Annotated in this window: 104 protein-coding genes and 3 pseudogenes (1 of these 107 only partly in view); 77 read left to right on the top strand and 30 right to left on the bottom strand. The window is 42.7% G+C overall.

Translation table 11 applies throughout. The features are described from left to right. The 10 genes from glgX to AC5FX4_RS18980 all read left to right on the top strand — a co-directional run. Positions 1-1,469, top strand: partial view of a glycogen debranching protein GlgX gene (gene glgX, locus AC5FX4_RS19025; RefSeq protein ID WP_493607993.1) — the 3' portion only. Its footprint begins 589 nt before the window's first position; only the last 1,469 of its 2,058 coding nucleotides appear in the window; the start codon falls outside the window, past its left edge; its stop codon occupies positions 1,467-1,469. Beyond that, positions 1,450-3,933: a glycogen/starch/alpha-glucan phosphorylase gene (locus AC5FX4_RS19020; protein ID WP_493607992.1), complete on the top strand. Its 2,484-nt coding sequence runs from the start codon at positions 1,450-1,452 to the stop codon at positions 3,931-3,933. Before glgX ends, AC5FX4_RS19020 begins: the two co-directional genes overlap by 20 nt. Before the next feature lie 30 nt (positions 3,934-3,963). Next, positions 3,964-5,262: a glucose-1-phosphate adenylyltransferase gene (gene glgC / locus AC5FX4_RS19015; protein WP_493607991.1), complete on the top strand. Its 1,299-nt coding sequence runs from the start codon at positions 3,964-3,966 to the stop codon at positions 5,260-5,262. A gap of 12 nt (positions 5,263-5,274) precedes the next feature. Continuing rightward, positions 5,275-6,810 (top strand): glycogen synthase, encoded by a 1,536-nt coding sequence (locus tag AC5FX4_RS19010; protein ID WP_493607990.1) that lies wholly within the window; start codon positions 5,275-5,277, stop codon positions 6,808-6,810. Positions 6,811-7,015: 205 nt separating this feature from the next. Next, positions 7,016-8,233, top strand: coding sequence for an EAL and HDOD domain-containing protein (locus AC5FX4_RS19005; RefSeq protein WP_493607989.1), 1,218 nt, complete (start codon positions 7,016-7,018; stop codon positions 8,231-8,233). Continuing rightward, the gene (locus AC5FX4_RS19000) at positions 8,234-9,334 is read left to right on the top strand and encodes a DUF418 domain-containing protein (protein ID WP_493607988.1); all 1,101 of its coding nucleotides are present in this window, start codon (positions 8,234-8,236) and stop codon (positions 9,332-9,334) included. It begins immediately after the preceding gene. A gap of 94 nt (positions 9,335-9,428) precedes the next feature. After that, complete coding sequence (rluF, locus tag AC5FX4_RS18995; protein WP_493607987.1) at positions 9,429-10,331, top strand: 23S rRNA pseudouridine(2604) synthase RluF; 903 nt, start codon at positions 9,429-9,431, stop codon at positions 10,329-10,331. Positions 10,332-10,347: 16 nt separating this feature from the next. Beyond that, positions 10,348-10,782 carry a VOC family protein gene (locus tag AC5FX4_RS18990; protein WP_493607986.1) on the top strand — a complete coding sequence of 145 codons (435 nt, stop codon included), beginning with the start codon at positions 10,348-10,350 and terminating at the stop codon, positions 10,780-10,782. Positions 10,783-10,874: 92 nt separating this feature from the next. Continuing rightward, on the top strand, positions 10,875-11,348 hold the full coding sequence (locus AC5FX4_RS18985; RefSeq protein WP_493607985.1) for a peroxiredoxin: 474 nt from the start codon (positions 10,875-10,877) through the stop codon (positions 11,346-11,348). 67 nt (positions 11,349-11,415) lie between these two features. Continuing rightward, on the top strand, positions 11,416-12,408 hold the full coding sequence (locus AC5FX4_RS18980) for a fatty acid desaturase (RefSeq protein ID WP_493607984.1): 993 nt from the start codon (positions 11,416-11,418) through the stop codon (positions 12,406-12,408). A 78-nt stretch (positions 12,409-12,486) separates the two neighbouring features. On the opposite strand, the gene AC5FX4_RS18975 is transcribed toward AC5FX4_RS18980, so the two are convergent. Together AC5FX4_RS18975 and AC5FX4_RS18970 are read right to left on the bottom strand one after the other, a co-directional pair. Beyond that, positions 12,487-15,543: an efflux RND transporter permease subunit gene (locus tag AC5FX4_RS18975; protein ID WP_493607983.1), complete on the bottom strand. Its 3,057-nt coding sequence runs from the start codon at positions 15,541-15,543 to the stop codon at positions 12,487-12,489. Positions 15,544-15,545: 2 nt separating this feature from the next. Then, positions 15,546-16,625 (bottom strand): efflux RND transporter periplasmic adaptor subunit, encoded by a 1,080-nt coding sequence (locus AC5FX4_RS18970; protein WP_493607982.1) that lies wholly within the window; start codon positions 16,623-16,625, stop codon positions 15,546-15,548. A gap of 106 nt (positions 16,626-16,731) precedes the next feature. On the opposite strand from AC5FX4_RS18970, the gene AC5FX4_RS18965 reads away from it, so the two are divergent. The 14 genes from AC5FX4_RS18965 to AC5FX4_RS18900 all read left to right on the top strand — a co-directional run bounded on the left by AC5FX4_RS18965 (position 16,732) and on the right by AC5FX4_RS18900 (position 27,589). Beyond that, on the top strand, positions 16,732-17,628 hold the full coding sequence (locus tag AC5FX4_RS18965) for a LysR family transcriptional regulator (protein ID WP_493607981.1): 897 nt from the start codon (positions 16,732-16,734) through the stop codon (positions 17,626-17,628). Continuing rightward, positions 17,612-17,926, top strand: a complete 315-nt coding sequence (locus tag AC5FX4_RS18960) for an MGMT family protein (protein ID WP_493607980.1) — start codon at positions 17,612-17,614, stop codon at positions 17,924-17,926. The genes AC5FX4_RS18965 and AC5FX4_RS18960 overlap by 17 nt, the downstream gene beginning before the upstream one ends. A gap of 58 nt (positions 17,927-17,984) precedes the next feature. Next, positions 17,985-18,560 carry an LON peptidase substrate-binding domain-containing protein gene (locus tag AC5FX4_RS18955; protein WP_493607979.1) on the top strand — a complete coding sequence of 192 codons (576 nt, stop codon included), beginning with the start codon at positions 17,985-17,987 and terminating at the stop codon, positions 18,558-18,560. A gap of 118 nt (positions 18,561-18,678) precedes the next feature. After that, on the top strand, positions 18,679-19,245 hold the full coding sequence (locus AC5FX4_RS18950) for a sigma-70 family RNA polymerase sigma factor (protein ID WP_493608760.1): 567 nt from the start codon (positions 18,679-18,681) through the stop codon (positions 19,243-19,245). Beyond that, a complete protein-coding gene (locus AC5FX4_RS18945) occupies positions 19,238-19,891 on the top strand; it encodes a ChrR family anti-sigma-E factor (RefSeq protein ID WP_493607978.1) in 654 nt (217 codons plus the stop codon). The genes AC5FX4_RS18950 and AC5FX4_RS18945 overlap by 8 nt, the downstream gene beginning before the upstream one ends. A 12-nt stretch (positions 19,892-19,903) precedes the next feature. Then, positions 19,904-20,860, top strand: a complete 957-nt coding sequence (locus tag AC5FX4_RS18940; protein ID WP_493607977.1) for a YbgA family protein — start codon at positions 19,904-19,906, stop codon at positions 20,858-20,860. Further along, the gene (phrB, locus tag AC5FX4_RS18935; protein ID WP_493607976.1) at positions 20,860-22,242 is read left to right on the top strand and encodes a deoxyribodipyrimidine photo-lyase; all 1,383 of its coding nucleotides are present in this window, start codon (positions 20,860-20,862) and stop codon (positions 22,240-22,242) included. The genes AC5FX4_RS18940 and phrB overlap by 1 nt, the downstream gene beginning before the upstream one ends. A gap of 2 nt (positions 22,243-22,244) precedes the next feature. Beyond that, positions 22,245-22,673, top strand: coding sequence for a nuclear transport factor 2 family protein (locus AC5FX4_RS18930; protein WP_493607975.1), 429 nt, complete (start codon positions 22,245-22,247; stop codon positions 22,671-22,673). After that, the gene (locus AC5FX4_RS18925; protein ID WP_493607974.1) at positions 22,670-23,380 is read left to right on the top strand and encodes an SDR family NAD(P)-dependent oxidoreductase; all 711 of its coding nucleotides are present in this window, start codon (positions 22,670-22,672) and stop codon (positions 23,378-23,380) included. The genes AC5FX4_RS18930 and AC5FX4_RS18925 overlap by 4 nt, the downstream gene beginning before the upstream one ends. Further along, positions 23,377-24,630 (top strand): NAD(P)/FAD-dependent oxidoreductase, encoded by a 1,254-nt coding sequence (locus AC5FX4_RS18920; RefSeq protein ID WP_493607973.1) that lies wholly within the window; start codon positions 23,377-23,379, stop codon positions 24,628-24,630. The genes AC5FX4_RS18925 and AC5FX4_RS18920 overlap by 4 nt, the downstream gene beginning before the upstream one ends. Beyond that, positions 24,630-25,367 (top strand): DUF1365 domain-containing protein, encoded by a 738-nt coding sequence (locus AC5FX4_RS18915; protein ID WP_493607972.1) that lies wholly within the window; start codon positions 24,630-24,632, stop codon positions 25,365-25,367. The genes AC5FX4_RS18920 and AC5FX4_RS18915 overlap by 1 nt, the downstream gene beginning before the upstream one ends. 1 nt (position 25,368) lies before the next feature. After that, a complete protein-coding gene (locus AC5FX4_RS18910; protein ID WP_493607971.1) occupies positions 25,369-26,631 on the top strand; it encodes a class I SAM-dependent methyltransferase in 1,263 nt (420 codons plus the stop codon). Continuing rightward, a complete protein-coding gene (locus tag AC5FX4_RS18905) occupies positions 26,612-27,103 on the top strand; it encodes a DUF2878 domain-containing protein (protein WP_493607970.1) in 492 nt (163 codons plus the stop codon). The genes AC5FX4_RS18910 and AC5FX4_RS18905 overlap by 20 nt, the downstream gene beginning before the upstream one ends. Before the next feature lie 210 nt (positions 27,104-27,313). After that, positions 27,314-27,589: an HU family DNA-binding protein gene (locus AC5FX4_RS18900; RefSeq protein ID WP_493607969.1), complete on the top strand. Its 276-nt coding sequence runs from the start codon at positions 27,314-27,316 to the stop codon at positions 27,587-27,589. Positions 27,590-27,656: 67 nt separating this feature from the next. Here AC5FX4_RS18900 and ilvN read toward each other — a convergent pair whose 3' ends face one another. From ilvN to AC5FX4_RS18860, 8 genes are all read right to left on the bottom strand, one after another. Next, a complete protein-coding gene (gene ilvN / locus AC5FX4_RS18895; RefSeq protein WP_493607968.1) occupies positions 27,657-28,154 on the bottom strand; it encodes an acetolactate synthase small subunit in 498 nt (165 codons plus the stop codon). Beyond that, positions 28,154-29,878, bottom strand: coding sequence for an acetolactate synthase 3 large subunit (locus AC5FX4_RS18890; RefSeq protein ID WP_493607967.1), 1,725 nt, complete (start codon positions 29,876-29,878; stop codon positions 28,154-28,156). The genes ilvN and AC5FX4_RS18890 overlap by 1 nt, the downstream gene beginning before the upstream one ends. A 370-nt stretch (positions 29,879-30,248) precedes the next feature. After that, positions 30,249-31,256, bottom strand: a complete 1,008-nt coding sequence (locus AC5FX4_RS18885) for an isocitrate dehydrogenase (RefSeq protein WP_493607966.1) — start codon at positions 31,254-31,256, stop codon at positions 30,249-30,251. A gap of 231 nt (positions 31,257-31,487) precedes the next feature. Continuing rightward, the gene (locus AC5FX4_RS18880) at positions 31,488-33,179 is read right to left on the bottom strand and encodes a hypothetical protein (RefSeq protein WP_493607965.1); all 1,692 of its coding nucleotides are present in this window, start codon (positions 33,177-33,179) and stop codon (positions 31,488-31,490) included. Then, on the bottom strand, positions 33,179-33,565 hold the full coding sequence (locus AC5FX4_RS18875) for a DUF3192 domain-containing protein (RefSeq protein WP_493607964.1): 387 nt from the start codon (positions 33,563-33,565) through the stop codon (positions 33,179-33,181). The genes AC5FX4_RS18880 and AC5FX4_RS18875 overlap by 1 nt, the downstream gene beginning before the upstream one ends. 91 nt (positions 33,566-33,656) lie before the next feature. After that, complete coding sequence (xni, locus tag AC5FX4_RS18870; RefSeq protein WP_493607963.1) at positions 33,657-34,427, bottom strand: flap endonuclease Xni; 771 nt, start codon at positions 34,425-34,427, stop codon at positions 33,657-33,659. Further along, complete coding sequence (gene ppnN, locus AC5FX4_RS18865) at positions 34,424-35,767, bottom strand: nucleotide 5'-monophosphate nucleosidase PpnN (RefSeq protein WP_493607962.1); 1,344 nt, start codon at positions 35,765-35,767, stop codon at positions 34,424-34,426. The genes xni and ppnN overlap by 4 nt, the downstream gene beginning before the upstream one ends. Positions 35,768-35,781: 14 nt before the next feature. Further along, positions 35,782-37,332: a GGDEF domain-containing protein gene (locus tag AC5FX4_RS18860; protein WP_493607961.1), complete on the bottom strand. Its 1,551-nt coding sequence runs from the start codon at positions 37,330-37,332 to the stop codon at positions 35,782-35,784. Positions 37,333-37,515: 183 nt separating this feature from the next. On the opposite strand from AC5FX4_RS18860, the gene AC5FX4_RS18855 reads away from it, so the two are divergent. The 3 genes from AC5FX4_RS18855 to AC5FX4_RS18845 all read left to right on the top strand — a co-directional run bounded on the left by AC5FX4_RS18855 (position 37,516) and on the right by AC5FX4_RS18845 (position 56,262). Next, on the top strand, positions 37,516-39,297 hold the full coding sequence (locus AC5FX4_RS18855; RefSeq protein ID WP_493607960.1) for a M61 family metallopeptidase: 1,782 nt from the start codon (positions 37,516-37,518) through the stop codon (positions 39,295-39,297). Positions 39,298-39,647: 350 nt separating this feature from the next. Beyond that, positions 39,648-55,940 carry a polymorphic toxin type 46 domain-containing protein gene (locus AC5FX4_RS18850; RefSeq protein WP_493607959.1) on the top strand — a complete coding sequence of 5,431 codons (16,293 nt, stop codon included), beginning with the start codon at positions 39,648-39,650 and terminating at the stop codon, positions 55,938-55,940. Beyond that, on the top strand, positions 55,930-56,262 hold the full coding sequence (locus AC5FX4_RS18845) for an immunity protein Tsi6 family protein (protein WP_493607958.1): 333 nt from the start codon (positions 55,930-55,932) through the stop codon (positions 56,260-56,262). The genes AC5FX4_RS18850 and AC5FX4_RS18845 overlap by 11 nt, the downstream gene beginning before the upstream one ends. 19 nt (positions 56,263-56,281) lie before the next feature. On the opposite strand, the gene AC5FX4_RS18840 is transcribed toward AC5FX4_RS18845, so the two are convergent. Then, positions 56,282-56,419, bottom strand: a complete 138-nt coding sequence (locus tag AC5FX4_RS18840; RefSeq protein ID WP_493607957.1) for a hypothetical protein — start codon at positions 56,417-56,419, stop codon at positions 56,282-56,284. 264 nt (positions 56,420-56,683) lie between these two features. Between AC5FX4_RS18840 and AC5FX4_RS18835 the strand changes: the two genes are divergently transcribed. From AC5FX4_RS18835 to AC5FX4_RS18815, 5 genes and pseudogenes are all read left to right on the top strand, one after another. Continuing rightward, positions 56,684-57,658, top strand: coding sequence for a transposase (locus AC5FX4_RS18835; RefSeq protein ID WP_493607954.1), 975 nt, complete (start codon positions 56,684-56,686; stop codon positions 57,656-57,658). Positions 57,659-57,880: 222 nt separating this feature from the next. Continuing rightward, on the top strand, positions 57,881-61,330 hold the full coding sequence (locus tag AC5FX4_RS18830; protein ID WP_493607956.1) for a LysM peptidoglycan-binding domain-containing protein: 3,450 nt from the start codon (positions 57,881-57,883) through the stop codon (positions 61,328-61,330). A 475-nt stretch (positions 61,331-61,805) separates the two neighbouring features. Then, on the top strand, positions 61,806-62,036 hold the full coding sequence (locus tag AC5FX4_RS18825) for a hypothetical protein (RefSeq protein ID WP_493607955.1): 231 nt from the start codon (positions 61,806-61,808) through the stop codon (positions 62,034-62,036). A gap of 9 nt (positions 62,037-62,045) precedes the next feature. Continuing rightward, the gene (locus AC5FX4_RS18820) at positions 62,046-63,020 is read left to right on the top strand and encodes a transposase (RefSeq protein ID WP_493607954.1); all 975 of its coding nucleotides are present in this window, start codon (positions 62,046-62,048) and stop codon (positions 63,018-63,020) included. A gap of 205 nt (positions 63,021-63,225) precedes the next feature. Continuing rightward, positions 63,226-63,633 (top strand): annotated as a pseudogene (locus AC5FX4_RS18815) (transposase); the annotation flags it as partial. A gap of 403 nt (positions 63,634-64,036) precedes the next feature. On the opposite strand, the gene AC5FX4_RS18810 reads toward AC5FX4_RS18815, so the two are convergent. After that, on the bottom strand, positions 64,037-64,429 hold the full coding sequence (locus AC5FX4_RS18810) for a hypothetical protein (RefSeq protein ID WP_493607953.1): 393 nt from the start codon (positions 64,427-64,429) through the stop codon (positions 64,037-64,039). A gap of 367 nt (positions 64,430-64,796) precedes the next feature. Between AC5FX4_RS18810 and AC5FX4_RS18805 the strand changes: the two are divergent. Further along, positions 64,797-64,916 (top strand): annotated as a pseudogene (locus tag AC5FX4_RS18805) (transposase); the annotation flags it as partial. Between the two features lie 114 nt (positions 64,917-65,030). Here the strand turns inward: AC5FX4_RS18805 and AC5FX4_RS18800 are convergent. Then, entirely contained in the window at positions 65,031-65,609 is a 579-nt protein-coding gene (locus AC5FX4_RS18800; protein WP_493607952.1) for a hypothetical protein, read from the bottom strand. 380 nt (positions 65,610-65,989) lie between these two features. Here AC5FX4_RS18800 and AC5FX4_RS18795 point away from each other — a divergent pair, with 380 nt between their 5' ends. The 5 genes from AC5FX4_RS18795 to AC5FX4_RS18775 all read left to right on the top strand — a co-directional run bounded on the left by AC5FX4_RS18795 (position 65,990) and on the right by AC5FX4_RS18775 (position 70,827). Further along, positions 65,990-67,336, top strand: a complete 1,347-nt coding sequence (locus tag AC5FX4_RS18795; protein ID WP_493607951.1) for a hypothetical protein — start codon at positions 65,990-65,992, stop codon at positions 67,334-67,336. An 8-nt stretch (positions 67,337-67,344) separates the two neighbouring features. Then, the gene (locus AC5FX4_RS18790; protein ID WP_493607950.1) at positions 67,345-68,136 is read left to right on the top strand and encodes a 2OG-Fe(II) oxygenase; all 792 of its coding nucleotides are present in this window, start codon (positions 67,345-67,347) and stop codon (positions 68,134-68,136) included. A 97-nt stretch (positions 68,137-68,233) separates the two neighbouring features. Continuing rightward, entirely contained in the window at positions 68,234-68,728 is a 495-nt protein-coding gene (locus AC5FX4_RS18785) for a hypothetical protein (protein WP_493607949.1), read from the top strand. A gap of 65 nt (positions 68,729-68,793) precedes the next feature. Beyond that, positions 68,794-69,468 carry a hypothetical protein gene (locus tag AC5FX4_RS18780; protein WP_493607948.1) on the top strand — a complete coding sequence of 225 codons (675 nt, stop codon included), beginning with the start codon at positions 68,794-68,796 and terminating at the stop codon, positions 69,466-69,468. A 675-nt stretch (positions 69,469-70,143) separates the two neighbouring features. Next, complete coding sequence (locus AC5FX4_RS18775; RefSeq protein WP_493607947.1) at positions 70,144-70,827, top strand: sigma-70 family RNA polymerase sigma factor; 684 nt, start codon at positions 70,144-70,146, stop codon at positions 70,825-70,827. Between the two features lie 9 nt (positions 70,828-70,836). On the opposite strand, the gene AC5FX4_RS18770 is transcribed toward AC5FX4_RS18775, so the two are convergent. Then, on the bottom strand, positions 70,837-71,136 hold the full coding sequence (locus AC5FX4_RS18770; protein WP_493607946.1) for a hypothetical protein: 300 nt from the start codon (positions 71,134-71,136) through the stop codon (positions 70,837-70,839). Positions 71,137-71,275: 139 nt separating this feature from the next. On the opposite strand from AC5FX4_RS18770, the gene AC5FX4_RS18765 reads away from it, so the two are divergent. From AC5FX4_RS18765 to fliP, 26 genes are all read left to right on the top strand, one after another. After that, positions 71,276-71,722 carry a hypothetical protein gene (locus AC5FX4_RS18765; protein WP_493607945.1) on the top strand — a complete coding sequence of 149 codons (447 nt, stop codon included), beginning with the start codon at positions 71,276-71,278 and terminating at the stop codon, positions 71,720-71,722. A gap of 125 nt (positions 71,723-71,847) precedes the next feature. Beyond that, positions 71,848-72,996 carry a tetratricopeptide repeat protein gene (locus AC5FX4_RS18760; protein WP_493607944.1) on the top strand — a complete coding sequence of 383 codons (1,149 nt, stop codon included), beginning with the start codon at positions 71,848-71,850 and terminating at the stop codon, positions 72,994-72,996. Further along, on the top strand, positions 72,986-73,249 hold the full coding sequence (locus tag AC5FX4_RS18755; protein WP_493607943.1) for a flagellar biosynthetic protein FliQ: 264 nt from the start codon (positions 72,986-72,988) through the stop codon (positions 73,247-73,249). The genes AC5FX4_RS18760 and AC5FX4_RS18755 overlap by 11 nt, the downstream gene beginning before the upstream one ends. 27 nt (positions 73,250-73,276) lie before the next feature. Then, complete coding sequence (locus AC5FX4_RS18750) at positions 73,277-74,023, top strand: flagellar biosynthetic protein FliR (protein ID WP_493607942.1); 747 nt, start codon at positions 73,277-73,279, stop codon at positions 74,021-74,023. 1 nt (position 74,024) lies between these two features. Then, a complete protein-coding gene (locus AC5FX4_RS18745; RefSeq protein ID WP_493607941.1) occupies positions 74,025-75,077 on the top strand; it encodes an EscU/YscU/HrcU family type III secretion system export apparatus switch protein in 1,053 nt (350 codons plus the stop codon). Continuing rightward, on the top strand, positions 75,077-77,152 hold the full coding sequence (gene flhA, locus AC5FX4_RS18740) for a flagellar biosynthesis protein FlhA (RefSeq protein ID WP_493607940.1): 2,076 nt from the start codon (positions 75,077-75,079) through the stop codon (positions 77,150-77,152). The genes AC5FX4_RS18745 and flhA overlap by 1 nt, the downstream gene beginning before the upstream one ends. Continuing rightward, positions 77,153-77,824 (top strand): flagellar basal body rod C-terminal domain-containing protein, encoded by a 672-nt coding sequence (locus tag AC5FX4_RS18735; protein WP_493607939.1) that lies wholly within the window; start codon positions 77,153-77,155, stop codon positions 77,822-77,824. Between the two features lies 1 nt (position 77,825). After that, positions 77,826-78,602, top strand: coding sequence for a flagellar basal-body rod protein FlgG (flgG, locus tag AC5FX4_RS18730; protein WP_493607938.1), 777 nt, complete (start codon positions 77,826-77,828; stop codon positions 78,600-78,602). A gap of 4 nt (positions 78,603-78,606) precedes the next feature. Then, positions 78,607-79,548: a flagellar basal body P-ring formation chaperone FlgA gene (flgA, locus tag AC5FX4_RS18725; protein WP_493607937.1), complete on the top strand. Its 942-nt coding sequence runs from the start codon at positions 78,607-78,609 to the stop codon at positions 79,546-79,548. After that, entirely contained in the window at positions 79,535-80,101 is a 567-nt protein-coding gene (locus AC5FX4_RS18720; RefSeq protein ID WP_493607936.1) for a flagellar basal body L-ring protein FlgH, read from the top strand. The genes flgA and AC5FX4_RS18720 overlap by 14 nt, the downstream gene beginning before the upstream one ends. A gap of 2 nt (positions 80,102-80,103) precedes the next feature. Further along, complete coding sequence (locus tag AC5FX4_RS18715) at positions 80,104-81,225, top strand: flagellar basal body P-ring protein FlgI (protein WP_493607935.1); 1,122 nt, start codon at positions 80,104-80,106, stop codon at positions 81,223-81,225. A 10-nt stretch (positions 81,226-81,235) separates the two neighbouring features. Next, positions 81,236-81,607, top strand: a complete 372-nt coding sequence (locus AC5FX4_RS18710; protein ID WP_493607934.1) for a hypothetical protein — start codon at positions 81,236-81,238, stop codon at positions 81,605-81,607. After that, positions 81,607-82,008, top strand: coding sequence for a flagellar basal body rod protein FlgC (locus tag AC5FX4_RS18705; RefSeq protein ID WP_493607933.1), 402 nt, complete (start codon positions 81,607-81,609; stop codon positions 82,006-82,008). Before AC5FX4_RS18710 ends, AC5FX4_RS18705 begins: the two co-directional genes overlap by 1 nt. 3 nt (positions 82,009-82,011) lie before the next feature. Next, on the top strand, positions 82,012-82,308 hold the full coding sequence (gene fliE / locus AC5FX4_RS18700; protein ID WP_493607932.1) for a flagellar hook-basal body complex protein FliE: 297 nt from the start codon (positions 82,012-82,014) through the stop codon (positions 82,306-82,308). A gap of 15 nt (positions 82,309-82,323) precedes the next feature. Next, complete coding sequence (gene fliF / locus AC5FX4_RS18695; RefSeq protein ID WP_493607931.1) at positions 82,324-83,700, top strand: flagellar basal-body MS-ring/collar protein FliF; 1,377 nt, start codon at positions 82,324-82,326, stop codon at positions 83,698-83,700. Continuing rightward, complete coding sequence (locus AC5FX4_RS18690) at positions 83,690-84,043, top strand: hypothetical protein (protein ID WP_493607930.1); 354 nt, start codon at positions 83,690-83,692, stop codon at positions 84,041-84,043. Before fliF ends, AC5FX4_RS18690 begins: the two co-directional genes overlap by 11 nt. Positions 84,044-84,045: 2 nt before the next feature. Continuing rightward, entirely contained in the window at positions 84,046-84,780 is a 735-nt protein-coding gene (locus AC5FX4_RS18685) for a FliH/SctL family protein (protein ID WP_493607929.1), read from the top strand. Further along, positions 84,773-86,095 carry a FliI/YscN family ATPase gene (locus AC5FX4_RS18680; protein ID WP_493607928.1) on the top strand — a complete coding sequence of 441 codons (1,323 nt, stop codon included), beginning with the start codon at positions 84,773-84,775 and terminating at the stop codon, positions 86,093-86,095. The genes AC5FX4_RS18685 and AC5FX4_RS18680 overlap by 8 nt, the downstream gene beginning before the upstream one ends. Beyond that, positions 86,088-86,546, top strand: coding sequence for a hypothetical protein (locus tag AC5FX4_RS18675; protein WP_493607927.1), 459 nt, complete (start codon positions 86,088-86,090; stop codon positions 86,544-86,546). Before AC5FX4_RS18680 ends, AC5FX4_RS18675 begins: the two co-directional genes overlap by 8 nt. Further along, on the top strand, positions 86,539-87,426 hold the full coding sequence (locus AC5FX4_RS18670) for a hypothetical protein (RefSeq protein WP_493607926.1): 888 nt from the start codon (positions 86,539-86,541) through the stop codon (positions 87,424-87,426). Before AC5FX4_RS18675 ends, AC5FX4_RS18670 begins: the two co-directional genes overlap by 8 nt. Continuing rightward, the gene (locus AC5FX4_RS18665; protein ID WP_493607925.1) at positions 87,427-87,843 is read left to right on the top strand and encodes a flagellar hook assembly protein FlgD; all 417 of its coding nucleotides are present in this window, start codon (positions 87,427-87,429) and stop codon (positions 87,841-87,843) included. A gap of 12 nt (positions 87,844-87,855) precedes the next feature. Then, the gene (gene flgF / locus AC5FX4_RS18660; protein WP_493607924.1) at positions 87,856-89,034 is read left to right on the top strand and encodes a flagellar basal-body rod protein FlgF; all 1,179 of its coding nucleotides are present in this window, start codon (positions 87,856-87,858) and stop codon (positions 89,032-89,034) included. Further along, on the top strand, positions 89,034-89,774 hold the full coding sequence (locus tag AC5FX4_RS18655; RefSeq protein ID WP_493607923.1) for a FliM/FliN family flagellar motor C-terminal domain-containing protein: 741 nt from the start codon (positions 89,034-89,036) through the stop codon (positions 89,772-89,774). The genes flgF and AC5FX4_RS18655 overlap by 1 nt, the downstream gene beginning before the upstream one ends. Then, complete coding sequence (locus AC5FX4_RS18650; RefSeq protein WP_493607922.1) at positions 89,775-90,092, top strand: FliM/FliN family flagellar motor switch protein; 318 nt, start codon at positions 89,775-89,777, stop codon at positions 90,090-90,092. It abuts the gene before it with no gap. Then, the gene (locus AC5FX4_RS18645) at positions 90,085-90,378 is read left to right on the top strand and encodes a hypothetical protein (RefSeq protein ID WP_493607921.1); all 294 of its coding nucleotides are present in this window, start codon (positions 90,085-90,087) and stop codon (positions 90,376-90,378) included. The genes AC5FX4_RS18650 and AC5FX4_RS18645 overlap by 8 nt, the downstream gene beginning before the upstream one ends. A gap of 1 nt (position 90,379) precedes the next feature. Continuing rightward, a complete protein-coding gene (gene fliP, locus AC5FX4_RS18640) occupies positions 90,380-91,114 on the top strand; it encodes a flagellar type III secretion system pore protein FliP (RefSeq protein ID WP_493607920.1) in 735 nt (244 codons plus the stop codon). Here the strand turns inward: fliP and AC5FX4_RS18635 are convergent. Beyond that, positions 91,107-91,244 carry a hypothetical protein gene (locus AC5FX4_RS18635; RefSeq protein ID WP_493607919.1) on the bottom strand — a complete coding sequence of 46 codons (138 nt, stop codon included), beginning with the start codon at positions 91,242-91,244 and terminating at the stop codon, positions 91,107-91,109. The genes fliP and AC5FX4_RS18635 overlap by 8 nt on opposite strands. A gap of 37 nt (positions 91,245-91,281) precedes the next feature. Here AC5FX4_RS18635 and AC5FX4_RS18630 point away from each other — a divergent pair. Next, positions 91,282-92,421: pseudogene (locus tag AC5FX4_RS18630) on the top strand (IS3 family transposase). Positions 92,422-92,493: 72 nt separating this feature from the next. Next, positions 92,494-92,628 carry a hypothetical protein gene (locus tag AC5FX4_RS18625; protein ID WP_493607918.1) on the top strand — a complete coding sequence of 45 codons (135 nt, stop codon included), beginning with the start codon at positions 92,494-92,496 and terminating at the stop codon, positions 92,626-92,628. Positions 92,629-92,666: 38 nt separating this feature from the next. Here AC5FX4_RS18625 and AC5FX4_RS18620 read toward each other — a convergent pair whose 3' ends face one another. From AC5FX4_RS18620 to hisG, 11 genes are all read right to left on the bottom strand, one after another. Then, positions 92,667-92,885: a helix-turn-helix transcriptional regulator gene (locus AC5FX4_RS18620; protein WP_493607917.1), complete on the bottom strand. Its 219-nt coding sequence runs from the start codon at positions 92,883-92,885 to the stop codon at positions 92,667-92,669. Beyond that, on the bottom strand, positions 92,878-93,378 hold the full coding sequence (locus AC5FX4_RS18615; RefSeq protein WP_493607916.1) for a hypothetical protein: 501 nt from the start codon (positions 93,376-93,378) through the stop codon (positions 92,878-92,880). The genes AC5FX4_RS18620 and AC5FX4_RS18615 overlap by 8 nt, the downstream gene beginning before the upstream one ends. A gap of 119 nt (positions 93,379-93,497) precedes the next feature. After that, positions 93,498-94,274: a glycosyltransferase family 25 protein gene (locus tag AC5FX4_RS18610; RefSeq protein ID WP_493607915.1), complete on the bottom strand. Its 777-nt coding sequence runs from the start codon at positions 94,272-94,274 to the stop codon at positions 93,498-93,500. A 165-nt stretch (positions 94,275-94,439) separates the two neighbouring features. Next, positions 94,440-95,057: a bifunctional phosphoribosyl-AMP cyclohydrolase/phosphoribosyl-ATP diphosphatase HisIE gene (hisIE, locus tag AC5FX4_RS18605; RefSeq protein WP_493607914.1), complete on the bottom strand. Its 618-nt coding sequence runs from the start codon at positions 95,055-95,057 to the stop codon at positions 94,440-94,442. Next, positions 95,048-95,827, bottom strand: a complete 780-nt coding sequence (gene hisF, locus AC5FX4_RS18600) for an imidazole glycerol phosphate synthase subunit HisF (protein WP_493607913.1) — start codon at positions 95,825-95,827, stop codon at positions 95,048-95,050. The genes hisIE and hisF overlap by 10 nt, the downstream gene beginning before the upstream one ends. Further along, a complete protein-coding gene (locus AC5FX4_RS18595) occupies positions 95,809-96,543 on the bottom strand; it encodes a 1-(5-phosphoribosyl)-5-[(5-phosphoribosylamino)methylideneamino] imidazole-4-carboxamide isomerase (RefSeq protein WP_493607912.1) in 735 nt (244 codons plus the stop codon). The genes hisF and AC5FX4_RS18595 overlap by 19 nt, the downstream gene beginning before the upstream one ends. 9 nt (positions 96,544-96,552) lie before the next feature. Then, positions 96,553-97,146, bottom strand: coding sequence for an imidazole glycerol phosphate synthase subunit HisH (gene hisH / locus AC5FX4_RS18590; protein WP_493607911.1), 594 nt, complete (start codon positions 97,144-97,146; stop codon positions 96,553-96,555). After that, positions 97,143-98,204 (bottom strand): bifunctional histidinol-phosphatase/imidazoleglycerol-phosphate dehydratase HisB, encoded by a 1,062-nt coding sequence (gene hisB, locus AC5FX4_RS18585; RefSeq protein WP_493607910.1) that lies wholly within the window; start codon positions 98,202-98,204, stop codon positions 97,143-97,145. Before hisB ends, hisH begins: the two co-directional genes overlap by 4 nt. 16 nt (positions 98,205-98,220) lie before the next feature. Continuing rightward, positions 98,221-99,288: a histidinol-phosphate transaminase gene (gene hisC / locus AC5FX4_RS18580; protein WP_493607909.1), complete on the bottom strand. Its 1,068-nt coding sequence runs from the start codon at positions 99,286-99,288 to the stop codon at positions 98,221-98,223. Further along, on the bottom strand, positions 99,281-100,579 hold the full coding sequence (gene hisD / locus AC5FX4_RS18575) for a histidinol dehydrogenase (RefSeq protein ID WP_493607908.1): 1,299 nt from the start codon (positions 100,577-100,579) through the stop codon (positions 99,281-99,283). The genes hisC and hisD overlap by 8 nt, the downstream gene beginning before the upstream one ends. A gap of 4 nt (positions 100,580-100,583) precedes the next feature. Continuing rightward, positions 100,584-101,483 (bottom strand): ATP phosphoribosyltransferase, encoded by a 900-nt coding sequence (hisG, locus tag AC5FX4_RS18570; RefSeq protein ID WP_493608759.1) that lies wholly within the window; start codon positions 101,481-101,483, stop codon positions 100,584-100,586. Positions 101,484-101,812: 329 nt separating this feature from the next. Between hisG and AC5FX4_RS18565 the strand changes: the two genes are divergently transcribed. The 5 genes from AC5FX4_RS18565 (at position 101,813) to AC5FX4_RS18545 (ending at position 105,342) form a co-directional block, all read left to right on the top strand. After that, positions 101,813-102,049 carry a hypothetical protein gene (locus AC5FX4_RS18565; RefSeq protein WP_493607907.1) on the top strand — a complete coding sequence of 79 codons (237 nt, stop codon included), beginning with the start codon at positions 101,813-101,815 and terminating at the stop codon, positions 102,047-102,049. A 79-nt stretch (positions 102,050-102,128) separates the two neighbouring features. Continuing rightward, positions 102,129-104,039, top strand: coding sequence for a DNA repair helicase YoaA (gene yoaA, locus AC5FX4_RS18560; RefSeq protein ID WP_493607906.1), 1,911 nt, complete (start codon positions 102,129-102,131; stop codon positions 104,037-104,039). 1 nt (position 104,040) lies between these two features. Then, the gene (gene tsaB, locus AC5FX4_RS18555) at positions 104,041-104,727 is read left to right on the top strand and encodes a tRNA (adenosine(37)-N6)-threonylcarbamoyltransferase complex dimerization subunit type 1 TsaB (RefSeq protein WP_493607905.1); all 687 of its coding nucleotides are present in this window, start codon (positions 104,041-104,043) and stop codon (positions 104,725-104,727) included. A 40-nt stretch (positions 104,728-104,767) separates the two neighbouring features. Beyond that, on the top strand, positions 104,768-105,061 hold the full coding sequence (locus tag AC5FX4_RS18550) for a hypothetical protein (protein WP_493607904.1): 294 nt from the start codon (positions 104,768-104,770) through the stop codon (positions 105,059-105,061). Positions 105,062-105,189: 128 nt separating this feature from the next. After that, the gene (locus AC5FX4_RS18545; protein ID WP_493607903.1) at positions 105,190-105,342 is read left to right on the top strand and encodes a hypothetical protein; all 153 of its coding nucleotides are present in this window, start codon (positions 105,190-105,192) and stop codon (positions 105,340-105,342) included. Between the two features lie 7 nt (positions 105,343-105,349). Here the strand turns inward: AC5FX4_RS18545 and AC5FX4_RS18540 are convergent, their stop codons facing one another. Continuing rightward, positions 105,350-106,642, bottom strand: coding sequence for an alkaline phosphatase (locus AC5FX4_RS18540; RefSeq protein ID WP_493607902.1), 1,293 nt, complete (start codon positions 106,640-106,642; stop codon positions 105,350-105,352). A 185-nt stretch (positions 106,643-106,827) separates the two neighbouring features. Here AC5FX4_RS18540 and AC5FX4_RS18535 point away from each other — a divergent pair, with 185 nt between their 5' ends. From AC5FX4_RS18535 to rnd, 3 genes are all read left to right on the top strand, one after another. Continuing rightward, the gene (locus tag AC5FX4_RS18535; RefSeq protein WP_493607901.1) at positions 106,828-107,688 is read left to right on the top strand and encodes an alpha/beta fold hydrolase; all 861 of its coding nucleotides are present in this window, start codon (positions 106,828-106,830) and stop codon (positions 107,686-107,688) included. Between the two features lie 120 nt (positions 107,689-107,808). After that, the gene (fadD, locus tag AC5FX4_RS18530) at positions 107,809-109,461 is read left to right on the top strand and encodes a long-chain-fatty-acid--CoA ligase FadD (protein ID WP_493607900.1); all 1,653 of its coding nucleotides are present in this window, start codon (positions 107,809-107,811) and stop codon (positions 109,459-109,461) included. A gap of 56 nt (positions 109,462-109,517) precedes the next feature. Beyond that, positions 109,518-110,648, top strand: a complete 1,131-nt coding sequence (gene rnd, locus AC5FX4_RS18525) for a ribonuclease D (protein ID WP_493607899.1) — start codon at positions 109,518-109,520, stop codon at positions 110,646-110,648. Positions 110,649-110,722: 74 nt separating this feature from the next. On the opposite strand, the gene minE is transcribed toward rnd, so the two are convergent. The 3 genes from minE to minC are packed head-to-tail and all read right to left on the bottom strand — an operon-like array spanning position 110,723 to position 112,513. Continuing rightward, a complete protein-coding gene (gene minE, locus AC5FX4_RS18520) occupies positions 110,723-110,992 on the bottom strand; it encodes a cell division topological specificity factor MinE (RefSeq protein WP_493607898.1) in 270 nt (89 codons plus the stop codon). A 1-nt stretch (position 110,993) separates the two neighbouring features. Continuing rightward, positions 110,994-111,803, bottom strand: a complete 810-nt coding sequence (gene minD, locus AC5FX4_RS18515) for a septum site-determining protein MinD (protein ID WP_493607897.1) — start codon at positions 111,801-111,803, stop codon at positions 110,994-110,996. Between the two features lie 5 nt (positions 111,804-111,808). After that, positions 111,809-112,513, bottom strand: coding sequence for a septum site-determining protein MinC (minC, locus tag AC5FX4_RS18510; RefSeq protein ID WP_493607896.1), 705 nt, complete (start codon positions 112,511-112,513; stop codon positions 111,809-111,811). A gap of 199 nt (positions 112,514-112,712) precedes the next feature. Between minC and AC5FX4_RS18505 the strand changes: the two genes are divergently transcribed. From AC5FX4_RS18505 to AC5FX4_RS18495, 3 genes are all read left to right on the top strand, one after another. After that, positions 112,713-112,994, top strand: coding sequence for a YcgL domain-containing protein (locus AC5FX4_RS18505; protein WP_493607895.1), 282 nt, complete (start codon positions 112,713-112,715; stop codon positions 112,992-112,994). After that, entirely contained in the window at positions 112,987-114,003 is a 1,017-nt protein-coding gene (locus AC5FX4_RS18500; RefSeq protein ID WP_493607894.1) for a lytic murein transglycosylase, read from the top strand. The genes AC5FX4_RS18505 and AC5FX4_RS18500 overlap by 8 nt, the downstream gene beginning before the upstream one ends. A 201-nt stretch (positions 114,004-114,204) precedes the next feature. Further along, positions 114,205-115,230, top strand: coding sequence for a glycoside hydrolase family 18 protein (locus AC5FX4_RS18495; protein WP_493607893.1), 1,026 nt, complete (start codon positions 114,205-114,207; stop codon positions 115,228-115,230). Positions 115,231-115,343: the final 113 nt, after the last annotated feature.

Raw genomic sequence — 115,343 nt, 5'->3', positions numbered from 1 at the left:
CCATTGAATTGTTACCCGTTCAGGCTTTTGTCAGTGAGCAGTTTCTCACTACTAAAGGCTTGAGGAACTATTGGGGATACAACACGTTAAATTACTTTACGCCACATAAAGCCTATTTGAGCTCTAGCGACATTAGCGAATTTCAACAAACGGTTCAGCGCTTACACGAAGCAGGATTAGAAGTCATTTTAGACGTGGTTTATAACCACACCGCTGAAGCGGGTGTGGATGGCCCCATGTTGTCGCTAAAAGGGTTTAATAATCGAGGCTACTATCGAAGTGTTGAAGGTCAGCCTGACGTTTACATCAATGATACAGGTTGTGGTAATACACTTAATATCGACGATCCTTATGCACTACAACTTGTACTCGATAGCTTGCGTTATTGGGTTGAAGTGATGGGCGTTGATGGTTTTAGGTTTGACCTAGCACCCATTTTGGCCCGTAACGCGGACGGTTTTAACCGTTATCATGCGTTTTTACAAGCTGTACAACAAGATCCCATATTACAAGATATAAAGCTTATCGCAGAGCCTTGGGATATCGGCCCCGGAGGCTATCAACTTGGCGCATTCCCTGCGCCTTGGCGCGAATGGAACGATAAATATCGCGATACGGTTAGGCAGTTTTGGCGTGGTGATAAAGGGGTACTCCCCGAACTCGCGCGAAGAATACATGGCTCTCATGATCTGTTTGAACACAATCTGAGAGGGCCTCTGAGTTCGATTAATTTCATAACCAGTCATGACGGCTTTACATTAGCTGATTTGGTCAGCTACGAGCATAAGCATAATGAAGCCAACGGCGAAATGAACAGAGATGGTCATAGTGCCAACCACTCAATGAACTGTGGTCAAGAAGGGTTTTCAACCGACCCTAAAGTGACGTCGCTGCGCTTAAAAATGCAAAAGAATGCTTTGTTAACGCTGTTTTTATCTAAAGGTGTGCCCATGATCGCTTCTGGCAGTGAGTTTAGCCACTCACAAGGGGGAAATAATAACGCCTATTGCCAAGACAACCGCACGAACTGGCTGGCTTGGAAGTCATCACAATTTAATCACAGCCTCACGTTTTTTATTCAAGAATTGATTGCACTTCGTGACAAGTTCGCTGCTTTTTCGCATCCATTTTATATTCATGCCAACGACCCTCGTTTTAGCGTGCAGTGGCTCAATGAGCAAGGTGAAGCCATGTTGCCAGAGCAATGGCATGAAGCATCAAGGCAGTGGTTAGGATATATGTTGGTGGATAAACAACATTCGCAAAGCGTGTTGATCATGCTCAACGCGAGCGCCGAGGCAATGGAGTTCACAATGCCATACGCGCCTTTTAGCGAACATTGGCAACTTGCCGTCGCAAGTGATCCGCAAGCAAAGTCAGACAAAGTTTCAGTTTCTATTTCCCCCCAATCTAGTTGGGTTTTTACATCGGTAAAAGAAGGAATCTCTCATGGCCAAAAAGACTGCTAACGTGTGTGTAGTAAAACACTGGCAAGATGCGCCAAAGTTAGACGAAAGCACATTAAGTGATGATTTAAGTCGTCATTTTTACTATACACTCGGTCGCGATAAAGTCGGTGAATCGCAACTGTACTTGTATCATGCATTAGCGCTGACCATTCGCGATAGGCTAGTTTCTCGATGTCGTGCCACAAAACAGTACCTTAGCGAGAAGAAAACCCGCAAAGCAGCTTACCTATCGTTAGAGTTTTTGATGGGCAGAGCGCTAGGTAATGCGGTACTGAATTTAGATTTAGAACACAGCACGAAACAAGCGTTAGAGCAGTATTGTACCGAGCTTGAGAAAGTGGGTGAAGCTGAGCATGACGCGGGCTTAGGTAATGGTGGCTTAGGGCGTTTAGCTGCGTGCTTTTTGGATAGCTGCGCAAGCCTAGCATTGCCCGTGGTTGGCTATGGCATTCGTTATGAATACGGTATGTTCAACCAGTCAATTGAGAACGGACATCAAGTTGAGCAACCCGATAACTGGCTACGCGAAGGTCACCCTTGGGAATTGGCTGCGCCAGAGCAATCACAACGCGTTAAATTTTTTGGCCACGTCGAAACCTTCAAAGACAGAAGTGGCCGAGAACACCGCCAGTGGATGGATACGCAAGATGTACTTGCAGTGCCTTATGATGTGCCAATTCCAGGCTATAAAAACGGGGTAGTGAATACACTCCGACTCTGGAAATCTGAAGCGACGGACGAGTTTGACCTATCTGAGTTCAATGCGGGCAGTTACTCAGAGGCGGTGGCAAGAAAGAATCTGGCCGAGCAAATCACCATGGTGCTTTATCCAAATGACAGCAGTGAAAACGGTAAGGAGTTACGCTTACGTCAGCAGTACTTCCTATCTAGTGCCAGCCTGCAAGATATTTTGGTTCAGTGGGTTGAGCGCTATGGTGCTAATTTTAAAGATTTTGCTGATTACCATGTATTCCAACTTAACGATACACACCCGAGTATTGCGGTTGCAGAACTCATGCGCTTGTTTGTGGATGTTTATGAACTGAGCTGGGATGAAGCATGGCAGATCACCACAAAAACCATGGCTTACACTAACCATACATTACTACCTGAAGCGCTTGAGAAGTGGTCGGTGCCTTTATTCCAAAAGTTATTGCCACGCTTGCTCGAAATCATTTATGAGATCAACGCACGCTTTTTAGCACAAGTGGCCTTGCAGTGGCCAGGCGATGTGAATAAGCAGCGAGAGTTGTCACTCATTGAAGAAGGCGATGTACCACAAGTTCGTATGGCCTATTTGGCAATCGTCGGGAGTTATTCTGTAAACGGGGTCGCGGCTTTGCATACAGAGCTATTAAAGTCAGGATTGTTTAAAACGTTTTATGAATTGTGGCCACAAAAGTTTAATAACAAAACCAATGGCGTGACACCACGACGCTGGTTAGCGCACTGTAACCCTGCTTTGAGCGAACTCATCAGTGCAAAAATTGGTGCGCATTGGACGGCAGACTTTTCGCAAATTGATAAGTTACGTCGTTATTACGATGACGAAAAGTTCCATAAACAATGGCAGCGTGTAAAAAGTGAAAATAAACAACGACTTTGCGAGCTAGTTAAGTCCCGTTGTGGCGTTGAATTTGACCCTTCAATGATGTTTGACGTGCAGGTTAAACGTATCCATGAATACAAGCGTCAACTTCTTAATGTGCTGCATATTATTCACCTTTATGATCGAATTTTAAAAGACGACGTTGAGGGTATGGCACCACGTTGTGTATTGATCGGGGGTAAAGCCGCTCCAGGTTATTACATGGCCAAGAAAATTATTAAGCTTATCAACAATGTTGCCAGTGTGATCAACAGTGATGAAAAAGCAAAGCCGTATCTGAGAGTGGCGTTTTTCCCTAACTATAACGTCACTGCGATGGAAGCGATTTGCCCTGCTACAGATTTGTCTGAACAAATCTCTACAGCGGGTAAAGAAGCATCGGGTACCGGGAATATGAAGTTCATGATGAATGGCGCCATTACCATAGGTACTTTGGACGGCGCTAATATTGAGATCCGAGATAATGTGGGCGCAGACAATTTCTTCTTGTTTGGAGCGCACGCCGACCAAACGGACGCAATTAGAAGTAACTACAACCCTCAGCAGATTATTGAGCAGGACCCAAATTTAGAAGCCGTCATGTCACTGCTAGAAAGTGGTCATTTTAACTTATTTGAGGCGGGCATATTCGACGACATCATCAATGCGATTAAAAGCCCACAAGACCCTTGGCTTGTTGCGCATGATTTTCCAAGTTATGTACAAGCGCAACAAAAAGCAGCCGACACCTATCTTGATAAATCAACATGGACTCGGATCAGCATACTTAATACCGCGGCCAGTGGAAGCTTTTCCAGTGACCGAACAATTCAACAATATTGCGATGAGATTTGGCGCTTGGAGCCAATGCAATAGACCACCACACAAGGACAATTGGAGAAAGTTATGCCCAGTTATGCAAATCGCTACATAAGTAGTTTAACCAGAGAAACTTACGCCTTGATTTTAGCCGGTGGTCGAGGATCTCGTTTACATGAATTAACCAATTGGCGTGCTAAGCCTGCAGTCTATTTTGGTGGTAAACACAGGATCATCGATTTCCCCCTGTCAAACTGCATTAATTCAGGGATCAGACGTGTTGGTATTGCAACGCAATACAAATCACACTCATTGATCCGCCATGTTAATCGCGCGTGGGGGCATTTCAAGAAAGAGTTAGGTGAGTCGGTAGAAATTCTTCCAGCATCACAAAGATATGGTGATGAGTGGTACTGTGGTACGGCTGATGCGGTATTCCAGAATATGGATATTATCAGACATGAGTTACCAAAATACGTGATGATCCTATCGGGTGACCACGTGTATCGCATGGACTATGGTGCACTGCTTGCAAAGCACGTTGAAACGGGGGCCGATATGACCGTGTGCTGTATTGAAGTACCTTGTGAAGAGGCAGCGAACACCTTTGGTGTAATGACCGTAGATGGTGATAAGCGCGTTCGTCGTTTTGATGAAAAGCCAGCAGAGCCGACTTCAATACCGGGTAAAGAGGGTATTTGTTTGGCATCGATGGGTAACTATGTGTTCAATACGGAGTTCTTGTTTGAACAGCTAAAGCAAGATGCAGAAAGGGAAGGCTCAGGTCGTGACTTTGGTCATGACATCATCCCTGCCATAATCGAAGAACATAACGTGTTTGCATTCCCATTTAGAGATCCCAGTCATGAAGGTCAACCTTATTGGCGCGATGTGGGTACTCTAGATTCGTTCTGGGAAGCGAACATGGAGTTAGTGTCACCGGAACCTCAACTCGACCTTTATGATCCTACTTGGCCTATTTGGACTTATCAGGAGCAGCTTCCGCCAGCAAAATTTATTTTTGATGATGATGAACGCCGTGGTATGGCCGTTGATTCAACTGTATCTGGTGGTTGCATCATCTCAGGTTCTGTGGTTAGACGATCACTATTGTTCTCAAACGTGCATGTGCATTCGTACTGTGAAATAGAAGGCTCGGTTGTGCTACCTGGTGTGGTCATTGAACGTAATTGTCGTATTCGTAACGCGATTGTTGACCGAGGATGTCACTTGCCAACAGGCCTTGAAATTGGCTTTGATGCGCAAACGGATAAAGAAAATGGCTTCCGAGTCACCAATAAAGGTATAGTATTGATCACAAGAGAAATGTTGCTGGCGTATGCCAAAAAAAAGCAACAAAACTTAGTTGAACGACAAACTGCATAAATAAGGCGTAGCATGCGGGTATTAATGGTGGCGGCTGAGAATGATCGGTTGCCAAATTGTAAGGTTGGCGGCGTTGCGGATGTGATCCGTGACGTGCCTTATGCACTGGGCAAGCAGGGCATTCAAGTTTCGGTGGTTGTGCCAGATTATGGAAGTAATCAGCTAAATCGCACGTTTGTAGGTGATATTGCTGTGCCGTTTCGTCAGCACCTTGAAACGGCTTCTTTGTGGCAGGTCGAGCAAGGGGATGGCGTGGTGCAATATGTGCTGTCGCATTCACTATTTAGTGAGCATCACGGAGCAATCTATTGTAACGACGATAGTCACAGACCATTTGCGACAGATGCCAGCAAATTTGCTTTTTTTGCCGCAGCGGTGAGTGAAGCGATTGAACATATGATGTTTGGCAAGCTTGATGTACTGCATCTACACGATTGGCATGCCGCGTGTGTGAGTGTATTACAAAAGTTCAGCCCGCGTTTTGTTTATCTCAAACAAATCAAAACGGTATACACGGTACATAACTTGGCGCTGCAGGGGATCAGGCCCTTTAATGGCGATGAATCTAGCCTAGAAGCTTGGTTTCCTACGCTCAGTTATGACGGACAACAACTGTGCGACCATCAACATCCAAATTGCTTCAACCCAATGAGAAGTGCGATTACTTTGGCTGATAAGGTACATGTGGTGTCGCCGACTTACAGCGAAGAAGTACTGCACACCAGTGAACCAGACAGAGGTTTTTTTGGTGGCGAAGGTTTAGAGCATGATATGCAAATTGCCAAACGGCATGGCAAGCTGCACGGCATTCTCAATGGGTGTGAATATCCAAGTGACAGTCAGGAACAAACGACACTTGGCGAGTATTTGCATGATGTAGAGTCAACGCTATTAACTTGGATGGCAGGGCATAGGCAACTTAAGTCTTGTCACTATATTGCACATCAGCGATTAAAACAGTGGCAAACGGGTTCATTTGACGGGCCGCTTATCACAAGTGTAGGTCGTTTGACGGATCAAAAGGCATTGCTTTTGCGCCAGACCACTGAGCATGGCTTGGTATTAGACACGCTAGCAAACATTGCGTCAGAGTATCAGGGTAAGCTGATTGTCCTTGGCTCAGGTGATCAATATTTAGAAGACTTGTTTACGCAAGTGATGGCCCGACATGATAACGTATTGTATCTGAACGGCTATGGCAAGAATATTGGCGATCAACTTTATAGCTTAGGCGACCTATTTCTGATGCCAAGTTCGTTTGAGCCTTGTGGGATCAGCCAAATGCTCGCTATGCGTGCTGGACAACCCTGCTTGGTGCATGGTGTGGGTGGACTTGTTGACACGGTAACTCATTTAGAAACGGGGTTTTCTTTTGACGGTGAAGATTTGTACGAACAGGTGCAACAACTAATCGCAACCTTTGAAGGTGCGATGGCCATGTACCGCCAAAATAGTCAACAATATCAACAGTTATGCAATAATGCGGCAGCGCTACGCTTTACGTGGGATTCAATGGCCCAGCAGTATATTGAGCAACTTTATGATTAATAAGTAGTTTATTTTATGAACGATTTTCAAAAAAGCAGACTTCGGTCTGCTTTTTTGTTGGTTGGTGCTATAGTTAATAAACTATTTTTTACCAACTATTAATAGCTTAGTTCTATATTATTCTTCGTCATTTATGGTTAGAATCTAACTTTTAATCAGGAACAAAGTGCTACATTGGAAGTGGCAGGTAATGAGGAGTCAACATTTGAAGGTTTTTGTTGCTCGACAAGCTATTTTCAATCGCAAAAAGCAGGTTGTAGCTTACGAGCTGTTGTTTCGTGATGGTAAAAGCAATTGTTTTCCTGACATTGCTGAGGACGCCGCGACCGCAAAATTGATCATGGACAATCAGCTAAATCTCGGAACTCGTTACCTTACCTCTGGAAAAAAGGCTTTAATTAATATTGGGCCGGATTCATTGAAGCAAGATTTGGCTCATTTTTTACCTGCGCGAGATGTGATACTTGAGTTGCTAGAGACGATCACTCCCAGCCATGATAATTATGAGAAGGTCAGGGAACTTTTTCATTTAGATTATCGATTAGCGCTTGATGATTTTGAATACACCAAGCAGTGGGAACCCTTCTTAAAACTAATTCGGCTCGTAAAATTCGATATTCAACAAAACTCGTTAGATACGATATCTCAATTAGTTGAAGAGTTTAAAAAAAGAAAAAATGTTAAGTTGCTCGCAGAAAAAGTAGAAACAGAAGCCGAATTCGAGCAAGCCAGAGCAATGGGATTTCATTTTTTCCAAGGTTACTTTTTCGCTAAACCGCGAGTGATACAGCAAAACGATATTGAAATTAACTATGCTGTGGCCTTACTTATCTATGCGGAAGTGCTCAAACCCCATATTAATACCGATAAGATTGCTCGCCTGTTTGCTCAAGACACAGCGCTTGCTTATAAACTCCTTCGTTTGATTAACTCGGGCGTCTTCCCATTAAAAAACCGTATTGAATCCCTAAAGCAAGCGCTCGTTTACTTAGGCGATGAGCGAGTTAAAAAGTTTGTTGGATTGATCATGACGGCACACGTTGCGGAAGGCAAACCCACTGAGCTGACTCGGTTGAGTATTGTACGATCGCGCTTTTGTGAACTTATCGCCAAAAGTTTACAACCTAATATGCGTAGCATGAGTTTCTTAACAGGATTGTTTTCTTTGTTGGATGCCATACTGGATAGGCCAATGGAGCAAGTGGTTGCGAGACTACCGTTTCCTGATGAATTGCAAGATGCCTTAATGGGCAAACACAACTTTTTGTATTACATCTTAAATGTTGTAAGAGCGTATGAAAGTGGCAGCTGGTGGAATTTGCAAGAGGCGTGTGGCTTGTTAAATTTAGACGATAAAAAGCTGCCTGATTTTCACGCCGATGCCATCCGTTGGGCAGATATGTATAAGGACAGTATTTTCTAAATGACACGCATTAAACAGTTAGATAGCTTGCGTGGCTTTGCAGTGCTTGGTTTAGTTTTACTTAATATTTATTTCTTCTCGATTTTTGAAACCGGCTATGTTGCTTCAACTTCACCTCCAATCAGTGACACATTAATAGATTACCTTAATGTGTTGCTGCTTGATGGTCGCTTTCGTGCACTCTTTTGTATGCTGTTTGGCGCAGCGTTAGTGCTCCAGTTTGATAAACAAGGTTGCGCTGACGCGCTAAAGCCGAGGCTCAACGTACTTGTCGCTTTTGGGGCTTTACACGGCATTTTAGTGTGGCCGGGTGATATACTATTGAGCTACGGCCTAGCGGGATTCTTAGCGCTAGGCTATTTGCAGCGATCTGATGCGACTCTATTACGCCATGGCATGCTTATGTTATTAATAAGCGGTTTGTTATTGCTCTTGCTCAGCATGTCTGGTCACGAGCCAGAAATTTACCGAGAAACCCTCGAATTTGACGACCTTCTTAATTCAACGCCCAGTACGTTGTTCGGTTTACTTATCCACAATATTCAAATGTTTTTAATCATGCTTTTTATGCTGCCTATTTTAACCGTGTGGAATGCCTTGGGTGTGATGCTTATTGGTATGCTGTGCTTCAGGCATAACGTGTTCAGCAATGGCTTAGCTACGCCCATATTGTACCGTTTGCTATTTGCGGTTGTGGTTTTATCTATACTGAGCGTCGTTATTAAATATGTTGGGGGAGTGCGGTATGCGTATTTTGTTGATGCCATAATTTGGATTAATGCCGTCGTTGGGGGTCTTCTCATCGCGCATGTTAACGCCAATATATCAGTAGAAAGTTTAATATCTTCTTGGTTACAGGCCGTTGGGAAACTGGCGCTCACATGCTATTTGCTACAATCCATAATGATGGTTTTGTATTTTACTTGGCTAAATCCAAGTGCCCGTATCGAATTTAATCGTATCGATTACATTCAATTAGCGATTATTGTCATTATCTTACAACTACTTTTTGCACCCATTTATTTAAAGTATTTCAAGCAAGGTCCTTTTGAATGGCTGTTGCGTGTTTTGACTGATAAGCAACTTAAGCGTTTAGGCTAATAGTTCAGAACATTGAAGCGTCAGAAAATTAAGCATTTTGCACTGCGATGGTTTAAAATGCCTTCTTTTGATTGAGCATTAAGAAGGGTAACGCGTGACGCAATCAACACGGCTAAATAAATACATCAGCGAGACGGGTTTTTGTTCTCGTAGAGAGGCTGACAAGCTGATCGAAACGGGCCGAGTTAAGGTAAATGGCAATTCACCTGAAATGGGGTTGAAGGTTAGCGATGCTGATACCATTTTAATTGACGGCAAACCACTCAAAGCGAAACCAAAAAGAGTGTATATCGCTTACAACAAACCGGTTGGCGTCACCTGTACAACAGAAAGAAAAATAAAAAGTAACATTGTCAGTGCCATTAATTATCCTGAGCGCATTTTTCCGATTGGGCGCTTGGACAGACCATCTGAAGGTTTGATCTTTTTGACCAATGAAGGTGACATAGTCAATAAAATCCTACGCGCAGGTAATAACCACGAGAAAGAATACGTCGTAAAAGTCGATAAACCTATCAACAAACGTTTTGTAGAGCGCATGGCGGGTGGTCTGCCAATTTTAGACACGGTAACTAAAAAATGTTTTGTTAAGCAAACAAGTGAGAGAACATTCACAATTGTTTTGACACAAGGACTCAACCGACAGATCCGTCGTATGTGTGAGTACTTGGGATATGAAGTAACCAGCCTTAAACGTGTTCGTATCATGAATGTCAACATGAATGGTTTACGTCCAGGCGAATGGCGCCATCTTTCTGATGCTGAAATGAAAGAGATCAACGACTCGATTGCTGATTCAGCAAAAACTGAAGAAGGCTCTGTCGATGTGAATAAAAAGCCAAAAGCACAACAGGCTGAAGTAAAAGACAAAACGCACAATAGGGCACCGAGAAGCGCAACAACCAAAAAAGCAACGCACGATAACAAACGCAACCGTGTATCAAGCCATAGTCCAAAAAGAAAAGCGGGCACCTTGAGCTTAAAAAAGACTAAATAAGGTTACAAGGAACATTATGAAACAAGAGCTAATTCACATTGCTCTAGTCGTAAAGGACTACGATGATGCTATCGATTTTTACATCAACAAACTTAATTTTGATTTGTTAGAAGATACCTATCAGTCGGAGCAAAACAAGCGTTGGGTTGTGGTCGCACCGCCAGGCTCTAAAGGAGCGAGTATCTTGTTGGCACGAGCTTCCAACGAAGAGCAAGCTCAGTTTATTGGTCAACAGTCTGGTGGTCGTGTATTTTTGTTTCTAAACACGGATGACTTTTGGCGTGATTATCACTCAATGTGTGAAAAAGGCATTGAATTTGCGCGCCCACCTCAAGAGCAAGAATACGGTACGGTGGCGGTTTTTAAAGATTTATATGGTAATTTATGGGATTTATTACAGTTAGACAAAGGGCATTCAATGGCCTGTCGTTTAGCTGAGATACATACCTAACTAACTCTATGAAATAACCTTGTAGTTTACATGTGTTTCAACAAGGCGTTTACGATTACACTTATGTTTTATCAAAATAGTGAGAATGAACAATGATTGAACAAGGACAAGCTTTACCCGATGTTACTTTAAGCGAACTGACTGCTGATGGTATGGCAACGCATCAAGTAAGCGAGTTATTTGTAAACAAAAAAGTCGTGCTATTTGCGGTACCTGGCGCGTTTACCCCTACTTGCTCTGCGTCACACCTACCTGGCTATGTTACGCTAGCTGACAAAATCAAAGCCAAAGGTGTTGATTTAATTGCATGTGTGTCAGTTAATGACGCGTTTGTAATGAAAGCATGGGGTGAGGCTCAAAATGCATCCGAAATTGCGATGTTAGCTGATGGTGACGCAAGCTTTACCAAAGCACTGGGCTTAGATATGGACACAGAAGGTTTTGGTGGTATCCGTTCACAGCGTTATGCGATGATTGTTGAAAACGGTACCGTGACGCAGCTGAATGTTGAGCAACCAAAGCAATTTGAAGTCAGTAAGGCTGAAGTCATTTTAGAAGCTCTATAAGCTTAATTGATAAAAAAGCAGTCAACTCGACTGCTTTTTTATTATCTCAAACTTTGAAAGATAGGCTATGGGCAATCAATCAGACAAAAAATCTATCCAAAACATTGTATCCACCATTCAATCTCAAGAAGCCGCTCTAAGAAGTAAATACGCGTTTTTAAAACATCAAAATTCGCTTGGTTTGGGTTTTCTGAGTTTGTCACTTATTGGCATGTTAGCCGTCGCTTGGTGCTATGCAATGGGCCTTCTAACTATTTGGCAAAGCATAATTCTTTCGGCTGTGTTCGCCTCGATTTCACACGAGATTGAGCATGACTTGATCCACAAACTGTACTTTTCCAATCAGCCAATTATCCACAATACAATGATGCTGATAGTGTGGTTGATGCGACCTAACACCATTAATCCGTGGTATCGAAGAAAAATACACTTGCATCACCATAAAGTGTCAGGAACCGAGCAAGATTTGGAAGAGCGATTAGTCGGCAATGGCGTTCGAAATTTGCTACTTCGACTGGTGATTAATTTCGATGGATTAATAGGCTTATTAATTAGCCAACGTCGTCTTAATAGTGAGGTGAAATGTTTTAAGTTTTGGCGTGTTTTTAACGCAGGTTTTCCAGTCGCAACCTTATATTTTATAGCGCTTTATGGCTTTGTGATTTTCCAAAGTGTCGATTATTTCACCGGTGGAAGTGTACACTATCCACAATGGTTAGTAATGACGAAGGAAAGTGTGAGCTTTTTGATGGTCGTGCTGATTGGTCCTAATATACTACGCTCGTTTTGCTTGAACTTTGTCACTTCATATATGCATTACTACGGTGGTGTTAAAACCTTAATGCAACAAACGCAAATCCTTAATCACTGGCTGTTTTATCCGTTCCAATTATTTTGTTTTAACTTTGGTAAAACACATTCTATACATCACTTTGTGCCAAAGCAGCCTTTTTACATCCGCCAATGCATTAGCAAGAGAGTGAATGTAGTGATGCATGGAAATGGAGTACGGAAGAATGACTTAGCTAGCCTTAAAAGGGCTAATCATTACGAGCTGTAAAGGGGGTTTACTGTTTTGTAATAGCCAATTTATTAAGGTAAAAAGAGAGGGCCCTTAAGCCCTCTTAACTCAATTGACTTAATTTGGTTGTCTAATTTTAAATACCACGCAGTACATGACTGGTAGCACGACCAGCGTGAGAATTGTCGCAAAGCCAAGGCCAAACATGATCGTTACCGCCATCGATTTGAAAAACACGTCAAATAGCAATGGGATCATACCTAGTATGGTTGTAATGGCAGCCATTGAGACTGGTCTAACACGACTGACACCCGAATCAAACACGGCTAGGTAGGGGGATTTCCCTTGCGATAACTCTAGGTTGATCTGGTCCATCAAAACGATACCGTTTTTGATCAGCATACCCGATAAGCTAAGTAGCCCCAGCAATGCCATGAAGCTAAACGGCGCGTCTAGCGCGACCAAACCAGCAGTCACACCAATGATAGCAAGCGGGACGGTTGACCAAATTACCAATGGTTGTTTGACTGAGTTAAATAACAACACAGTAATAATAAACATGGCTAAGTAACCAAGTGGCAGTGAACCAAAAATCGCTTTTTTAGCTTTTGACGATGATTCGAACTCGCCGCCCCATTCCATTTGGTAACCGTGTGGTAGCTCGATGGCTTCAATGTCTGTGCGAACGCGTGCAAATAGTTTTGCTGGTGTTTCATCACCAATCACGTCATGATCCGCCATCACCGTAATGGTACGTTTTCTGTCGCGTCTCATGATCAATGGGTCTTCCCAAATCACATCAAAGCTATCGACTACTTGAGTGATTGGCACATAAACACCAAGTACAGGACTAAATATTTGTAAATCGCTTAGATTTTCTACATTCTTCCTTTCTTCTTCGGGAGAGCGGGCCACAATAGGTAGCAAACGTGTACCATCTCGGTATAGACCCACTTTATTACCAGAAACACTCGTTAACAGTAATTGATCGAGATCTGACTTACTGACACCTAGACGACGTGCTTTTTGCTCATTAAACACTGGGCGTAGTACCTTAGTGCGTTGACGCCAATCATCGCGAATGTTGAATGCGCGGTCATCTTGTCCTAACAAGTTCTTTGCTTTGTCAGCGAGTTGTCTTAGGACAACTGGATCGGGGCCGATGAAACGGGCTTCAATTTTGGCATTGGTTGATGGGCCTATTTCCATGCGTTTAATTTTAAGGGCGCCTCCAAGCACTGCTGTGCGTTCAAACTCCCTAAGTTTGTTGATCATGGTTTTAACCGCGTCTCTGTCTTTCACCCGCACGATTAACTGGCCATAGGCGGCATATTGCTTCTCTGGTGCATAGGTCAGCATAAATCTCGGAGCGCCTTGACCTATTGTTGACGTGACTTCCTCTACAAGCTCGTCATTTAAAAGAAAATCTTCAATCGTAGTCAGGTTTTCCGTTGTACTTCTAATATCTGCGCCTTGGTAATGCCAGTAATCCACGTAAAACATCGGCGTGTTAGATGCTGGGAAAAACGACTGTTTGACCGATTTAAAACCGACAATTGAACCAACCAATAGAGCAACCATCACAATGAGTGTCATTGCACGATGTTTTAAAGCAAATGATAAAGTGGCTTTGTATACGTTAAAAATCACACCTTTGTAAGGGTCAATGTCATCATCGGAGTTTTGAGAGTTTGATTCTTTGAAAAGTGCATCTGCAAAAAACGGTGTTAACGTGATTGCTGTCACCCAACTTAACAGCAATGAGATCAATAGCACCCAAAAAAGTGAGCCTGCAAACTCGCCACTGGCATCACTACTTAAACCTATCGGTGCAAATGCGGTGATACCAATCGCTGTAGCGCCTAATAACGGCCACTTGGTTTGCTCAACGATATTCACGGCTGCTTGTAATTTAGTTTGGCCTCGTTTTAAATTGATCAGTATGCCTTCAGTCACAACAATAGCATTATCGACTAGCATACCTAAGGCAATGATCAGGGCGCCAAGCGAAATACGTTGCAAGTCAATGGCAAACATTTTCATGAAGATAAATGTGCCCAGTACGGTTAGAAGTAACACTGCGCCTATCAACAAGCCGCTTTTCATTCCCATGAAGATAAGTAGTACGACAATGACAATGGCGACTGCTTCTAATAAGCTGACAATAAAGCCATCCACTGACTTTTCTACTTCATTGGGTTGATGATATACCGTGTTTATTTCGATGCCGTGAGGGCGATGGTACTCGAGATCTGAGATGTGTTTGCTGATGGCTTTACCGACATCGACGACATTCACACCCGAGCTAAATGACACGCCAAGTAATAGAGCTTGTTGTTTATTAAAGCGCGTAATATGACTTGGGATCTCAGCATAAGCACGTTTTACAGTCGCAACATCACCCAAGTAAATCAGCTCTTTAGCGCCAGCTTTTGAAATAAGCAAGTGTTCCAGTTCTTTGACGTCTTGGAACTCGCCCGTTGGATGTAAACGAATAGACTCTTCACCGACTCGGATCGTGCCAGCGTTGGAAACGCTGTTTTGTGATTGCAGGAGGCTGAAAATATAGGATGGCGCAATGCCGAGCTGCGATAGTTTTTGCGTTGAGATCTCGACAATCACTTGCTCTTGCTGTTCACCAGCCACGGTCACCTTACTTACACCGTTAACAAGTACCAATTCACGTTTAAGATAGTCAACGTAATCTTTTAACTCGTCATAGGCGTAACCATCTCCCGTTATGGCATACATCACACCGTATACATCGGCAAAATCATCAATGACTTTTGGTGGGTACACGCCGGGCGGTAGACTTGGCTTTAAATCATTTATTTTACGTCGCAGTTCATCCCAAATTTGTTTAAGGTCATCTTTACGATAGATACTTTTCATCTCAACCGTGATTTGTGATTTACCGGCCGAAGAAATGGAGGTGACATAGTCAACGTAAGGCAACTGTTGAATCGCGTTTTCAACAACAAAGGTGACCTCCTCTTCAACTTGTTGTGGTGATGCACCGGGGTAGAGGGTGACGACCATGGCTTTTTTCAAAGTGAACTCAGGATCTTCAAGTTGCCCTAAACCAAAATATGAATTAGCGCCCGCAAGTAATAAGAGGATGGCAAACATCCAACTGATCACTTTGTTTTCAATCGACCATTTAGCAAGACTCATCCTTACAGCCCTCTTTCTTTGGTCCATGGTCTGACTTTAAGTCCTTCCTTCAAATGATGGACACCAGCGGCGACGATTGTTTCACCGCCATTGAGGCCATTTGTAATTTCAATGGTTTGTGCTCGCATTTTACCGACACTGACTGCATGCTTGGCGATTTGCTTTGTATCAGGATTAAACACCCACACATAAGCATTGTTGTTCGTTGGCATGGTTTGTTCTGAAAAAACAGCTTCAACAGGCACGAATATTTGGCTATGACTTATGTTAGTGACTTTACTTCGGTCGATATAAACGTGGCCTGTCATACCCGCCAGTAGGTTAAAGTCTTTCGGCACAGGTAATGTGAATACAACTTTGTAGCTTAGTGTTGCTGGATCTGCTTGAGTATCCCATTCTTTAATGCTTAATTCGTAAGACTTGTCAGGGTAACCGTCGAAGATAACACTCGGGTGGTAATCTAATTGCTTCTTAACACGTGCGATGAGTTTTTCTGGTACTTGGATAACCACGTCCATCATGTCACGGGTTTCTAGGCGCAAAATGTTTTGTTTTGCGACAATATTTTCATAGTTTTTCACGAAAACTTTCGCAATTGTACCGTCAAACGGGGCACGTAGTTCGCTATTGACGAGATTTGTTTTCGCTATTTTTAATGCTGATTCGGCGACTTGTTCATTTGCTACCGCTTCGTCATATTCTGACTTACTGGCAATGGATTTTTGATAGAGCGATTTCACCCTAGCCAGTTGAGAGGAGGCAAGTTTAAATTGTGCTGTTCGCTGTTCATGTTGTAGTTCAAAGTCTTCAGGATCTAGCTTAGCTAAAAGTTGACCTTTTTTGACGTCTTGACCCGCACGTACTGGGAATTCCATTAACTCACCATTGACCCTAAATGCCAAATAGGAACCTTGATTGGCGACAACATTGGCAGGAAAGCTGCGAATATCACTTTGTTCAACGGCATCAACCGTAATTAACTTGACCGGCCTCACTACGTCGCCTTGAGGTTTTTGTGGCTCGTTGTCTTGGCAGCCAGATAGTAACAGCAGTGTTGTAACAAATAAGATGCTACGTAACATGAAAAACTCCATCTATATCATTGATGATAAAACATAACGTGCAGAGTATAGAAGTTTTATATAAAATAAAAATTATATTAAATTTGAATCTTTATAAATTAATCTTATGAAAATTTCGGATTTGGAAATTTTAAAGGTTGTTGCAAACACCACGAGTTTAAGTGATGCAGCACAACGACTATATAAAACGCAACCTGCAGTAACACAAGCACTAAAAAGACTTGAAGAACAGCTTGGTTTTGAGTTGATTAATCGAGATGGCTATCGAGTGACGTTAACTGAAAAAGGACGCCGCTTTTGTGATGAAGCAGACAAGCTGCTCACGCTACGGGATGACTTACAAGTGCTAGCCAATGAGTTTTCTGTTGGCAATGAAGCAAAATTTAATATCTGTTATGAGCCATTGTGTTACCAATCTGAGTATAACGATGCCATAGGTCGGATATTCAGTCAGTTTCAACATACTGAAATGGCGATAACCAGTGGTAAACGTTTTGTCGCCTTAGAGCAGGTTAACAGTGGTGTGGCAGATTTGGGCATTGGTCCATGGTTTGATCTTTTTCACTCAATCGGTGATTTAGAATCCATAGCCATTGGTGAGATCAGATTGGGATTGGTTGCAAAATCGGGGCTATTACCCAAATCTCTTAAATACGAACAGTTGGCTGACTATCCCTGTCTTGCCATGTTAGAAAGCGGTTTTAACTTTGACAGTGAGCGTTTGTCTTATGCGCGAGGCACTGGAATGATGAAGTTGGACGATATCGCGTCAATCAAGTCATTTTTGTTAAGTGGAACGGGCTTTGCGATGATAAGTTTGAGTCATTGCCAAGCTGAGTTGGATTCAGGGCTTTTAGAGCAGATCACGGTAACGGATAGGAAAAGCACATTTAATGCAAAAATTCATGCGTTTAGAAAACTTGCAAGACATCATGGTCCCGTGGCAAGGGCGATTTGGCAGGAGTTTAAACAAATAGGAAAGCGGTATGGAAGTGCAGTTTGAACAACAAATTTACACCTTAATTGGTGCTATCCCATACGGACAAGTTGCGGCTTATGGTCAGCTAGCTCGTTTGGCCGGTGCACCAAATCAGTCGCGCGCAGTTGGTCGTATTCTTAAACAGCTCCCTAAAGGCAGTAAACTGCCGTGGCACCGAGTGATTAATAGCCAAGGAAAAATATCCTTTCCAATTGATTCAGAAAAGTATGTTCAACAAAAAACGACGCTGGAACAAGAAGGTGTGGTGTTTATCAAAGGAAGAGTGAACCTAAGAATATATCAATGGCTTGAAGGAAGTTGATCGTAACTTTAGGGAAATGCGTAATTAACAGCATGATGGGTATCAACATTGGGTTTTTATGAATTGTGCTATTTTTCCACTTCCGGTTTTTATATTGCCAGAGGGGTACACAAAATTAAGAATATTTGAGCCTCGTTATCTCGAAATGGTGAGTGAAGCGTTAAAAAACGAGCATGGTTTTGTGTTGTGTCAGTTTGACAAAAATAGTGAACTAAATGTGCCTGAAGACGGTGTATACGTAGAGATCGTAGATTTCTCTCAAGATGAGTCTGGTCATTTGCTCATCGACGTTTACGCAAAGCATCGAGTGACAATTTCAAACCCTTATCAAGACCATAAAAACCTCCGATATGGGTTGGTCGTCGAAAATCATCATGCCCTTTGGGACAATGCACAATTACAGGATACCCAGATTATTCGTGACATGGGAGAAATGTTGGCAGACGTATTTAACCAGCATCCACATATCGGTGAACTCTATAGAGAAAAAAGGTTTGATGACGCCATTTGGGTGATGAGTCGATGGTTAGAGTTGATGCCAATAAATATTGATGAAAAACAAAAACTTTGTTCGTCTGTAAACTTTGAACAAGTGGTCGATTTCATCCATACTATTTTGTATCAACAACAGTGATCTGAATGGGCTGGGCTCGCGTATAGATGTCAACGTCATAAGTATGAAGAGATATCTAGCTATGGTCGAACACGTACCCACTGAGGCAGCTCACCTTCAAGCGGGAAACCAAAAAAATATGGAACAATTGCCAACTCAGGCTTTGTCGGACGCATTATGTGAAGTAGCAAACAGTCGAGACAAGCGCGCATTCGCGAAGCTGTTCGAATACTTTGCACCCAAAATAAAGCGATTTGGCATAAAGCAATTTGGCAACGAGGCGCTCGCAATGGAGCTTGTTCAAGATACTTTAACCTCGGTATGGAGAAAGGCGCATTTGTATCAGCCCGACAAAGGGGCTGCGACAACATGGGTTTACACTGTGATGAGGAATGCTTCGTTCGATACGCTGCGAAAAATGAAGAGTAATAAAGAAGAGCATTTGAGCGAAGACATTTGGCCTCTATTGCAAGATGAAGCGGATTGCGATGAAGACTTTCAAGATCATTTGCAAGGCAAGCAAATTAAAAAATACATCAATAAACTACCTCGAGCGCAACAAGAAGTTGTTAAAGGCGTTTATTTTCAAGAGATGTCGCAGGAGCAGTTGGCTGAACACCTCAATATTCCCGTAGGCACAGTTAAATCCAGACTAAGACTCGCTTTACAGAAACTTCGCGCTGAAATGGGAGAGAGCCATGATTAAACATCATCCATCTGAGCAATTTTTAATACAGTTTAGTCAAGGTGCGTTACCAGCGTCACTGAGCATTGCGGTCTCGGCCCACATTGAATTATGTGAATGTTGTCGCGCGCAAGTCGAAAAGCTTGAGGCATCACAAGCGACAGAAGCATTTGATGTTGAAATAGACGATGAGATGTTATCGAGTGAGTTTTCAGACATGTTTGAGTTGATTACGGCAGGTAAAGAAATCGCAGTTGTGGAAGCATATCAACCACAACAACTTGAATATCAAAATAAAACAGCTGTGCTGCCAAGAGCGATTGGTAACACCAAGCGCGGTACTTTTGTGCATGTTGGTAAGCTAGCTAGGGCACGTATGCAGCTAGACGATGGAGAAATGCGTGCTAGTTTACTGCAAATCGATAAAGGTGGAGAGATCCCAGAACACACACACACTGGGTTTGAACTCACACTGTTACTTGATGGTGAATTTTCCGATGAGGACGGCTCATATGTCCCAGGCGACTTTATATGGCGCGATGCAAGGCACAATCATTCACCTCAAACGGCTGACGGGTGTTTGTGCTTTACTGTGGTAAACAGTGCTCTACATTTTAATAAAGGTCTCAGCAAACTACTTAATCCAATCGGAAATCTGATTTACTAGTTAGGAGTCAAAATGGAAAAATCGTCTTCGATAAAAATTGGGATCAGCGCGTGTCTTACCGGAGAGAAAGTTCGTTTTGATACAGGGCACAAACGCTCCAATTTTTGTATGGATGAATTTGTTAAACATGTTGAGTATGTCAGGTTTTGTCCAGAAGTGGCGGTTGGTTTGCCCATTCCTAGGCCAACCATTCGCCAAGTAAAAGTTGGCGATACAATTAAGGTGTGTCGCCCTGATGGCTCTGGTGATGTTGGCCCGCAGTTGACTGAATATGGTAAACGTGTGGCGCATGAGTACGCAGGAAAACTGTCGGGCTTTATCTTTTGCGCGAAAAGCCCAAGTTGCGGTATGGAACGGGTAAAAATCTATAATGAGGCGGGCACGGGGAATACCTCTGAAGGAGTGGGCTTTTTTGCACAGCAAATTATGGAAAATAACCCATTATTGCCATGTGAAGAAAACGGCCGTTTAAATGACCCGCATCTACGTGAAAATTTTGTGCTGAGAGTATACGTATACAAAAGCTGGAAAAATTTGAATGAGCAAGAGATCGGTCTGCACGAATTAACGCAGTTCCACGCCAAGCATAAATACCTCGTTATGAGCCACAACTATCAGTCATACCGACAGCTCGGTCGATTCTTGGCGCAAGCATCGCAAATGCCATTAGAGCAAGCAAAACATGAATACATATCGGGTTTGATGAAGGCTCTGAGCAAGCCTGCGTCACGTAAAAACCAAACTAATACGCTGACACATTTGCAGGGTTATTTCAAAAACGATTTATCAAAAGTAGAAAAACAAGAGCTGTGTACGGCTATTGAACAATACAGACAAGGCTTGGTCCCTTTGTATGTGCCGTTAACGCTTTTGAAGCACCATTTAACGGTGCACCCAAATGAGTATCTTGCACAACAAGTCTATTTTGACCCGTACCCGAATGAACTTAAACTGAGGTTTGGTATTTAATGACGCCTATTTTTTGGTTTAGAAGGGATTTACGTTTTTTTGCGAACGAAGCCCTTATTGAAGCTGTAAATCAAGGTGCCAATGAGGCACTTTTTTTTGTGTGCGAAACGCAATGGCAACAGCACGATGCGGCCCCAATTCAGATTGATCTAGTAAAGCGAAGAGTGGATTGGCTGGGTGCAGCGCTAGCCGATTATGGCATTAAACTTCATGTACACAATGTTGATGACTTTAACAGTGTGCCTGCCGCGCTGAAGCAGTTTTGTGAACAGCACAATACCAACCGCGTGTTTGCTAATGCAGAGTACGAGGTCAACGAGCGCCAAAGAGACGCTGACTGTGAACAACTCGGTATTGAATTGACATTGTTTGACGGTGACCTTGTTGCGCCACCGCATAGCATAGTGACCAAAAATGGCGAGATGTTTAAGGTATTTACGCCATTCAAAAAAGCATGGTTAAAGCGCTTTGAGGCCGAGAGTTTCATTATCCCTCACTGGCCAAAAGCCAAATTGGAACAATCAATTGCGTGGCAAGCGCCAAAGTGCTTGCAAGGTGATGGTAGCTCAAGCAAGTGGCCAGTGGATGATAAATGTATCGCGCAAGTGGCCAGCCATTTTATTGAAAGTAAGTGTTCAAATTATCAAGCGGTTAGAGATTTTCCTGCTATCAAAGGGACTTCAGGCTTGAGTCCTTATTTGGCACTTGGAATTGTTTCTACTAAACAATTGCTCGCTCAGTTACAGTTTTATAATCCCGACATTTTGCAAAATACCACGCATGCTGATTTTTGTTGGGTGAACGAGCTTATTTGGCGTGAATTTTATCGCCACTTAATGATTACTTTCCCACGATTGTGTAAGCATTTTAATTTTAATCAAAAATATAACCCTGTAGCTTGGCGTGAAGATGAACGCCAGTTTAGAGCTTGGTGTGAAGGGAAAACTGGTTATCCAATTGTAGATGCGGCAATGCGGCAATTAAATCAAACGGGTTGGATGCATAACCGTTTACGTATGATAGTTGCGAGCTTTTTAACCAAACATTTGCTGATAGATTGGCGAAAGGGAGAGCAGTATTTTATGCAACACCTAATCGATGGTGATCTAGCTAGCAACAATGGTGGCTGGCAATGGGCCGCGAGTACAGGGTGTGACGCCCAACCTTATTTCCGCATTTTTAATCCGATCACGCAAAGTGAAAAGTTTGATCCGGATGGCGAATTTATACGTAAATATGTTCCAGAGCTTGTTGATATTCCGAGTAAATATATTCACTTTCCGCATGATTACTTGGCACTTAAACAAGATACACAATACGTAAGCGCCATTGTTGAACATAAGGCGGCGCGAGCAAGGGCACTAGACGCTTTTAAGGTTTAATAATGCACCCAATCATTGAACGTTTTATTGATATGTACAGCAAGTTAAATGCGCGAAATTTGTCATCACTTGAAGATGTCTACCATGACGAGATTGTGTTTCGAGACCCGCTGCATGAAGTAAGTGGTTTACATGGGCTTACACATTACTTTTCTAATATGTATGCCAACGTGAGTGAGATCGAATTTGCGATTCATGACTCATACAGTATTGATGATATGGGTTTTTTATATTGGACTATGCGGTTTCGTCACAAAAAGCTCAATGGTGGAAAAGAGATAAAAGTTGATGGCCACAGCAGATTATCCTTTTTGGATAACAAGGTTGTGTTTCATCAAGACTATTTTGACTCAGCGGCAATGGTTTATCGACAAGTGCCTATCTTGAAGCGTGTTATCGGTTTTATAGATAAAAGGGCAACCCAGTTATGAACAATATGCTCATTACTGGCGCTACATCAGGTATTGGGTTGGGCCTAGCGAAACACTACGCACGTAACGCCAAGGTATTTGCGTGCGGTCGCAACGAAGAAGCACTGAAAACGTTATCTCAATTTGCCAATATCGAGGCCCTTGAGTTTGATGTTACCGAAATAGACTCCATCAAACGCGCGTGTGCGCATATTGAGTGTTTGGATGTGCTGATACTCAATGCAGGAAATTGTGAATATATCGATGACGCTAGAAATTTTGACAGCGCACTGTTTAAAAGAGTGATAGACGTTAACGTGTTGTCGATTGGCTACTGTTTAGAGGTGCTATTACCCAAGGTTAAGCGTGGGGGGCAGTTGGTTATAGTTAGCTCAAGCGCCTCCTTTTTGCCTTTACCTAGAGCGCAAGCGTATGGCGCGTCAAAGGCGGCTGTGAGCTATTTAGCGAAAACCTTGTCTGTGGACTTAAAAGATATTGATGTGAGCGTTGTACATCCTGGTTTTGTTAAAACGCCGCTGACAGCGAAAAATGATTTTCCCATGCCCATGGCTATTACGGTTGAAGACGCTGTAAAGGCGATTGCTAAAGGCGTAAGCAAAAGGCATAGGGAAATACATTTTCCAAAGCGCTTTACATATCTGCTCAAGCTGTTGCAGTTGTTACCAAGTAGTGTGTGGTACACCTTAGTAAAAGGAATAAGAACTTGAAAAAAATAGCAATCATTGGTTCCGGTATTTCTGGAATGAGTGCTGCGTATTTATTGAACGAGCAGTATGACATTACCGTATTCGAGAAGAATGACTATATCGGTGGACATACAGCGACAGTCGATATTGAGTCGAACGGCGACCATTACGCCATCGATACTGGGTTTATTGTATTTAACGATAGAACTTATCCTAATTTTGAGCGATTGTTAGCGCAGTTAGGCGTAGAGCGACAGCCGACGCAAATGAGTTTTAGTGTGAAACGTGCCGATACCGACTTTGAGTATAATGGCCATACATTTGCTAGTTTGTTTGCACAAAAACGTAACGTAATTCGTCCGAAATTTTGGCGTTTGCTGTACGACATCATTCGCTTTAACAAAATTTGTAAGACGATGTACGCCAGTGACGACTATCAAAGTCATAGCACATTAGGTGATTTGCTCGCGCTACATCGCTTCAATGATTTTTTCAAGATGCATTACATTTTGCCTATGGGCGCAGCGATTTGGTCTACCAGCATAAAAGAAATGGAAAACTTTGAAGTCGAGTTTTTTGTTCGCTTCTTCTACAACCATGGGTTGTTAGATGTGACTAATCGTCCGCAATGGTATGTTATCCCGGGCGGCTCACGAGAATACATTGCGCCTCTTGTTGAAAAATTTAAAGACAAGATCCAGTTAAATGCTGACATTAAAACTGTAAAACGAGATGCTCAAGGCGTATGTATTGTGATGAAAAATGGCGAACGGCACGAATTCGACAAAGTGATTTTTGCCTGCCATTCAGATCAAGCATTGGCGTTAATTGACAATCCAAGTGAAGATGAGCTGCTTGTGCTTGGCGCTATCCCTTATACCGCAAACTCGGTTGTGCTGCACACAGACAAAAGCGTGTTACCTAAGCGTAATGACGCTTGGGCAAGCTGGAATTACTTACTCAATGAACACACTGACAAGGCGGCAGTGGTTACCTACAACATGAATATATTGCAGGGCATAAAAAGTGAGACTGCTTTTTGCGTCACGCTAAACTGTGACGGGGGCATTGATGAAAACAAGGTACTGCGTCGTTTCACATATCATCATCCTGTTTTCAATAGTTACAGTATTGCGGCTCAGAAGAAAAAACCATTGATTGACGGTAAAAACAACTCTTACTTTTGTGGCGCATATTGGTTTAACGGTTTTCATGAAGATGGTGTGAAAAGCGCAGTAGATGTGGCAAAGCAATTGGGTGTTGAATTCTGATGGAGGCGCTAAATAGTGCTTTGTATGTTGGGGACATTCGCCATCGCCGATTTGTGCCTCAAGCGCACTGTTTTAACTATCCAATCTACATGGCTTGGTTAGATTTGGATGAACTTTCGTTACTCAACAATGTTCATCCAACATTGTTTGGTACGAGTGGCTTTAAACCGCTTAAGTTTGTACAGAGTGACTATTTAAAGTCTTACCATGGCACGCTAAAGGAGAGAGTGACACAAGCCAGTGAAACACTGGGTTATCAAGGTGACATTGCTAAGGTCATGATGTTGTGCCAGTTGCGTTGCTTTGGCATTTATTTCAGTCCGGTTAACTTTTACTTTTGCCAAGACGAACAAGGCCAATATCAACATATGTTGGCCGAGGTGAGCAACACACCTTGGAACGAATGTCATTGCTATTTGGTGAAGCTGCATAAAAAAGTGAACTTTAAAAAGTCTTTTCACGTATCTCCTTTTATGGATCTAGAAATGAATTACCACTGGAAAGTAACGGTGCCAGATGGCAATGCGTTGATCCATATCGCAAATAAACGCGATGACGATGAGCTTGTATTCGATGCTACTTTGAGGTTGAAACGCTCTGAGTTTAATAAGGAGAATGTAAAAGGGTTGCTACGCAGATTTCCTGCAATGACCTTTTCTATCTTTAAAAGTATTTATTGGCAGGCATTACGACTGTTTTTGAAAAAAGTGCCGTTTGTTGGGCATCCGGGGATTTAGCATGGAAAATACCACATTATTAGAATCACAATTTTCATTGTCTTGGTTAGATAAGGTCTATAGCAAACTCGTGTTTTCGGCGTTTGAAAGCATTGAAGACGGCCATTTGAAGGTAATGATGGGTGAGCAGGTGTTTGAATACGGGAAAGCGAATAGTGAGCTGAGCTGTACAGTGACCGTAGTAAATCCAGCCATGTTTAAATTGTTCGCGCTTGGCGGTAGCGTCGGCGCTGCTGAGGCGTATATAGAAGGGTATTGGCGCTGTTCCAACTTAACAACGCTGATAGAAATTTTTGCAAGGAATCAAGCTCAGTTAGATGCTTTCGAACGCAAGTTTGCGTTTGTAACGGGGTTAGTAAACAAGTTCAAACACATAAAGAATAAAAATACCAAAACGGGTTCAAAGAAGAACATCGTGGCACATTATGATTTAGGTAACGACCTCTACAGTGCATTTTTGAGTGAAGAAATGCTCTATTCGAGCGCCATTTATCCTCATGAGAACAGTTCACTCGAACAAGCACAAGTGCACAAACTCGATACCATTTGCAAACAAATTGACCTAAAGGCAGGTGAGCGAGTGATTGAAATTGGCACTGGCTGGGGCGCTTTTGCTATTTATGCGGCACAAAACTATGGTTGTCACGTGACCACAACCACCATATCAGAAGAGCAATATGATTATGTTAGAAATAAAATTTTAGAGCTTGGATTGGAAGACAAAGTAACTTTGTTAAAACAAGACTACCGAGATCTTGAAGGTCTGTATGACAAGCTTGTTTCTATAGAGATGATCGAGGCAGTAGGCCATGAGTTCTTGCCTGGCTTTTTCCAAAAATGTGATTCATTGATAAAAGACAATGGCGTGATGCTGATCCAATCAATCACTATCGCCTGTCAGCGTTACAAGCACTATTTAAAGCAATCAGACTTTATACAGCAATATATATTTCCCGGTGGTTGTTTACCCTCTGTAACAGAGCTGAACAAACAGATATGTGCAAACACCAATATGGTGGTGCATGAGATCAATGATATTGGTTTACATTACGCAAGAACCCTAAATGATTGGTACAAACGCTTTAAGCAAGCGTGGCCGACGTTGGACAAGACAAAATTTGATCAACGTTTTTATCGGCTGTGGGAGTTTTACTTGTGTTACTGCGAAGGGGCTTTTAAGCAACGGGCGACGAGTACGATTCATTTGGTAGCACGCAAGCAAAAGTACTTATCTAGTCAATGTTATGCTGCCCTTAATTATTAATTTTGGACTATTTCAGGCTTGTTGGTTTTTGGCCCTTTTTTATCAACATCAAGCAATATGGGCGATGGCTATTATTTGTATAGGGTTGTTGTTGACGCATAATAATATAAAGCAACAACTTACATTAGTTTTAGCCTGTTTACCTATAGGCATTGTAGTTGAAATCATCGCGATTCAAGGGGATTTGATCAGGCACGTTGATGACGGTGTACCAATTTGGTTAGGTGTATTATGGGTGGCATTAATACTCACATTTGATAGTTCATTACGTAAGATAATTACCCTTCCAAAACGCGCTGGCGCGTTGGTGTTTGGTGCCTTTGCGCCGCTCAGCTACATCGCTGGCGACAAATTTGGTGTGTTCGAAATTACACCTTCAATGTACGAGTTTTATTTTGTTTTTTCGATTATTTGGCTCGTTTGTACCTTATTTATAATCATGATTTATGATTGTATATTCGTAAAAAACTAAATTTAGGTCAGTTAGCTATTGCGTAATTTATCAGTGCTTGCTAGTTTGTAAATGCTTGGTTAGTTTGTGTATTAAGTGCTACAAACGCGCGCCATCACTGACTTACAAGACTTTTTGGTAAAATTAGTCAGTTAATGGTTGCACATCGAACCAAAATGCATAAACATAGGTTTTGCTTAGGCAAAATATTAAATGAATAGGAATCTAATAATGAATAAAGCTCAACTAGTTGAAAAGATGGCAGCAGACGCTGAAATTTCAAAGGCAGCGGCAGCGCGCGCATTAGACGCCTTTACTGGTGCCGTAACCAATTCTTTAAAAGAAGGTGATTCAGTTGCACTGGTTGGTTTTGGTACATTCTCAGTGAAAGAGCGTGCGGCTCGTACAGGTCGTAACCCACAAACAGGTGCTGAAATCCAAATTGCTGCAGCTAACATTCCTAGCTTCAAAGCGGGTAAAGGCTTAAAAGATCAAGTAAACCCTTAATCAGGTTGAAAAGTTCATATAACAAAGGGACCATCTGGTCCCTTTGTTTTTGTCCACGGATTGATAATTAACCTTTCAGCGCTTTGTCTCCGCGTCCGATACCCACAGCGCCAGAGCGAACTAATTCAATAATATCGCTTTCGTGACGAAGCATATCCAAAAATGCCTCTAACCGCTCGGCATTACTTAAAAGCTGCAATGTATAACTTTGCTTACCCATATCGATGATTGAGCCTTGGAATACGTCTGCAATGCGTGTGACAGCCGCTCTAGTCATCTCATCTTTGGCAAACACTTTAACGAGTAGCAGTTCTCGTTCGATGTGCGGCATTTCAGTTAGGTCGACAATTTTTAGTACATCAACCAATTTGTTTACCTGCTTGGTGATCTGTTCAACCACTCTGTCATCACCGTGGGTTGTGATTGTGATGCGCGATAGGGTATTGTCGGCCGTTGTACCTACTGTCAAACTATCGATGTTGTAGGCGCGCTGTGAAAATAGGCCAACGATACGAGATAGTGAACCTGGTTCGTTTTCTAATAAAATACTTAAGATTCTGCGCATTATGCTTTTACTCCCTTTTTCAGCCACATATCATCAACGGCACCTAGTTTTATTTGCATAGGATAAACGTGTTCTTTTTCGTCTACTCTAATGTCTAAAAATACCAATCTATCGGTAATTGAAAATGCCTTCTCTAGTGCTGCATCAAGCTCGCTTGGGTGGTCAACGCGAATGCCAATATGCCCATAACTTTGCGCAAGCGCTACAAAGTCAGGTAACGACTCCATGTAAGAGCTAGAGTGGCGACCACCGTACATCATGTCTTGCCATTGACGTACCATGCCTAACGAGCGGTTATTAAGAGATACGATTTTGACTGCTAAGCCATACTGTAAACAAGTTGAAAGCTCTTGAATGTTCATTTGAATAGAGCCATCACCAGTTACACATACAACATGGTCTTGTGGAAATGCTAACTTAACGCCCATCGCTGCAGGTAAGCCAAAGCCCATAGTGCCTAAGCCACCAGAGTTGATCCACTGGCGAGGTTTCTTAAATGGATAGTATTGCGCTGCGAACATTTGGTGTTGACCAACGTCTGAACAAACGTAAGCATCGCCGTTGGTGATTTCATACACTTTTTCTACTACGGTTTGCGGTTTAATCAAATCTGTTTCACGCTCATAGGATAAGCACTTCTGTGCACGCCATTGTGTAATTTGTTGCCACCATTCTTCTTGCGCACTTCTATCGATGCGGCTCGAGCTTTTGTCTATTGCACTTTGCAATTGCTCTAATACCGTGGCTAAACAGCCAACAACGGGGATGTGTGCTTTGATGGTCTTGGAGATTGAAGTTGGATCTACATCAACATGGACGATTTTTGCGTCAGGGCAGAACTTGTTAACATTATTGGTTACCCGATCATCAAATCGAGCACCTAAAGCTAAGATCACATCGGCATTTGCCATGGCTTTATTTGCTTCAAGATTACCGTGCATACCCAGCATACCGATGAAGTTAGGGTGCTTACCACTTATTCCACCTAGTCCCATCAGTGTGTTAGTGATTGGCGCATTGAGTGTTTCAACCAGCTCGGTAAGTTGTGCCGATGTGTTTGATAAAACAATACCACCACCCGAATAAATCACGAGTCGCTTAGCATCTAAAATGGCTTCAACCGCCTTTTTGATTTGTTTGGAGTGGCCTTTTACGTTTGGATTATAAGTGCGCATCTCGATAGACGATGGCATTGTGTAGTCAAATTTAAGCTGTGGGTTAAGAATATCTTTAGGTAGCTCAACAACTACAGGACCAGGGCGGCCAGTGCTTGCCAAGTAGAACGCTTTCGCTAGCACGGTTGGGATCTGAGCCGCATCACGACAATTGAAGCTATGTTTTACGATAGGTCTTGAGCAGCCAACAATATCGGTTTCTTGAAATGCATCATCACCAATTAAATTTGAAGGTACTTGCCCTGAGAGTACGACCATTGGAATAGAGTCCATATAGGCTGTTGCTATTCCCGTAACACAGTTAGTCGCACCAGGGCCTGACGTTGCTAATACCACACCCACGCGCCCTGTTGCTCTGGCATAGCCATCAGCCATGTGTGTTGCCGCCTGTTCATGACGCACGAGAATATGCTCAATCTCGTTTTGTTGAAAAAGCGCGTCATATAGATCTAAAACCGATCCGCCCGGATAACCGAAAATATATTCAACGTTTAATGCGGCGAGTGCTTTAACTACTAACTCGGAGCCATTAAATTGCTCTGTTTTCATCCTCATTCCTCAGTTTGTAGTGTTACCTGTTGGATTTTTACCAAAAAAAAACCCCGCATTTGCGGGGTTAAAGCGTAAATTTGCTCAACACGGCCCCGCTGGACTTAAAGTTAAGACCAGGACTAGCACATGTAGGTTAGATAAAGTACGTTTCATTTATTGGTAGCAATTGTTCGTTATTAACAAAAGTTATTAAATGTTGTTTTTAATGCTATGTCAAGGATAGTTCTGAACTATTGCATAAAAAAGGTAAAAATAAGACAGAGAAAGAAAAGTTGAAACTTTTCATAGCGAAAATGGGTGTGTTAAGGGAAGTTTTATGCTGTTTTTTGAAGAGGGAATTGGGCTGGAAAATCCAGCCCAAAGACGATTATAGTCTTTCGATCACTGCTTGAGTGAAATCTGTAGTACCGTGGTTACCACCAAGGTCACGTGTTGTACGGTCACCTGATTTGATAACATCAGCAACAGCGTTGCGAATACGCTCAGCAGTCTCACCCATATCTAAGTACTCAAGCATTTGGATAGATGCAAGAATTACAGATGTTGGGTTTGCTAGATTTTTACCTGCGATGTCTGGTGCACTACCGTGAACTGCTTCGAAGATCGCCGCGTTCTCACCAATGTTTGCACCTGGTGCCATACCTAGGCCGCCAACAAGGCCTGCACATAAGTCAGATAGAATGTCACCGAACAGGTTAGTTGTTACGATAACGTCGAACTCTTCTGGTGTCATAACAAGTTTCATACATGTTGCGTCTACGATCATTTCCGCAGATTCGATATCTGGGTAACGCTCGCCAACTTCACGTGCAACTTTAAGGAAAAGACCAGACGTCGACTTCAGAATGTTTGCTTTGTGAACCGCCGTAACTTTTTTACGACCTTCACGGCGTGCAAGCTCATAAGCAAAAGTAACGATCTTTTCTGCACCGTCACGTGTGATCTTTGACATCGCTTCTGCTTCGTTACCATCTTCTGAAACCACTTGGCCAAGACCAGAATACATGCCTTGTGTATTTTCACGAACAGTGATGATATCGATGTCTTCGTAGCGCGCTTTTGTGCCTGCGAAAGATTTAACTGGACGCACGTTAGCGTATAAACCAAATTGTTTACGTAGCGTTACGTTGATAGAAGTGAAGCCTTCACCTACCGGTGTCGTTAAAGGACCTTTTAGCGTGATCTTGTTCTTTTCAATAACTTCTAGCGTTTCTTTAGGAAGCAACTCGCCAGTTTTTTCTAATGCTGCAAGACCTGCATCAACATATTCGTAGTCAAAATCACAGCCGGCTGCGTTTAAGATTTCAATTGCTGAATCAATAATGCTTGGACCGATGCCGTCGCCTTTAATTACGGTAATGGTTTGCTTTGCCATTCTGGTTTCCTTTATCAAAAAAATTGTTACACCACACCCATCGGGTACTTTTGAGAAGTTTAGTAAACAAAGAGGGAAGGTGTGTGCTCGCTTGAAAATTTAAGCGCGTTTTATAACAATTTATCAGGACTTATGCCAGTGAGTTATGCTTAATTGGGTATAAACAGTATTTATGCTTGTTATGCTTTGTATTTATTGTGTAAATATTCAACGGATATGGACTGTTTTTACTCAATCGATGCAACAACTTGGGCTGTGGGACATAAATTCATCATAAAATGCGGCTAACGAAGGCCATTTAAAGTGGGCAAGTACCTCGTCTATGATTTGTTGCTGCCAAGCGCTTAACGTTTGCGATTCACCGAGGGTATAGATACAAAGCAGTTTTACAACGACCAGCTTTTGCGCATTCTCATCCAGTTTAGATTTACTTTGATGTTCGGATGCTAAAAATGCTTGGTGCGCTGGCGAATGTTTAAAATAGCTGTTAGTGAATTCGGAAAATTGCTCAATGTTACATTGGCTAAAACCAAATATTCTGGCGACTGATATTGGCGTGTCGTCAATATCTTCATGGCACGGTTTGACCTTGCGCATTATCTCGCAGGCGTTATTGGATAGAATAAAATACAGCGCCATGGTAAAAGGACTTAGCAAAAATTCAAACAACTCCGATTGCACTCGGCTCAACAGGGTGATTATTACTTTGTTGATATGCGTATATTTATGCCATATATCGCTTGCAAATGGATGGTTGAGTTGACTAATGAGCGTTTCTAGTAATACGCGTTGACACAGTAATCCAGCAGTATCCAATCCTACCATGGTTAAGCAATGACGAAGCGTCGATGCTTTTTGGCCTTGACGGTTATATTGACGCGCAGCCACTTGCAGGGCTTCTGTTACCTGTGGAAAAGGCTTAATAGCACGCTCAATTGGCTTGAATTCTAAAAACCGTTCTTTACCCAGTTTGGTAACTGCTTGCCAAACGTCATTGCTGTTTTTTGTATTATAAACGGGGGTGGGAACCTGCTCGCTAAACCAAATTGAGAACAACAAGGTTTTATCCCCGGTGGTAATGGGTTTATAGACCGGTGAAAACTTGCGTCGTGTTTTGAGCATCCCCATGGCTTGATTATTATTTAGCAACGCCAGTACGTAACCGTTATGATCGGCTGAAAGTACAAGGGCGCTTTGTCCCTTATAACTTACAAGTCCGCCTCCTGGGAATTGAGCAACCTGCCTAGCCAAAGCCATTAATGACAATTGTGCGAATTGGCTATGAGTGCCTAAATATAGGGACTTTATTGCCTGTACTATATTAAACGTTTTTGCATTTCGCCTTGGGGTAATTGCTTTGGCGATACGTTTAGCCAGTGCTACAAGTATACTGGTGTTGTCATATAATGGGATTGAATTTGCCCCGGTCAATGCTTTGCTATAGGGTTCAAGCCTTGACAGAATACGTTGGAGTTGGCCTTGGGGCACATCCGCGCTATTAAGCATTTTTATCGCAAATTGATGCCTTAGCTTGATCAGCTTGTTTTCCTGTGGAGAAAGTAGCGAACCTCTAGCCATTTTGTTGGTTTCGTTGGAACAACACAAATGGTCACTCAGCGCGGCAATCACCAGTTCTTCAGTGAAATTTTGATCATAGCCATGGGCGCTACAAAAGGCGCAAACCAAAATACATTGATTCACGGTGAGATTAGTTGTGTAACCCTGATCACTGACATAGAACTGCAAATGGGCGTGCATGGCGTTTGGCTGAACATGGTATGTCTTTACAAAGCGTTCAGCTAACTGGCTGAGTGTTGGATAAATAGCACTCCACTTATGCTTGTTATAATACAGCCGTAGGGTTTGATGCGTATGCTCAAATAGCCTTTTTAAATGTTTAGGAGACGAGTTGAACTCTGACATTACTCAGTTGCTCTTTCGTAGGCGACGCTAGCTGCGGGGCCCCACAAGATAAGTTTACCATTTTCAAATAACAAACCTGTGCATTCGTCTTTGGTGGTTATGCCATCAGGTTTAGACAGTTGAGTTCGATAATAGACAATTTGCAGCATTTTGTTTGGCGTTTGCTTTACGTAGGTAAGATCTGGACTGCCCAACGTTTCAAGCACGTCTCCAACAAGCACCTCTTGATCGGGCTTCAAACGGTTAATAAAGCGATTGTTGAATGCTTCTCTGTCTTGCCAGATCATCGCTTGTGGATCATCTTTATAAAAATTGATGACAAGCATTACGATAGCTGCATATACCGCTAAACCTAACACTATGTACTGTAATACTTTTTTGATCATACAAAACTCATTTAAACGTAGAGTGTGAGTATAGCAAAGGTCTTAAACAGATAAACTGTGTTGCGACAGATGCATTAATTATGCCTTTTATCTATAGCCTGAGATCTCGCATGTTAAAGCCCAAATGAATATCGGTTCTAAGCTGGACCAAGTTTTTGCTTAATATGAAATCGTCCATTCCAGCCATTAGTTTGTTTTGTATCGCTTTTTTACAGTCAGGATCGTCAATGGCTTGAGTAATGTTGGGGTAATGTTGTATCAATGCCTGAGCAGACTTTTGACCAATGCCAGTTACGCCTGGAATATCGTTGGTTTTGTCGCCGCTTAATGCCCAAAAGTCGACGAGTTGATGTTTCGCAACACCAAAGCGTTCACTAATTTGCTGTTCTGTTAACCATGAACGCTTGAAGTAATCATAAATGCTGATTTGTTCACTGAGCAAGGGGTAGAAGCCTTTATCGGTTGAAATGATAATGGACGCGACATCGGCTTTTTGCGCTTTGCTAGCCAGCGTTGCGATAATGTCGTCCGCCTCGTCTTGCTCTGGTTTGTATACAGTCACGCCGTGCTCTATGAACGCCTGTGCAATAACGTCTAGGTTATCGGCTAATAAACTTGGCATTGGCTTACGGCTGTGTTTGTAATTTGAGTAATAGTGGTATCGCCAACTTTTTTCACCGTCAAATACGGCGATAGCATGTGTCGCATCGGTTTGACTGAGTAGCTTTTTGGTTGCGTGACTAACACGGCTTTTGCAAGAAAGAATGGTTTGTTGTTCGCTGCGGTGGCTTTGTTGTTCGTCTACAGCAAAAATGCGCCGAATTAAATTCAGCGCATCAATTAATACTAATTTTTGATTCATGCTTTAATTTGATAACAAGGAATATATTTACTACCTGGTAACTTCATTCTACCTTGTTCTACGAATGCTTTCAGTAGCTTATCCATGTCCTTCATTAAAGATGTGTCACCAGCGAGAATGTAAGGGCCATGTTTCTTAATCGCACTGATCCCTTCATCTTTTACGTTACCCGCTACAATTCCAGAAAATGCACGGCGCAAATTAGCTGCCAATTGCTGCGTCGGTTGGTCCAAATGTAAGTCTAATGCGGCCATGTTTTCGTGGGTTGGTGCAAATGGCATTTGAAACTCGTTATCAATTTTTAAGGTCCAATTGAAGTAATATGCATCGCCCGTTTCTTTTCGATACTCGCGCACTTTAGCCATGCCAGCTTTGAGCTTTTTAGCCACAAGTTCTGCGTCATCAACGACCACTTCAAATTTTTCGAGTGCCGCTTCACCAAGTGTACTTTTTACAAATGCACAGATCTCTTCAAAATACTGAGCTGACTCTTTCGGTCCAGTCAAAATAACAGGCAAACACTGCTTTTCATTATCAGGGTGTAATAAAATACCTAATAAATACAACAATTCTTCGGCTGTGCCAGCACCACCGGGAAAAATAATAATACCGTGAGCTGTTCGAACAAACGCTTCCAAACGTTTTTCAATATCAGGCAAGATAACCAATTCGTTAACAATCGGGTTAGGTGGCTCTGCGGCAATAATGCTTGGCTCAGTAAGGCCTAGGTAACGATTGTTAGTAATACGCTGCTTAGCATGGCCAATAGTAGCCCCTTTCATAGGGCCTTTCATGGCACCAGGTCCACAGCCTGTACAAATATTTAAACCACGTAAACCAAGCTGATAGCCCACCTCTTTGGTATATTTATACTCGACTTCATTGATTGAGTGGCCGCCCCAACAGGTGATGATGTTGGGATCTGAGTTCACTTCCAAAGCATCCGCGTTGCGAAGCATATCAAACACCATATGTGTGATTTCTCGTGGCGTGTCTATTTTTTCTTGATGGCGCTGACAAATAAACAGAATGTCTCTAATGACGGAGAAAATATGCTCATGGATACCTAAAATGATTTCGCCGTCAACGAATGCCGTTTCAGGTGGATTGCTCAGCTCAATTTTAATGCCACGTTCGCGGGCAATTAGCTTGATATCAAAATCATGATAGCGATTATAAATTTCTGAACTTGAGTCGGTATGGCTGCCTACATTTAATACGGCTAACGCGCAGTTTCTAAACAGTCGATATCGCTCGCTGTTAGATGACTGTTGTAGTAAGTCTACTTCTAATTGAGATAACAGGTTTAATACGCCAGTAGGATTTAACTGTACTTGCATAGGCATTCTCCTTGTTATTCACGAAGACATAAACGGTCACGGCCGCTATTTTTCGCTTCGTAAAGTGCGCTGTCTGCACGATCAAATGCAAGCAGCGGTGTATCACCATCTTTAAATTGCGTTGCACCCAAAGATATGGTGATTTGAACTTGCGTCTCTTTAAACTTAAAAGGGATCGACTTGATTGCGTTTCGCAATTTTTCTAGTGGCTGCCTTGCATGCTCTAAGTGCATACCCGGCATTAAAATCACAAACTCTTCACCGCCATATCGGGCGATAAAGTCGGTTTTGCGTATGCCTTTTTTTAATGCACGCGCAATCACCTGAAGGGTTTTATCGCCTGCGCTATGACCGTATTTATCGTTGATTGATTTAAAGTGATCCACATCAACAACAACCAAGGTGACGTCAGATTTTTGAATACTGAACAAATGGAACTCTTGACTAAATCTGTCATCAAAAGCCGTTCTATTCGGTAGCTTCGTTAAGCCGTCTAATAAACTTCTAACCCGTTGCTCAGAAAGACGTTTTTTATAAGTATTTACCTTCGACTCAAGCACATTGATGCGCTCGTTAATCTGTTCAAAACTATCATAGAGCGCTTGTCTGTCTTGTTGCTCAATTCGTTCACGTTCTACTAAATCTTCGCTTAATAGTTTTAATTCGCCATCTACAACTGACTTAAGCTCTGATATAGACGTTGCTTTTTGAGTTTGCGCGTTTAAATTTTTGATCTTGAGTTCAATTTGCTTATTAAGATCAGTCAGTTTCTTATTAACGTTTTGTGTGTGCTTGGTTGTTGCTAGTATAGATGTATTGAGCTCTTCAAGCGTTTGATTGAGAGATACCAAAAAGCCTTGTGCTGACTGCCTCTCGCGGCTAATACTTTTAGCTATGACGCGGATAATGGCTACCGACGCGCCCAATAATGAATCTATATCGTCGTTTAATGTGATACTATTTTTAATCGCTTTAACTTCTTGAGAAACGTCATCATCAAAAGTCAGTTCGTTGGCTAAATTTAATAGCTCATTTGCGATTTCAGGCGACTTAACCTTTTCTGTATTCTCGCTTTCAATACCCGCTGCAGTTATTTTTACCTGCAATGCATGCTGATACAGCTTGGATAGTTTTTCCAATACCGGTATGTATTCACTGATACTACCAATATCGTTTAATTCGTGATCAAGTAAATGACGCAGTTTTCTGCGCCCATCTGAAGGTAAACCTTTTACCTTTTGAAGTTGCTTACCCGCTTGCAGAATACTTTGTTGTAACATACGATTGTTGGCTGAAATGAGCGCTTCATGATGCTTTAGAGATTCATTCATGCCCTCAATCAGCGGTTCCAATTCATCGAAGTCCATTCCTTTATGTAGTGCTTGACGAAACTTCGCTAATTGATTATCCAGCGCAACATCTTGGCCTTTACAGTTTAATGAAAGCTTGGCAGCAAATTGCGATAGAACATCAACTTGGTGCTTACGTGCAGACTCAAGAGCCTTACGAGCACTGATTGTACGTTCTAGTTTTTTTTCTAATAGCGCTGAGTTGTTATTAACCAATATTAACTACTTCCATTCATTTCATTGCTTTTTAAGTTTATATCAAATACGCACTTAATGTAGATGAATTTTCACTTATATCACTGTTACCTAAGCATATTGTGCATTCACCGAGTTTTTGAACACAGTGACGTGTAGGTTTGCTATCTTATGCGGCAAATTTGCATTACCAACGATGATTATATGAATTACAAACACCTACTTTTACCGCTAAGCTTTGTTTCTCTAACAGCTTTTGCGGATGTTGAATATAAACTGCTCATCGAGCAACCTGAACATCATTTAGGTAACGTCTCTATTTCGTTTCCAAAAACAGCTCAAGCCCACCTTGATATTAAGCTACCAGATTGGCGCACAGGACGCTACGAAGTTTTGAACTTAGCCAATGGTATTCGCTATTTTAATGCGACAGATCATAAGGGTAAGGCATTAAAATGGCTTAAGATTGATAAAAGTACCTGGCGCGTACACTTATCAGAGCCTGCGCAAGTTAATCTCAGCTATCAAGTTTATGGAAATGAGCTTGGTAAACGAGCTCGTCATATTGACGATAGCCATGCATTTATTGATGCGTCAGGCTTTTTTATGTTCTCTGAGTCCTTCCGTCAGGACCCTGTTAACGTTGAATTGAAAGTGCCTAAAGGTTGGCGCTCGGTATCAGGTATGGACTATGCGGATAATAAACATAGTTTCAAAGCCGATAATTACGACATATTAGTAGATTCTCCCATCGAAACTGGGATCAATCAGTTGCATACATTTAACGTAGATGGACGTGAGTACGAGCTGGTTATTTGGGGCGAGGGAAATTATAACGTCTCACAGATGCTGTCGGATTTAAAAAAGTTGGTGAAAACGGGATCATTGATTTGGGATGGCTATCCGTTTGAACGTTATGTGTTTATGGTACATGCAACGAGCGGTGCGCGAGGGGCTACGGAGCATTTAAACTCAACCATCATTCAGCGCCATAGAGACTCCTTTGCTAAACGTGAGGATTATGTTGGCTTTATTTCGACAGCCGCACACGAATTCATTCATACCTGGAACGTAAAGAATTATCGACCAGCAGGGTTAGTTCCTTACGATTACGTCAACCCAAATTATAGCGACCTATTATGGCTGTCAGAGGGGTCTACAAGTTATTTGGAAGACTACTTGTTGTTAAATGCTGGGATCACGACCACAACAGAATTTCTTAAAACGTTAACTAAAGGCATTAACCGACACCTACATACCCCAGGTCGAGAAGTGCAATCGGTGGCGCAAACAAGCTTTGACAAGTGGATAAACCAAGGGGGCGATCACGGTAAAAACTTCAGCACCAATATTTATTCTGAAGGGTCTTTGGTGTCACTTGCTTTGGATATCGATTTAATCGAACGTACAAATGGTGAAGTGAGTTATCGCGATGTACACAAAGCACTTTACAATCAATTTAAGCTTCCGAAGTCTTTTACGAGTAAAGATGTTAAAGACATTCTTAAACAGATTTCAGGTCACGATTATTCAAATTGGTGGCATACGCATGTTGATTCACCACTTTCGTTAGATTTTGATTCTTTACTAGCAAAAGTTGGTCTCGAGCATGTTTATCCCGAAGATGCTAAACCCGTCGCGCGTTTGCAACTTAAAGGGACAAGTCATGGTCAATTGTTTGAACTAATTCACGTTGCACGCAACAGTTCAGCTTGGCAGGCTGGGCTAACTGCGGGTGATAAAATTGTGGCATTTAATGGCCATCATGTAAGGGCGAAATTGGAAGACTCACTGGCTTATTTCACTGGTGGAGAAAAGGTTAAAGTCGACTTTATTCGCCGCGACCAACTTATGAGTACGTACGTTGTGCTAGATAAGGGTTACGATAAAGAGAAGCAAGTTAAAGCAATGGCAAGCCCCAGCACACAGCAAAGTAAGTTGTTTAAAGCCTGGATGGGCATTGAGCATCCATCAATCGCACATTAGCAATCTAACATGAACCCAGTTAAGCGCTGGGTTCATGTCCTTAGGTGCTTTTGTAAATAATACAGCTCCCCAGTCATTAAAGTACCCTCACCACACAGCGCTTTTTATACTTTACACCTAAGTTGGGTTTACTCAGAATTTCACAGCCTGAAAAGGCATTCCCCCTTTAATTAATTGCAAGCGTTCGGTTGTTTTTTAAACATATTTTTACAGTGTCACAGCTTTTCCGGCCGAAAAGTAACCAATCGGTCAGAATATTGAGTTTTTTTTATTTTTTTATTAAATATTTTCGAAAAATACAGGAAGAGGTGTTTAGTTAAATAAAATAATAAGTAGGAATTACAATCGTCATGGGCGCTATTATTTCAGGCGAAGGACTCGGTCTTTTCAACAACCACACATCGACACTTAATCAACATACTCGTTCGGCTTTAGGACAGGCATCAGAAAATATTTTTGTGAATGCGGCGACGGGTAACTTAGTACTGCAACACCAAGATGAGCAGGTAAAGGGCTTAGGTCTAGGGCTGGGGGTTTTGAGAACCTACAACAGCTTAGGCGAGGTGGATAGTGACCAAATGCTGGGTCAGAACGACCAATGGCGCTTAGGGTTTTTAAAGACGATTTCACTGGAAGGTGCGCGTAACCAAGCGGGGAGTGTGGTAACGCGCGTGACGGCGGATGGCTTTGCACAGCGCTTTAACTATGATGCGGCGAAGGGCGCATATATCAGCACCCAAGGCAGCGGCGCTCATGATACGTTAAAATTCAACAGTAATGGCAGTGCGGTGCTGAATGTTGACGGCCAAAACATCACAGAGCGCTACAACACGCAAGGCCGCTTAACGGCAATGATAGGCCAGCAAGGTCATGAAACGACGATTAGCTACAACGGCAGTCGTGTTAGCCAAATCACCACCAAAACGCAAAGTGGCACCGAAACCACGCTACTGAAATACAACAGCCAGAACTTATTAGAAAGCATTCAAACCCAAGCAGGCACGGGTAACGCCCAGACTCGTGTGTACTATGGTTATGATGCCAATAAGCGCTTGAACTCGGTTAAAGTAGATTTAACGCCCGATGACAATTCCATTGCCGATGGCAAGGTATACGAAACCAAATACACCTACCATGGTGATAGTAATCGTATTCAGTCGGTTCGCCAGTCTGACGGCACGGCACTGACGATAGGCTACGAAGCCCATGGTGATGATTTTAGAGTTAAAACGCTGACAGATGGCGAGGGTCGAACGACCACTTACACTTATGTGTCAGAGTCTCAAACCCGTGTGGCTTTAGGTCAATCACAAGTCGACTACTACTTTGACAGCAATAAACGTTTATCGGCACTAGAGCGTGTGGTGGATGGTCAACATGTTCGAGAAGAACACGAGTACAACAATGCAGGGCAAATTACCGAGGTTCGTAATGGTTTAGGCCAAGCCAAAACCTTTACCTATGATGCGCAAGGTAACTTAACCACCCAAACTGATGCGGATGGGGTGACGGTTAAACGCACTTACAATGAGCATAACCAAGTTGTCAGTGAAACCCTTGGGGATAACACCACGCACTTTGTTTACGATAGCAAGCAACGCTTACGCTTTACCTTGAGCGCAGATAACAGCGTGGTGGAGTATCGTTATAACACACTGGGCCAACGCATTAGCCAACATAGCTACACCAAAGCGAACTACGCCAGTACTAATCACAGCGTAAGTGCACTAGAGGGCTTTATCAACACACAAGATAAAAGTCAGCAGCAACTGAGCGAATATGGCTACGACTTCAGAGGGCAACTGAGCACAGTCACCCGCTACAACAGCGTGAATAGTCAAGGTCAAGGGGTAGATGGCAGCACCACACGTTATGTGTATGACGCCCACGGTAAACTACTACAAGAAACCACGCCACGTGGTGTGATGACCGAAGGCACGCAGAATGATTACAGTACCACCTACAGCTACGATGGCTTAGGTCGTGTTTTATCCAAAACCGACGCCAACCAAGCACAAACGCTGTATACCTATGATGATGCTAACCAACGTATCGGCACCCACTTTGCCAATGGCTTATGGCAAACCCAAGTGTTTGATAGAGCGGGGGCATTGGTTGTTAATGTTGAAGGCACGTCACTTGGCAACAATATTTATGGCACAGAGCGAGTTTACTACAATCGAGAAGGGCAAGCCGTTGCGACCAAAGACAAACAAGGGGCGATTAGCTACACCTTGTATGATGAGTCAGGCAACAAAGCGGCTATGGTCAGTAAAACTGGGGCCGTCACACGCCTGCACTATGACCGAGCAGGGCGCTTAACGCACACCATTCAATACGCGCAAAAGGTGAATACCTCACAATGGCTCTCACCGGGTGGCGCAATGGTGAAAACCCTAGCCCAGCTAGACAGTGAACTACAAACTCAAGCCAACCACGAAGACAATCGCACCACGCGTACGCTGTATACCCTAGGGGGCAAAAAGCAATACGAGATTGATGCCAAAGGCTATGTGACCGAGTACCTCTATAACGACAAAGGTCAGCTGACAGAGCAAAAGCAATACGCTGAGCCGATGGGCGACATTATCTATCAAAGCCACAATAGTCCCGTGAATATTGGGCAGTGGGAGGTATACGATAAAGACCCTGCCGGTGCCACTATGACACCCACCTTTGATGCGGAATATGGCAAAGAGGTGATGGTGGTTAAGGGGCAAGCGCGAGATAATGGATTCCGTTTAAGAACGACGCCAACCCAAAACTGGGATTCAAAAAGTACGACTATCTCTTGGGATATGAAGTATGACGAGGCTTACACAGTTTACATTAGTCTGAATACCACGGATGGTCATCGTTATATGACCTATCAAGTCGGCACCCAAGCGCCCTACTTAACCGGCGCGACCAGTAAATATGCGATGTATTTTCTCTCGGCAGATACGATGGATGGTAATTGGAAGGCATTTACCCGTGACTTGCAAGCGGACCTCGCAGCACTTGACCCGGGTGTCACTATCATCAATACCAATGCCTTCCTAATCCGCGGCTCAGGCAGAATCGGTGAAGTGCGTTTATCGGGCTTAAACGAACAAGCCTCACAAGCCAACGCGCGCAGCACCAAAATGACCTACAACACACAAGGTCTGCTTGAAACCAAAACTGATGCTGAAGGTTATGTTACCCGTTATTACTACGATGCAGCAGGCAATGAAATTGCACAGCGCCGTTATGCCAAAGTGGGCACTAGCGAGTCGGTCGATGACCGCATTAGCCATACCTATTACGATGCGCAAGGCCGTGTTGTGGGGTCACTGTCCGCAGACGGTGCATTGACCACCTTTACCTACAACAAAGACGGTCATAAACAATCACAAAGCGTATATCACACCCAAGTGCGCAACCAAACCATTGGCGCGCCTTTAACACTGCCTGTAGGCGATAAAACCACCACCCGTTGGACCTATACCGCCACAGGCCAAATCGAGCGAGCATTCCGTGCTGATAAGTCCATGACCCACTACAGCTACAATGCCATGGGGCAATTGGTTGAAAAGCGTGAGTATGACAATGTTGTGGCGTTTGATGATTTCGCAGGTGGGAAGCTAACGGGGGTTAGCATTGACTCTAGAATATCAGGAGATATTGAAGCAAAAAATAACCGGGTTGCGTTTAATAGGTTGAAAACCGACCGGTCACTATGGCCTTCGCTATCGGGAAGCAGTAAATTTGAACTCAAAGAACAAGTTACTATGAGTCTTGAGGTCACGACAGGTACTAGTACGCATGATAACTATTTCTTTGGTGGACTAGATAACAATGGCAGCTTTAGCAATAACACATTAGACCGTCATTCTGTTTACGTTAGTGGTTCAAGGATAAGAGCAACTGTTGAGAGGCAAGGTAAAGGAGTCGATAATGAGGTATTATTTTCTGATGTAGAGCCAAATACGACATATGTAGTTACTTGGACAACATCAAAAGATGAGACGACCCTCTCTGTTTATCCTAAAGGTTACCCAGAGCTTGCAAAAAGTCATCGTTACTCTGCGGCTGATTGGAGCGGAAAAGCAGGCTTAAGACTGTATGGCAACCCACGAACAAACGGAAGTAATACAACTGTCTATCTAGACAACTACCTGCTCGCCAAAGCCCCGGTTAGCACCGAGCGCTATCAATATGACCAACAAGGTCGCTTAATTTCGAGCTTAGACGGCAATCAAAATGCAGAGCTTGGCGCGGATGCCACGCAGGCACAAATTAACAGCAAAGCAGCCCAAGAAGGTGCGCGCACTGAGTATGATATTTTAGGCAATATTCGCCTAACCACAGACCGTGAGGGGGCACAAACCCGTTACTACTATGACGCTGCGGGCAATATGCGCTATGAGATAGACGCAGAAGGTCAAGTTACTGAATATAAATACAATGCCTTTAATCAACGCACTGAGGTGGTGCGTTACCACGATGCATTAACGGCTGCGGATATCAGCTCGGCTGAGTTGATTGGAGGTTTGGTTACAAACACCGCAAAAGGCACCAGTCAAAGCATCGATGCCTATTTGCAGTCAAAAGTCGGTGGCGGAGATAAGTTTACTGAAACGCTTAACTACACTACGCGCGGCCTACTTGAAAGCAAAACCGATGCAGAAGGCTATCAAACCAAGTTTGCGTACAATGCCTTTGCACAATTAGTTAAACAGACTCAAGAAACGCATCAAACAATCTCAGCAAAACAACGCGGTGCGGATGGTAGAGCCTTCATGCACACTGAGTTTGGCTACGATAACCGAGGTTTACTGACCACGACCACCCTCAGTGCCACAGCACATGATGCAGCAGGAAAAAACCAAACCACGTCTAAATCTTACGATGCTTTTGGTCGAGTACTCACAGCCACTGACGGTAATGGCAACACAACGACGATGACTTACGCGGTCGACAGCGCCAGCGATAAAGTCGGTCGAGTTGTAACCAGTAAACAAACGGTTGATGGCGCAACACGCACGATTACTACCCAATACGATATGTTGGGCCGCAAGCTGGCGGTGATAGATGCTGCAAATAACATCACCCGCTATAGCTATGACGACAACACCAATACGGTGACGGTCACGCAACCCAACGGCACACAAGTAAAAACTACCCGCAATGGCCGTGGTCAAGTTGCGTCTGTGTCGCAGCTAGATGCACAAGGTAAAGTACTAAGCACCAGTGCCTTTGAGTTTGACGCCAACGGTAATGTGGTTAAAACCCTGCTGAACGGCGAAGTTCAAAAGCAAACGCAATATGATAGGAATAACCGTGTCCACTTGGTGACAGAGGCCAACGGCAATCAAGTTGAAACCCAGTACGATAAAGTAGGCCGTGTTACAGCCAGTATTGTTGACCCAAGCGGCTTAAAACTCACCACCACGTTTGAACATAACAAACACGGCAGCGAGGTAGTTAAAACAGAGCAAATCAACACGGTGACCATTTATGGCGCACAAAGAGCGGGCCTTAAAAACACCACAACGACCACTTTTGATAGCCAAGGTCGTGCCACAGAAGTACAAGTGCAACAAGGCGGTGTACAGCAAAGCCTCACGCAATATACATACAATGGCTTAGGTAACAAACTGCAAGTAACGCAGGGTAGCGGTGCGAATGCCATTGATACCGAGTATGAATACGATGCATTAGGTCGATTGGCTAAAACCGTTAAAGATAACCAAGAAACCGTTTATCACTATGACAAGCACAGCAATGTCATTAAAAAAGAATCTAAGTTTAACGCCCAGCAGAGCAAGGTAGAGTTATTCACTTATAATGCTGCCAATGAACTCACAGCGCACTTAGTTTCAACAAAAGCCAACACTTATCAGGTCACACGTTATGAGTATGATGTACGAGGTCTGCGCATTGGTGTGCATCAACATCCAAGTCACTTAACGATAAGTAATGAGGATAAGTTGTCGGAGCAGGTTGATGGCTTTGCAAAAGGCAATATCGCGGTGTCAACCTACACGGGATATGATGGTCATGGCCGTAAATCATTCCATGTGAATGCCGATGGGGGCGTCACCCAGTGGCACTATGACGCACAAGGGCGTACCGCTGAAGTGGTTCGTTGGGGTGAGCGTGCCTATATCTCAAGCTCGCGTTTAGCCAACTTAAAGCAAGGCACGTTGTTAGCCAGTGACCTCAGCAAATCAACAACCGTGTATGCTAAGAACACCCAAAGCGCCGATGCCAAAGTTAAAACCCTATACAACGATAAAGGCCAAGCACGCTTTACCATTACCCTAGTAGAGGGCACACAAGCTAGCGTAAAAGAAAGTCGCTACGATGGCGCAGGGCAACTCATTGAAACCATAGCCTATGCCACCAAGGTAAATTACAACGAATTTACCGACACCAGCACACCGGTAGCGAGTAGCAGCGACCAAAAAACACAGCTCTATTACGACAACGCGGGGCGTTTGCGCTTTACGGTGGATGCACTGGGTCAGGTGACTGAGCAACGCTATAACGAAGTCGGGGATGTACTGCATACTGTTGTACATGACGCAGTGCTCACCAAGCAAACGGCACTGAGCAGCAAGTTTGCAGCAGGCACATTACAGTACACCGATTTAGCGGGTCACTATTCTAACAGCGTGTTGCAAAAAGCTCGAGTGAGTACCGCTGAGTACAATGCCAAAGGGCAACTGTTGTTCCAACGCCATGCTGATGGCACCACGGAGCGTTATAGCTATTACGATAATGGCTTAAAAGCCAGTTACACCAACCAAAAAGGCGCGACGTGGACCTATCACTACAATGAGGCTGGGTTATTAGAGTTCGAGCGCGGCCCTGAGCAAAGCCTACATTATTGGCATAATGGTACGCTGGTTCGTGCTGATGATGTGCATGCCACAAAGCACTTTAGCTATGACGGGCTGGGCAATGTCACCACTATCACCGAAGGTGCGCAAAAGAACAGTGCCTGGTTGTCTAACGCCCCTAAAGCGGTTACTACGTTCGCTTATGACAGTGCAGGGCGTCAAATACGTATTCACCAAGGGACGACGACAAACGCACCACAGACAGAAACCCTCACCCAATATGATGCCCTTGGTCGTGCGGTCAGCGCGACACAAAACGGTATTACGAGCGTAAAGGTGTACGACAACGCTGGTCATGTTCGTTTTGAACTTAATGGTGAAGGCCATGTGATTGAGCGCCAGTTTGATGCGCTGGGTCGTGAAGTGACCCTCATTCAATATGCCGATGAACAAACCATTACGCCAACCGGGCCAATCTCACTGGCAGATATGGTGGATAACGACGGACTATTAGCTACAAACAATCAAGCGAAGCTACAAGTATCCCCAAGCCAAGACCGCCGTATTACCACTCAATACGACGGGGCGGGCCGTAAGGTGCAGGTGCAAATAGGCCAGCAGCTTACCCACTTTACCTATAACGCCTTTGGGCAGGAAATCAAAAAAGCGCAGTTAGTCAGTGGGACGTTTGGTAACTCAGATGCCCAAGTATTAACCTCCTACACCTACTACAACGCGCTGGGCCAACAGGTTGCGACCGTGGATGCTGGTCACTACCTGACCACCCAAAGCTACAACCAGTTTGGTGAAGTTGCCTCGCGCACTGAATATGCTCAGGCTATTACAGGTAGCATTGACATCAATACCATCCCAACAGGCACGCAAGGGAATGAAACCGTAGGCCAAAACCGCACCACTGAGTTTGTTTATGACAAAATGGGCCGTGTCACGCACACGGTGTATCACAATGTCTCGGTCAAACAAACAGGCAGCAGTGAGTTTGTGTATGTGAACAAAGGCCAAGTCATCGATTATAAAGAATACGATGTACTGGGTAATGTACGTACCACTATGACCGAAGCCACTGATTTAGCCAACCCAGCAAGCTACACGGGCACCAAAGTGGGCGCAGATACGCTTTACGAATACGATGCTGTTGGTCGTTTAATTAATAAAGCCACCGCGTATGAAGAGCATGTACACAACGATGCGCGTAGCTCTAAAGCTAATGCAACCACCACACAAAAAGGCCGCCAAGCGACTTCTTATCGTTATGACTTATTTGGTAACTTGATTGAGCAACGTGTTCACGCAACACGCTTAATTGGTCATGACCGCGCATGGGGGAATATCACGGCGCCGGCGGACATTGCGGGCCTAGATAAGGTTACACGCCATGAATACAACACCCGTGGTCAGCTAATACGCGAATACAATGCACAGGGCCACAAAACAGAGCACCATTACAATGCACAAGGTAAGCTGAGTCAAAGTCGTGCCTTTTATACTGAAGACGGGATTGAAAAGGCGCTACTGACAACTTATGCGTACGATAGAAACGGGCAGCTGACACAAAAGTCACTAGACCGTGTCGCCCACAATGGAGCAAAACCAACAAATTCAGAGTTTGTGTTTAACACCCGTTACAACGCCTTTGGTGAAGTAAAACAAGATAGCCACGGGGTGTATGTCTACAACCAAGAAGGACTGCTTTGGAAAACCAATAAAGGGGATGGGGTACTTAAAACCCATCTATACGACAAAGCAGGTCGCTTACTTGAAACGCAGCACAAGTTGAACGGCACCACGAAAATTGAACGGGATGCACTGGGCAATGCCACCCAAGTCACACAGCCAACATTTACACAAAACGGGCAACCATACACGCCAGTTGTGACACAAAAATATGACCGTTGGGGCAATGTCATTGAGCTTAAAGATGCCTTGGGCTATGTGACACAGGCGCAGTATAACCACCAAAACAAGGTGATTAAGGAAATCTTGCCTGCGGTGGCGGTCACCAGTAAGTCAGGAGTGACCAGCTTTAAGCAGCCTGAGAATATTTACCAATACGACGCACAAGGCAACTTGGTGCGTAAAATTGATGCCAACAACGCCCAACAAACCTTTAAGTTTGATGCCAACGGCAACCAAGTGGCACAAAAAGACGGTGAAGGGCATGTAACCCGTTACTACTACGATATTCACGGTCGTAAAGTATCGACCCAAGATGCCCTCGGGCGTGTCACCACCAGTACTTACAACACCTTGGACCAAGTGGTTGAAACCGGTCAGTTTGGTGTGGTGAATGGTGAAAACGACAAATACCGCAAAGCCAATCGCTATGGTTATGATGAGCTTGGCAATCGCACAACCACCACCAATGCACTGGGCGGCGTTAAGCGCTACCAATTTGATGCATTGGGCAATGTCTTTGAAACAACCGATGAAATGAACCGTGTGATGACCTACGCCTTTAACGAGCACGGTCAGCAAATTAAAGAGCGATATAACGGCTTATACACCACAGGTAATAGCCATCAAAACACCCGAGAGTACAACGAGTTTGGTTTAATACAAAAAAGTAACGACCTCGGGGGCAGAAACACGAACTATGTGTACGGTGAAAACTGGAACGGCACCACCCCACAAAATATCGACTCGTTAGATAGCGAGGGGGCTGAAAAAGCTCGCACCGATGTAGGGCGTTTAATCCACAAAAATAATGATTACGGACAAAAGCTGAATTACACCTACTACGAAAACGGTTGGCTAAAAACCATTAAAGATGAAACCACCGGTGCGTACTCGTATTTTGAATACGACAAAGCAGGGCGCAGAACGCTTGAGTTAAAACAAGCGCAAGACGACTTGCAGCGTACCATTCGTCACCAAACCACAACCCGATATGACAGTCATGGTCGTATCGAGATGATAGAGACCCAAGCGTTTAATAATACAAGCGCACAAGGGTCAACACCGAGTTGGCAAGCGGGCAATATACTTTCTCGTGTGAGCTATCAATACGATGCGGTGGGTAACCGACGCAGCATGACGGTTGAAAATGGCATTATTGGAGAGGGGTTACCTGATCCATCCAAGGTGTTTTATGGCCAGTTAGAGGTGAATGAAAACGTTCAATTCAATGAAGACAATGGCAATGTTGCTCAGTTCTTCAGCACGTTACGTTTGCCTAACTTGCAGTACAGCGCGACCTTCCAAAAGCAACTTGGAACAGACAGTTGGCAAGCGCCTAGCTCGGTTGAAGGCGTGAAATTAAATGCCAAAGGCATGCTTGAAGGCACGCCATCTTACAACTCAAGTGGTGTTTACAAGATCAATGTAGTGGCAACAGATAACTCTAAGCAGCCTGCCCGCACCTTTAAAGGGGAAATAATCCTCACCATTAACAATGTGCAAGCACCCATTGAGTCCAAGCCTATTCCTAAGCAAACAGCAAAAGAAGGGTATGCTTATAAAGGGTTGAATTTAAGTCAATATTTTACGGCAGATTCAACATCAAGACGCTTGCAGTATTCTGTTACGAACTTACCGAGTTCGTTTAGCTATGACCAAAACACCGGCATGATAACAAGTGGCACAATTGGTTATGAGCAGGCGGGCAGTTATCAGCTCACTGTTGTTGTTAAAGACCGAGACAATTCAGCCATATCTGTTACAAAAACAGTGGATTTGGTGGTGCATGATACGGTGAAGTATGATGTATACGAGGACACCATCAAACCAATAGACTTCAGTCAAGGGCGTAACGAGAACAAATTTTTTGTTCAGTATCGACTTGATACGAAACCATCATTTGTCAATATGGTTAATGACAATATACATGGCGACCCTGACGGACCAGTATTCGGCACTGTTGCAAATATCACACCAGGCGTGAATGATGGCAGAAGTGCGCCTTTTGTTGTGAAATACAGCCGTTGGGTACGTGATGAGGAGTCCCTTGAATTTAAGTATGAGTCAAGTTCAGAGTTTCACGTGTCAGTGCCAGATACTAAATCACCGCCTCCGCCGAACGTGCCGGTTCGAGCAGTTAGCGGCAGCTTTGGCAATTTTAAACAGGGGCAAACGTTGAATAGTGCAAATGCAAGTGTCGCGCATTTGTTCTATGACCCCGATAACGCATTAGAGTATTCGGTGACCTTGAAGAAAAGGAATAAGTCTAATGGTTCTTTGGAGGAAGTTTATCTAAGTACGTTAAACATCAGCTTCAATAAAACGGGTGGTTACTTTAACGGCACATTAGCAGCAGATAGCGATGGTACTTATGAAATAAGAATAATAGCCACTGAGATAGGTGGAACTGCTTCAGCTGTCAAAACCTTAGAATTTAAGATAAGCGGACTTATCTCATTGACTAAGCCGTTGCCTGATGTACAGGTTGGTGAAAATGAATACTACAAGTTTAATGCGGGTAGTTACTTTTTACCTGACACGAATGCGCGCAAGCTCAAATTTTCAGCGTCAGGCTTGCCAAATGGTGTGGCAATTGACCCTGCAACTGGGTTCATAAGAGTTGTAACACCTAGTGAGAGGCTCGCATTTGGCTCTGCGGGTAACTATACAGTGACCGTTCGGGCAGAAGATGCCAATGACCCAAGCATTTACAAAACTGATACCTATTACATGCGCGTTAAAAAGGCAGAGAACTTTTTTACTGTTGATGAACGCATTAATGGAACTGAATCGGTTTTCCCGATCCCAGGGGATTTTCAAGATCGACTTAAAGTGGAGCTCAATGCTGGTGCACCGAGTTGGGCTAAAATATCGACTGATTTCAAGTCACTTATATTAACACCAGGGTCTGACGTTGGCCGAGATGAGTTCTATTATTTTAATGCAACCGTAAAAAATTTAGTTACAGGGAATTCTTATACACAAACCTTTATCGTGAAAGTAAATGACACCTTAGCGCACAATAATGCACCCGCAGGTACAATAAGCGACAAACTGGTTTATCAAAATAGAGACTACGATATTGACCTTTCAAAAGAGCTTAAAGACCCAGATGGTGATGAATTAACGTATACCGCTTATTTTGAGAAGCGTGTAATCGGTAATGGCGATGATAAAGTTGTCGCTTTCTCAACTGCGAGCTTATCAACACAAAGTAAGAAAAGTGAAAGGTATGAGCCAGTAATGAGTATTGAAGGTGTGACTATTACTAACACAGGTATGTTGCGTTATCGTAAGAGCCCCGTAGGAGACGGTGTTTACAGAGTGACGGTGAGAGCCACTGAGAAAAAGTCATCTAAACTATCGGCAACGTCGACATTCAAATTAACGATTGGCTATGTTGCTGGCAACAGTAAGCCAACAGTCACCATTGACTCAAGTAGCAGTGTAATAAAAGACCAAAGTATTACGGTCAAGGCGAATGCCAATGACAAAGACGGCACGGTTCAAAAGTACGAATGGCAGCGCTCGTCTAATATCCGTTTGTACGGAAGTGGTAGCAATATCACGCTAAAAGGCGTCACTGAAGGAAGAGGTTGGTTTAAGGTTAGAGTGCAAGATGACGATGGTGCTTGGAGCGACTGGGTAACAAAATACATTGATGTTAAATCAAGTAATAGAGCGCCCGTGGCTAACAAGACAGTTACACGTACCCTAATGGAAGGCTATAGTTTTAACTTTTCAATTCCTGACGACACCTTTACTGATCCCGATGGTGATACACTCACCTACACCATGTCAGGATTGCCAAGTGGAGCGCAATCATCAGGAAAACGAATTTACGGAACGATATGGTATCCTGGACATTTTTTGATCACGATTACAGCAAAAGACAGTAAAGGTGCGACAGCCTCGACCAAGTTATCTTTAACTGTGAAGCCTCAAGAGCCAGATATGGAAAGAGGCACACCTTCTCCACAACCAGTACCTGTGCCAGTGCCTAAACCTGTTCCGGTGCCAGTGCCTAAGCCTGTTCCGGTGCCAGTACCTAAACCTGTTCCGGTGCCAGTGCCTAAACCTGTTCCAGTGCCTAAACCTGTTCCAGTGCCTAAACCTGTTCCGGTGCCAGTACCTACACCGAAACCTAAGCCAAAGCCGGTTATTATTACCATTCCTAAGCCCACGCCTATTTGGATGGTTGCAAGCACCCAGCCAAGCTATAGCGCGCTTTCAACGGGGGTGTCGTTTAGACGAGCGGATGCAAGTAGATTACCTCGCGCTATTATGCTTAAAGCGCAAAGTGCGCCAATGGCAGCGGCCAGCGTTCAGCCTACGGCAACGCCAGCCGTTAAAAAAGACGAGCCACATAAAGAAACCTACTGGTTTACCTACGATAACAACAATCGTGTGGTGATTGACGGTGGTAGCTTAGACAGTGGCACAATTGGTATTGCAGAAAAAGGGCAATATATTGACTACAATGCGGCGGGCCAGCAAAAGCTCATTATTAACCGTCAAGGTAAACGAGCACAGCAATTCTTATACAACAGTTATGGTTTGGTGTCGCACGTACAGGGTTATCAAAATATAAATGATAAGACCGACTTGTATGGTATCAGAGCAACACTGAGCAACTCGCCAAACCACAACAATTGGCGTAATGAAAGCAAGTTTTTGTACGATGATATAGGGCAAATGACGGATAAATACACCTATTCTTCAGCGAATATGTTCGAGTCGATAATATTCAGTAAACAGGGAAGCAACCAGCAAAAAGATGATGTATACAAGGCTGCTGTTTACTACGGAGGAGCCATCATAAATCATACATCGACGAAGCATAATGCAGCAGGTGAAGTGATACATACGCAGGAAAGAAGGTTAGACATAAATTTGGAGCAAACACTTAGAGCTGCAGCGGTGAAGGAGGCTGGAGGCATCACCAATATTTTTGGGTCAATATCTTTGAGCGCCCCTTGGACAGAATCAGCGCTCACAACGCGCTCGGTAACTTATGGTTATGAATACAAATTAGCTGGGCGATTAGACCGCTATTCATATGAGCAAAAAAGTGACCTACCAGCGGGGGCCACTAAACCGCTTATTCATGAATTTAGTAAAACATATGAACAAAGAGAGCAATACCTAGAGCACACGTCAAATGGTGCACCTAAAGAGGGCCATGAAGCCAGTAAACATTTATTGTCGGCTACAACCACATCTAGCTACGATGTGAACGGCAACCTAACCCGAGTGGAAGAGAGCATAACGGACGACCGTTATAAATCAGATGATGAAAATAAAAAGACAGTCCATGCCCGTTATATGCGTTACGACACCGAAGGTAAATTACTCTCTAAGGTGACGGGAAAACAAGACCATGTACTGACTAGCTACGATTTAACCAATAAAAAAGAGGTGGTTGGCAATGACGGTGAAGTGGTTGATTTTCCAACCACAGTGACAAAAAACGTCGACTTCACTGAAGACCAAATAGGTAATGGACGTCTGGCGGGTAGTTACTACCTATACAGTGGTAGCAACTATTTAGGAGAAATTAACAAGTCAGGTATTAACACCATAAAGCAGCAGCACTTTAGTACGCCTAAAGGCAATGAAGCCAGCATAATGACCCGCCACCAAGTGCATAGTGGCGATACACTTAAAGCGATTGCAACGCAGTACTATGGTAGTGAAGACCTATGGTATGTCATCGCCGATGCTAATGGTTTAGGTTTGGGCTCTGAATTGCTAGAAGGCAGCACGTTGGATATTCCAGCGCGCGCCAACCTCTTCAACAGCCACGACAGCTTTAAGCCCATGAACTTGGGTGAAGTGGTTGGTGATACCACGCCAGCTATGCCGTATGTGCCACCACCGCCGCAGGCAGGGTGTAATGCGGTTGCAACGCTCATTGTAATTGCGGTGGCAGTTGCGGCTAGTGGTGGTGTAGGGATGGCATTAACAGGGACGATGAACGCCTTTGCAGCGGGAGCAATAGCAGGAACGGTAGGTAGTATAGCAAGCCAAGTTGTGGGTACGGCACTGGGCGTGCAAGATAAGTTTAGCTGGGGGAAAGTGGCCGTGTCGGCGGTGACGGCTGGGGTGACCACCGGTGCGTCAGAAATGTTAAATGGCGCATTAGAAGTTGGTACCGCGGTAGAACAAGGTGTCACCACTACAAACAGTGTATTGACTAGTGTAAGTAATGGACAAGTTGCTTTGAACGCAGGAGGTCGAGCGCTGCTTGGAGTAACATCAGCCATAGCAGGCTCAGCGGCAAGCAAGATTTTTACAGGACACTCGAATTTTAGCTGGGCGAATGTAGCAGCCAGCGCGGTAAGTACAAGCCTGGGAAGTCGCTTACCAGGAGAGGCGGTATCTGAGTTCGACTTTGGAAGAGAACTCGGGTATGGTGTGCTGCGTCAAGGGGCCAGTTATGCGACTAATAAAGCCTTTGGGGGGGAAGCTAGTTGGAATAACCGTGATATGGCGGTTGATGTGTTTGGCAATGCGCTTGGTAATAGTATCGTTAGTGGAATGCAAAGAAAACCTGAGTCTACGACTCAAGGTGTCAGCGAACAAACCAAACAGCGAATTGAACAAGCTCAAAAGACTGGCCAGCCAATACCACAAGATGTTGCTGAGCAGTATGTTCGTGAGGTCACAGCCAGCAAGAATGGTGCGGTAAATCTGACCGTTGAAAAAGAAGGTCAACAGTTATTTGTGAGTGATGGTAGCACCCGTGCTACGGTGAACTTAGATCAGATCACAAACTATCAAGGTTTATCAATTGCTCGAACTGGGTTAGCTGATACCTTTGGTGATGCTTGGTATGGCACAGCCGCGGGTCGAGGCTTGAATATTACATTCATGGAAGCCCAACGGGATGTTATGAAGCAAACATTAAGCACGCCAATTCATGAGTCAGCGGCCTACATTGCAGGTGAGCAGCGTGGCTATAATAATGCTACTTATCACGCACGAGATCGTATAGCTCAGCAACAACGTTTTGCTGAAACCTCCCGAAAGCTTAATGCTATGAACCGAGCGCAGTATAATTATGAGTTAGCTAATCCAATGGGAACATGGGGTGATTTGGCATTAGGTATGGGCAAAGGCCTCATTGATAGTGTGTATCAAGGTGTGCAATTCTTAGGGACTTCAGTTGCGGCATTGACACCATTAGGACAAGGTATAAGTTACGCAACGGGCAATGGGGCTTTAAATCCATTTGATGTTGAATACCATTCAATGTTTGATACACCAACTAACCGAATGGATGCAGCGGGTCGCTTTATGGGCGAAGTTGGAAGTTTCTTTGTTGGAGGTGAAACAGCATTGTTAGCTGGAGCTAAGGGGATTAATGCATTATCGAAAGCTAATGTTGCTACCGATACAGTTTCAGCACGTCGAGCATATTTAAATAGTAAGTATGGCCGTACAGGTGACATTAATGTTGATATAAACATTCGAGGTAATAAGGAAATTGCAACTAATTTCTATCGCCAATCTGGCTACAGTGATTTAGATATGGTTTCTCATTTGAACGGTATTGATTTTACTCAGCCTGTTGAAGTTGTGAAAATTGGTAAAGGTCAGTCTTTATATCAATGGGATTCACCAACTACATTCCGGGGGGGTGAATACTTCTCTCTTCTAGAAAGAAGCACCCCTAGTCAGTTGGGTATCAACCCCCAAAAAATAGGGTTTGGAACAGATACCGTATTTACTAGAATGCAAACACCACTAGTGTCATCTAGAGCAACATATGGACTTAGATCTATAGCAGCTCCAATAAATGATACATGGTCTGTTAGACATCAACCATTCATGACACAAGGTGGAGCACCGCAACTGTTTACGACAGACATAAGTGCATTCAAATTAAATTCTTGGAAGTATTATGGCCAATAAGTACATGAGTAATATCGAGCAACTACATAGCGTAAAAGTTGCTATAGACTTAACTAATCAAAGGTTGAGTAAGGGAGCTAATAAAGAGTTATATGAGTATATCCTCAATCAACTCAACTATATTGATGAATGTATCAATGATAAAAGTGTTGCAAGAGATAAGCTTGCTGAGGTCAACATAGGTCAATTAGCTGTAAGGGAATTTGAACCTGTTGATTCAGAGTATAGCGAGGCTTTAAAGAAAGCTTACTTTATTGTTCATTACATGAAAAGTGGTCTGAAGGTACCATCGTTAGATGAACATGGAAATATCGTAAAGTAGTTTTAGCGGCTAATTACCCTTAGCCGCTTGCTTGTTGTATCACTGTATCCAGCATCTCGCTCACAAACTTCTGTTTGGTGCGGGGTAGCTGGCTGATCTGCTCAATCTGCCGCTCTAATAATGAGGTTGGCCCTCGCTTAGCTGCCTTAGTTGGCACATCATCTTCTAGTGAAACCTAAAATAAACATGACACCCACTTTTATTTGCTTGTTTTTCAATCATTGCCTACCTTTTATCTATCTGGTTAAAAGGTAGGCAGCTTTGATGGCAACGGCACGTAAAAGGCAGGTCAGTCTTGTTGATACTAAATATTATCACTGTATTTCACGGCGAAAAAATAAACAAGACACCCATTTTTATTTGCTTGTTTTTCAATCATTGCCTACCTTTTATCTATCTGGTTAAAAGGTAGGAAGCTTTAATGGCAACGGCACGTAAAAAGCAGGTCAGTCTTGTTGATACTAAATATTATCACTGTATTTCACGGTGTGTTCGCCGCGCATTTTTGTGTGGTGATGACACGATAACAGGCAAAAGTTATGAACATCGCAGGCAATGGGTAGAAGACAAACTGCTAGCACTTGCTAAAGTCTTTTGCATTGATGTATGTGCTTTTGCTGTGATGAGTAATCACACGCATGTTGTGTTGTTTGTAGATGATAAAAAAGCGAAGCGGTTGAGCGATAAAGCCATACTTATTCGTTGGCACAAACTATTCAAAGGCACAGTGCTTACACATAAATATTTACAAGGCGACAAGCTAGATAAGGCTCAACAATTCTTTTTAAATCGTATCATTGCAGATTATCGTGAACGACTGGCGGATATTAGCTGGTTTATGCGCGTGCTCAATGAAGATATAGCCAGAAAAGCGAATAAAGAAGACAACTGCACAGGTCGTTTTTGGGAAGGGCGCTTTAAATCCCAAGCGCTTTTAGATGAGGCAGCCTTGGCAGCATGCATGGCGTATGTTGACTTAAACCCCATTAGAGCGAAGATGGCAAAAACACCAGAAGACTCTGACCACACCAGCGTTCAAAAGCGAATCAAATCCGCAAAAGATGCAAAACAACCTAAACAACTCGCCCGCTTTGCAGGCAGCCCAAGAAAACACATGCCCAAAGGGCTCCCGTTTGAATTAAAGTCGTACTTAGAGTTAGTTGAACTCACTGGGCGTTGCATGCGAGAAGATAAGTGCGGGCACATTGAGCAGCACACACAGCCTATCTTAGAACGATTAAACATCGCCCCTGAAAACTGGCTAAAGCTCACCACCCAATTTAGCAAAGTGTTCAAAGGTGCAGTAGGCAGGCCCAATACACTGGATGGCTATTACACACATTTAGAAGTAAAACGGCGAACTGGCATCAGTCATTGCGAAAAGCTATTCGGTTAAACCACGCGACAACCCTAAATAAGTAACCACAACCATGCTGACAAAGTAGGTAGAGTTGTATCTATTACTTTGTATTTATGACCAATTATGTCGGATAAAAGCAAAAAGTAATGCGAAGAGGTGCTTTTGATGTAGAAATATCAAAGGAGCGGTTCAATTTGTTCGTTTTTTGATAATTTAACAGTGGCTGTCTGAATATTTTGTAGATTACCTCGCGCTATTATGCTTAAAGCGCAAAGTGCGCCAATGGCAGCGGCCAGCGTTCAGCCTACGGCAACGCCAGCCGTTAAAAAAGACGAGCCACATAAAGAAACCTACTGGTTTACCTACGATAACAACAATCGTGTGGTGATTGACGGTGGTAGCTTAGACAGTGGCACAATTGGTATTGCAGAAAAAGGGCAATATATTGACTACAATGCGGCGGGCCAGCAAAAGCTCATTATTAACCGTCAAGGTAAACGAGCACAGCAATTCTTATACAACAGTTATGGTTTGGTGTCGCACGTACAGGGTTATCAAAATATAAATGATAAGACCGACTTGTATGGTATCAGAGCAACACTGAGCAACTCGCCAAACCACAACAATTGGCGTAATGAAAGCAAGTTTTTGTACGATGATATAGGGCAAATGACGGATAAATACACCTATTCTTCAGCGAATATGTTCGAGTCGATAATATTCAGTAAACAGGGAAGCAACCAGCAAAAAGATGATGTATACAAGGCTGCTGTTTACTACGGAGGAGCCATCATAAATCATACATCGACGAAGCATAATGCAGCAGGTGAAGTGATACATACGCAGGAAAGAAGGTTAGACATAAATTTGGAGCAAACACTTAGAGCTGCAGCGGTGAAGGAGGCTGGAGGCATCACCAATATTTTTGGGTCAATATCTTTGAGCGCCCCTTGGACAGAATCAGCGCTCACAACGCGCTCGGTAACTTATGGTTATGAATACAAATTAGCTGGGCGATTAGACCGCTATTCATATGAGCAAAAAAGTGACCTACCAGCGGGGGCCACTAAACCGCTTATTCATGAATTTAGTAAAACATATGAACAAAGAGAGCAATACCTAGAGCACACGTCAAATGGTGCACCTAAAGAGGGCCATGAAGCCAGTAAACATTTATTGTCGGCTACAACCACATCTAGCTACGATGTGAACGGCAACCTAACCCGAGTGGAAGAGAGCATAACGGACGACCGTTATAAATCAGATGATGAAAATAAAAAGACAGTCCATGCCCGTTATATGCGTTACGACACCGAAGGTAAATTACTCTCTAAGGTGACGGGAAAACAAGACCATGTACTGACTAGCTACGATTTAACCAATAAAAAAGAGGTGGTTGGCAATGACGGTGAAGTGGTTGATTTTCCAACCACAGTGACAAAAAACGTCGACTTCACTGAAGACCAAATAGGTAATGGACGTCTGGCGGGTAGTTACTACCTATACAGTGGTAGCAACTATTTAGGAGAAATTAACAAGTCAGGTATTAACACCATAAAGCAGCAGCACTTTAGTACGCCTAAAGGCAATGAAGCCAGCATAATGACCCGCCACCAAGTGCATAGTGGCGATACACTTAAAGCGATTGCAACGCAGTACTATGGTAGTGAAGACCTATGGTATGTCATCGCCGATGCTAATGGTTTAGGTTTGGGCTCTGAATTGCTAGAAGGCAGCACGTTGGATATTCCAGCGCGCGCCAACCTCTTCAACAGCCACGACAGCTTTAAGCCCATGAACTTGGGTGAAGTGGTTGGTGATACCACGCCAGCTATGCCGTATGTGCCACCACCGCCGCAGGCAGGGTGTAATGCGGTTGCAACGCTCATTGTAATTGCGGTGGCAGTTGCGGCTAGTGGTGGTGTAGGGATGGCATTAACAGGGACGATGAACGCCTTTGCAGCGGGAGCAATAGCAGGAACGGTAGGTAGTATAGCAAGCCAAGTTGTGGGTACGGCACTGGGCGTGCAAGATAAGTTTAGCTGGGGGCAAGTGGCCGTGTCGGCGGTGACGGCTGGGGTGACCACCGGTGCGTCAGAAATGTTAAATGGCGCATTAGAAGTTGGTACCGCGGTAGAACAAGGTGTCACCACTACAAACAGTGTATTGACTAGTGTAAGTAATGGACAAGTTGCTTTGAACGCAGGAGGTCGAGCGCTGCTTGGAGCAACATCAGCCATAGCAGGCTCAGCGGCAAGCAAGATTTTTACAGGGCACTCGAATTTTAGCTGGGCGAATGTAGCAGCCAGCGCGGTAAGTACAAGCCTGGGAAGTCGCTTACCAGGAGAGGCGGTATCTGAGTTCGACTTTGGAAGAGAACTCGGGTATGGTGTGCTGCGTCAAGGGGCCAGTTATGCGACTAATAAAGCCTTTGGGGGGGAAGCTAGTTGGAATAACCGTGATGTGGCGGTTGATGTGTTTGGCAATGCATTGGGGAATAGTATTGTAAGCCATCATGTTGAATCAGCAGCTCGCCAGAAATACATCAATGAGACAGGCCAAAAGCTTAGTGCCAATACACAAGCCAAAGTGGACCAGCAAGCGGCTAAAAACCTAAATCAAACCTTGGCTGACGCACAAACGAGTGTGAATGCAGCAACGCAAAGTACGCTGGGTATATTGCAAGCCTCTCAACGAGCCAATGCAGATGCACAGTTTGCGGCAGACGAGGCGAGAAGAGCGTCGAGGCAGCAAGGGGTTGTTGATAGGGCTAATGGGTTGAATGCGTCATATACCAAGCAATTGCATGACAAGACACTGAGTGTTCAACGTACTCAATCATTCATTGCTAATAATCAAGCGTGGGTCGATAGAAATACCACGACAATGGGTAGGGTGCCACAAGGTTTTGACCTTGAAAGCTCGTTGATAGGTTCTATTGATTGGCAGGATATGAGTCAGCCTTTAACTTCGGGGCCTTGGCGTGATGGGTATGTGTTTGGGTCTTCAAACACGCAATCAGATTTAACGCGTAACCTTGGCTATGCATCGTTAACTGTGGGTGGATTAGGTTCTGCTCATACCTCATTGAGTGGAATTGCTGCGACAAAACGCGGCAGTTATGGCTTTGGCTTAGTGCAAACTACAGGTTGGGCGCTAGCAGACAAAGCGCCACTCTCAACTATTTTTGATGGAAGTTTTGGTCGCGGTGCTTCAATACCGCTTAATGGCGTAAGCAATTACAGTTTTGGCTTTGGCCCAGTGGACGAGATTAAGAGCTTGACTGGGAATATCTCTGGATTGATGGACAATGATTGGATGAAGCTGGGTGGAAATACCTTAGACTTTTTAGGCCCGGCTGTTTCAGGTTATCAAGCTTATGACTATCAGTTTAATCAAGAAAATCATAATTGGAGCAACCCAGCTAATCAAGCTGATATCGCTAGCAATTGGGGGAAATTCGGTGTGGACAGCACCTTTGCGTTAGCATCATTAACTGGTGTAGGCACAATTCCAGCAGCTATTTATGGTGTTACGGATTTTGCTTTACAAGCATCAGGCTATAGCTATACCCCTAAATTCCACCCAACAGAAATGGGCGTTGAGAAGAAGAGTTGGACAGGTCTAATGTATCAATTTGGTGACGTGATTGAAGCCAATCAAAGAATTAACCCTAATTTTAAAGTTCGTGGACCGGGAGGATTTTAAGTGGGTATTTTAAGTTGTATTCGTAACTTCTATCTGTATGTATATTTCCATGGTGCATTGCAACCAGATACAAATAGAGTATTCCCACCAAGGGGGTTTCTGGGTATGACACTATTAGTAATGGTGTTTCATACTGGAACTATTTTGTATACGTTTAACGCGGTGGGTGTTCGATTTATTGAGGGGGTATTCACTGAACATTTGTTTACGTTTAGAGGAAGTGTAAATCTCATAATGATTCTGGCGATTGTATTTGCTGTTCTGCTTACATACTTGGTATGTTGTTTCGGGATTAGGTTTGATGAAATAGAACCCAGATTAGCTAAAACTAAATGGTTAGCGAAGCGCTCAGTGTGGAAGATGATTTTGTTGCCAATATTAAGTATGGCGATGTTTGTATTGAGTGGTGTTTTGTTTTATTAGGTGAGGAAGTATCGGCTAGCAGTTAAAGCTAGCCGATGCCTTTGGCAATGCGTTGGGGAATGGGATTGTTGCCCATCATGTTGAATCAGCAGCACGCCAGAAATATATCAGTGAAACAGGCCAAAAGCTTAGTGCCAATGCACAAGCCAAAGTGGACCAGCAAGCGGCTAAAAACCTGAATCAGACCTTGGCTGACGCACAAGTGCAAATAAACAAGACACCCATTTTTATTTGCTTGTTTTTCAATCATTGCCTACCTTTTATCTATCTGGTTAAAAGGTAGGCAGCTTTGATGGCAACGGCACGTAAAAAGCAGGTCAGTCTTGTTGATACTAAATATTATCACTGTATTTCACGGTGTGTTCGCCGCGCATTTTTGTGTGGTGATGACACGATAACAGGTAAAAGCTATGAACACCGCAGGCAATGGGTAGAAGACAAACTGCTAGCACTTGCTAAAGTCTTTTGCATTGATGTATGTGCTTTTGCTGTGATGAGTAATCACACGCATGTTGTGTTGTTTGTAGATGATAAAAAAGCGAAGCGGTTGAGCGATAAAGCCATACTTATTCGTTGGCACAAACTATTCAAAGGCACAGTGCTGACACATAAATATTTACAAGGCGACAAGCTAGATAAGGCTCAACAATTCTTTTTAAATCGTATCATTGCAGATTATCGTGAACGACTGGCGGATATTAGCTGGTTTATGCGCGTGCTCAATGAAGATATAGCCAGAAAAGCGAATAAAGAAGACAACTGCACAGGTCGTTTTTGGGAAGGGCGTTTTAAATCCCAAGCGCTTTTAGATGAGGCAGCCTTGGCAGCATGCATGGCGTATGTTGACTTAAACCCCATTAGAGCGAAGATGGCAAAAACACCAGAAGACTCTGACCACACCAGCGTTCAAAAGCGAATCAAATCCGCAAAAGATGCAAAACAACCTAAACAACTCGCCCGCTTTGCAGGCAGCCCAAGAAAACACATGCCCAAAGGGCTCCCGTTTGAATTAAAGTCGTACTTAGAGTTAGTTGAACTCACTGGGCGTTGCATGCGAGAAGATAAGTGCGGGCACATTGAGCAGCACACACAGCCTATCTTAGAGCGATTAAACATCGCCCCTGAAAACTGGCTAAAGCTCACCACCCAATTTAGCAAAGTGTTCAAAGGTGCAGTAGGCAGGCCCAATACACTGGATGGCTATTACACACATTTAGAAGTAAAACGGCGAACTGGCATCAGTCATTGCGAAAAGCTATTCGGTTAAACCACGCGACAACCCAAAATACGTAACCACAATCATGCTGACAAAGTAGGTAGAGTTGTATCTAGTACTTTGTATTTATGACCAATTATGTCGGATAAAAGCAAAAAGTAATGCGAAGAGGTGCTTTTGATGTAGAAATATCAAAGGAGCGGTTCAATTTGTTCGTTTTTTGATAATTTAACAATGGCTGTCTCAATATTTTTTTAGAGCGAAGATGGCAAAAACACCAGAAGACTCTGACCACACCAGCGTTCAAAAGCGAATCAAATCCGCAAAAGATGCAAAACAACCTAAACAACTCGCCCGCTTTGCAGGCAGCCCAAGAAAACACATGCCCAAAGGGCTCCCGTTTGAATTAAAGTCGTACTTAGAGTTAGTTGAACTCACTGGGCGTTGCATGCGAGAAGATAAGTGCGGGCACATTGAGCAGCACACACAGCCTATCTTAGAACGATTAAACATCGCCCCTGAAAACTGGCTAAAGCTCACCACCCAATTTAGCAAAGTGTTCAAAGGTGCAGTAGGCAGGCCCAATACACTGGATGGCTATTACACACATTTAGAAGTAAAACGGCGAACTGGCATCAGTCATTGCGAAAAGCTATTCGGTTAAACCACGCGACAACCCAAAATACGTAACCACAATCATGCTGACAAAGTAGGTAGAGTTGTATCTAGTACTTTGTATTTATGACCAATTATGTCGGATAAAAGCAAAAAGTAATGCGAAGAGGTGCTTTTGATGTAGAAATATCAAAGGAGCGGTTCAATTTGTTCGTTTTTTGATAATTTAACAATGGCTGTCTCAATATTTTTTTGGTCTCAATATTTTTTTATATTTTTTTATTACATCCTAAGAATATAGAGAGTAGGCGTTGTTTTTTGCACGCTGAGGCCCAGAATATGACTCTATTTGAGCCGACTTACAGAATTTGGCGTGTTATCGGACCTGAATTTGCAAAAAATGGAAAGTGTAGAGTACTTTCCATTTAATAAAGGTGCTTAAGTATACTAGCTTAGAACCTTAAAACTTTTTTTATGTGGCAGACTTGATCTACCAGCGGCACGTTTTTCACCTTCATAAATTGTACTCTTTCGCCTGCTTGAATAGTTGCGGCCATGTCTGTTAGTTTATCTAGCTTTTCTAACTGCTTTGTCCACACACCATTCATTGTACAACTAAATCTAGTCCCATTTGAGTCTTCAGCGTTTACAGTTAAATGGTTTTCGCTTACGTCCAAAGAGAAAGTACCTGCTTGGCTATAGTTCAAAATAACGTCAGCTGTTTGGAGAACTTTGCCATTGCCATAATCGACTTCAGTGATCGTTACTTCAGCTGCGGATGCCACGCTCGCTGACACACCTAGAGCTAAAACCGTAACGCCTAAAATTTTATTTAATGTATTCATTGCATATTTTCCTTATACACTTTTTTATAATTAAAGCCCTTTAAATCAAGAGCTAAACAAATCTAACATATCTTTTCTCAAAGGCAAACAATTTGTTCCTATTTTATTTACATATGGTTGGTTATCTTTAAACGTGATTTATTTGTTTTTAAGGATGTTATAAGTGATCAGCCTTGTCATCAAGTTCACTATAGAACAATAAAATAAACAAAAATAAACAAAAATAAACAAAAATAAACAAAAATAAACAAAAATAAACAAAAATAAACAAAAATAAACAAAAATAAACAAGACACCCATTTTTATTTGCTTGTTTTTCAATCATTGCCTGCCTTTTATCTATCTGGTTAAAAGGTAGGCAATCGTCATGGCAACGGCACGTAAAAGGCAGGTCAGTTTGGTTAATACTAAATACTATCACTGTATTTCACGGTGTGTTCGCCGCGCATTTTTGTGTGGTGATGTTGTCGGATACGCCTATTATCACTGTATTTCACGCTGTATTTGCCGTGCATTTTTGTGTAGTGAAGTTTGGGAACTCGAATGCAGTTGAAAATCACCTAGGCTAGTGCTTAGGTGACTTTTAATGCATTTTTGGACATCAATTAAACTTATTCTTATAGATGTCTAAAAGCACCGAGTTTGTTTCATTTGTAAAGTCGTCGTCTTCTTGAGTACTTACTTCACCATTGGTTTCTTTTGGCTCGGATAACAGTGCGATGACATTTTTCATATTTTCATTTAATGCTAAGTTTTCGGTATTTAATGTGATCCCTTCTTGCAAATATTCAATCGCGTCAGCTGTTTGGTCGTTAAGTATACAAATGAGTGCTTTAGTAAATATATGCAAATAGGTGTGGCTTGGTAACTCAATTAATGGGCCGACATAGTGGTTAAACGTTTCTAAATCGTTGTTGATGATTGCCAAAAAGCATAGTTGAAAGCGAGCGATGTTAAATTCTGCATTTAGCTCAATACAGAGGCTGAAAGCCGCTATTGCTGCCAAATAATCACTTTTTTCTGCATGGTAGGAGGCTGCTAAAAAGTGCAATTCACTAGAATTTGGATCGTCTACTAGAAGAGTCTCAATGGCTGCAAAGTCGTTGTTGTCGATAATTGTTTGAAAGCTGCCGATGAGATGTTCTAGTTCTGGCTTAAGGCCGTTTGTTGAAAAAGACAAGGTTGTAACTCACTTTAGAATTTAATGTTCGAATATGGTGAACTTACCTTAAATAAAAACAAGATAAAAGTTAATTTTACGCGCAGAATAACCGGAGAGCTGGCCCCAGCTTTCGGACATGACTTTAAGTGATTGATCAGTTTTTTAGTAACCAAAAATATTGGATCAGATCAACAGCTAGAGAGGTAATCAAAGTAGATTGGTGAATCTGCGCTAAATCATGTTGCCATAGCAGCGAGTCGTTGTTACTAAAATGACCTTGTGTACCAAATCTGCTGCCATATTTGCGTGAATTTAAGAAAATTTTCGATAATTATTAAAGATTTTCAAAAAATTCTGGATAAGGGTATATATGATAAGTAGTAAGTAGTTGGTAATTGATGTCGCGTTTAACATCCGAATTATGTAAATGGGTTGATGAAAATATAGAGCAGGGGGCCGATAAAAATACAATTTTTAAGGTGCTATTTGATGATGGTGTGGACTATAACGATATAGCTCAGTACATGAAATACACACCTTCAATACCACTCGAAGACATTGAAAACCCATTGTCAGAAGTTAGTTACCCAGACTACGCCGATATACCTCAGGGCACGCTTTTTTTGCCAAATGCGCGTGAATGTATTGATGGTGAAAGTCGAGTATTGTGTGTTGACGGATTTTTAAATCGTGACGAAATTGCACGTCTATCTCAGTTTGCCTCAGGTGATGCTATACACAAACATTTGCTCAGTGAGCAGCGTGACTCGACTCATCAGTTTAATTACGAATTTAGTAAACTTGACTCCCACCTAATTGATGATATTGATGCTCGTATCTGCAGTTATATCGGTTTAGACCCTGTCTGTGGCAGCGAACTGCTTTTGCAATCTCTGGAGCATGTATATGATGACATTGCGACAGATGCTTACCTTGATATGAGTGTGTTTTCAGTTGCCATTTTTTTAACCGATGGTTATATGGACTTTCCACGCCTGTCTAGCAAGTTTCTTTTTAAACAAGGCGATTTGGTTTTTTGGCAAAATAAGCAACCGAATGGTCAGGCTGATGAGCAAATGTGTTATTTATATACACCGAGCGCAGGTCAAACACAGCGCATGCTGGTTAAACGTTTTGAGCTTGACCAAACGGCACTGGTATACCGAAAAACACTTAATGAGATGGTGCAAAACTATACTCAAGTTGGGATAGAAAAAGTCAGGTTAAATGAATCATTTTTTGAAACGCTAAGTGATTTTTATCATGCAAACCGGGTAATGGAGCTTGCGGAGTTTGATGGTGAAGATGATTTTATTAAGAGTGAAGATACCACCAAAACGCCCAGTAGTTTAATTAATTTGCCAGATGATATGTGCGAATATATTCACCAACAAATGAAACCGATACTTGAACAATGGGCCGGTGTGGAGTTGGACCCTACATATGTATACGGTATCAGAACATATCATGATGGTGCTACCTTAATGCCTCATCGAGACCGTATCGCCACACACATAATTAGTTGTATTATTAATGTTTATCAAGATGTTGATATGCCATGGCCACTGCAGATAGATGATAATTATTACAGAAGTCACGCGATTACATTTGAGCCCGGTGAAGCTGTCTTATATGAAAGCGCGCGATTAGATCATAGCCGGATTGAACCATTACGGGGCAGAGCTTATGCAAATATTTTTTGCCACTTTAAGCCAAAAGACTATACACCTCCAAAGCTAGATTAAGGACTGTAATGAGCGGTACAACAAATTATGATGAATGGGTAGCATGGTTTAATACGAACCGTGAGCGCGGATGCTGTAGCGAAGAAATGGTTCAGCTAATGTGTCAGGGGGGGCTATCAATTAAAACCGTGAAAGAAATTATGGGAGATGATTACCCAGCTTATCTCGATTTTAGCGAAATTTCATCGCCCTCCATTACAACTAGTCCACATGCACGAAAAATTGAAACGGATAAGGCACAAGTTTATTGGCTAGAAAACTTTATGGACGAAGCTGAGTGCGATTTGATCATGTCAATTATGGACACGGCTTTAACTCCATCTCAAGTTACTACGTCTAATGGAGATGAAAAATTTAGGACCAGTTCAACATGTTATTTAAGTGAGCAGGCTCATCCATTTGTAAGTGTATTAGATACACGTATTGCCCAAACTATTGGGATCCCAAGTTTTAACTCCGAGCAAATTCAAGGCCAGAAATATGAAGTAGGGCAAGAATTTAAAGCCCACACCGATTTTTTTCAAGTGGGTGAAGCGGACTATGGCAAGTTTACTATCCCTTTAGGGCAAAGAACATGGAGCTTTATGGTTTACTTAAACACGACGGAACAAGGTGGTGAAACGCTATTTAAAGAACTTGGAGTTGAATTTAAGCCTAAACAAGGCTGTGCAGTTGTTTGGAATAACCTTAATGTTGCAGGCTTTGGTAATGAAGCGACTCTTCATCATGCCAAACCTGTTATTAAAGGAATGAAATATGTGATCACCAAGTGGTTTAGAACGAAGTCATTTAAACATTAATTATTGTGATTTTATAATGGTGTGATTTGTTTTTTTAATTTGGTTTTTGTGTTAAATTTTATTTGGATTTAAACTGAAATTTAAAAAAGGAAATAAAATGAGGTTTTTTTGTAAAAAAACATGCTTTACAACTGCTTTAGCGCTAAGCGTTTTATCTTTTAATAGCGTAGCATCTGACTTGCCTTTGTATAAAGCGTATAGCTATGGTAATCATTTCTACACTACCGATGTAACTGAAATGCTTAATGCAAAATCTGCTGGTTACGAATATAAAGGTGTCGCATTCACACTTGTAAGTAGTGATGATAGTGACGCAGATAAAGCATTTTATCGTATGTATAATAAAGATTCAGGCAAAGCAGGCACACATTTTTATACTGCAGATCTTAATGAGGCCTTAAATAGCAAATCGCTTGGCTATGTGTATCAAAGAACCGAAGGCTACACAACAAAATCGCAAGCAAAGAAAATTTATCGAGCATATTCTCCAGTCAGTGATAAATATTACTACTCTACTGATGTTACCGAAATGCTAAACTTAACAGCTAACACTAATTTTGTTTATCAAAAGGTTGAAGGTTTCAGCAAGTAAAGCAAGTAATATTTAACTTGGGTGGCAATTTCACATAAGTTATTGTCATCCATTTAGGGAGTTTTATGTTTAAAAATAACTATATTTTCTCATTTTTTATTATGGTTCTTTTGTTTTTCTGTATTTTCTTGCTAGATAGGGTGGATGCTTTGTCCGACCAAGTTAATAAGTTAGAGGGAGAACTTAAAGAATTATCATATATTGGTGGCGAGAGGCAACAATATAGTCACGATTACGAATGGGATGATTTAGTTGAACGGCTAGAATATATTGAAAGCTATATAGCAAAACCAGCTGTATTATCCAAATTGTCTAAGCCAGTTACTCACAATAAGGCTATTCAAAAAGATTCTGCATTACAAAATGAGGAACAGGGAAAAATACCAGAGAGTGATTTCCAAAAAGGGCGGCTCCAATGGCAGGAAAAGTATGCAAATAGTATGTTTGACGACTCAGATAGAAAGGCTCAACTTATAGCGGACGTTTTGAAAAACAAGTATGGCGTTGAAGATCAAAAGCTGCTCCAAGTAAAGACAATAATGAGTGGGCACTTTGTTGAATTTGCCTATGCAATTTCTGATATTGATGCATATCCCAGTTATGAGTTATTTGCGAAAAAAGTTGAAGCGCTCAATGTTCAAAAGATGGCTCGGTTATCACAGGTGCTTACTGAACAAGAGATAAGTGCATTCCAGTCAATTGATTGGATGGGAGTATTTAAGCGTAACGGATTAAATTAGCTCTGAGCGCTTGCTACACAATTGGAGTTTCACATTAGATCTGTATTACATATGAGTCCATCATTCTCAGACCTGAAAATCTATTAAAGTCATTGGGTTTCCTTGGTTATATCCATCAGCGCATGATTGCAAGCGGTGCACGTGTGTTTAGTGATAATTATTCCCCAGATTCAGCACTTGGCACCTTAGAAACGCGTTATGTCATTTGAACGAGTTGATGAATAAAGTTTGTACACCCTTCCTTTACATAGTTATGACGCCTTCTATGTCACTGCACAAATTTGTTACTCTTTCCTTTATTTCATGTTCGTAGAGCCCTTTTCTGAGTGTTCAAGTGAGTCTATACACATGTGTTGTGTGTTAAACAAAAATTTATAAGTGGAATAAAACCCACTGTTTAGAGTTGTTCTTCAAGGAGCTAGCTCAAAAGAGTTAGGTTTAAAACTCTAACAAAACAAAAAAATTTATTTTCTATTTAAATCAAAGTGTTGTTTTTTTAACGTTGCGTTAATTCGAATTGTTTGTTTCCATAAATGTACGGTTGTGTTATTTTTGGAGACTTAATGAGGTTCGTGTGAAAATTTTTGTATTGAAAAACATAGTTTCGGCAAAAATGTAAACGTACGTCAGTCGAATTAACAGTTTTTTTGATCTTCAGGGTTGTGCTTTAGATAAATGGACGAACAAGAAGTGACAATGTGGTCTCAATGGAAAGTGAGTGGGTGTGAAAATGCCAAACACTTTTTATATGAGAAATATCAACATTGGGCGAGCTTGGAAGCGGTGTCTTGGCACAACAAGTTATGTAGGGTGAATGCCGACAAGAACGACTTTTTTCAATATGCCATGGTAGGCCTTTTGGAGGCAATTTCAAACTTTGATGTCGCAAAAGGTGTGCTATTTAAAAGCTACGCACAATACAGAATAAAAGGCGCAATACTTAATAATATTTTTAAGTTTTCAGATGACTGTGCACACAAGAGTACATTGTATTCTACTCACAATGCGCATGATTTGGCCGAGATTGATGAATTAATTGATAGTAGTGGGCTTGTTGGAGCAATAGAAGAGCTTGCAATAGAGTATTTGCTTGAAAATGAACTTGTCCCCTCTGATTGTAATGAAGATGCGGTGGGCGGGTATTACTATTCATCGCATGAAATGGCCTTGTTGAAAAAAAATAGTGTTGCGGCGCTCGCGCAGCTTGGAGAGCCTAAAGGTACCATATTGTCACTACACTATGGATGCGAAAAAAGCTTGACCGAAATTTCTAAGATACTTGAATTATCCTTAGGGCGAGTAAGTCAGTTGAAAAAGCAAGGGTTGGTAGAGCTAAGTCAGATTTTGAGCGTTAAATGAGTTGTGTTTTTATTTTAGTAACTCTTTGAGCTGCTCTTGCAGAGAGTGTGAGTTATGAATACTTGGTTCTAAGCGTGCACAAATAGAGTCGACCATCTTTATAAAATCTGGTTCTGACGCTGCCTTTTCACCAAATTTGCGTTTAAGTGTGGTGAAAACAAGTTGTCTTATTTGCCCTTTTAAAGGTTTGCTCTCGATATTGGAAACAGATGCAGATGCTACTTGTTTCTTTATTGTATTTTTTGGGGTTTTTGAGGTACGGGTAATTCTACCTATTTGAGATTTCGATTTATTAATCGGTGGGAGCATGCTATGTACCTAATCTGTTTATCATTTAACAGTATATCTGTTATCTAAGGTGTTTGCACGGACTCTATCGCTATTGATGAGTTATTAAAAGTGAGTATCGGAAGTGTTGTACATAAAGGATTTTAACAAGCAGCAAGTTGTGAGTGATGAACAAATTGTTGCAGCGGTTAAGCGTATTCCAACTAAGCATTTAGCTGGGCTAGAATATATTGTTTACGACCCTCTTAGGTTTTTTCAACGCAGCTATGCCGACCCTAAGCCCGTTAATTATAACGCTATAGGTCAGTATAATCAGTTGCCAAAACACTTCATAGCTATTTATAAAATTAATACCTGCGAAGAGTTTTATCATGTTTTATATCATGAAGTTGGGCACCATGTTTTTAATCGTATATTGCCCAGTGAATTGCGTGCAAGGTGGGTAAATGAGATTCATCCAAAAAGTAACCATTTTGTTTCTGAATACGCAATGAAAAATGCGCAGGAAGATTTTTGTGAGAGCTATGCCAGCTTTTACACGGGAGTAGGCAACCTATTAAAAGAAAAAAATAAATTTTCTTTTATTCGACAATGTACACAGTTTTAGTGTGGATTGGGTCTGAATTTACAATTGTTTACCAAATTAACATGATGCAACCTTTGTTACGGTTGCATTGACATTTAGTTTTGTTAAATTTCGCACTCGAAAATGCGAGTTGCAAGGAATAAAGTATGAATAACGAAAAGTTGGATAAATTAGTTGCATATTGGCATAGCGATAAGCAAAACGAAGCGCTTTTGGCGGACTTATTGCTAAATATTTCTCAGTGCAATAATTTTGAAATATTTCGCGATCTTTATTCACAAGTGTCGTTTGCACACATTCACTCAGAACAGGTTCATGCGCAGTCGGTTGAGTTGTTGATCCGGGCTGGCGAACAAGCAACAGCACAGCAACACTTGCTCGACTATAAAGCACCTTTGGGAGAGTGGTACTTCCATTTTAAAGCGCTTATGTCGCTAATGAATGCTCATTTTGAGGACTGTATACAAATACTGTCTGTGCTAGACGAGAACAATGAGTTACCCGCTTCGAGTATAACCTTGTTAGCGAGAGCGAATTATCTTAACGGTGATGTCAATGCTGCACAAAGTGTACTCGCAAAGTATTTACCACTATATCCGTCTCCAGAAGTACTTGGTTTGTATGCAATGTGCTTACTCGATCTTGAACAACACAGCGAGTCAGAAAAACTGGCCTTACAAGCGCTAGAACTACAAGCAAATCAACTGGATGCTTTAATTGCTAAAGCTTCCTGCGATGTGGCCAAACTAGATATGCAATCAGCGACTAAGTACGTTGAGATGGCGCTTGAAGCCAATTCAATGATTGGTCGAGTTTGGTCGCTTGTCGGTCAAATCGATTTATATAATGCTCATTATCAAAGTGCCGCACAAGCGTTTGATAAAGCCATTGAACTTATGCCTGATCACATAGGTACATTCCACCTGTCAGCGTGGGTTAGCCTAATCCTTGGCGATATTGATAAAGCGCAAACACAGTTTTCTCAAGCACTTGATTTAAATCCTAACTTTGCAGATTCTCATGCGGGTCTAGCTATTGTAGCGGTAAACAAGCAGCAGATTGATGAAGCGCAAAAGTTGGTTAAGAAATCTCTACGACTCGATCCTAATAGTTTTACTGCCCGATATGCCCAATCTTTACTGACAGCTCAGCAAGGAAATGAAGAACAAGCGAAGGCGCAAATTGAGCAAATTATTAACTCTGAGAGTTCAGTGAACGCAAAGACGTATAGTCAGTTGATTGAAAAAGCAGTTAAAGACATCAATGCACGCGCGGAAGGCAACAATGAGCACTGATCTTGTAATTGGCTATTTGGGCGGTATGTTTCAAATTGCGTTACAAATAGCGATGCCATTACTGCTTGCCACATTGGCGGTGGGTTTGTTGATTAGTGTGTTTCAGGTGGTCACGCAAATACAAGAAATGACTTTGACTTTCGTGCCCAAAATTATTGTTTCAGTTGCGGTTTTGGCATTAGCGGGCCCATGGATGCTCAATGTCTTGGTTGAATTTACGATCCAAACGATATCGTCAATCAAGAACTTTTAATTGGACGATTTTGGGTTAATGAAATAGATGCAACTAACGTCAATCGCTACAGAGTTTTCACTTGTAATGGCAAGGTTATTACCTTTTTTCGTTTCAAGTGGCTTTGGTCCATTACAAAGACTTCCAGGGTTTATCAGAGTCATATTGTTGTGCGTATTCTCAATTTCCTGCAGCTTTTTGCTTGAGCAACAAAGTAGTGTGACCGGTAGCCAATGGGTATTTGCAATACTTAGTGAGTTTTTCATTGGTTTAGCGATGTTTTTTGCCTTACAGCTTGCGTTTGTAGCGATTACATTTTGGGGGCGAGTGCTCGACATGCAAATTGGTTTTGGTGCAGCAGGTGTCATTGACCCCACTAATAAAAATCAAGATCCTTTACTTGGGAGCATCTTTGCCATTGCCGCAATATGCCTGTTTTACGTGTCGGGCATGCACTATGAGTTAGTGAGAGGTTTGGTTTTTAGTTTTGAAGTATTGCCTATTGGCTCCAGTGTACTTGAGCTGAAGCTGCCTAACTTTGCGTCCATGATCACTATGGTTTTCAGTGTAGGGTTATTCATGTTCGCACCAATTATTATTTTGATGTGGTGTTTGGATGTCTTTATTGGTTTGTTATCAAGAACCATGCCGCAGATGAACATTTATTTTGTCATGCTGCCGCTGAAAATATTTGCAGGCATATTCTTGCTTAGCATATTCAGTACACACAGCAAGTTTGTGTTTGAACGTTTGTTTGAGCAGGTTTTCATATTTTGGAATGGGATGCTTTCTTAACATGTCACAAGATCAAGACAAGTCAGAAAAGCCTACCCCGCAAAAATTAAAAGAAGCCAAGGGAAAAGGGCAAGTAAGCAAAAGCCAAGAGCTCAATTTGGTGGTGACCGGTATTGTCTTTTTATCGGTATTTAGTGTGCTTTTCAACAGTATTGGTGAGCAGTTTATTCAGCTTCTTAAGCGTATTTTTATTATCTCGTCAGATTTTTCATTTACCTCGACATCGTTGGTTACGCTATTTCAGTATATAGGTATTGAAATGATGTACATTTTTTCCCCTTTACTGGGTTTTGTGATGTTGTTTGGCGTGGCATCAAATGTATTTCAAACAGGATTTGTACTCAGTGCGTTTCCTATAAAACCTGATTTTAAAAAGATTAATCCAGCGTCTGGACTCAAAAAAATATTCTCCAAAAAAACGTTGTTTGAGTTGTTTAAAAGTGTTCTGAAGCTGATTGCGTTCTCGGCTGTAATTTATTATGTATCCGAGTCAATGATAGAAAAAGCCCATGAACTCATGCTTGCTCCAATTAATGTGGTACCGTCACTGTGGCAAGCCATGTTTATAAAAATTGGCATCTATTTCATTGTGTTATCAGTGCCCTTTGTGTTGCTCGATATTCTTTTCACCCGTTGGGATTTCATGAAAAACATGATGATGAGTCGCAAAGAAGTGAAAGACGATCATAAAAAGCGAGAAGGTGACCCAGAAGTTAAACAAAAGCAAAAGCAGATCCAAAAAGAGTTGCTCCAAAAAAGCGCAGCACTTAGCCAAGTAAAAGATTCGGACATTGTCATTGTGAACCCAACACACATTGCGATTGCCTTGAAATATGACAAACATACCATGATTGCACCTGTTGTTATGGCAAGTGGCAAAGGTGAGCTTGCCATGAAGATACGATCACAGGCTCGCAAATATTCAGTGCCGATGATTCAAAACAAACCACTCGCAAGAAAGTTATACAAAGAAACGCGGATCAACAAACCTGTACCCGCTCATTGCTTTGACGATTTAGCGCCAATCTTTCGATGGTTATTAGGGATTAAATAATGAAGAAAATTGCATCGATATTAGCTGCCAATAAGGATTTATTACTGGTCATTGCAGTCGTCGTCATATTGATGATGCTGTTTTTGCCTGTGCCTCCGTTATTGCTCGATATTTTACTGATCACCAATTTTAGTTTGGCGCTGCTGATTCTAATGTTGACATTTTATACGGATAAGCCTTTGAGCTTTTCCACCTTTCCATCATTACTACTTATCGCGACTTTATTTCGTCTGGGGCTAAATATTTCTGCTACTCGGTTAATTTTGAACGAGGGGGATGCCGGTGAGGTCATTTCTGCAATTGGCGGATTTGTGGTTGGTGGCAACTATATCATCGGTCTGGTTGTGTTTTTTATTCTCATCGTGGTGCAGTATGTGGTGGTCACCAACGGTGCGCAGCGTGTTGCGGAGGTAGCGGCGCGATTCACACTCGACTCAATGCCAGGTAAGCAGATGAGTATTGATGCGGATCTCAATATGGGATTAATTGACGAGCATGCCGCTAAACGTCGTCGTGAGAACATAGAAAAAGAAGCCAACTTTTATGGTGCAATGGATGGAGCCAGTAAGTTTGTAAAAGGTGATGCCATTGCAGGTATCATTATTATTCTGATTGATATTATAGGTGGCCTTACAATCGGTGTCGCCCAGCGAGGTTTGAGTTGGGAAGAAGCGTTGCAGACTTACACTTTGCTGACCGTTGGTGATGGAATCGTAACGCAGATCCCATCGCTGATTATTGCTACTGCAACGGGTATTATTATCACTCGGGCTGCTACTGATGCGCACTTAAGTGATGAGTTAGGCAGGCAGATCACTTCATCGCCAAAAACGCTTTTCATTGTTGCATTCTCTTTATCTGCAGCGACCATGTTGCCTGGGCTGCCAGTTGTGCCGCTACTATCAATTGCAATTATTTTCTTTGCTTTAGGCTTTGTCGCTTTTAGACGTTCAAAACAAGTGAATGAGGAAGAAAGTGACGACACTAAGAGTAAAGATGAGGCTACTGAAAAAGCAGCTGACAGTATTGAATCTATGCTGACGATACGCCCTTTGGAGCTTGGGGTTTCCTCTGAAATTGCTAATGCGATTCACGAACAAGGCGATGTGTTGTTCGACCGTTTTGATACCTTTAGAAAGCAATTAACACGAGATCTTGGTGTGATAGCCCCAAAACTATTTTTGCTTGATGATCCAAGTTTGAAAGAGGGTGGTTACGAGTTACGAATTTTGGGATCTCGCGTTGGTCGAGGCACTTTGTTCTTTGATAAGCATTTGGCAATTGATCCCAAAGGTAAACTCAATGCTGTTGAAGGTATTAAAGCGAAAGAACCTACTTATGGCTTACCTGCTTGCTGGATTGATGAATCGCAGACCCAAATAGCACGCCAAGCAGGTTACACGGTGGTTGATCCAGAAACAACGTTGCTTACCCATTTGACGGAAATGATAAAGTCTCACGCATGGGAGTTACTTACTCGCTCAGAAACTGAAAAGTTAATTAATCGTTTGGAGGCGTCACATGCGAGCCTGCTCAATGAGCTCGTTCCTAATATTCTGAGTTATTCAGAAATACAGAATGTCTTACAACAGCTCCTGAAAGAAAAGGTGTCTATCAGAAATTTAGAGATGATCCTCGAATGCTTGGTTGATAAAGGAAAAGTATCTAAAGAGGCATTCTTCTTGTGTGAGCAGGTGCGTGAAAAGCTTAAGGCACAGATTGTACAGAGCTTGCTAGATAACGACGATATGCTCCACGTGATCACATTTGAGCCACTGGTAGAACAGCAACTCATTTCTGGCGTACAAACTGAGCATGGACAAAGTTCGCTGGCAATAGATCCATCATTGACTGAAGCCATCATTAAACAGCTAGCCGGTTATACAGAGTTGGCGATATCAAAGCGCTTGTCACCTGTGCTTGTTTGTCACTCGCCAATCCGATTAGCAACTCGTCGCTTATTAGAGCGTGTGATCCCGCAATTACACGTGATAGCTATTTCCGAAATCCCATCGTCAGTGTCCGTTTCTAATCTTGGCGTAGTTAAAAACAGTAAAAGTGTGGAGGCTGCATAAATGTCAGTAATTGATGCAATCGCACTTGGGATCGAGCGAGACCTTCAGCACCTAAAGGCGGTGAGCGAAAACGTTGCCAATGTGAATACTCCTGGATACCAAGCTGTTCAATCATTCGATACGGTACTTAATGCAGACCAAGTGGTCACTCAGCAGTTGGTGTCTAAAAAGTTTGGCGCAGTAAAAGATAGCGATCGAAACCTAGATTGGGCGATCACTTCAACGGGGTACTTTGTCATTGAGAAAGACCAGCAGCTTTTTGTTACGCGTTATGGACGTTTTCACGTCTCGAAAGACGGTTGGCTGACTCATGTCTCTGGTGGCAAGTTAATAGGTGAATCTGGGCCGATAAATGTCAGCAATGCTACCGTATCGGTCTCACCGAATGGCACAGTTTTACTCAATGGTAAAGAGTCAGAACAAATCAAAGTTGTGGATGTCGCTCAAATTGCAAAAGGTGTATCGGGCGGACTTTATTCGTTCACAGGACGAGTGAGCGATGTGATAGATATTCAAGTTCGTAAGAACGCAATCAATACCTCAAATGTCGATTCGGGTGAACAGATGACCAACATGATCAATTTGAATAGACATGTTCAAAGTTTACAAAAAGCAGCATCGGCATATGACCAAATGATGAATGCTGGCATTAATGAATTAGGAAGAAAGTAACATGATAGAAGCTTTATATATTGCCGAGACAGGGATGAATTCTCAGCAAGAGTTAATCGAAGTTATTTCAAATAACATCGCGAATGTGTCAACGCCCGGTTTTAAAAGTGCCGACGTGAACTTCGTTGACTTGGTTTATCAGACCAATGCGGGAGCGCAAGGTTTTGAGTTACCAGCGCATACTTCGGCTCAAGGAATTGGCGTTTCAACGTCGCAGCAAGTTGTGAATTTTGAACGTGGCGATTTAAAACAAACGGGTAACCCGTTTGATATAGCCATCAATGGTAATGGCTTTTTGGTGGTTGAAACGCAAAATGGCGAACTGGCTTATACAAGAGCGGGCCGTTTGCGTGTTGATGACAGTGGTTATTTGGTATCGACACAAGGTCAGCGTCTTAGTGCCAATATTCAACTTCCTCCTGATGTGACAAGCGTTACATTTACCTCAAGTGGTTCTGTTTTAGTACGTGTTGATAGCGCTTCTCAGCTCGTGGAGATTGGCCAACTAGAGCTTGTGAACTTTAGTAATCCGCAAGGTTTGAATCGCATTGGAAACAATCTTTATCAAGCGACTGAACAAGCAGGTCAGCCAGCTTTTGGCAAACCTGGGGAAAGTGGCTTAGGCCAAATAGTACAGGGCTTTACTGAACTTTCCAACGTGTCAATGAATGAAGAAATGGTCAACTTGATGCTAGCACAACGTGGTTATCAGTTGAATGCTCGTATCATTCAAGTATCCGACCAAGTACTTGAAACGATTAATAACTTAAGGCGCTAAGTTTGTGAAACCGTTTACTTGTTTTGCTTTTTGCTTTTTAGGTACATTCAACGTGCTGGCATCGAGTGTGGCTGATGATTTAACGATAGAGATAAATCAAGCCGAATATCTTGGTCAAGGTCCGGTGACTGTGGCAGATATTGCAAAAGTATCTGGTGCTAACCGCCAGAGTGTAGAGCAAGTGAAATCACTGGCGCTAAGTTGGCCAAGTAACGCGAACTGGTTATTCAAAAAAGACATCAATACTGAGATAAAAAATCAGTTAAAGCTGGATCAGAGTTGGCATGTAACGGGGTTAAACCAAGTCTATCTAAAGCGTTGTTGGCACACACCAGCAATTAAGTTAGAGCAGGCTGCCGTTGATGCTTTGAATAGCGTGTTAGATGAAGGTTTTCAACGCGTTTTGTCGGCAAGTTTTGATGATGATACTCAAAACTTATGCAGGACACGACAAGTGAATTCGTTATCGGTAAAGACGCTAAGCATTGGCACTTTGTTTAGTAAAAGCCGAGTGACGTTTGTTTCTGATACAGATGAAGAGTTTACGGTGATTATGAAACTCGCGTTGCAACAAAAAATGCCGGTACTTGCCAAAGCTCATTCAAAGGGTGATGAGATACTGACGTCAGATATCAACTGGCAGTGGCTTAGCGTTGAGCATTTAAAGCCAAATACTCAGCCATTTAATGTTGCTCAGTTAGTTGCCAAAAGGCACTTAAATCCAGGTCAGGTATTGGATAAACACAACACCAAAACAATACCTCTGGTCGAGCAGGGTGAGCAGGTAAGTTTTAGCATGACTACTGGCGCTTTGTTTATTAAAGGTAAAGCAAAAGCTTTGGGGGAAGGGCAATTGGGGGATGAAATTAACATCATGCTTGAGTCTAGTAACAAGGCAATTAAAGCCAAAATCGTACAAAAAGGAGTTGTCGTTGTTTCACAATAAATTCATAGGAATAGCCTGTATTGCATGCGCTCTTTCCAGTGTTAACGTGCACGCCACGTCTTTGTTTAATGAGCAAACATTTAGCTCGTTAACCGCAGATAAAAGGGCGATGGCAGTTGGCGATACGGTCACTGTCATTGTGCTTGAAAATGCACAAGCAAAAAGCCGCTCAGGATCATCTAACGCAAATGATCTATCTATTTCCGCATCGGGTAGCTCTCCGCAGGGACGTTGGCCATACAGCATGGGACTCGGTGCAGAATATAGTGGTGATGCCGTAACGAGCAGGAATGGTTTTATCAAGGCGCAGATCACGGCAGTGGTTAACAATATTGATGAGTTTGGCAACTTGGTTATTCGCGGTACACAAAACATCACTATTGATGGTGAGTTACAAAGCATCGAGCTGTCGGGGCGTGTCAGAGCAACCGACATCATGGCTAACAATACCCTGTTATCGTCGCGCATTATGGATGCAAAAATTAATTTCACTGGCGAAGAAGAAGAGTCAGAAGGCGTGTTATCGCAACTGTTCACATGGTTAGGGTTTTAATAATGAAGTTACTTGGTTTGCTATGTACGTTTATTTGCGCGTTGATGATAACTTTTTCTACTCAGGCGAGCACCCAAGGTGCCGTGAGAATTAAAGATCTTGCGCGTATTGATGGAGTTCGAGAGAACGCCTTAGTAGGCTATGGCATCGTCGTGGGCCTTGCAGGTTCCGGTGATTCGTCAAGAAGTTTGGCTACGCTTCAATCAGTGAAGAACACCTTAGAAAGCTTTGGCTTAATCATTTCAACCGACGATATAAAAAGTAAAAACGCGGCGGCGGTTATCGTCACTGCAGATTTACCTGCATTTGCCCAACCTGGAGATAAGTTAGACGTGCATGTTTCTTCTATTGGAGATGCACGAAGTTTAACCGGGGGCACTTTATACATGACGCCTCTTAAAGGTGCGGATAATCGTGTGTATGCACTCGCACAAGGAAATTTAGCGGTTGGAGGCTTTAAATTCAGCGCCAACCAAAGTGTATTACAGCGTAACCACCCTACTGTTGGTTTTATTCCGCAAGGGGGAACGGTAGAGCGAGAAATAAAGAACCAATTTGTTAAAGAAGACGGTTCTTTGAGCTTAATTTTAAAGCACCCTGATTTTGTTACCGCCGATCGTATTGTTAAGTCACTAAAACAATCTACAGGATTTGACGTTAAAGCCATTCATGCGGGTAAAGTTGTTGTGACGCCAAATGAGGGGGACTCTGTTATCTCTGCTATTGCAGCAATACAGCAAGCTTGGGTTGTACCTGAGGTTGCTTCAAAAGTGGTTATCAACGAACGCACAGGCACACTAGTGTCAGGATCAGATATTCATATTGGCAGTGTAGTGATCTCCCACGGCGCAATTCAATTAACCGTGGATACTGATTTTTATTCATCACAGCCAAATGGTGTATTTATTGATTCAAACGATGGGATCAGAACGGTTGTAACGCCAACGAGTAAGTTAAATACAACGCAAGAAACAGAAGCACTCTATCAGAGCAACGAAGGTACTAATATTGCCGAACTAGTGAGTGCTTTGAAAAAGCTTCAGCTCTCAACAAGAGACATTATTTCTATTTTGCAAGCGCTCAAAAAAAGTGGCGCATTGCATGCTGAACTTGTTGTGCAATAAGGATTGAAAAATGTCTGATTTACTCTCAATTGAAGCATTGCGTTTATCGCTCAATATGGCGGCAACACAACAACGACTGTCATTGGAAAATGTTGCTAATCACAGTACTTCTGCCCAAGGTTCACAGCGGGCTGACTTTGCTTCTTTGTTACAGAGCTTAGAGGGAATGTCCAGTGCGCAAAAGCAACAAGTGATGTCAGAGTTATCTTCGAGTTGGCATGTGGTAGAAGGTCACTACATCCACCAAAGCGATAAAAAAGCATCGTTAGATGAAGAAGTTGCTTTGTCAATGAAAGCGTCAGGTCAGTACCAAAAGCTTGTAGAAGTGTTGAATAGAAAAATAGGTCTTATGAATCTAGCTGTATCAGGAGGTAAGCGATAATGGCACATGATATTTACGCAATTAGCATGTCTGGCATGGCAGTTGAGCGCGCGAAGTTGCAAGCAGCATCATTAAACATTGCCAATGCCAATTCAATTTCATCAACGGCTGAAGGTGTTTATCAAGTTAAATCACTTTCAAACGAAGTGGCCAGTTTATCTTTCGAACAGAGAGTTCAAATGCAAACTGAGCAAATGCTCACGCAAAGTACGCAAGTGCGTGCAATGTACAAGCCTGAACATGCTTTGGCAAATGATCAGGGCTATGTCTTTACCCCAGAAATTAATTTAGCAACAGAAATGCTGAACTTGAACACAGCAACGCGTGCATATGAAGCGAATGTTAAGGCATTTAACGCTTATAAGAGTATGAGTTCAAAAGCATTAGAAATAGGCAAATAACATATGGAAATTACAGCAATAGAGGCCGCAGAACTATTAAAAACAACTGATCTGCAGAGTGTTTCTCAGTCGCAACCAACGAGCGGTTTTATGGATGTGGTGATGAATCAAGTGGGTGAATTAAACGCAAGCTTAGTGGAAGCAGAGCAAATGGCGCAGCGAGCAGCCGCGGGTGAAAGCATCCCATCTCATGAAATTATGATTGCGATGGAAAAGGCCCGTTTGGAGCTTAACATGGCTGTTCAAGTTAGAAATAAACTTCTTGATGTTTATCAAGAAATTACAAAAATGCAGATTTAAGCGAGTAGTTAAAAAATGGGTAATATATTTTCGGCATTAACGCCGGTGCAGAAACGTTCCTTGATTGCATTAACATTCGCGATTGTCGTTTTAACTGTGGGTGCTGTTGTATGGGTGGTAAAAGCGAGTTACCAGCCTATCTCTTTAAACAACGTGCAGCAGTCGGCGTCATTAATAGAAAAATTTGAGCAGAATAACCTCGATTACAAATACACTGCCGATGGGCAAATATTAGTGAATCAGGACCAGTTAGGTAAAAGCCAGTTACTGTTGGAGCAAACTCGTGGTGCGAGCTTTTCTTCTCATGGCTTGGAGCTGTTCGACAAAACAGATTACGGCATGACCGAGCATGCGCAAAAGGTGACGTTTCAACGCGCTATGCAAGGCGAGCTAGAGCGCACGTTGTCGTCACTTTCTTATATCAAGTACGCTCGCGTGCACTTGACCATGGCAGATAAAAAGTTGTTCTCATCAGACAGTACGCCCGCAAAAGCATCGGTTACCCTTTTTACAGAGCCAGGCCATGACATATCAAGCAAAAATATCACTGGCGTACAATCACTCGTTGCCGCAGCGGTAGAAGGCTTAGAAGCAGAACAGGTGACGGTTTTTTCTCAAAGTGGCAAACAGTTATCACGCACAACAGGGACCAGTGATGAGCAGGAACTATTGGTAGGTAGTAGTGCAAAAGAAGCAGAGTTGACTAAAAAAGTAGAGAAGCTTCTGAGCTTATACATGGAGCCTTCACAATATGCTGTGAGCGCAACGGTGCAACTTAATCTACAAAAAGTGAGTTCTGTTGAAAAATCAGTGCTCGTTGGCCCTAATGGCGAGGGGGTTGTTGTTCGTAAGAAAACCTCAAGTCGTGATGTTCCTAATGTCGACGGAGCAGGCGAAGATAAAAAAGAGCAGTTTAGTGAAGAGTTAGAGTATTCAGTAGGCAGTAAAACGCAGCAAAGCACTCAACTTGCAGGAGAGGTTGAACGAGTAAGTATTGCTATCGCGTTAGTTGTAGAGCTGAGTGAGCAACAAATCACTAAATTAAAAGCCCTTGTTACTTCTGCAGTTGGCTTAGATACATCGCGTGGCGACAGCATTGCGATTGAGTATTTTGAGCCTCTGTTTATGGACACTGAAGTACAAACGCTGGTAAATACGCCTGCAACTGAACACCTTCAGTCACAACAGCCAGCAGAAAAAACATTAAAAACTCCTTCACTGGCATTCATTGAAACAGTGCCAACATGGACTTGGTGGTTGGCACCTGTGTTGCTCGTTTTATTTACTTTGGCCTTAGTTAGCCGTCAGCGTTTACCACGCAAAGAACGTGAAGCTGTGTTGTTAGAAGTATCTGATTGGTTGAATCAAAAGGAGTCTAGTAATGCACGCTAAGCACTCACCAATTAAGATGGTTGCACTTAAGCTTTGTACGTTAAGTTGGCTTGACCGTATGTGGCTACTCAATAAATTGGATCCGAGTGTTCGAGTAAAGGTTAAAACAGCTTACAAAGAACTAAAAAGCTTGCAGCTTGAAAATCCACAAGAGTTATTGGAACAGTTCACAAAAGCAGCGAATGATACTTTGCCTCACAATAGCGCTTTACCTGAGGAGGTTGCGTCGTATTTAAAGCGCGTAGACCAAAACCCTGATTTGGTAACGCCACAGGTGAAAGCCTTTTTGTTTAGTGAACTTGCCGCAAATAATCAAAATGTTGCTCAGTTTAAAGAGGCTTAGGAATGATTAATAGCGTTAAGACTTATCACGGACCAAAGATGCAGCCAACGCGGTCATCTAATGTGCCTGTCGAACCCGTTGCGACAACTCAACAAGTTGCACAGCCACAACCAGACTTGCGCGCTTTACTACAAAGTCTTGAGCCAAAGCAACGTGAAAAATTGATAGCTGAAGTGTTTGAGCACGATCTGACAACCATTGTTAAAAAAGAGTCTGAACGTGGTTACAAACAAGGTTTAGAGCAAGGGTTAAAAGACGCGCAATCTCAGTTAGAAAAAGTAACTAAAGAGCAAAACAAGCAGTTAGATGAACAAACAGCGCAGCTTAGTCAGCTCATTTCAAAAGTTGAAAAGCTCGAACCTAATGTGGCATTACACAATGAAGACGATGTTTATGAAGTCATTGTGCTTGCCGTGTTTAAGCTACTGGGTGAACGCTTAGAGCAAGGTGAATACTTAAAGCAAGCTGTTGAGCGGGCGATTGAAGAATGCACCGTGTCTAAAGAGGTGTCATTGTGTTTGAGCACTCAAGACTACCAGTTTGTTACGAGCCGTTTTAAGAACCAGTATTGTGAGGACGAACTGGCCAGAATAAAAATCAAAGAAGATAAACGAATGTCAATTGGAGATACGCGTTTAGAACTGGCCAACGGCAGTATAGAACTGAACTTTACTGAAAAGCTAAATGCATGGTGTGAGAACTTAGCCAAATTTAGACGGGAGTCGAACCTTGGTTAATTTGCAGCTATTCAAGCAGTCTTTGGATAACATCGAGTCACAAGTCAGCAAGGGTTATGTGATCACAACCATTGGGGTTGTTGTTGAAGCAAGTTGCCCAGGAGTTTGCATCGGTGAGCTTTGTAAGATCCAACCGCAATCTGGCTTACCTGAAATACTATGCCAGGTTGTGGGTTTTAAAGAGCAGCGAGTATTGCTATTGCCATTTGAGAGCCTACGAGGTGTAACTTATGGTAGCAAGGTTGTGTCATTAGGCCACAACGTTACCGTTCCTGTAGGTAATGACTATCTTGGCCGGGTGGTTAATGCGTTTGGTAAACCCATTGACGACAAAGGGCACATTGCCAGTTGCGCAGATGTTGAAATTCATACTCAGCCTATTAATCCATTACAACGAGCCCCTATTGAAGAGGTATTCGATACGGGAATAACTGCCATTGATACCTTTTTAACACTGGGTCACGGGCAGCGTGTTGGCTTGTTTGCTGGCAGTGGTGTTGGTAAAAGTAGTTTGTTGAGCGATATTTGCAAAAATCGTCTGGCAGATGACAAAGTCAACATCGTTGTACTCGTTGGCGAACGGGGCCGAGAAGTGGAGGAGTTTGTTACTCGGACACTGGGCCAAAACGGTATGAAGAATTCTATCGTGATCGCAGCAACGGCTGAGGAATCTCCGTTAATACGTGTACAGAGTGTGCACTATGCGTTGGCGATGGCAGAATTTTTCTCTCATCAGGGTAAAGATGTGTTATTGACGGTTGATTCAATGACGCGATTTGCGATGGCCTTACGAGAAATAGGCTTAGCCATTGGTGAACCTCCCACTCTTAAAGGTTATACAACATCGGTATTTTCGGCGGTGCCAAAAATTGTTGAGCGTTGCGGACGTTTCAAAGAAAGAGGCGCAATTACCGCTATTTTCACCGTTTTGGTCGAAAATGACGATTTCAATGATCCGGTTGTAGACACGTTGCGCGCCATATTAGATGGACATATTGTGCTGACACGACAGTTGGCTGAACGCTATCACTTTCCTGCTATCGATATTTTGAAATCGGTAAGTCGATTGTTTCCAGACTTATCAACTGAAGCGCAGAGAAGTTCACTGACAAAAGTAAGAAAAGCATGGCTCAGCTTTGAAGATAATAAAGAACTGTTAGAGCTTGGCATGCTTGAAGGTGAAAACTCAAACACGGCATTGATCAAAAAGAATTACCAAACTATTTGTGGCTTTTTGCAACAGGCTAAGGGTGAGTCAATCAGTCGTGAAAAAATGTTTGAACTTTTAAATGCACTGGAGCTGAAAGATGAGTGATAAGCATGTGAAATTATCAAGATTCTGCGCCCAGTACGCCAAGGTTTATGAACATCGTGTTAGTGCCAAGATGCAAGAGCTAGAACAGATAACGACGCAAATTGTTGATGTGCAAAAGCAGCTAACTAAAACCCAAAATAAGCTTACAGACATTAATGATTATACTCTGGCGTCTATCGCAAACATGATGCCTGAAGTGCACAGGGTCACATTGAATCAAGTTGCGGCGTTGTCGCAAGAAGTTTTGGATCTTGAGTCAGTTTTAACTGAATTAACACAAGCACGTAGTACGCAAGAGCAAGCACTTTGCGAGCTGAAGTTGAAGCAAAAAGTGATTAATAACAAATCAACTAAACATAAAAGTGAAGAAATTCAGCGTATTAATGCTTTGCTGGATACACAGCTTGAACAATTACGTGTGATCAATAAAGGAGCAATTCAGCATGCTTGATCTGACCAGTATGTTGTTATCCCAAAATGGACAGTCGGCTTCTAATCCAGAGCTGGGTAAAAATAACCAATTAGGTCGTTTAGATTCAGCTTTTGAAGCGCTGTTATCTGATGGGTTAGATTTGAGCTCAGATGCCGCTTTGCAGCAAGGAGCTGACCAAGCGTTTAAGGGGCAGTTTGCAATACACGATACGCTAGAGAGTCATCTACAAAACAGCCAAACATTACTGTTTGCCAATAGTGCGGAACAGCAGGCTCCGAGCGTTCACTTTCAATTGAATGACTTGGCTGAGTTTGCTGATGCAACGATGAGCACTCAAGCGGCACAGTTAATAGGAGTAGGTCATGACAGTGGTAGTACTGCAACATCGGTTACTCAGCTAAAAGTGGCGGTTAAATGGGGCATGTTGGCGACAGGGCATTTGGCACAGCAGCTTGTCAGCACCGTTGATTATGGTCTCAATGAAGGGCTTACCGATAAGAAGAGCACACTGAATCAAGTTGCTGCACAGCTAACCAATGTGCACACAGGTGCCTCAACAGTAACGGCGCACTTTAAAGTTGCAAATCAGTTACAGAATAACTTTGCTGCTAACAATGCACCGTCTTTGCGTACCCATTCAGTGAATGCAGAAAAAGCCTTACTTGAAACGGCAAAACCGTATTTTGATCCCCGTTACCAGCCTTATTCTACGCAAGCTTTATTTGTGTTCACAAATGCGGATAAATCCGTAAAAGTCTCGGCTCGTGACTATTTTGGTGGACAAGAACAAGCCGATGCAGTGGGGGGATGGTTAGATGAATTTGTTGATCAAAGCGTTTTGAAAAATATTAAAGAATATAGCTTTAACGGCAAAGTAATTTTCAAAAGAGATGTGTAAATGGCAGTTGAAAGCATTGGACAAGTGACGGGCACAACCGCCACAACAAATGAAAATAGCAATGTATCGCAAGACGAGTTTATCAAACTGTTCTTGGCTCAGTTGAATTCTCAAGATCCACTTGAGCCGTTGAATAATAGAGAGTTCTTAGCGCAGTTGGCACAATTTTCTGCGCTGGAACAAACACGTCAATCGAACGACAAATTACAAAGCTTGCTTTCGATGAACTCATCGAATCAGGCACTGAATTTACTTGGAAAAACGGTGCAGGTTAACTTGCAGTCGGGCTCTGAGTTTAATGGCACCATTGAAGCAGTTCACTATGACGCAAATGGACCGACATTAACAATAAAAAGCGCCGAAGGTAGCTTTATAGATAAGGTATCACTCAGTCAAGTGACCGTGGTGCAACAATAACAGGAGTTTAATATGTTTCAGGCCTTCTTTAATGGGCTTTCGGGAATGCTGTCATTCTCAAAAAACCTCGATACAGTAAGTAACAATATCTCAAATATGAACACCCCGGGTTTTCGTGCTGCGGATACATTTTACGACAGTCTAAGTGGCGGTAACGGCGATGGTGGCATTGGTACGCAAATCTCAGGGTTAGGTTATCGTTTTACCAGTGGTGACATTAAACAAACTGGTAACGCCACAGATGTTGCTATCAACGGGCAAGGCTTTTTCACCGTGCTACAAGATGGCAATCAGTATTTTACTCGTGCTGGTCAGTTTAGCTTCAACAGTGATGGTGTTCTGATTGATAAAAACTCAGGTGGCTCGGTAGCGAGTATCAGTGATACAGGCGCTTTGTCTGAGTTCAATATCAGTGAGCTTAGAATGCTTGCACCAAAAGCTACTCAAACCGTTGATTTAAGTGGCAACTTATCAACCGGGGCGTCGAGTCATGAGATCTCTGGTGTGAAGGTATTCAACCGTCTTGGTGAGGAAGTTGAGCTTACGTTGAAGTTTGCAAAAAGTACGACTGTCACAGGTGAATGGACTGTTGATGTGAGTAAGTCGTCAGATACCAGCACGACTATCTCAACATCCAAAATCAAATTTGGTGCAGATGGCACGCCTGAAGCAGGACAGGGTAGCTTTAGCGTAAGTATTGGTGACTCAATGAATGGTACTGCGGCAGTTACATTCTCTTTGGGCAGCCCTACTAACTTTTCGCAGTCAACATCTATGGATACGGGTGAAACCTCAACATTAAAAGCCACAGTAAAGGATGGCTCTGCGGTTGCTTCTTTAACCAGCATTGAATTTTCATCAGATGGGACTTTGTCACTGAAATATAGCAATGGTGAGACGAAAAAAGGCCCAGCGCTTGCGATTGCAAACGTGAAAGACTTGGCATCTTTAACGCAAGTTAAAGGTAATTTGTTTGAAGCACAATCAAACTCGGGAGTGACGTTCGAAAAAGCGGGTAATTCAGGGCTGGGCAGCATTGCAGGTAAGAGTATTGAACTGTCAAACGTTGACCTATCTAGAGAGTTTGCAGACATGCTGGTTATTCAACGTGGCTATCAGGCAAGCTCAAGATTACTGAACGTATCAAACCAGTTGCTTGAGCAATTGTACGAGAACACTAGAGGTCGTTAATGTCGATTAAGTACTCAGGTGTATTCGATAGTTCATTAAAAGCGCTCATTAGTGAGCGCCTTAACTCGGCTACAAAACAATGGCTACAAACTTGGTTTGTCGCAGCGAATGATATTGCCGTGAACATTGAGTTTAATGAGCAGTTATTTTCATCGTTAAATATACAAACACAAGATAATTTTCAAGCCGATAAAACGGGTATTACTTTATGCAACCAACCTGATCCTATGGTTGCGGCTATGCTGTGCGAAGCGCTGAATGTTGATAAAGTAACTTTGCCTATGTTACTAAAATCATTAGAGAAACAGCCCTGCGCGCATATCAAAGAAGACTTGCACTTAAAGTTGCAAAGCGCACTTGGCGTGCCTGACAACGTTGAGGTTAAAAGTAGCCAGGTCGTGGCGACCGTTGAGGTGCAAGCGGCAACTTGGACACTAATCATTGCGTTAGATTGGCAGGTGTTTGCACACCTTCTGCCAAAAGCTGAGCAACAGGCGAGTGTGCCTTTGTTTTCACTAAAACATGCCGCGCAACATCACACTGTTCCAGTGCGTGTGGCAATGAAGAGTCAGTCACTGAGTTTTGCTGATGCCATGTGTCTAAAAAAGGGCGATGTGGTCATGCTCAATCAAGCTATTGAGTCGCCAATTCCTATTGAAATTAATCATGTTAGCGAAGTCGCTCAAGGCTTTTTAGTTGAACGTGATAATAGTAAAGCAATTATTTTTTCGGAGTCATAAATGGAAAATGTTCAACCTGTTGAATTTACAGAAGTCACAGAACAAAGCAATAGCGGCGAAAAGCTGTTACCGAGCATCGACAAAAAGTTATTAAAAGGTGTTCAAGTTGAACTTGAGTGTGTTGTTGGTGAAACCCAAATCGCGTTGGATAAACTTTACGCTTTAGAAGTGGGTGAAGTGCTTAAGCTTCAACAAGCTACGCAGGACACCATTAAACTGTGTCTAAACGGTAATGTTGTTGCAATGGGCCGCTTAGTTGCAGCCGACGGTAAATTTGGAGTGGAAATTACCGATGTTCCAGTAAGCTCTGATGAATGAGCTGCAATTCAAGCAAACTGAAGTGGTTAGCGATTATCAGCTAATCATTTTAGTTGCTGTTTCTTTGATTCTCGTGGGTATTTATCTTTTCCTTAAGGTGTATAAAAAGCCAACCCTTAACTCATCAAAAGGAATTAAGGTCGTCAGCCAAACTCGAGTTGGGCAGCACAGTGTTGTGTATGAAATGCAATCGCATGAGAAAACATATGTTGTATTTGAGTCAAAGTCGGGTGTGGTTGAGTTGTTTGGTCAAGATATAAAAAAGGGAGAACTTGATGGTGAGTAGGGTGATTAAGCTGTTTATCCTATTGTCTGTGTTAGTGCCATCGTTTGTTTTTGCACAAGCAGAGCAAACAAGTTTGCTGGTGGAAGTGAAAAATTCAGGCTTGCTGGACAATCTATCTCCTGAATTGAAAACAGTGTTTACGCTGACAATGCTGTCTTTCATTCCAGTAATTTTGATCGCAATGACCGCTTTTACTCGTATTGTCATTGTGTTATCGATGCTGCGTCATGCGCTTGGTTTGCAGCAAACACCGCCGAATATCGTGATCATTACACTGAGTTTGTTTCTTACCTTTTATACTATGTTGCCGGTATGGGAAAAGGTAGAAAGTGATGCGATTCGGCCTTATGTAAGCGAGACTGTCACGCTAGAGGAAGCCTTAGAGCTTGGTGGCGCGCATATGAAAGCATTTATGCTGAGCCAAACCAGAGAAGAAGACTTTGCGGCCATTCTGGAAATGGCAAAACAACAACCGCCAGCCAGTGCTTCAGATGTGTCGTTTAGCTATTTAGTGCCTGCATTTTTGCTAAGTGAGCTGACAACCGCATTTAAAATCGCATTTATCATTTTTATACCCTTTCTATTAATAGATCTTGTTGTGGCCAGTGTACTCATGTCGTTGGGTATGATCATGTTGCCGCCGATTTCTATTGCGCTACCTATTAAGGTTATGTTGTTTGTACTTATCGACGGCTGGTCTTTGGTTTCCCAATCCTTGGTGAGCAGTTTTAGTTAGTGTGAATATGCGCAAACCAAAATAACTCAGCTTCAATTTCCCCCATTGAAGCTGAGCGTTCAACCTTCATTTCTCTCACCGTGATAAATCGTGCTCGCCCATTTTGATCTGATCCAATAGTTTTGGACATCTCATTAAGTGAGTAAACTAACTCACAGAGGTGAAAAATGACATCCCAAAAGAAAACCAGAAAAACCTATTCAACCGAATTTAAAGAAGAAGCTTTAAAATTAGCTGCTAAAGTTGGCATGGCACAAGCCGCACGAGAGCTTAATACTTATGAATCTCAGCTCTATGCGTGGCGAAACGCGGCACAAAAGAAAGCGTCAACCTCAGAACGAGAAAGCGCTCTCGCCACAGAAAATGCCAAGTTAAAGCGTCAATTGGCCGAACAAGCTGAGGAGCTGGAAATCCTAAAAAAGGCGGCGACCTACTTCGCGAAAAACCAAAAGTAGCTCGATTTGAGTTTATGAAAGCCAATCACGGGTCATTTGCCATAGTTAGAATGGCCTGTGTATTTTCTGTTTCGCCAAGTGGGTATTATCCATGGTTAAAGACATGTCAGCAGCCGAGCAAGCGTTCACCGGCACAGCAAGTGCGTGATACAAAAATTAAAGATGTGTTTACCAAAATCAAAGAGCGGGACGGTGCTAGACGTATTCAAGCTGAGCTTGAGGAGCTAGGCGATAGGCATGACATAAAAACCATCGCTAGTAGCATGGAACGTCAAGGGCTTGTGGCTAAAGCTGCTCGAAAATTTAAAGTCACGACAGATAGTAAACATGCGATGCCTGTTGCACCGAATTTACTTGAGCAAAATTTTACGGCCGACAGACCTAATCAAAAGTGGGCAGGTGATATCACCTATCTGATGACAAGCGAAGGTTGGCTCTATTTAGCTTGTCATCATTGATTTATACTCTCGCGCAGTGATTGGCTGGTCGATGAGTAACCGTATGACTTCAACGTTGGTTTGTGACGCTCTACAAATGGCGCTTTGGCGACGAGGCAAGCCCAAAGGCGTCATTATTCACAGTAACCGAGGCAGCCAATATTGCTCTCACGCTTATCGGAATATAATTGAGCAACACGGATTAATTCAAAGTATGAGCCGTAAGGGCAACTGCTGGGACAATGCTTGTGTTGAAAGCTTCTTCCACTCAATGAAAGTTGAAGCGGTTCAATACGAACCAATTATGAACCGTGAAACCATGCGCCAGCACATATTTGAGTACATCGAGATTGATTACAATAAGAAGAGAAGGCATAGTGCCTTAGGCTATTTAAGCTCCGAAAGATTTGAATAATTAAACGTAGATTAATGTAGTGTCCAGTTTTACTGGATCAGATCATCATACAAAACACCAGAATTTGTGAGTTTGGATCTATCTCATGTTCAAGAAGCTGGTGCAGAGCAAGGGGTTCAAGGTTTACTCGGTTCGTCATTTTTTATGAAACACAATGCGATAATTGATTTTGAGAAACAGCAGTTAACGCTATCAAAAGAAAAGTAGTCTAGAAAAAGCAAATACCTTGAGTTAAAGAAACGGGCCTATTCTGCTTCTCTATATTGAAACACTTCTTCCAACGGCAGCCCAAATACATGCGCAATTTTAAAGGCTACCTCCAAAGAGGGGGAGTATTTATTGGCTTCTATGGCCATTACAGTTTGTCTTGTTACGCCGATGGCATCCGCGAGTTGTTTTTGTGTCATTTCGTTATTTAAAAAGCGCAATGTGCGAATGTCATTGGTAATTGTCATCTTACTCATAAATGTTGCCTGTTCTACCTTTATATAGCTGTGCAGCATAGTTAGCAATTTCAGCGAGTAAGAATGCGCCGACCATCACATGCATAGGCAAATAGGGGATGTTGTATTCCAGTCCCGGACCCCAATTATTGGCTTCGGCTTGGTATTGAAAAATAGCAACGCAAATGCCTGCTTGGAGTATATGTGCTTTGTACTTATAGCCCTGCAAATTGATTTGTTTCTCGCGTACATCTAATGGCTGTTCTAATTCATCGTCACTAATAAATGCAAGCACCATGTAGCTTAGTGTCATTAATACAACCGAATAGACAAGCACTTGTAGCAACAATCCAGATAACCAAGAGGTGGAAGCAAGTTGTTCAGCGCTTGCTGAATATAACTGGTTGATATAGAAATAAGAGATATACAGGCTCACGAGCAAATCTATGGTGAGTGTTAACTCCCGGAAACTGATGCTTTGTAAAAACTCTTTGAATTGTGCTTGCCTAGTCATGTATGTTTAACCTTAAGTAAAATACTTTTGACATGAGAAAGCGTAAGGCTAAGATTTAACCATGTCAAATATTTTTTACCTTAGGTATGTAAAATTTAACTTGTTAGTACCGGATGATGTTAGTTGTTAATACCTAACTTTTCTTTCAAATCATCGATGACTTTTTTAGTTGCTTTTTTGTTGGTGAATTTTTCTTTGAACTGAAGCCACTTGCGTTGCCAAAAACGTTTTTTCAATTTCTTTTTACCAGAGGCCGCACCAATGTCGCTTTCAAATTCAAGATCTTGTTCAATGTAGTAGGGGAGGAGGGAGTAGACTGGCACTTTGGTTTCCCAGATGTGCTGAATGTCGGTGTCTACAGGGCGAGCGAAATGTTTGGTTGCTGCTAACAGCGCTTTCGCGCCTTGGTAACTTATAGCCTGAGCGCAGCAACCGGTCATTGCCTTTTTGTGCACAACCAAATCAAATTTATCATTAATTGAATGAGAAAATGCAATGGGGCGAGTTCTGTTTTCGTACGCAGCTAACTTAATGAGCTGCCAATCAAAATCAAGATTTTCAATAGTATCAAATACTTCATGCAAATCGCCGACTAGCCTGAAATCATCTTCCATCACGATAGCATACGGGTGTTTGCCATCGACGATGGCTTGCCATGCTTTACGATGACTCATGTAGCAGCCAATCTCACCTTTACCAAGCGGACGATAGAACTCAACCCGATTGAGCAATGGTTGATAATTTTTGATTAAATCAATGTCGCTGAGGGCTTTGCCATAGACACCCGAAATTCTCTCAAACTCAATATTTTGCTCTTTTAAACGAGCCGCACTTTTTTGCAAACGTTCGGAGCTTTGATCTAAGTTGATTAAGAAAATAGGGGGCTGTTTGCTCATTTATTATTGCTCTCTTGTCGTGCCAATTTAAGCATATGTTAAAAGTGCGTTGCCAAACAAGCTAAGTGTAGCTGAACTAGAATCTTTGTTCGGTCAGGCACTTAACCATGGTTCTCTTGACAACAATACGACAAGCATACCATGGTTAAGTTCAATGGCTAGGTGTTACGCCTTTTTATGGCGATTTTCGAGACAATTTACCACTTCAGTGAGGTTAGTGCCGCTTCGTTCCAGTAAAACAAGCAAGTGATAGAGTAGATCAGCCGATTCATTGACTAGCTCTTCTTTGTCTTGCTTCATTGCCGCAAGGGCCACTTCAACACCTTCTTCGCCTACTTTTTGACAGCTTCTGCTAATGTCTTTTGCAAACAAAGATGCAGTATAACTTTGCGCTGGATCGTCGTTTTTCCTAGAAACGATCACCTGCTCAAGGTTCGCTAAAAAGCCAATGTTCGGTTTTGCCTCACCAAAACAGCTTTGTGTGCCTAAGTGACAGGTGGGTCCTTCAGGTGCTGCTAATACTAAGATCGAATCTTGATCGCAATCCGTATGAGCGCTAACCAAGCGCAATACATTGTTCGACTCTTCGCCTTTAGTCCATAAGCGGTCTTTGGAGCGAGAGTAAAAGGTTACAAGCTGCTTTTCAAAGGTTGCTGCAATGGCATCTTGGTTCATAAAGCCTTGCATGAGTATTTGCCCTGATGCTGCATCTTGCACTATCGCTGGGATCAATGGGCTTTTTTCAAAATCGAGCGTTGATAGATTGTTTGGAGTTAGTTGCATAGTCGCACCGCCACTTGTTGTTCGTTTAAGAATGATTTTAACTCACCAATATCGATAATGTTTTTATGAAATACGCTTGCGGCTAAAGCGCCATCAACGTTGCTCGTTTTAAAAACATCAGCAAAATCTTGCATGGTGCCCGCACCGCCTGAGGCGATAAGCGGAATATCACACATTGTTCTAATTAAGCTCAGTTGTTCATTATCATAGCCTTTACGCACGCCGTCTTGATTCATGCAATTTAGTACTATTTCACCAGCACCTAGCTCTTGCACCATTTCAACCCACTGCTGTGTTTTATAGCGAGTACGACTTGAAGCGTTTGGGTCGCCCGTTAATTGATACACCAAGTATTCGCCAGTGGTTTCATCGTAAAAGCTATCGATACCTACGACAACACATTGCTTACCAAACTCGTCATGTAGCTCTTTGATAAGTTGCGGTCGAGCGATAGCAGGGCTGTTGATGCTGATCTTATCTGCGCCTTGCTCGAGTACTTTCGCAGCGTCTTCGACGGACTTGATGCCACCAGCTACGCAAAATGGAATATCGATGTGTTTAGCGATATTACTGACCCAATTGATATCGAGTAAACGCTTTTCAACACTGGCACTGATCTCATAAAAAACTAACTCATCCGCACCCGCTTGGCTATAAAGCTTGGCTAACTCCAAAATGTCACCCACCACCTCGTGGCCCTGAAACTTTACACCCTTAACAACTTGGCCATTTTTTACGTCAAGGCAAGGGATTATGCGCTTTGATAACATGCTAATGCCTCCTCTACGGTGAAGGCACCGTCTAATAATGATTTGCCTAAGATCACACCACCCACACCAATTTCACTCAAACGCTGAATGTCTTCCAGTGAACTTACACCACCCGAAGCTTGCACCTTTATCTGTTTATTGTGTGCAACAAGCTCTTGATACAACTCAAAAGAAGGACCTGTCATTGTGCCATCTTTACTGATGTCCGTGCATAAGAAGTCGGCCACGCCCAATGCAAAATAAAAATCGACGAGTTCGAATAGATTGTCTTCACCGTCATTAAGCCAACCGTGGGTCGCTGGTGCCCAACCCGTGGCGGTTTTGTTTACATCGAGCGCTATGACAAATCGCTCAGCGCCAAACTCTTTGATCCAGCCTGCAACTTCATGCTGCTTATCAACGGCCATAGAGCCGATAACCACTTGCGCAGCACCCGCAGCAAGCCATTGTTTTACATCATCATAGCTGCGTATACCACCGCCTACTTGATAAGGCACATTCAGGGCTTTGGTTGCTTGCTGTATTTGTTGCCACTGTTTCTTTTGCGGGTCGCGGGCACCTTCTAAGTCAACCAAGTGTAGCTTTTGTGCACCACTTGCTTGATAGCCAGCTAAACGCTCACCTAATTCAAAAGGGTAAAACTGTGCCGTGTCGTACTTGCCTTGGTAAAGGCGAACAATTTGGTTTTGTAATACATCTAATGCTGGAATGATCATGTGTTGCCCTTAATCAAGTTGCCAATTTATAAAATTTTGCAGTAACTGTGCGCCGACTTTAGCGCTGCGCTCTGGGTGAAATTGCATGCCCGCGTAATTGTCTTTTGCGACGATAGCGGAGAAGGCACTGCCATACTCGCCTTGGGCGAGCGTTGCGCTGTTAACCCCATGGGCAAAGCTATGTACAAAATAAACCTGCTGATTGATATCTATATTTTTTGTCAGCGGGTGTGCCACGAGGTTACTTAAATTATTCCAACCCATATGCGGGCTAGTAAGTTGTCCCACATCTAATTGCGACACGTTACCTGGGATCATACCAAGACAATCAACGTCACCCTCATCTGTGTGTTCGCAAAGAAGCTGCATGCCTAAACAAATTCCCATCAAAGGATTGTTATACTCGTTGATGGCTTGCTGCCACCCTTTTTGTTTTAAACGCTCCATCGCCACTTTGGCATGTCCAACACCAGGCAAAATAGCACGTTCAAACTGACTGAGTTGTTCCGGTGCTGAGATCACTTCAGGAGTAACACCAAGACGTTCAAATGCAAATCTAACAGAGTTGATATTGGCACAGCCTGTGTTAATTATGGCGATCATAAACACCCCTTTGAGCTTGCTGTTTGCTGCTGTAAATCTTGTGCGATGGCCATGCGCAGGGCACGAGCGAATGCTTTAAATAAGCCTTCTACTTGGTGGTGACAATTACCGTCTGACACCGATAAAATCAGACTGATTTGCGCGTTATCCGCCAGCGATTTAAAAAAGTGCTCTACCATTTGTACATCTAAATCGCCCACTTTTTCACGGCTGAAGTTGGCATTCAGTACAAATGAAGCTCGACCAGATAAATCAAGTTGACACTCAGCCTTACATTCGTCCATGGGAAGCGCAAAGCCATAACGTGCGATTTGCGATTTAGTCCCTAATGCTGTTTTGAGTACTTGGCCTAGGGCAATACCAACGTCTTCCACCAAATGGTGCTCGTCAATGTGTAAATCACCTGAGGCTTTGATATTCAAGCCTATATTGGCGTGGGTGCGAATTTGGTCGAGCATGTGATCAAAAAATCCAAGGCCTGTATTTATCTCGCCATTGGCATTTTGATCTAGGTTAGCACGTACACTAATTTGCGTTTCTTTGGTGTTACGTGTCACACTTGCTTCGCGATTTTGCGTCGTAAGCTGGGTCACGATCTCAGGCCAATTGTTTTTGTATAAAATGCCTTGAATACAAAGGTTTTCAGCCAAACCAAGATCGGTGTGTCTATCACCAATCACGTATGAGCGCGATAAATCTACCTTGCCTGAGCGCATTAGTTCAGTCAGTAAGCCTGTTTTTGGTTTTCTGCAATTACAATTGTCTTCGTCAAAGTGCGGACATATGAGTACGTCAACAAACTTAATGCCCTGACTTTGAAAGATTTCCATCATTTTATTTTGCGCGATGTCAAAATCAGCTGTTGGAAAGCTAGATGTGCCCAAGCCGTCTTGGTTTGAAACCATGACGAGTTTGTAGCCTGACGCCTGAAGCTGTAAAAGAGCGGGGATCACATTTGGCAACAGTACGAGCTTTTCAAGACTATCTACTTGCTTATCGGTGATAGGTTCGTCAATCATTGTGCCGTCGCGGTCTATAAATAAATACGGGTTACTCATGGTTTTTCCTTTACAGTTAGGCGTTGAGCGACTCAAGCCAAATTCTTACTTGTTCTAATTCTTGTTCACTGCCGATTGAAATACGCAGCCAGTCATCTTGGCCAAAGAGAATGAATGGCCTCATGATTAACCCAGTGTCCATCGCTTGCTTAATGAATGATTTATCGCGCAGTTGCAAGGTGACAAAATTTCCCTCTCCGGCAAGTACTTGGGCCACAGCGTTGCTGTTTTTAAGCCATTGCAACAAGATGTCTTTTGCACGATTCAAAATGGCAACCTGCCTGCGCATCTGTGTGATAGCATCGGTTGACAATGCTTGCGCTGCAATTTGTGCAACAACACGAGAAACGGGGTAAGGTGCAATCACCTTGCGCACTGGGGCTAATGTGCACGCGTTCGCGAGCATAAACCCAGTTCTAAGTCCTGCCAGTGCAAACGCTTTGGATAAAGTGCGCAGTACAACTATGTTTCTAAAATCTTGCAGCAGAGCTGTTGCTGTCTTGTCGTCGCAAAATTCAATGTACGCCTCATCAACAACCACAATTGCTTTGTTCTCAAGCGCTTTGGCAATCGCAGAAATTTTGTCCAAGCTGGTCAAGCTGCCAGTCGGGTTATTTGGGTTACAGATGAATACCAGTTTGCTCTGTCCAACCGCTTCGACAATGTCTTGCGCGCTACCTTCTAATAGCAAGGCTTGGCTTAGTTCATTGATAGCGACGTTGTGACTATCGGCGGTAACTTTATACATGCCATAGGTGGGTAAAAATAACGCGATACTATCCTCGCTTGGTTTGCAATACGTACGAACCAATAGTTCAATGCCTTCGTCTGCGCCGCGAGTCATGATGACTTGCTCACTTTGAAGGCCGCAATATTTTGCATAGGCGTTGATCACCGCCTCAGGCTGTGGATCTGGGTAGCGGTTAAGATCTGATAAAGTAAGCTCAAACGTTTTGGCATACGGGCTTTCATTGGCGTTGAGCCAAGTTGACCCGCTGAGCTTTTCGCTTTTAGCCGAGCTGTATGCTTTAAGGGCATTAATGTTGTCTGGCAACAGCGAGTTGGGAAAATCTAAATCAGTCATTTTGCATGGTCTCCAAACGAACCTGTACTGCGTTGGCGTGTGCATCTAGCCCTTCTGCTTGTGCCAATGGCAAAATGGCTTTGCTTAAATCTTTTAGTCCTGCTTTGCTAATGGTTTGAACTGTATAAGTACGGTAAAAGTCGAGCAGATTGAGGCTTGAGTAAACTTTGCTGTATCCGTAAGTAGGCAGAACGTGATTCGTGCCGGAAGCATAATCACCCGCTGACTCCGGCGTGTAGTCGCCGACAAATACGGAGCCAGCATTAACGATTCTATCAAGGTACTGCTGGGCATCACCGAGCTGAAGAATAAGGTGTTCTGGACCATATTGGGCTGAAATATCGAAGGCTTGTTCGATTGAACTCACTAAGATCAGAGAACTGTTTTCAAGCGCCTGTGCCGCAATCTCTTTTCTTGACAGTTGGTTCAGCTGAGCATCTAACGCAGCTTGCGTTTGTACGATCACTTGCTCGCAGTTACATAGCAAAATCACTTGTGAATCCGTACCGTGTTCCGCTTGCGACAGTAAATCAGCAGCAATAAACGCTGGGTTTGCACGCTCATCGGCAATAACAAGCACCTCTGAAGGACCTGCAGGCATATCAATGGCGAATCCGGGCTGTGTTTGACTCAGTAGTTGCTTGGCCATAGTCACATAACTATTGCCTGGTCCAAACACTTTATTCACTTGAGGCACGCTTTGTGTGCCAAGGGCCATTGCCGCAATTGCCCCCGCGCCGCCACTTTCAACAACAGTGGTAATGCCACACAACTTAGCAGCATACAAAATAGCGGGGTGGATAGATTCATCACCATTAACGGGGGTTGCTAAAACAACCGTTTTCGCACCACTTAGCTGTGCGCATACGCCTTGCATGAGCACTGAAGAAGGTAGAGGAGCGCTGCCTCCAGGTACATATAAACCAATCGCGTCAATGGCTTGGTACTTTAATTCACATTCAACGCCCGGTGAGGTGGTAAGCTTAATATCTCTCGGTATTTGAGCTTGGTGAAATTGCCAAATGTTGTTATAGGCTGTTTCAATTGCATTTTTGAGTTCGGAAGACAGCAAGTCACCACTTTGCTCAATTTCTAATGTGGGGACGCGTAATCTTGCAGTACTACGCTTATCAAACATTTCAGCGTAATTAAGTAGGGCTTGATCACCAAACTCTCTCACTTCACTGATGATCTTTAACACGCTTGATTCCACAGTTGCGCTTGCCATAACGGCGGGGCGCATTAGTAGTGCCTGCTGAGTTTGTTGATCTACCTCATTCCAACGGATCACGATATTACTCCATCATTTTTTCAATTGGCATGACTAAGATTGAGTTAGCGCCGAGGGCTTTTAGCTCTTCCATGGTTTCCCAAAATAGCGTTTCAGTGCTTACCATGTGGAGGGCTACATACTCATCGCTGCCAGCAAGTGCCAATAGGGTAGGCTGCCCGGTACCAGGAAGAAGCGCGCATACTTCGTCTAATCGGTCCTTAGGTGCGTGTAGCATGATATATTTGCTTTCTTTCGCTTGCTTTACACCTTTTAAGCGAGGCATGAGTTTTTCAATGAGCGCGAGCTTAGTTTCGTCCCTTAGCAAAGGGTTTTGAATTAAACATGCGTTTGATTCAAGTATGGTGTCACCTTGCATCAAACCATTTGCTTCAAGCGTTGCCCCTGTTGAAACAAGGTCACAGATTGCATCCGCAAGGCCAGCACGTGGTGCGACTTCTACGGAGCCTGTTAGCATCACCGTACTGGCGTCAATGTTTTCGCGTTGTAAATATTGCTTTAAGATTTCAGGGTAGGTGGTCGCGATACGTTTACCGTTAAACCAAGATTTGTCTTGCGGACCTAGTTCTTGTGGCCAAGCAAGTGCCAATCGGCAGTAACCAAAATCAAGCTTTGATAATTTGATAACATCAGCATTTTGTGTCGAACCGGAACGCTCTGCTTGTGCCTCAACCAACACGTTTTCACCTACAATACCAAGGTCACACACGCCATCCATAACAAGGCCTGGAATATCGTCATCACGTACACGTAGAACGTCAATGGGCATGTTGGTTGAGTGTGCAATTAAGCGTTGTTCACGAAGGTTAAGCTTTACGCCAAGTTGTTTAAGTAGCTCTTGGCAGTCTTTGGATAAACGGCCTGATTTTTGAATTGCTATACGTAATCTATTGTTGTTCATAATTTATTTTCCTAAATGTTTAAAAACAAAAACCCCGAGGTGGAACCTCGGGGCGAAAATAAATTAGTTCTTGGTGCCGCTCGCCGGAGGTTCCTTAAGGGAATAACCCACCAGCGAAATACCTGACAGGTTATCCCGTTGAATGATGGTGATGATGTAAAGCTGTCAGTGTATTGAACATAGTTAACTCTTAATGTTTCAGTTATGCTGTATTTGTATATCTAGAAGAGCATAAAAATGTTAATCGATGCAAGCATTTTTTTACTGTTTCTAAAGCATATCTTATAACTGCCGATAATATAGGTAGATTTTATATAACGAGGTGACTTGTTATGGATGCACTAAAGCCATTTTTAACTAACATTGTACGACTTGATGTTGAGCATAAACCAATGTTTTACATTGCGGGTGTCAAAGACGGCGCGATTGAAAAAATTAGGCTTCGTAAAGCGGCCTTGCAGGAGCAACGTAAAAAGCTCAAAGAGCAAGAGTTGGCAGAACAAAACAAAAAGAAAAAAAAGCAACACGATGAAGAGGATGATGAAACGCATTTGGATACTTGGGCGTAGGCGCTTCTCTTGCGAGTGCCTTGCTCTTGGCTAGTTTCCTCCGTACAATCGAGCAAATTTAATTAATTGCACTAGTACTTTGTCCATTCAGCAGGTTTTTAGCGAGCAAGGCCCCCTTGCGATACAGTTTCCCGGTTATACGCCTCGTCAGCCGCAAATAGAAATGGCGGTCGCGATTGAGCAAACCATTGCCCAAAATGGCCAGTGCGTTGTTGAAGCAGGTACAGGTACCGGAAAAACATTCGCCTATCTCGCGCCGGTCTTATTAGCAAAACAGAAATCGATAATTTCTACTGGTTCTAAAGCGTTACAAGAACAGCTGTATCACCGCGACCTTCCTGCCTTACAAAAAGCTTTGAAAGTAGGTAAAACCACGGCACTTTTAAAGGGGCGTGCAAATTACCTGTGTACCTATCGATTGTCTCAACATGTTGCCCATGTACCTAGCGACGACCCTGACATTATGCACCAGCTGGCGATGGTGGCGAAGTTTGCTACAGAGACGGACACTGGTGATTTAGCAGATTGTGTAGGCATTGAAGAAGATGCCAAGGTGCTGCCGTACGTTAATTCAACTTCAGACAACTGTTTGGGTAAAGATTGCCCTGATTTTCAAAGCTGTTATATACGAAAAGCGCGTTTAAAAGCCATGGAAGCTGATTTAGTGGTGATTAATCATCACTTATTTTTTGCGGATATGGCGGTGAAAGATTCTGGCTTTGCCGAGTTGATGCCAACGGCTGATAACTACATTTTTGATGAAGCGCACCAGCTAGCGCAAATTGCCAGTGATTACTTTGGCGAGACTGTAAACACCAAACAACTTGTCGACCTAATTAACGACATTCGCCTCATTTACCGTTCAGATATCCCAGATATGCTGCAACTTGGTAAAACCCTAAATAAGCTTGAAACCAGTGTTGCAGATTTGCGAATTTCGTTTGGCGTGGATGGTGGTCGGGGTGATTGGCGAGCAGCGTTGTCGAATAAATTGGTTTGTGATGCGTTGCATCGTGTTATCAGCGATTTAGACTTTTTGTACAAAGTGCTGAAAACGTGTTTGGATAGAAGTGAAAAAATCGAGCATCCATTCGAGCGCGTGTTAAAGTTTAAAGGCCAACTTGAACGCGCCTTTGATGTATCACAAACCGGCTTTAGTTATTGGTTTGAAACCACTCGCCGTTTTGTGTCTGTACATATTACGCCGCTCGACGTATCACTAAAATTTAAAGAGATAATAGAAAAAACCAAGGCCAGCTTTGTGTTTACGTCGGCCACCTTGTCGGTTGATAACTCTCTGGCGCATTTTAATGCCAGTTTAGGTCTTACACCTGTGCATCAGAGTATTGTGGCGAGCCCATTTGACTACGAAAACCAAGCGCTGTTATGTCTTCCTCGTTACTTGCCTGAGACGGGCGATGATTTGATGCCGCACACATTGGTTAAAATAGCTAAGCAGGTTATTGAAGCAGCTAAAGGGCGTACCTTTTTGCTTTTTACAAGTTACCGAGTAATGCACTTAGTTTATGAAGGGCTAAGTACATCGCTAGAATATCCCATTTTTATGCAAGGGCAGTCGTCAAAGCGCATTATATTGGAACAATTCGTTCGCCATGGTAATGCGGTTCTGTTGGGCACAGCGTCATTTTGGGAAGGTGTAGATGTTCGAGGTGACGCGCTCAGTTGCGTGCTCATTGATAAGCTGCCTTTCACATCACCAGATGATCCCCTATTACAAGCGCGTATGGCGGATGCAGAAATGCAAGGTAAGGAACCGTTTTCGGCGATTCAATTACCACAGGCGGTCATAAGTCTCAAGCAAGGCGTAGGGCGATTAATTCGTGATAGAGCAGACAAAGGCGTACTTGTGATTTGCGATAATCGCCTAGTTACGCGAAAATACGGGCAAACTTTTTTAAAGAGCTTACCAGCTATGAAGCGTACACGTAGCTTGGACACAGCAACAAAATTTCTAGAGAACATTGAATAATATGAAAAATAATCTGTTAGCGATTGATGCATCTACCGAGGCTTTAAGTTTAGCGCTTCACTACCAAGGTCAAACTTATCGCCACTTTGAAGTGTGTCCTCAGCAACACAGTCAAAAAATACTGCCGGAAATTGAACGAATGTTATCTCAGGCGGGTTGTCAGCTTAATGATCTCGATGGCATTGTGTACGGCCGCGGTCCTGGAAGTTTTACTGGGGTACGTGTAAGTGTCGCCATTGCGCAAGGTTTAGCATTTTCAGCAAACTTGAAACTGGCCGGCGTTTCTACGTTAGAAGCGATGGCATTGCAAGCGGCTCGCGAAAGTAGTCAAACACATGTAGTGAGTGGCATTGATGCACGCATGGGTGAAATTTATTTCGCAGAGTATGTAATCGATAAAGACGCAGGCGTAGCGCTGGTTGGAGAAGAAGTGGTTTGTGCCCCTGCGGATGTGAAGCAATACGATAATGATATATGCGCGGTTGGAACCGCATGGTCAGCGTATCCTGAAGTTGCGCAGGAAAAAGGTTTGCTGGCGGATGAAGAGATCACTTTACCAGACGCATTCTATATGTTGGAGCTTGGTGATAAAGCGTTTGAAATGGGCAACACGGTTACAGCCGCAGAAGCTCAACCACATTATGTACGTGATACTGTCACTTGGAAAAAGTTGCCAGGGCGCGAATAATCTTATATTTTTATTAGTAGACGTTTAAGCGGTGCAGAGCATGAAAACCCAACTCATCGTACAAAATCAAAATACGTATCAGGTAAAACCTCAAGTTAAAAAGGTTGAGTCTGAGCGTAATTCTGCACCCGCACCTCAAGAAACTGCAAATTTCGTCAAAAGTTCCTCGCAAGGTATAGAGCTTGCAAAAAAACTACAAAACGATTTTAAGTCAACGATTTACGATCAACCAGACTACAAAACCAGTAAAGCTATCGGTACTTACATGGCTATCAATAATCAGCAACGTCGCAGTGAAGTTGAGAGTTTAATCGGAGTGAGCGTTTACGCGTAAGCGATTAAAAAATATTCACACAAAATTATTCATCAGCAATTCTGTTTTTCTCTACACTAAAAGCAAATAAGATGGATTTGGGTGTAGGATTCAATTCTTCGTAAGTTCAACTACATAGACATAACGTATTGTCAGAAGCGGCTACAGTCGTTGAAAACTTGGTGATTGAGGCTCAGATTGATTATGTACAAGGGTATTTTTATTACAAAGCAATGCCCATAGATGACGCGATTCAGTTGTTGTCAGAGCAGGAGAAAGCGGTGCACAACACCGCTTCTTAAAATTTAATTATTTGCTTACAAACTCGAGCAGTTTGGCTGCAATGTCAGTATTGTTTTGACCACCAATAAAGTGCTCAGCGCCTTGACCGTATGCAAACACTTGTACATCAACTGCGGTGTGACCTGTGGTCGTCCAGCCTGTGTAGCTCGCTTCATTTATAATTTGTTTAACTGTGTTAGTTAATGCTTTTAAGTCGATATTTTTAGCACTTTGCAACTTGAGCTGGGTTTGCTTATCAAAAGCAAGGTTTGTCTGTGTTACCCAAACATTTTCCATGTCTTGTGCTGCCAATAATTGTTTTGCGATCGGCTCTGCAGAACCTTTAATGCCTTTCACTATATCGCGTTCCCAGCGGTATTGACCATTAGCACCTAATGTAACCCCTCCGGTTGAATGATCCGCAGTGACGACCAGCAAAGTATCAGGGTGTGAATCAATATATCGCTTAACGGCTTTGATAGCATTTGCGAAATCATGCATTTCATGCATCGCACAGGCGATATCGTTGCTATGTGCACACCAATCTATTTGGCTGCCTTCAATCATCGCAAAAAAGCCTTTGTCATTTTGTTTATCAAGTAACGACAGCGTTTTGTTGGTCATTTTCTCTAGGCGATTAGGGTCTTGATCGATTGCATGAGGTAGGCCTTTGGGCGCGAATAAGCCGATTGCTGGTAACTTATCTAAGGAATTTAAGCTAGATAATGAATCTGTATAGATATAGCCTGCTTTTTTAAACTCCTCGACGATGTTTCTATCATCGCGGATAAAATACTCAGTACCGCCGCCTAAAATAAGGTCTACCGGCAATTTGCCATTAATTCGGTTATCAACAAAGTCGTTTGCAATGTCATCGTAGTTGCGACGGTAATCATTGTGTGCAACGAAACTCGCTGGAGTTGCATGATTAACTTGAGATGTTGCAACTAAAGCGGTGGTCATTCCTTTTTCTTTAGCCACTTCCAACATTGTCTTAATGGGCTTTTTATCGGTTGAAACTGCAATTGCACCATTGTAAGTTTTTTGCCCGGTGCTGAGCGCGGTTGCGGCGGCTGCGCTGTCAGTAACAACAGTTTTATCATCTGGGTAAGTGCGCGCCATACCCACCAAAATTGAATCAAAAACAGTTTGTTCAACGTCAGGTGTTGACTTGTCATCCATATAGTATCGGTATGCTGTTGTATAAGCTGGCCCCATACCGTCACCGATCATAAAAATGATGTTTTTTGGCGCCGATTCCGCGCTGGCATTAGCAGCGAATAATATCCCCGAAGCGATTAAACTTATCGTTTTTTTCATTTGACTAAACCTTTTGGATCCCCGTGTAATTTCGCGCATATCATACCCTTAATCACATCAAAATGTGATGACTATATTTTTATTCTGTTCACAAAAAAGCGAATTTGATACGCCCTTAGTGATTGAATCGAAACTAAGTTGCAGTAGGATAGAGGGCATAGGAAGTACAATGAAAGAGAAAAGTGATGACTGAACATCAGGATGTAGAGGGGGTATTAGCGCAACTTGGGCTGTCTGGGCAAATATATGGTAATGATAAAGAAACCGTGATCTGCTTACATGGTTGGCTTGATAACAGTAACAGCTTTGCGCCTCTTTTCGAACATCTTAGCGGCCATAGGCAATGGATCAGCATCGATCAAATCGGTCATGGTATGTCAAATTGGCGCTCTAACGATGCACACTACTACTTTATTGACTATGTCTATGATCTATTACGCCTAGTTGATGCGCTTAAATTAGAACAGTGCCATTTAGTTGGGCACTCAATGGGGGCGATGATCTGTGGTTTATTTACGTCGTTATACCCAAGACGAGTCAAAACACTGACCATGATTGAGGGGTTTGGTTTAGTGTGTACGGAGCCTCCAGCATTAAAACAACAAATACTCGATGCGTTTAAGCAGCGTCAACATACCGACCAGTATAGTAAACGGCTCTATTCAAACTTTAATACGCTTGCTGTTGCTCGAAGCAATGCGGGAGATTTGGGATATGAAAACGCAGCGTTACTAATGCAAAGAAATTCTCAAAAGGTTGAAGGCGGATACTATTTGACGACGGACCCTCGACTAAAAACCCAGTCAGCGTTTCGTTTTACTCAAGCTCAAGCACTTGAAATACTGTCAGATGTGAACACCCCTAGCTTACTTATTGAAGGCACTCAGGGCTATGAATTTATTCAGTTAAATAAAAGTACCTTCGCTAAAAAGTTCAATAACTTACAGATTGAGCGAGTTTCAGGTGGCCATCATTGCCATATGGAAAACCCATCTCAATGTGCACGACTAATTGAACAGCACCTGAATAGATTTACCGTATCCTGATTGTATATTAGCAACAAATGTGGGAATATCCCCGCATTAGAGTATTTGCTCAATTGTTAAAGCGCCTTATATCGATTAAGGTTAAGTATCAAAAAAATAACTAAAACACAGGAGCTAAGAGTGGAAAAAATCTGGCTAAAGCGCTATCCAGAAGGGATGCCTGAAACTATTGACCCAGAACATTACAACTCGTTGCTTGAATTGTTTGACAAAAGCTTTTCCGAATTCTCGTCTTTGCCTGCATACACAAATATGGACAAGACGTTAACCTATAAACAAGTTGATGAAAAAACCAAAGCTGTTGCTAGTTACATCCAGAATACGCTGAAATTAGGTAAGGGTGACAAAATTGCTGTCATGATGCCTAATTTACTGCAAACACCTATTTCTATATTGGGTATTTTGCGCGCAGGATGTACAGTGGTTAATGTTAACCCGCTTTATACGGTAAGAGAGCTAGAGCATCAGCTAAATGATTCAGAAACAAAAGCTATTTTTATTTTGGCTAATTTCGCTCAAACTCTGCAAAAAGCACTCCCTCAGACCCAAGTTAAGCACATTGTTTTAACAGAGATTGGTGATATGTTGGGTGGTGTTAAGAAGCATCTGGTCAACTTTGTTGTTAAACACGTTAAAAAGATGGTGCCAGAGTTTACGCTGCCAAACCCCATTCCTTTTCGTAAAGTGGTAAGTGCAGATCCAAATGCATATAAAGTGCCGAACGTGACATTGGATGATTTGGCATTTTTACAATACACAGGTGGTACGACTGGTGTGTCAAAAGGTGCGATGCTGACACACGGCAACATGGTGGGTAACTTAGAACAGGTTTCGGGCTGTTTAGATAAGGTACTTGATTCGGGCAAAGAGATAGTGATCACTGCATTACCGCTCTATCATATATTTGCGTTAACGGCCAACTGCCTAACGTTTATGAAGTATGGTGGTCGCAATATTTTGATCACAAACCCTCGTGACATGCCGGGATTTGTAAAAGAACTGACAAAATACCCATTTACTGCGATCACGGGTGTAAACACGTTATTCAACGGCCTGTTAAATACACCGGGATTTGCTGAATTAGATTTCTCACACCTAAAAATGTCTTTAGGTGGTGGTATGGCCGTTCAGCGTCCAGTAGCTGAACGTTGGCAAAAAGTCACGCGCAGCAAACTGATGGAAGGCTATGGTCTAACCGAATGTGCGCCATTAGTGACGATTTGTCCGTATGATCTTGATGGTTATAACGGTTCAATCGGTTTACCAGCACCAAGTACAGAGTTGAAAATCGTACTAGAAAACGGAGAAGAAGCAGGTCTTGGCGAAGCGGGAGAGCTGTGTGTTAAAGGCCCTCAAGTGATGGCAGGTTATTATAATCGCCCAGACGCTACTGCAGAATGCTTAAAAGACGGTTGGTTTGCAACCGGTGACATAGCAACGTTCGATGAAGAAGGCTTTTTCTACATCGTTGACCGTAAAAAAGACATGATCATCGTATCTGGCTTCAATGTTTTCCCAAATGAGGTTGAAGAAGTAGTTGCGATGCATGAAGGCGTATTAGAAGTTGCCGCTGTCGGCATTCCTCATGATGTGAGTGGTGAGCAGGTTAAAGTTTTCGTCGTGAAAAAAGACCCATCCTTAACAGAAAAGGATATAATCAAGCATTGTCGTGATAATTTGACCAATTATAAGGTACCGAAATTGGTAGAGTTCAGAGATGAACTACCAAAAACGAACGTAGGTAAGATTCTACGCAGGGCCTTAAAGGAATAAAAGAACGCCGGCATAAGCCGGCTTTTTTTTGCAAATAATAATGTCCAGGAGACGTAGTGCAGTATCAAGTAATTCAATCACAAGTAGAGCTTAATCAATTTGTTAGTAAAATTGCTGACACTAAAGTCGTGGCGCTTGATACTGAATTCATGCGTCGTAGAACGCTTTATCCAGAAGTCGCGCTAATACAGGTTTTTGCCAATGACCACTTAGGGTTGATCGACCCATTACTTGAATTAGATTTTTCATTATTATGGGATGTGTTCAAAAATCCAAATGTCTTAAAAGTACTCCATTCGCCGTCAGAAGATATCGAGGTATTTCAAAATTTTGCGGGCTTTGTACCTGCACCTATGTTTGATACTCAATTTGCTTTGCAATTACTTGGTGAAGGAAACTGTGTTGGCTTTGCCAATATGGTTAAAACCATTTTGGATGTTGAAATTGATAAGAGCGAATCTCGCACGAACTGGTTGCAAAGACCGCTCACGCAAAAGCAACTTGATTACGCTGCGTCTGATGTCTTTTACCTGATGCCATGCTTTGAAAACATTTTTACACGTATTAGCGAACAAAATCTTACGGATATTGTGATCTCAGAGTGCGAATTAATTGCCGCAAAGCGTGCGTTCATCATTCCTGATGACCAAGTTTATCTAGACATAAAAAATGCATGGCAGCTTAAGCCGCGTGTTTTAGCCGTACTCAAAGAGCTGGCGGCTTGGCGACGAAATAAAGCGCAAAGAAAGAACCTAGCTTTGAGCTTCATTCTTAAAGAACATAATATGGTTGAAATTGCCAAGCGTAGACCAACGTCTTTAAATGGATTGAGAAATATTCCAGGCGTTGAAGCCATGGAAGTGAATCGCTCAGGCAAAGAAATACTCGCTTGTATCGAGAAGGGTAAATCTGTGAGTGAGCCCAATTGCCCTAAAAAGCTGCTGCGTTTAATTGACTATCCAGAATATAAAAAAGCGGCAAAAGAGTTAAGTAATAAAATCAAGCAAGTAGCACAAAAACATAACATACCTGCGGATGTACTGGCATCTAAAAAGCAAATAAATCAACTTATTAGCTGGAATTGGAAAAAAACAGCCGAAGAGCGAGCGAGTTTACTGAAGCCAGATCTACTAAAAGCGTGGCGCTATGACTTGGTTAAAGAAGAGTTAGCTGAGTGGGATGTGTAAGGTAGGGTAGGAAATAATATCTACCTGTGGCGCGTGTTTGCAACGACAGGTAGATGTTATGAGTTGGCATTTAGTTATCTTGTCTCTTTATCATCATCAGGCAAGGTGACGTTAAGCTCCAAAACAGCTAAATCATCTTCGTTTTGTTCAAATTGAACATTGACGGCATCTGAGTCTACTTTTACGTACTTTCTGATCACATCCAAAATATCTTGTTTTAACTGGGGTAAGTAATCAGGTGTTCCACGTTTTGAGCGTTCATGCGCAACAATAATTTGCAGTCGCTCTTTAGCAAGCGACGCACTGTTTTTCTTTTCTGAGCGAAAGTAGTCAAGTAATGACACATTAACCTCCAAAAATCCGTTTTAATAAACCCTTTTTCTCAACATTAAGAAAACGGAAATCAACAAGTTCGCCAAGTAAGCGGTTAATCGCATCACTGTATGCTTGACCTGCGTCAGAGTCACTGTCTAGCACAACTGGCTGACCCGAGTTTGAAGCATTCAATACGGCTTTTGACTCAGGGATAACACCAAGTAAGTCGATTGCTAGGATTTCTTGCACGTCCTCAACCGATAGCATTTCGCCATTTTCTACACGCTCTGGGTTGTATCGTGTGAGAAGTAGGTGTTCTTTAACCGGTTCTAAACCGTCTTCAGCGCGTTTAGATTTGCTTTGCAAAATACCTAAAATACGGTCTGAATCTCGAACAGAAGAAACTTCTGGGTTCGTAGTTACTATGGCTTCATCGGCAAAATATAGCGCCATCATTGCGCCTGCTTCAATACCAGCAGGAGAGTCACAGATGATAAAGTCAAAGCTGTCTTTCATTTCGTTAAGGACACGTTCTACGCCTTCACGTGTTAGCGCGTCTTTGTCGCGTGTTTGTGATGCCGGTAGAATATATAGTTTCTCAACACGCTTATCTTTGATCAGCGCTTGATTTAAGTTAGCTTCACCGTTGATCACATTCACAAAATCATAAACTACACGACGTTCGCAGCCCATGATCAAGTCTAAATTACGAAGGCCAATATCAAAATCGATTATGGCTGTTTTGTAGCCTTTAAGTGCAAGGCCTGTACCGATGGCTGCGCTAGACGTGGTTTTGCCTACACCGCCTTTACCTGAAGTTACGACAATAATTTTTGCCATCTGATTTATCCTTTGACCAAAGCTGATATTTCTAATGAATCGTTTAGTTGTTTTACTTGTGCAGCTTGGCCCCAGTGTTCACCTTGTGATGAATCGCTGGTCCAGTAGCTACCGTTGATCGAAACCAATTCGGCTTCAAAACGCTGACAAAATATTGTTGCGTCTTCATAACCTTGAGCGCCTGCAATTGCGCGGCCTCTCAAAGTACCATAAATGTGGATGTTACCATCAGCAATCACTTCTGCACCGTTACTTACCGCACCCATCACAATCAAATCACGGTTTTTAGCGTAAATTTGTTGTCCAGATCTGACGGTTGTTTTGACGACTTGTGGTGGTAGGTAAACCGCCTTTTCTACAATTTCTGTGGTGACGTTTGCTGCAGGGACTGGCTTTGCAATATCTTCGCTATAGTTCAAAACTGATAAAGACGCGGTTTTGGCCTCTTCATTCTGTTGCGCACTGCCGTTACAAACGCCCACAGGATTTAACTGTAGATCGAGCAAAGCCTGTTTTAGTGCTGAAAAGTCAATTTGTTCGTCTTGGAGTTTAGCGAGATTGATAACGATAGGTGCTCCAATAAAGAATTTTGGAGCTTGAGAAATCTTTTCGTCTAAGTCTTTTTTAAGATTGGTGATATTGACTGAGAACAGGTGCAACACCGATAGTGTAAAAAGGTTTCCTTTTAACTCAAATGTTTGTTCTGACATAGGCGCTCTATAAAATGCTGACTCAATACTTATACAAACTCAGTTGACAAAATGCCAATAAAAAAACAGAGTTTGTTTGGGACTCTAGGGTTGTTCTGGCCCCATTTTTTATACAATTGAAAGTCGCAAAACTTTCCAAATACATATTGTGTCATGGTATAGTGCCGATTAGACATAAGCAAGAATTTATAGGGTTATAATGCTCACCGCCGTATATAAAAGCACAAAAAAAGCTGACACTTATCTTTATGTAGAAAAACGAGATGATTTTAGCAAGGTACCTGAGCCACTCATGAACATGTTTGGACGCCCGCAGTATGTGATGATGTTTGACTTGTCTAAACGTGAGAAGCTTGGAATTGCCGATATTTCGCTCGTTAAGGACAAGTTAAGCAGCGACGGCTTTTACTTACAGCTTCCTCCACCAGATGAAAACTTGTTAGATCAGTTTAAAAAACAAAATGGAGTGTCTAGTGATTAAAAAGTTAACAGTGCTTGTTAGCGCGTTATGCCTTTCCAGCTCAGTTTTTGCCAACACACAAGAAAAGTTCGACCAGTATGTTGCTGATTTAAAAGTTGAAGCAAAAGCAAAGGGATATAGTGACGAACTAATCCAAGAGGCCTTTGCTACAGCAAAGTTCAAAAAGAAAGTGATTAGCAACGATAAAAATCAACCTGAAGTCGTCGAAACGTTAGAAACCTATTTACCAAAACGCGTTCCAACATGGAAAGTGAATCAAGCGCGTAAGCTCTATAAGCAACATCAAGATATTTTGGAAAAAATAGCCAATGAGTATGGTGTACAAGCGCGCTTTATTGTCGCTTTATGGGGCTTAGAAAGTAATTTTGGCCGTATTCAAGGCGGATACCCAGTGATCAGTGCGCTAGTTACTTTGGCTTTTGATGGGCGCAGAGAAGCACTTTACAAGCGCCAATTGTGGGCCGCATTGGACATTCTTAAAGAGGGCCACATCACGCTTGATGATTTTAAAGGCTCTTGGGCTGGTGCTATGGGGCAAACCCAATTTATGCCGACGTCATTTAACTCTTATGCAGTTGATTACAATAAAGATGGTCGCAAAGATATTTGGACAACCGAAGTCGATGCGTTCGCCTCTATTGCAAATTACCTTAAACAAGCTGGTTGGAATGACGATTTGACTTGGGGACGCCAAGTGAAGCTCCCCGAAAATTTTGACAGCAAATACATTCTTAAGCGTGGTACGAAAACACGTAAAGAATGGTTGGAATACTGGCAGCAGTCAGAACGCACTCTCGAACAGTGGCAAGCTTTGGGCCTGCGTCGCGCTGACGGCAGTGATTTACCTAATGTAAAAGTAACAGCGGCGCTCGTTATGCCAGATGACGAAAATGGCAGAATGTATTTAGCGTACGATAACTATAAAGCGTTAATGCACTGGAACCGTTCATATTACTTCGCCACTAGTGTTGGGTATTTGTCCGACAGGATAGGGTATCCAAAGATTTAATAGGATAATTAAAAAGCCAGATAATGTTATCTGGCTTTTTAATGTTTCGCGCCTAACTTGAGTATTCACTAAGTGCTTTGCTTCAGCTTATTTGTAAAGCGTCATATATCCGATATACAACCCCTATTCAAAAGACAAATCCGCTTGACTATAAGTAGTTGGGTGTTTAATTATTGAACACTCTTGTTTCGGCAATCTAATATGACACGTTTATTTTTATTACTTTTTTGTGGTTTATTTTCTCTTCAACTTAGTGCTCAAGCATGTAAACCAATTATTGCCGTATACCCCTATTGGAAGCATACGGAAAAGGAAATGAATAATCTCGCTTGGAAACAATTTGACTATCTAGCTATTGCTTCTATTTTCCCGCTCCCCAATGGAGAAGTTCATACCGAAAGTGTGGATAGTTTTATTGTTTCACTGGTCAAAAAAGCGAAAGAGCATGGTAAAAAGGTGATCATATCAATTGGCGGCAGTGGAGAGGGGAGCAAGGCTTTTTTAAATATAACAAAAAATAACGCGCTCCAAAGTGTGTTCATAAAAAATGTGTTGAGGTTTGTAGATAAATATAACATAGATGGTGTGGATATTGATTGGGAATATTGGACGTACCAGAATGAGCTGAGTAAGGGGGGCAATGACCCCCAAGAGAGTGCTAGTCTGGTTGAATTGCTCAAACAACTAGATCTAAGTTTACCCAGCAATGTGTTGTTGACTACGGATATTTTTGCCGGAGACTGGGTTGGCACGCAATATCTACCTCAAATGCAAAACTATGTTGATTATATAAATTTAATGGCTTATGACTTCACAGGGGCATGGCCAAGCTCGCAAATTGCACATCATTCTGATTTGAATACTTTTAAGTTAGCTGTTAATGACGTAATCGATAAAGGGTTTGAAGCGAGCAAGTTAATCATCGGTATTCCGTCATATGGTATCAAGTTTATTGATGGTAAAAACCAAAATATTGAACATGTTTCATACAGAGATATTGTAAATATGTCTAAATTAAATGAATTTATAATAACGAAAGGACGATATAAAAATGTTTACTTTGAAACACCTCGTCTTGTGATAGATAAAGTTAATTACATTAACTCAGGGGCGTTTGCTGGTGTTATGTTTTTTGAAATGCTTTCCGATTCTCGAATGAATAAGTACAGTCTACTTTCTAAAATAAATGACCACTTTGAGCCAATAGCGTGTAAGGAAAATAGGTGAAGCTCATGTCAAATAAAACGACAACAGGTGATGCATCGCTGAGCTATCTATTAATCGTTCATCAGATTTAATGCGCGAGAGCTAAACAAAATGGTAGTGTTTAGAAATCTGTG

It is taken from the genome of Pseudoalteromonas sp. ATL1, from assembly GCF_058933015.1.
Note: the sequence above shows the minus strand (reverse complement) of the source record. Positions and strands in the feature narration are given on the sequence as shown.

Excerpts from the sequence above, each read along its gene's own strand:
- AC5FX4_RS18705 (WP_493607933.1), top strand. The coding sequence starts at position 81,607 with ATGGCACATGATATTTACGCAATTAGCATGTCTGGCATGGCAGTTGAG.
- AC5FX4_RS19010 (WP_493607990.1), top strand. The coding sequence starts at position 5,275 with ATGCGGGTATTAATGGTGGCGGCTGAGAATGATCGGTTGCCAAATTGT.
- ilvN (WP_493607968.1), bottom strand. The coding sequence starts at position 28,154 with ATGCGCAGAATCTTAAGTATTTTATTAGAAAACGAACCAGGTTCACTA.
- AC5FX4_RS18690 (WP_493607930.1), top strand. The coding sequence starts at position 83,690 with ATGCACGCTAAGCACTCACCAATTAAGATGGTTGCACTTAAGCTTTGT.
- AC5FX4_RS18945 (WP_493607978.1), top strand. The coding sequence starts at position 19,238 with ATGATTAAACATCATCCATCTGAGCAATTTTTAATACAGTTTAGTCAA.
- AC5FX4_RS18535 (WP_493607901.1), top strand. The coding sequence starts at position 106,828 with ATGACTGAACATCAGGATGTAGAGGGGGTATTAGCGCAACTTGGGCTG.
- AC5FX4_RS18890 (WP_493607967.1), bottom strand. The coding sequence starts at position 29,878 with ATGAAAACAGAGCAATTTAATGGCTCCGAGTTAGTAGTTAAAGCACTC.
- AC5FX4_RS18975 (WP_493607983.1), bottom strand. The coding sequence starts at position 15,543 with ATGAGTCTTGCTAAATGGTCGATTGAAAACAAAGTGATCAGTTGGATG.
- AC5FX4_RS18830 (WP_493607956.1), top strand. The coding sequence starts at position 57,881 with ATGCTTAAAGCGCAAAGTGCGCCAATGGCAGCGGCCAGCGTTCAGCCT.
- AC5FX4_RS18780 (WP_493607948.1), top strand. The coding sequence starts at position 68,794 with ATGTTTAAAAATAACTATATTTTCTCATTTTTTATTATGGTTCTTTTG.
- AC5FX4_RS18615 (WP_493607916.1), bottom strand. The coding sequence starts at position 93,378 with ATGACTAGGCAAGCACAATTCAAAGAGTTTTTACAAAGCATCAGTTTC.
- AC5FX4_RS18845 (WP_493607958.1), top strand. The coding sequence starts at position 55,930 with ATGGCCAATAAGTACATGAGTAATATCGAGCAACTACATAGCGTAAAA.
- flgF (WP_493607924.1), top strand. The coding sequence starts at position 87,856 with ATGTTTCAGGCCTTCTTTAATGGGCTTTCGGGAATGCTGTCATTCTCA.
- AC5FX4_RS18710 (WP_493607934.1), top strand. The coding sequence starts at position 81,236 with ATGTCTGATTTACTCTCAATTGAAGCATTGCGTTTATCGCTCAATATG.
- AC5FX4_RS18775 (WP_493607947.1), top strand. The coding sequence starts at position 70,144 with ATGGACGAACAAGAAGTGACAATGTGGTCTCAATGGAAAGTGAGTGGG.
- xni (WP_493607963.1), bottom strand. The coding sequence starts at position 34,427 with ATGAATCAAAAATTAGTATTAATTGATGCGCTGAATTTAATTCGGCGC.
- AC5FX4_RS18875 (WP_493607964.1), bottom strand. The coding sequence starts at position 33,565 with ATGATCAAAAAAGTATTACAGTACATAGTGTTAGGTTTAGCGGTATAT.
- AC5FX4_RS18915 (WP_493607972.1), top strand. The coding sequence starts at position 24,630 with ATGGAGGCGCTAAATAGTGCTTTGTATGTTGGGGACATTCGCCATCGC.
- AC5FX4_RS18715 (WP_493607935.1), top strand. The coding sequence starts at position 80,104 with ATGAAGTTACTTGGTTTGCTATGTACGTTTATTTGCGCGTTGATGATA.
- AC5FX4_RS18645 (WP_493607921.1), top strand. The coding sequence starts at position 90,085 with ATGAATGAGCTGCAATTCAAGCAAACTGAAGTGGTTAGCGATTATCAG.
- AC5FX4_RS18505 (WP_493607895.1), top strand. The coding sequence starts at position 112,713 with ATGCTCACCGCCGTATATAAAAGCACAAAAAAAGCTGACACTTATCTT.
- AC5FX4_RS18635 (WP_493607919.1), bottom strand. The coding sequence starts at position 91,244 with ATGTCCAAAACTATTGGATCAGATCAAAATGGGCGAGCACGATTTATC.
- AC5FX4_RS18925 (WP_493607974.1), top strand. The coding sequence starts at position 22,670 with ATGAACAATATGCTCATTACTGGCGCTACATCAGGTATTGGGTTGGGC.
- AC5FX4_RS18955 (WP_493607979.1), top strand. The coding sequence starts at position 17,985 with ATGAATTGTGCTATTTTTCCACTTCCGGTTTTTATATTGCCAGAGGGG.
- AC5FX4_RS18610 (WP_493607915.1), bottom strand. The coding sequence starts at position 94,274 with ATGAGCAAACAGCCCCCTATTTTCTTAATCAACTTAGATCAAAGCTCC.
- hisC (WP_493607909.1), bottom strand. The coding sequence starts at position 99,288 with ATGACTGATTTAGATTTTCCCAACTCGCTGTTGCCAGACAACATTAAT.
- AC5FX4_RS18655 (WP_493607923.1), top strand. The coding sequence starts at position 89,034 with ATGTCGATTAAGTACTCAGGTGTATTCGATAGTTCATTAAAAGCGCTC.
- hisB (WP_493607910.1), bottom strand. The coding sequence starts at position 98,204 with ATGAGTAACCCGTATTTATTTATAGACCGCGACGGCACAATGATTGAC.
- AC5FX4_RS18835 (WP_493607954.1), top strand. The coding sequence starts at position 56,684 with ATGGCAACGGCACGTAAAAAGCAGGTCAGTCTTGTTGATACTAAATAT.
- AC5FX4_RS18810 (WP_493607953.1), bottom strand. The coding sequence starts at position 64,429 with ATGAATACATTAAATAAAATTTTAGGCGTTACGGTTTTAGCTCTAGGT.
- ppnN (WP_493607962.1), bottom strand. The coding sequence starts at position 35,767 with ATGCAAGTACAGTTAAATCCTACTGGCGTATTAAACCTGTTATCTCAA.
- AC5FX4_RS18970 (WP_493607982.1), bottom strand. The coding sequence starts at position 16,625 with ATGTTACGTAGCATCTTATTTGTTACAACACTGCTGTTACTATCTGGC.
- minC (WP_493607896.1), bottom strand. The coding sequence starts at position 112,513 with ATGTCAGAACAAACATTTGAGTTAAAAGGAAACCTTTTTACACTATCG.
- AC5FX4_RS18685 (WP_493607929.1), top strand. The coding sequence starts at position 84,046 with ATGATTAATAGCGTTAAGACTTATCACGGACCAAAGATGCAGCCAACG.
- AC5FX4_RS18735 (WP_493607939.1), top strand. The coding sequence starts at position 77,153 with ATGTCAGTAATTGATGCAATCGCACTTGGGATCGAGCGAGACCTTCAG.
- AC5FX4_RS18820 (WP_493607954.1), top strand. The coding sequence starts at position 62,046 with ATGGCAACGGCACGTAAAAAGCAGGTCAGTCTTGTTGATACTAAATAT.
- AC5FX4_RS18675 (WP_493607927.1), top strand. The coding sequence starts at position 86,088 with ATGAGTGATAAGCATGTGAAATTATCAAGATTCTGCGCCCAGTACGCC.
- AC5FX4_RS18940 (WP_493607977.1), top strand. The coding sequence starts at position 19,904 with ATGGAAAAATCGTCTTCGATAAAAATTGGGATCAGCGCGTGTCTTACC.
- AC5FX4_RS18950 (WP_493608760.1), top strand. The coding sequence starts at position 18,679 with ATGGAACAATTGCCAACTCAGGCTTTGTCGGACGCATTATGTGAAGTA.
- AC5FX4_RS18985 (WP_493607985.1), top strand. The coding sequence starts at position 10,875 with ATGATTGAACAAGGACAAGCTTTACCCGATGTTACTTTAAGCGAACTG.
- fliF (WP_493607931.1), top strand. The coding sequence starts at position 82,324 with ATGGGTAATATATTTTCGGCATTAACGCCGGTGCAGAAACGTTCCTTG.
- hisH (WP_493607911.1), bottom strand. The coding sequence starts at position 97,146 with ATGATCGCCATAATTAACACAGGCTGTGCCAATATCAACTCTGTTAGA.
- AC5FX4_RS18905 (WP_493607970.1), top strand. The coding sequence starts at position 26,612 with ATGCTGCCCTTAATTATTAATTTTGGACTATTTCAGGCTTGTTGGTTT.
- AC5FX4_RS18795 (WP_493607951.1), top strand. The coding sequence starts at position 65,990 with ATGTCGCGTTTAACATCCGAATTATGTAAATGGGTTGATGAAAATATA.
- AC5FX4_RS18540 (WP_493607902.1), bottom strand. The coding sequence starts at position 106,642 with ATGAAAAAAACGATAAGTTTAATCGCTTCGGGGATATTATTCGCTGCT.
- AC5FX4_RS18880 (WP_493607965.1), bottom strand. The coding sequence starts at position 33,179 with ATGTCAGAGTTCAACTCGTCTCCTAAACATTTAAAAAGGCTATTTGAG.
- AC5FX4_RS18755 (WP_493607943.1), top strand. The coding sequence starts at position 72,986 with ATGAGCACTGATCTTGTAATTGGCTATTTGGGCGGTATGTTTCAAATT.
- AC5FX4_RS18550 (WP_493607904.1), top strand. The coding sequence starts at position 104,768 with ATGAAAACCCAACTCATCGTACAAAATCAAAATACGTATCAGGTAAAA.
- AC5FX4_RS18770 (WP_493607946.1), bottom strand. The coding sequence starts at position 71,136 with ATGCTCCCACCGATTAATAAATCGAAATCTCAAATAGGTAGAATTACC.
- AC5FX4_RS18980 (WP_493607984.1), top strand. The coding sequence starts at position 11,416 with ATGGGCAATCAATCAGACAAAAAATCTATCCAAAACATTGTATCCACC.
- AC5FX4_RS18900 (WP_493607969.1), top strand. The coding sequence starts at position 27,314 with ATGAATAAAGCTCAACTAGTTGAAAAGATGGCAGCAGACGCTGAAATT.
- AC5FX4_RS18495 (WP_493607893.1), top strand. The coding sequence starts at position 114,205 with ATGACACGTTTATTTTTATTACTTTTTTGTGGTTTATTTTCTCTTCAA.
- phrB (WP_493607976.1), top strand. The coding sequence starts at position 20,860 with ATGACGCCTATTTTTTGGTTTAGAAGGGATTTACGTTTTTTTGCGAAC.
- fliE (WP_493607932.1), top strand. The coding sequence starts at position 82,012 with ATGGAAATTACAGCAATAGAGGCCGCAGAACTATTAAAAACAACTGAT.
- hisF (WP_493607913.1), bottom strand. The coding sequence starts at position 95,827 with ATGTTATCAAAGCGCATAATCCCTTGCCTTGACGTAAAAAATGGCCAA.
- AC5FX4_RS19020 (WP_493607992.1), top strand. The coding sequence starts at position 1,450 with ATGGCCAAAAAGACTGCTAACGTGTGTGTAGTAAAACACTGGCAAGAT.
- flhA (WP_493607940.1), top strand. The coding sequence starts at position 75,077 with ATGAAGAAAATTGCATCGATATTAGCTGCCAATAAGGATTTATTACTG.
- AC5FX4_RS18565 (WP_493607907.1), top strand. The coding sequence starts at position 101,813 with ATGGATGCACTAAAGCCATTTTTAACTAACATTGTACGACTTGATGTT.
- AC5FX4_RS18790 (WP_493607950.1), top strand. The coding sequence starts at position 67,345 with ATGAGCGGTACAACAAATTATGATGAATGGGTAGCATGGTTTAATACG.
- AC5FX4_RS18665 (WP_493607925.1), top strand. The coding sequence starts at position 87,427 with ATGGCAGTTGAAAGCATTGGACAAGTGACGGGCACAACCGCCACAACA.
- AC5FX4_RS18910 (WP_493607971.1), top strand. The coding sequence starts at position 25,369 with ATGGAAAATACCACATTATTAGAATCACAATTTTCATTGTCTTGGTTA.
- AC5FX4_RS18960 (WP_493607980.1), top strand. The coding sequence starts at position 17,612 with ATGGAAGTGCAGTTTGAACAACAAATTTACACCTTAATTGGTGCTATC.
- AC5FX4_RS18595 (WP_493607912.1), bottom strand. The coding sequence starts at position 96,543 with ATGATCATTCCAGCATTAGATGTATTACAAAACCAAATTGTTCGCCTT.
- glgC (WP_493607991.1), top strand. The coding sequence starts at position 3,964 with ATGCCCAGTTATGCAAATCGCTACATAAGTAGTTTAACCAGAGAAACT.
- AC5FX4_RS18990 (WP_493607986.1), top strand. The coding sequence starts at position 10,348 with ATGAAACAAGAGCTAATTCACATTGCTCTAGTCGTAAAGGACTACGAT.
- tsaB (WP_493607905.1), top strand. The coding sequence starts at position 104,041 with ATGAAAAATAATCTGTTAGCGATTGATGCATCTACCGAGGCTTTAAGT.
- hisIE (WP_493607914.1), bottom strand. The coding sequence starts at position 95,057 with ATGCAACTAACTCCAAACAATCTATCAACGCTCGATTTTGAAAAAAGC.
- AC5FX4_RS18965 (WP_493607981.1), top strand. The coding sequence starts at position 16,732 with ATGAAAATTTCGGATTTGGAAATTTTAAAGGTTGTTGCAAACACCACG.
- minD (WP_493607897.1), bottom strand. The coding sequence starts at position 111,803 with ATGGCAAAAATTATTGTCGTAACTTCAGGTAAAGGCGGTGTAGGCAAA.
- AC5FX4_RS18650 (WP_493607922.1), top strand. The coding sequence starts at position 89,775 with ATGGAAAATGTTCAACCTGTTGAATTTACAGAAGTCACAGAACAAAGC.
- AC5FX4_RS18785 (WP_493607949.1), top strand. The coding sequence starts at position 68,234 with ATGAGGTTTTTTTGTAAAAAAACATGCTTTACAACTGCTTTAGCGCTA.
- AC5FX4_RS18745 (WP_493607941.1), top strand. The coding sequence starts at position 74,025 with ATGTCACAAGATCAAGACAAGTCAGAAAAGCCTACCCCGCAAAAATTA.
- AC5FX4_RS19000 (WP_493607988.1), top strand. The coding sequence starts at position 8,234 with ATGACACGCATTAAACAGTTAGATAGCTTGCGTGGCTTTGCAGTGCTT.
- AC5FX4_RS18885 (WP_493607966.1), bottom strand. The coding sequence starts at position 31,256 with ATGGCAAAGCAAACCATTACCGTAATTAAAGGCGACGGCATCGGTCCA.
- AC5FX4_RS18760 (WP_493607944.1), top strand. The coding sequence starts at position 71,848 with ATGAATAACGAAAAGTTGGATAAATTAGTTGCATATTGGCATAGCGAT.
- flgG (WP_493607938.1), top strand. The coding sequence starts at position 77,826 with ATGATAGAAGCTTTATATATTGCCGAGACAGGGATGAATTCTCAGCAA.
- AC5FX4_RS18620 (WP_493607917.1), bottom strand. The coding sequence starts at position 92,885 with ATGAGTAAGATGACAATTACCAATGACATTCGCACATTGCGCTTTTTA.
- AC5FX4_RS18750 (WP_493607942.1), top strand. The coding sequence starts at position 73,277 with ATGCAACTAACGTCAATCGCTACAGAGTTTTCACTTGTAATGGCAAGG.
- AC5FX4_RS18855 (WP_493607960.1), top strand. The coding sequence starts at position 37,516 with ATGAATTACAAACACCTACTTTTACCGCTAAGCTTTGTTTCTCTAACA.
- AC5FX4_RS18850 (WP_493607959.1), top strand. The coding sequence starts at position 39,648 with ATGGGCGCTATTATTTCAGGCGAAGGACTCGGTCTTTTCAACAACCAC.
- AC5FX4_RS18670 (WP_493607926.1), top strand. The coding sequence starts at position 86,539 with ATGCTTGATCTGACCAGTATGTTGTTATCCCAAAATGGACAGTCGGCT.
- AC5FX4_RS18930 (WP_493607975.1), top strand. The coding sequence starts at position 22,245 with ATGCACCCAATCATTGAACGTTTTATTGATATGTACAGCAAGTTAAAT.